Source organism: Pseudomonas sp. AF03-9, assembly GCF_020515815.1.
Lineage (GTDB): Bacteria > Pseudomonadota > Gammaproteobacteria > Pseudomonadales > Pseudomonadaceae > Aquipseudomonas.
Window position 1 is genome coordinate 55,298 of the sequence record NZ_JAHPJF010000002.1, and the last position, 114,702, is coordinate 169,999.

The following is a 114,702-nucleotide window of genomic DNA, read 5'->3' on the forward strand; positions in this document are numbered from 1 at the left end:
GTGTGCAATGGGCTCTGCGAGTTCAAACTGGACGCCCTGCAACGCGCGGATCGCCTGAAAAAAGCCCTGGAAGTCGCCCGGTTGGCCAAGGATGTCGAGGCGATTGCTGCTCTGTCCTGGGATGAGGCGCCGCTATGACTTGGGCACCCGTGACCATGCGCTGGCCTGCCGAGGCCACGGCGTGGATGGAGCAGATGGACGCAGCCAAGGGCCTGGCTGGCAGTCAGATGGCCGACACCGGCACCCGACTGCAGAAGCTGGCATCGGTCGCCAAAACCAATCCCGGCCCGGTCGGTGGAGCCTCCCAGGGCGCGATCAGCGCCGGACGTGCGGCTCTCGCGGGGCAGTTCGGCGATGTGCCGGCGTGTATCGTCGTCACCCCGTTTCAGGCCGGCATTGGCCAGGGCAGCGGCGGACACCAGCGTTTTCTGTCTGCGCCCAACCTGCTGCAGCTGTTGGGCAACAAGCTGACCGACTCCACCGACGTCGCACGCCCCCAAGGCCAGTTGTATGGCCTGGTAGTGCTCTTTCTGTCCACACGTCAGGATCACTTCGCCGCCACGCTGCAGCGCTTCAATGCGTTGTTGCCGATGCCCGACCTGGTGCGAGCTGAACGCCGCTCGCGGCACCTGTCCAAGCTGGAGGTGGAAAAGTGGGAGTTGCCGGCAGCGGGGCAGATGCCGCGCTGGGGTCAACTGCCCCTGCAGCGTTGCCCCATCACCAAGGTGGCGAGCCAGGTGATGTCCGGCCAGTTGGCCATGCTCGAAAGCTATGCGGCCGACAGCTCGCCCATGGCCGACCTGGCCAGCCTGCAGGCGCGTAAACAGGCCCAGTCAGCTGCGTCTGACCAGAAGCTGGCCGACCTGCAGGCGATGCTGGCCAACAGTTCGCCCGACACCTCAATGCAGGCCCGCTTGATCGGCCCCGGTGACGGCGCCACGATTCGCCGGCGACTGCTGGAGGGTGACGCCCCGGGGCATGAATGGCCGCTGTGCGCCGGCGCGCTGCTGGTTGGTTCGCTGGAAAGTCTGGGCTTTGTGCGCGAACTGGTGGGCCTATGACGTCGCTGCTGTTAAACGGCCTGCCGGTGCGCGGGCAGAACATGAAAATCATCGCAAACCTGCGCATCGAGAGCGATGACCTGTCGGGGCAGACGAGTAACAGTGAAGCGGCTCACAAGGGCTTCAAGCCCAAAACCCTGGCCGTGACCCTGACCATTCGCTACTCCGACAAGTCGTTCCTGCGCGATCTGATGCGCCAGGCCGAGGCCACCGAAGGCGGTGGCCAACGCAAGACTTACCGCATCGTCAACGACACTGCTGACGGTTTTGGTGTGCGCCAGGTGCAGTTCAGCGACGGGGTAAGCGCCCGGGAGGACGACAGCCTGTTTTGCTGGCGGGTCCAGTTCACGCTGTCTGAAAAACTGTCGAACCCCGAGCGGGTCGAGAAGCGCCGTCCGGCCAATGCGGCCACGGCACAGGGCGCACCAGGTCAAGCGGTAGGAGGCGGCACCAGCGCCGCCGGCCAGCCTGGAAGCGCACCCGAACTGTCGGGTTTCGAGTCCACGTTGAAGCGTGTAGACGACTGGCTGGGGAGCGGCCAATGAGCCTGAAACTGCACAAGGTGCTGACCATAAACGGCGAACCCGTTGCCTTGGTCAAAGAGGATGTCCGCTTGGAGCTGCGAAGCCCCGGCCGGGCATCTTTCACAGTCCAGGCATCGGCGCCGCTCAAGGGCCTGGTGACGTTGGACATCGGCTACAACGACAGCACGCTGCAGCGCCACTTCATCGGCTACGTGGAACGCTGCACAGCGGCCAACTCCCAGCAGCAGGTGCTGTTCTGCCGCGAGCTGGCCGCGATCCTGGCCAAGCCCTTGCCGCTGAACCTGCGCCACGTCGATCTGCGCGCCGTGCTTGAAGAGATCAGCAAGCACACGGGGTTGAAATTCCGCGTGCCGGACAGCTCATACACGCGGGTCAAAGCCCCATTTTTCTACAGCCTGGCCACCGGCTACCAGGCGATGGACAGCCTGGCCCGGGTTTTCTCTATCGACGACCTGATCTGGCAACAACAGGGCAACGGGGAAGTGTTCGTGGGCAAATGGGCCGATAGCTTTTTCGGCGCCCGGGCGCCCCTGCACCTGCCAACCGAGCTGTTCGACGGCTACCAGGACAACCAGAGCGCCATGATCGCGGCGCTCCCAGGCATGCGCCCAGGCGCGACAATCAACCAAGGCGAGCGGGTCACTTCGGTGACGCTGGCCGGCACTCAGATGGCATTGAAATGGAAGACGCAATAAAACGAGCGGTAGAACGCCAGTTTCCCGAATTGACCGGAGGCTATCACCTGCCACGGTTCGCCAAGGTGATCGCCGTGCCTGATGCACCTGCCGGCGCCGGCGTCTGTGACGACTTCCGGCCGCGCTTTGGCGTTGACCTGCAGGTGCTCGGCCCGGACGGAGAGGTGGACGCGAGCCTACCGGTGCTGTCGGGTGTGCCGTTACCGGTGCCGGTCGGTGGTGATGAAATGGGCTTCTACGCGTTTCCGGAGGAGGGCACCACTGTTGTGGTCTGCTTCGCTTACGGGTTGCCGCACAAGCCCTATATCCAGACGGTGCTGCCTCACGGCCTGACTCTGCCAAGCGTGCCGAAAGGTGACCAGGTGTGGCAGCACAGCGAAACCTGCCAGCAGCGTGTCGACGCGGACGGCAACTGGCTACGGCAAACAGATGGCAAGATCCAGGACAAGGCGGTCCAGCGGGAAGTGGAGGCGATGGAGAACACCGAGAGCTTTCAGAGCCACACCAGGACGGTGGACGACCATTCAACCGAGTCGGTGGGTGGGATCAAGAAGATCGAGGCGCTGGGCGCGCTTAAGCTGCTGTCGGGGGGATCTGCGAGTCTGGCAGCGGTGGATGATTTGCACCAGGCGACTGGGCGGGATTTGAACCTGGTGGTGGGGCAGAAGTACAACACCACGGTGGGTGGGGATATGCAGGAAAGGATTCAGGGGATGCGTGAGAGCGTAGCTTCGGTTGGTCAGCGTCTAGTCGCGCCCAAGACCTGGTTGGGATCCGAGGGTGTGAACGTACTGCAGGTGCTGTGTGACTTGCTCGACCTAGTGCAGCAAATGAATATTCAACTGGCGAGTCATACCCACGGGCCTACACCGGTACCAAGTAACAGTGCGATATTCACTGAAGGTACGAAAACAGCTTTGGTGATGAAAGAAAAAATGAATTTGGTTACTTTGTAAAATTTGTTGTGGAATAAAAAAGCCCGCTATTGGCGGGCTTTGTAAGTTAGTCCTTTATGTAGCAAAAAGACTGCGGTGCGGCGCCGCTAGGAATGTATTCTTTCAGGTTTTGTGGTGTCTCATAACGTCTTACTGCGACTACCTTGATTGCGTGAGCAAGTTCTCGGCCGTCAAAATATTCGTTAAAGAATTTTTTAGTAATCCCGGAAAACTTGCTTGTTAGGCTCCAAATTTCTTTGGGGTTGTCGGAGAGGACTTCGTCAAAGTCGAACTCGCCGATAACTTTTCCGACAGGCATGGTTGCGTAGATTACAACCGTTTTGACTTCGGAGTTTCTAAATATAGACTTTCGAAATTCAAAACGCTTTTCGCCCTGTAGTATTTTTTCCGCATACTCAGGCTTAATTGACAATAATACCTTCATCTATTTGGCCCGCCCGTATGATGGAATCAAACTGATTCTGTGTCAGCGGCATGAAGCCCCAGTAATCATTAGGATTGAGCCCATATTGCTCAATCATTTCTCCACGGGTTACACGACGCTTGAGCGCCGCATTATACGTAAAGCGGAACACATGAGGGAAATTTTTTCGTGCCCAGAACTGGTTAAGCTCCGCATCACTGAAAACACTGTATGGCTGGCAATATGCCATAAATTCCTCTCGTGAAACAAACGAATGAATTGAGCGGTATTCCTCCACGACCCCTACCGATGTAGCTACTGAACGGTAATGAGCTGGACCGGCATCGTCAGTTGTGCGGTAAATGAGAAGAATATCCCCTGGTTTCAGCGCCTCTAGCCCACGCATTGCTGCTAAATATACTTTGTGGATGCTGTTCGTATGAGAGATGTCTTCAATGATCCGAGCGTTCTCATTCTTCAAAATGGAGTCGGGCAGTAAGCGGGTGTGCCAGACTGGTTTTAAAGATAGGAGATATTTTTTTGTACCTGTATTTTTTATAAGTGGGTACGAACTAACTAGATTTCCCTGTAGTTGAGTTAGGCTTTTTACAAGAACTAGTTCGGTGCCGTTAGCAGAGTGTTTTTCTGCCGCTTGTAAAAAGCCGTATCTTTGGAATAAATTGATCAGTACATCATGGTGGGGGAAAACGGTAACGTAAATTTCTTCTACATCGTTATGTATGGCGTGATCAAAAATCTTTTTAAGAAAGCGTTCGCCCAATTTTGTGCCGCGGGCGTTGATTTTCATAGTTCCTACTTTTATACGCTTTTTTGCAGGTAGAGCAGGGGCTACATCTGTGATAGCGTCTTCTTCTGTTTTTAGGTATAGGAAACCATTGATGCTTCCTGCATCATCCTCAAAAACGTATGCAGAGTCTTCTGCTTTACGTGCGAACCAATCTGAAAATTCCGCGTAGTCATTAATTAGAGATGCAAAGAAAACATCTTGTAGATTAATGTTTTTAAATTGTTTTTGAGTAAGTTCCATTACTGGTTATTTCCTTTTGTAAATTCAAGAATGCTATTTACACAGTCTGTAAATGAGTCGGTAGAGGGGCTGTGTAGTAAGAAAAATGGTATTCCCAGGTTCATTGACGCTTTTAAAGCGGAGACCCGCTCAAAGTGCATGAACTCTTGCAAATCCCCAGCAGAGGTATTTAGGTCTCGATGTGCAAGTCGTTGAGCGACCAGTTGAGCATCAGTTTCAATCAAAATAATTGCTGAAAGCCCAAGGGTTTTAAAGGTATCTAATGACACCTCTTCGAGACCTGTTTCGGTTTTCAGGACGAAATGGCCGTCGAGTACGAGAACCGATTCCTCGGTCAGAATACGATGCACCCCGTTTGCGAGAGCCCTTTGGTTGCCGCTGACATCTGCCACGAGCTTGTCAGTCCCCCAAGACTGCGAGCTTCGCTCCTCTCGGATAACTTGACTAGCGCTTGCGTGCCTTAGACCTGTCGCGGCTGCTAGAGCCTGACATAGGAATGTTTTACCTACGCCATGTATACCCGCTACGAATACTACCATTGCTAATCTCCCTATCAGTGGTGGCAGTACGCCAGTCAATGTGAGGGCTGTCAATTAGTCGATGGTCACTTAAAGCGCCAAAACGCTTAGGGAGAAAAAAAAGGTAGCAGAAAAGCACTTATCCCCCTCCCGCCGACGGGGTCTGTGTCCTTTTTTTGTGCAAACCCAGATGTAGTGCAAACGAGCCGGCAGCCCAGTCGTGCCGGGGGGCTTGTCGGGCGCCTGGCAGTTTCACAGATTGCAAAGTTTTGAAGAGAAGTGCAGTGCGGTTGCAGGGCGGGGCAGCAGAGGATCACGGACGGGGCAGGGCGGGAGGCCCCGGTTTCATTGATGGGTAGAGAGAAAAACATAGGAATATGGGAGTTTTCCAAAAACGATATAGATCTTTTTTCTCGCCATTTGTGACTGCCTTCGATGATGTCGAAAGCTGCTACAAGCCACGCAGCTTAAGGATGTCAGCGAGATTGGGGCGTTTCATAAGTTGTCCTGGTCCTTATGGGCTTCTGACCCCTTGAGGCGAGCCAAACCTTGCTTGATGTGCCCGGCGTTTTCACCAATCACCTCCAATGCTCCACGCACGTTTTCACCTGCTTCTACTGAACCTTGCTGTTCTAGGCGAAGCGTGAGTTCCATCACGGCAGCCTCAAGGGCTAATTGATTTTCATACATCCTCTCAAGCACATCTGAGAGCGAATATTCATGCGCCATACGAAGGCTCCTGTTCTTGAATCCTCAGACTAGTCTCCAGTTTCAGGACTCGCTCGTTTGATGGCTATTTTGGAACCAGGGCTGGGAAAAAGGTAATTTTGGTTAGGAATGGCATTACACCTGCTGTAGCCCCCGTATTCCGTGGGTTTGACGTATTACCTTGAGGGGTAATATTTGGTAATGGCAAAGGTAATCTTTGCGCAAACGCCCGGTTTTGCTGGGGATTGACGATGACAGGAATTACTCGATGTAAAGGTAATGACCTAACCTATAAATTACCAAATTATTACCTTTCTAAATATTCATTAAGTTATTGAAAGCAAAGGGATTTATTCTACTTTTTTGAGCGTATTACCAATATTACCTTTTTCCCGTGCCTCAACATAAATTGGTCGGGGTGCCGTTTTTTACCCCCTACCAACCCAGTCGCACTAAATTGGTGCAAAAGCCATGGGACTACCATGGGACTAAAAATGATGTTTTTTTGAAGAGGCAACACCGCTACAGGCCCCGTAAACCGGGCACTTTGGAAATTGAGACCCCGTTGCGGGTAGTTTCGAATCTCTCCTTCACCGCCACATTAAGTAAACACAAACCCCCGGTTTTCCTAGAGGAAACCGGGGGTTTGTGGTTTCTGGCGTCTAAAAAATCACCTCTTGCTCCAAAAGTCATCACCCCTTCGCAATCACACCACTCATATACTCATTCAAATCGCGAAAATCCTGAACACTCCAAGCGTGCGGCGGCACCTTCACGCCATTCTCCCGTAGCGTCCTTGGAATCAGGTCTCCATTGGGCCGAAGTATGACCGAAGACACAATGACGCCCGGGTAGTCGCTCATGCGTTTCTTGAATGCGCGTGTTGTCAGGTCCGGGGTAGGAGGATTGCTCTTATTGGCCAGGGGCCCCGTGGCCTTGAGATCTGCTCCGTGACACATGGCGCAGCGTTGTGAATAGAGGTTCTTGCCATTGATGTTATCCGCGAAGGACAGTGGTGTGTGAATCAGCCAGGCCAATCCAAATGAAGCAATGAGTGAAGCTCTCACGGGTATACGTCCTTGTTTTGTCATGGGGGCGGGCTTTGCAGGGGCCAAGGCGCCTCAATGCCTATGTCGATGATGCACATCCGGAAAATGCGCGTGACTATGCCGCACCGGGCTGTGGACATGCACATGGTTATGCGGCACTGCCGGGTCCCATTCAAAGTCGTGTTCGTGCTGGTGATGCTCGTCATGCACGTGGCGGTGCCCGTGTTCCATTGCCTCATGTTGATGGTCATGGGCGTGCCGCTCCGTCAGGTGTAGCCACACGCCGATGGCCATCAGTGCCGATGCTGCCCAGAACGCCAGTGTCACCGATTCCCCCAGCACCAGCAGCGCTGTCGCCGCGCCGAGGAACGGTGCCGTGGAAAAGTAAGCGCCGGTCCGCGCACTGCCGAGCCCGCGCAGGGCCAGGACAAACAGGACCAGGCTGATGCCGTAGCCCAGGAACCCCACCAACAGGATCGGCGCCAACTGCGCCAAGCCTGGAATCTGTGCGCCGAGATAAACCGCCAGGCTGCAATTTACCAATCCGGCAATCAATCCCTTGGCGCCAGCGATAAATACGGCGTCAGACGCGGATACTTTGCGCGTCAGATTGTTATCAATCCCCCAGCACAAACACGCCAGTGCCACCGCGAACGGCCCGGTCCAATCCTGCTGGCCGCCGCCACCGCCTGCGCCGGATAGCGCCAGGCCACCCAGTACGATGGCAAACATGCCGAGGACGATGCGGCGGTCTGCGTTTTCTCTGAACACCAGCCACGCGATCAGCGCGGTCAGGACTGACTCGAGGTTGAGCATCAGGGAGGCCGTCGCGCCAGAGGTGCGGGTGAGGCCGAACATCAGCGCAACCGGGCCGAGGATGCCGCCGAATGCAATGGCGCCGAGTAGCCAGGGCCATTCCGATGGGGTCAGTCCGCTGGGTTTCCAGCCGCGATCACGGATCAGCCGCACGCTGGCGAGTCCGACGCCGCTGCCGAGGTAGAGCAGGCCGGCGAGCAGTACGGGCGAGAGGCCCAGGCCGAGGCTTTTGGCGAGTGGGGTGCTGGCGCCGAAGAGGGCGGCGGCGGCCAGGGCGTAGACGATGCTGAGGTTCATGGGGCGTCCTCGAAAGTAGGCCCCATGATACGACTTATGGGGCTTTATTCATGCCCGCACGTGAACCAGGCAGCGTCCTTTACGCGTCAGGCGAGCAAGTCTTCGTAGAAGGCGCCGTAGGGTTTGCTCGGGTGGGCGATCTGGATTTCGAGGATCCACAGTCCCGCATTCGGGTAATGCTCGAAGTCGCCAAGGTCGCCGCCACGGTGGATGGCGTGGGGGAAGTCGCTGACGCGGTGGCCCTTGATGTCGAGGTTCAATTGCCAGCCCATGGCCTGGGCTTGTGCTTCGGCGTAGCGGTACAGCTCGAGGCCGACGACCTGCTCGTTTTTCCAGCGTGCCTGCACGCGGTCGAAGAGTTCCTTGGCCGCGCTGGCGCAGGCGATCATTTCCGGGTCGTTGCCGGTGGCGAACGTGGCACCGGCATCACCTTCGTGGCCTTGCCACACGGCGCCCATGTCGATAAAGAAGATGTCGTCTTCGCCCAGCACCGGGTCACCTTCGGAGCGCTGGTTGAACGCCTTGAGGGTATTGGCGCCAAAGCGCACCAGCAACGGGTGCCAGATGCGTTGCATGTCGAGGTCGGCGAGGACGTGCTTGCCCAGTTCGCGGGCTTCGGATTCGAGCATGCCGGGGCGGATGCGTTGGGCGAGTTGTTCGATGGCTTGCCAGGTCATGGCCTGGGCGTAGCGCATGGATTCGATGCTGTAGGCGGCGCCCACGGCTTCCTTGGGTTGTACGGTCACCAGCGGTCCCTCGGCTTGTGTTGGTTTGTCGTTATGCTTTTTACTATATAGCGCGGGGATGGTGTAGTGACAGCGCAAATTATGGGGGCTGACCCACCGTCATCGCAGGCAAGCCGGCTCCCACACAAGCCAGCTCCCACATGGGGTTGGCAGGGTGTCAGATATGCAGCCATGCCAGGCTGCCCAGCACCACCGCCACGCCCGCCGCCGCATACGACATGCGCTTCAACCACTCCTTCCTCGTCAATAACGTAATCGCCGCCAGCGAAATCGCGATCTGAATCGCGGTCATCGCCTGGGCCCAGCGGTGGTGCTGGTGCAGCGCCTGTTCCGACTTTTCATCCCATTCCTTCGAGGTGGCCTCAAGCTTCTCGGCTTGCTTGCGCACGTCTTCCTTCTGGCTTTTGTAGCGCTCGATCTCGTCCTTGTAATGCGCCGCGTCCACGCCGGGAATGTGGGTGGCCAGTTCCGCCAGGTTCTGTCGGCTGGATTTGGCCTGGTAGTAGTTCCATTGGTTGGCGGCTTCGGTCTTGATGATGGCGGCGTTGTTTTTGTCCATCGCCGCTTCGCTTTCGGTGGAGCCGGCCTGGTAACTGAGCATGGCGCCGAGGGTGGCCATGAGGGCCGTCATCACGGCGATGCGGCTGGCGAAATTGTCCCCGCGGGCGTGGGCATGTTCGGTGGTGTGTTCGATGTGTTTTTCGTGGGGGCTGGGGACTTCGAAGGCTTCGGACATGGGAGCGTCTATGAAGGGACTAAGGGAGTCTGATTCTTCACCAGCGAAGCTGTCTCAAGCCTGTACGTAACGTCGGATCAGCCAGCCGTACACCGCGACGTTGACCGCGACCACCACTGCGCCCAGCGCCAGTTGAATATCCGGCGTCAGCCCGGCGGGGTAGATCAGCGTGAGGATGTAATGCTCGATAAACCCGCCGCCATAACCATCCTGCCCGGCGAGGTGGCGAAACAGGTTTTCCCAGCGGGTCAGCGGGCAGGGCAGGTGCAGCAGCTCAACCGCGATGCCCCAGGCCACGGCAGGCAAGTGCAGCCAGATCACGCGGCGCCACTTGAGGGCGAGCAACCCACCGAACAGCACGAACAGGATAAAGCTGAGGTGAAACAGCACCAGGCTGTCGGCGGCGAGACGGTAGAACATCGCGGGCACTTCAAAAGAAAGGGCGCACAGTCTAAAGGGTTGCCTGGCGGCAAGGGTGGCCGTTATTGTGCTGAATCCTTTTAGTCCTCCGCTCCCAAGGTTCTGTAGTGATGAATGCACCGCGTACCGCTGTCCCGATCAAGGCCGTGATTTTCGATATGGACGGGTTGTTGCTGGATACAGAAGGCATCTACACCGAAGTCACGCAGATCATCGCTGAACGCTACGGCCGCACCTATGACTGGGGGATCAAGCAGCACATCATCGGGCGTGGTGCCCAGGACCTGGCCGACTACGTGGTCAAGGCGCTGGACCTGCCGATTACCCCGGCGGAGTTTTTGCGGGTCCGCGAGCCCTTGATGAGCGAGCGTTTCCCCACCGCCCTGGGCATGCCCGGGGCCGAAGCGCTGGTGCGCCACTTGAAGGCGCATGACATTCCGATTGCCGTGGGCACCAGCTCTTCGCGCAATTCGTTTGGCCACAAGACGACGTTGCACCGCGAGTGGTTTGGCCTGTTCGACACCATCGTCACCGCTGACGACCCGGAAGTCGGCGCCGCCAAACCTGCGCCCGACATCTTCCTCACCGCCGCCCGCCGCCTGGGCATTGCACCCGAGGACTGCCTGGTGTTCGAAGATTCGCCGTTCGGCGTGACCGCCGCCAAGGCTGCGAACATGACCGCCATCGCCGTGCCGGATGAGGCCATGGCCGACAGCAAGTACCAGCATGCCGACCAGATCATCCGCAGACTTGCGGACTTTGACCTGGCGGCTTACGGCTTGCCGCCCATCCGCTGAATAAACGCGGTAAAAAATGTGGGAGCGGGCTTGCTCGCGAAAGCGGAGCGTCAGTCAACAGATTGATCGACTGATCCACTGCTTTCGCGAGCAAGTCCGCTCCCACATTGGGTTTTGCAGTGTTCCAGCAAACTAGGCGCTGAAACCACCATCGATGGTCAGGCTCGCCCCAGTGATATAACCGGCTTCCGGGCCGGCGAGGTACGCCACAAAACTGGCAATCTCCTCCACATGCCCATACCGCCCCACCGCCATCAGCCCGATCAAGCTCTCGGCAAAATCACTGTTCGCCGGGTTCATGTCGGTATCCACCGGCCCAGGCTGCACGTTGTTGATGGTAATCCCGCGTGGCCCCAGATCCCGTGCCAAGCCTTTGGTCAAGCCCACCAGCGCCGCCTTGCTCATCGCATACGGGCCACCGCCGCCAAAGGGCATGCGCTCGGCGTTGGTACTGCCGATATTGATCACCCGGCCGCCGTCTCCCATATGCTTGGCCGCTTCCTGGGTCGCAATAAACACGCTGCGCACGTTGATCGCCAGGGTCTGGTCGAAGTCTTCCAGCTTGAACGCTTCCAGCGGCGCGATGGCCAGGACGCCGGCGTTGTTCACCAGGATGTCCAGGCGGCCAAAGGCTTCGACGGTGGCGTTGACCGCGTTGCGGATCGCTGCGGCATCGGCGCTGTCGGCGTGGATCGCCAAGGCCTTGCCACCTTCTCTGATCACGCTGTTTTGTAATTCTTCAGCCTTGGCGGCCGAGCTCACGTAAGTAAAGGCAACCGCTGCACCTTGCGCCGCCAGGCGCTTGACGATGGCGGCGCCGATGCCGCGGGAACCGCCTTGAATCAAGGCGACTTTGCCGCTGAGGTTGTGTGTGGTCATGTCGATCTCCTAGCTGTTCAAGGCGGGATGCCTTGTTGTTGGAGCCGAGTATCGACCTCACCCACCCCTATCGGTAGACCGTGATTGCTATAGTCTGTGTAAACCAAAAGTTTAGAGTGTGGCGATATGGAAAGCTTTGGCAGTATCGAATGCTTTGTGCGCAGCGCCGAAGGAGGCAGTTTTGCCGAGGCGGCGCGGCACCTGAGCCTGACACCGGCAGCGGTGGGCAAAAGCGTCGCCAAGCTGGAAGCGCGCCTCGGTGTGCGCCTGTTCCAGCGCAGCACCCGCCGCCTGACCCTAACCGAAGCCGGCAAGCTGTTCCTTGAAGAAGTCAGCGGCAGCCTCACCACCATCCAGAACGCCGTGGCCAACCTGGCCAGCGCCGAAGGGCGGCCGGTGGGCACGCTCAAGGTCAGTATGGGCACGGTGTTTGGCAACCGCTACGTGGTGCCGCTGTTGGGCGCGTTCATGGCGCGCTTCCCGGACATAAGCCCGGACTGGCATTTCGATAACCGCCAGGTCGACCTGATCGGCCAAGGCTTCGATGCGGCCATCGGCGGCGGTTTTGAACTGCCCCAAGGCGTGGTGGCACGCAAACTCACGCCCGCGCATCGGGTGCTGGTGGCCGCGCCGGATTACTTGGCACAACGCCCGCCGGTGCGGGCGCCCGAAGATTTGTCGCGCTGCCTCGGCATCCTGATCCGCTCACCGCAGACCGGGCGCATACGTTCCTGGCAATTGACCAGTATCGAGCGTGAGCACCGGCCGTTGGTGCTCAAGCCGAGCATGACCATGAGCGACTCCGAGGCCGCCTGCTGCGCCAGCGCCCAGGGCCTGGGCATTGCCCTGGTGAGTATGCCCATGGCTGTGCCGTTTCTGGACAGCGGCGCGGTGGTGCGGGTGCTGCCTGACTGGTACGTCGACGACGGCAACATCTCCCTCTACTACGCCGAACATAAACTGCTGCCTGGAAAGACTCGCGCATTTGTAGATTTCATTATCGAGCAGTTTGCCGAGCAGCAGTTGGGGCAGCGCTTCAGTGCGGTTTGATCCTCCTGGTGGACCGAGTCGCCTGCATCGCAGGCAAGCCAGCTCCCACAGGAGACTGCATTTCACCGTTGCACTGCGATCAACTGTGGGAGCCGGGCTTGCCCGCGATGCAGGCAGCTCGGTCTACCGGCCGAACTGGCCCGGCCAACCGATGACCTTCTTTGGCCTGGGGGTCGCATAGGTCCTGATCTTCGACGTCGACAACCCCAGTCGTACCAGCGACTCGGCAATGGTCACCGCCGCTGTCACCCCATCCACCACCGGCACGCCGGTGCGCTGGCGGATCTGCTCATCCAGCCCGGCCATGCCGCCGCAACCCAGGCAGATCACCTCGGCCTTGTCCTCGCGAATGGCCAGTTCCGCCTGGCGCACGATGGCTTCCATCGCGGCCAACGGGTCTTCTTCCAGCTCCAGCACCGCCATGCCGCTGGCGCGTACCGAGGCGCAACGCTGGTAGAGCCCTGCGAGTTTCAGGCGGTCTTCGATCAGCGGCACAGTGCGGTCGAGAGTGGTCACCACCGAGTAGGCATGGCCGAGGAACATCGCGGTACTGGCGGCGGCTTCGGTGATGTCCACCACCGGCACGTTCAACAATTCCTGCAAGCCTTCGCGGCCGTGTTCGCCATAGCCGGCCTGAATCACCGCATCGAACGGTTGGTCGTAGGCCATCACCCGGTCCATCACCGCGATGGCCGCCAGGTAGCTTTCAAAGTTGCCCTCCACCGATTCCGCGCCGAAGTAAGGCGTGAGCCCGACAATCTCGGTGCCCGGCGCGGCCACGGCGCGTGCCTGCTGGGCGATGGTTTCGGTGATGGATTCGGTAGTGTTGACGTTGACCACGAGGATGCGCATGGAATGTCCTTGATTAATGGCTGACGTTATCGACGGCAATGCTTTCGCCACTGACATCGGCGTAGAACGGCTGGCGCTTGGCGATCAGCAGGTAGAGCAACCCTGCAATACCGGCGCCAAACATCCAGGAGAACGGTGACACGCTGGCGAAACCGGGCAGCAGGGCCAGGAGAATGGCGATCACTGCTGCAGGAACAAATGCCGCTACGGCACGCAGATTGACCCCGCGGCTGTAGTAATAAGCGCCATTCGGGTCTTCGCTATACAGTTGCAGCACATCTACCCGGCTTTTACGGATCAGCCAGTAATCGACCATGATCACCCCGTACAACGGCCCCAGCAGCGCGCCCAGGCCCGACAGGAAGTACACGATCACCAGCGGGCTGTTGTAGAGGTTCCACGGCAGGATCAGTACGGCCACGGTGGCGCTGATCAACCCGGCACGACGGAAGTTCAGGTATTTGGGCGCCAGGTTGCTCAATACAAAGGCCGGCGCGACAAAGTTGGCCATGATATTCACCGCCACGGTGACGATCAGGAACGCCAGGCAACCCAGGACCAGGAAGAAGGTGTTCGGGATGGCGGCGATGATTTCGGTCGGGCTTTCGATTACCCGGCCGTTGAGTTGGAATTGCCCACCGCACAGCAGCACGGTGATCGCGGCAAACACCAGGATGTTTACCGGCAGGCCCCAGAAGTTGCCGACCTGGATGGTCTTGCGGCAGGGCGAGGAGCGGGCGAAGTCGCAGAAGTTGAGGATCAGCGTGCCGTAGATCGACAGCCACAGCGCGCCGCCCGCGAAGATATTGCGCCACATCTCACCACCGCTGAGCGGCTCGCGGATCGACCAGGCAATGCTGCCGCCGGTCTGGAAATACATCCAACCGGCCAGCGCGGCCACGGTCAGCAAAATCACCGGCCCGGCGAAGCCTTCGTAGCGGCGCACCATTTCCATGCCGTAGGCCAGGATCACCAGTTGCACCAGCCAGATCGCGACAAAACACGCCCAGCCGAGGGATGACAGGCCGAGGATCGAGTCGTGGTCATAGTCGGCAAAGCCTGGATGAATGGCGGTCAGCAGCACGCGGAAAACCACCGAGGCCAGGTAGGTCTGGATACCAAACCAGGCAATCGCGATGACGGCGCGGATCAACGCCGGAATCTGTGCGCCATGAATACCGAAACTGATGCGGCTGATCACCGGGAACGGCACGCCGGTCTTCTGCCCCATGTAACCCGACAAGTTCATGAAGAAGTACACCAGCGCAGCGCCAATGCCGAGGGACAGCAATATCTGCCAGCCGCCCAGGCCCAGTGCATATAAGCCAATGGCGAACGAATAGTTGGCGATGTTGTGCACGTCGTTGGTCCATAGCGCAAAGATGCTATAGCGCCCCCAGCGACGCCCTTCGACTTTGGTGGGCGCCAGGTCCTTGTTGTGCAGGCGCGGGCTCAGCACCAGCGGGCCAGGGTCGACGGCCGCGGGGTGGAGGTCGGAGGGCAGATCCAGTGCGATGTTATTCGAGAGACTTGTACGCATTCCGGCAGGCTCCAGCACATCCGCAGGAGAGCCGCAGATGGCAAAGTGTATGTAGGTTTTGTATTTATTGTATACAAAGCGCTTTTCACCTTAAGCCACATGCGTGCCAGTTTTCGATCTATGAAAACTGTAGGTAATTTCGTTTTTGTAGGTGGGATAAATAAATTACTGAATTACAAGAAATATAAATTGACCGATTGAACAGCTATTTATTTTTTGGCGGGAAGAGGGCGATTCACGAACGGGAAAGATAGGCGGGAATAGGTGTTACGTATTGGTGCGGACAAGCAAAAATTGCACACATAAATGGCACCGATAGTTACACGTGTGTGTACATCTCTAATGGCCAATACAAAACAAATGTGGGAGCGGGCTTGCTCGCGAATGCGGAGTGTCAGTTGATACATTCATCACTGATACACCGCATTCGCGAGCAAGCCCGCTCCCACATAAGCTCATTCCACATTGTTTACTGCATCAGCTTCAAGCCTTGCTGATGATGTTCCCCGCATGCAGCCCACATTCCTTCTGCGTCGCTTCCTCCCACCACCAACGCCCTTCGCGCTCATGCTGGTTCGGCAACACCGGGCGGGTGCACGGCTCGCAGCCGATGCTGATAAAGCCACGCTCATGCAGGCTGTTGTACGGCAGTTCCAGCATGCGGATGTAGCCCCAGATCTCTTCGCTGGTCATCTGTGCCAGCGGGTTGAACTTGTACAGCGTGCGCTCTGGCGTGGAGAACGCCGAGTCGATTTCCAGCGCCGCTACCTGGCTGCGGGTGCCAGGGCTCTGGTCGCGGCGCTGGCCGGTAGCCCAGGCGCTGACACCGGACAGTTTGCGGCGCAAGGGCTCGATCTTGCGCACGCCGCAGCATTCGCCATGACCGTCCTTGTAGAAGCTGAACAGGCCCTTTTCCTTGACGAAGGGTTCCAGCTTGGTCTGGTCCGGCGAGATCAGCTCGATGTCGATTTTGTAGAACTCACGCACCTGCTCGATGAACCGGTAGGTCTCCGGGTGCAGGCGGCCGGTGTCGAGGCTGAACACCTTGACGTTCTTGTTCAGCTTCCAGGCCATGTCCACCAGCACCACGTCCTCGGCACCGCTGAAGGAAATCCACAGGTCATCGCCGAACTGGCTGAACGCCAGTTTGAGAATGTCCTGGGCGGACTTGTTGGCATAAGTCGCGGCGAGTTCAGCGACGTCGAAGGCTTGGTTCATCAGCACGGTTCCTACAAGGTCAGTGGCGCTAAGCGCTCTATAGGTGGGCGATGGTATCAAAATCCGCCCTGCGTTGCGGCCGCGAGCTTGAATCGCTAGAGTTCGGCAGTCCTTTTGCTCGCTCAGCGTTAACAATATAAATAGGAGTGTCTTGTGGAAATTGCCTGTCTCGACCTGGAAGGGGTGCTGGTTCCGGAAATCTGGATCGCCTTCGCCGAAAAAACCGGTATTGAATCCCTGCGGGCCACCACCCGTGACATTCCCGACTACGACGTGCTGATGAAGCAGCGCCTGCGCATTCTTGACGAACATGGGCTCAAGCTCGCCGACATCCAGGAAGTGATCGCCACCCTCAAGCCGCTGGACGGCGCGATCGAGTTCGTCAACTGGCTGCGCGAACGCTTCCAGGTGGTGATTCTGTCGGATACCTTCTACGAATTCTCCCAGCCGCTGATGCGCCAACTGGGCTTCCCGACACTGCTGTGCCACCGTCTGATCACCGACGAAACCGACCGCGTGGTGAGTTACCAACTGCGCCAGAAAGACCCCAAGCGTCAGTCAGTACTGGCGTTCAAAAGCCTGTACTACCGGGTGATTGCTGCGGGCGATTCCTACAATGACACCACCATGCTGGGCGAGGCCGATCGTGGGATCCTGTTCCATGCGCCGGAGAATGTGATCCGCGAGTTCCCGCAGTTCCCGGCGGTGCACACGTTTGAGGCGTTGAAGCAGGAATTTATCAAGGCGTCGAATCGGTCGTTGAGCCTGTAAGGCTTTCAGCGCGGCTGATGGCCTCTTCGCAGGCAAGCCAGCTCCCACACTTGACCGAGTTCCATCATGAGAATGCAGTCAAATGTGGGAGCGGGCTTTCCCGCGATGAGGCCAGCCCAGTCACTACAAACCTTCCAGTGTCTCCAACAACACCCGCACCTTCGTCAGCGACTCCTGATACTCCGCCTCCCACTGCGAGTCCGCGACAATCCCGCCGCCCCCCCAGCAGCACACTTGCCCGTCCTTGACCAGCAAGCTGCGGATAGCGATGGAGCTGTCCATCTCGCCGCGCACGTCCAGGTACATCAGCGAGCCGCAGTACAAGCCGCGCCGGGTCGGTTCCAGTTCGTCGATGATTTGCATTGCGCGGATCTTCGGTGCGCCGGTGATGGAGCCGCCGGGGAAGCTGCCGGCGATCAAGTCGAGGGCGTCCTTGTCATCGGCCAGGGTGCCTACAACGCTGCTGACCAGATGGTGCACGTTGGGGTAGCTTTCCAGGCTGAACAGTTCCGGCACGCTCACCGAGCCGGTGCGGCAGGTGCGGCCGAGGTCGTTGCGCAGCAGGTCGACGATCATCAGGTTTTCGGCGCGATCCTTGGGGCTGGTCAGCAGTTCGGCGGCGTTGGCGGCGTCTTCTTCTGGCGTCAGGCCACGGGGGCGGGTGCCTTTGATCGGGCGGGTTTCAACGCGGCGTTCACTGACGTGCACGAAGCGTTCCGGCGACAGGCTCAGCACGGCGCCGTCATCGGGCAGGCTCTGGAACCCGGAGAAAGGCGTAGGGCAGGCTGCGCGCAGGGCGCAGTAGGCGACCCACGGGTCCCCGCTGCACGGCGCGCGAAAGCGCTGGGCAAAGTTGACCTGGTAGCAGTCGCCGGCCTGGATGTAGTCCTGGATCCGCACGATGGCCTGTCGATAGGCCTCGGCGGTGAGGTCGGGGGCCATGGGGCCCTGGAGTTTGAAGGTGGCAGGCGTGTCGGTCATGCCAGCGCTGAACAGCGCAATCAGGCGTTGGCGCTCGCTGTCGGCCAGCGTGGGGTGGAATACAAGTTGGCTGGTCCGCGCCTGGTGATCGCTGATCAACGCCCAGGCATACAGTCCGAAGCGTGCGTCCGGCAGGTGCAGGTCGTCTGTCGCCAGGTGCGGCATCTGTTCCAGGTGCCGGCCGAAGTCGTAGCTCAGGTAGCCGATCAGGCCACCGGCAAAGGGTAATTCATAACCTGGAGGCAAATCCGCCTCGCCCAGATGCGCCACGTTTTCCCGCAAGCGTTGCAGGAAATCAGTGCCGTTTTCGTCAGGCGAAACCGTCAATGTAGCCTGTGGCCAGGCGCTGAGCAGGTCATAACGCCCACGTTCGGCCGCCGGGCGGCCGCTGTCCAGCAGCACCGCGCCGGGGGCATGGCGAATCGCCGTGAAGTAGTCAGCGGGGTTGGCCCGGTAGGGCAGCGGGTGTACGGAGCAGGTAGGCATGCGCGGGATGGATCAGCCGTGTGCGTGGGGGGAGGGGATTGTAGCGCCCCGAAGAACTGGGTCCTAGACCGCGGTTCAAATGTGGGAGCGGGCTTGCTCGCGAATGTGGTGTGTCAGTCACAGGTGTTTCAACTGATCCACCGCATTCGCGAGCAAGCCCGCTCCCACATTAGATTGGTGTTCAGCCTTCAACCGGCGGGATATGCCCAAACATCTCCTGCACGAACTTTACCCGTTCTTCCGGGGTTTCCGTCACGCCAGCGGCCTTCAGCTCTTCCAGGCGCGCTTCCACCGCGTGGGTGCGCAGGGTCAGCCCGCAGTCGTTGGCGATCTGGATATTCAGCCCCGGCCGCGCATTCAGTTCCAGGATCAGCGGGCCTTTTTCCTGGTCGAGCACCATGTCCACACCGATATAACCCAGCCCGCACAGCTCGTAGCAACCGGCCGCGAGCTTCATGAAACCGTCCCAGTTGGGCAGTTGCACGCCGTCCACCGCGTTGGTGGTGTCGGGGTGTTTGGTGATGATGTTGTTCAGCCAGGTGCCCCGCAGGGTCAGGCCGGTGGCCAGGTCGACGCCCACGCCGATGGCGCCCTGGTGCAGGTTGGCCTTGCCGCCGGACTGGCGTGTCGGCAGGCGCAACATGGCCATCACCGGGTAACCCATCAGCACAATGATGCGGATGTCCGGCACGCCTTCGTAGCTGATGCTCTTGAAGATCTGGTCGGGTACCACGCGGTACTCGATCAGCGCGCGGTCGCGGTGGCCGCCCAGGGAATACAGGCCGGTGAGGATGCTGGAGATCTGATGCTCGATTTCTTCATGGCTGATGATCTTGCCCGATACCGTGCGATAGCGGCCCTCGAAGCGGTCCGCCACCACCAGGATGCCATCACCGCCGGCGCCCTGAGCCGGCTTGATCACGAAGTCGCTGCGCCCACCGATGATCTCGTCGAGCTTGTCGATTTCCTTCTCGGTGGAGATCACTCCGTACATTTGCGGCACGTGGATGCCAGCGGCAATTGCCCGTTCCTTGGTGATGATCTTGTCATCCACGATCGGGTACAGGCTGCGCTTGTTGTACTTGAGCACGTAGTCGGCATTACGCCGATTGATGCCCATGATTCCCCGCGCTTCGAGGGCTTTCCAGGTCTTCCAGAAACCGAACATTACTGGTCAGCCTTCAAGAACGCCTTGAAACGCACCAGCTCGGTCAGGCGGTAGCCGCGATAACGCCCCATGGCCAGCATGAAGCCCACCAGGATCAACAGGATCGCCGGGAAGGTAAACACGAAGTACACCAGCTCCGGCACGCTCATGATCAGGTGCGCCAGGGACGCAGCGAACAACGTGCCGATCGCCACTTTCAGCGCATGGTTGGCGCCGCGTTCCTCCCAGGTGATCGACAGGCGTTCGATGGTCATGGTCAGGATCACCATAGGGAACAGCGCCACCGACAAGCCGCGCTCCAGGCCCAGCTTGTGGCTGAACAGGCTGATGGCGGCGATCAGCACCACCACAAACGTCAGCACCACCGACAGCCTCGGCAGCATCTGCAACTTCAAATGCTCCAGGTAGGAGCGCAACGAAAGCCCCAGCGCCGTGATAATCGTAAACAGCACAATCCCGAAGCCCAACTGCGTCTCGCGGAAGGCCAGGGCGATCAGCACCGGGGTGAAGGTACCCAGCGTCTGCAAGCCGATCAGGTTGCGCAGGATCAGGATCACCAGCACGCCGATCGGGATCATCACCATGATCATGAAGGTCTGCTGGGTTTGCAGCGGCAGGCCGTACAACGAGTATTCGAGGAAGTTGGCGTCGGTGTTTTCGTCCGTCAGCTTGGCCAGGCGAATCGCGTTCATCTCGCTGTTGTTCAGGCTGAAGGTCACCATGGCTTTCTTGCCGCCATCCACCGTGATCAGGTTTTCATCGCCAGTCCACCACAGCAGGCGGTCGGCGGGCAGGCCTTGTTCGCCGGTTTCCGGGTTGAAGTACAGCCAGTCATTGCCGTTGAAACTGCGCAGCCACAGCTCCGGGGTTTGTGGTTGGTCGGCGACGAGGCGGATGGTGTGGACTTTTTCCACCGGCACGTGGGCGATGGACAGCAGCAACTCGACGATCTTGGCCTTGTGCGGCGTCGACGGGTCGCCCGCCAGCAGCAGCTTCACGTTGTCGTCGTTGAGGTTGTTGGTGCGCTTGATGGCTTCGGTGATGAAGGTCTCGACGTCGGCCGAGTGCTGGCGGATCGGCGCCAGCAGGGCTTCGGCGGCGATTTTTTCCGGGCCTTCCACGGCGATGCTGTCGCGGAAGGTCGGGCCCTTGATCTTGACCTTTTCACCGCTGTAACGCTTGGTCAGCACCAGGCGGTAATACAGGGTCTGGTTGCCTTTGGCGCGGCGCGCCGACCAGGTCACCTTGCGGTTGCCGTCGATGCGGTTGACGCTGACCCCGTAGTTGTTCGAGATGAAGCTCTCGTTGAGGCTGACGAAGTCGCGGCTCAGCGGCGGCACGAACATTTGGATCTTCACCGGGTCCTTCGGGTTGGCGACGAACTCGACCTTGGCGTCGATATTCCACAAGTCGTCGGTGGCGTCCTCGGTAACGGGGATCCCCAGCACGAAAATCTGGTAGGCGGTGACCGAAATACCCAACACCACCAGGATGGTGATCAGGATTTTCAGGTGCAGGGTCAGAGAGCGCATTCGGTTTACTCGGCGGTATAAGCGTCGGCGGCGCAGGCGGGTTTGCCTGCTGCGTATTTAAGACTGGGGTCGACCAGCGCATCAAAGCGTTTCAAGGCTTCGGAGCCGATCAGCAGCGGGTATTGGAATGCGCTACGGTCAGTCAAGTTCACTTCGATGCTGCGTAAAGCGTTGCCCATGCAGACGTCGAGGGCAATCACCGGACGGGCGGTGTATTTCTTGTCCTCATCGGGGTCGTAGTCACCGGCGCGGCGCTTGATCTTGCTGACGCGGGCCAGGGGCAGTTCGATGGGGTGGGAATGGGCGGTGTCGATGGCCAGGTAGAAGCGTACCCAGGATTCACCATTGCGCTTGAAGCGCTTGATGTCGCGGGCACTGAGGGAGGCGGTCTTGGCACCGGTGTCGAGTTTGGCGGCGACTTCGAGGTCGATACCCGCCAGCTTGGCGTATTCGTTCAGGCCATACACAGTCTTCTCGGCGGCAATGCCAAGGCTTGGTAGGGTCAACAGGCTGATCAATAGAAGGAAGGGCTTGAGTCTCATAAATCCCGAGGCTGTACAGTGCGATGTTCAATTCAAGGCGACTGGCATTGCTGCGCAAACTCCCTCGTGCGCCTTTTCATCAGGTGATGTCAGGCAAAAGCGGCGGGCATTCTAACATGATGCTTTTTTGGCGCCAGCGCTGGCAGGCGGCCATGCCCTTATCAAGTGTGAAGGGGGTTATTAGACGATTGTCGACAATGTGGATTTATTCTTTGACTATCCAGGCTTGATTGGCTAGTTTTTGCCACATTGATTTTAAAGGTGTCGACAATATGCTGGATCAAGCGGAAGCCTCGGTGGCGACAACGGACGAATCCCAGACCATGTCTGAGAACGTCTTCCGCCGTATCCAGGCCGCCATCGTCAAGGGCGAGATCGCCCCCGGCAGCAAGATCTCCGAGCCGGAGCTGGCGCGCACCTACGGCATCAGCCGTGGCCCGCTGCGCGAGGCGATCCACCGCCTGGAAGGCCAGCGCCTGCTGGTGCGCATACCGCATGTTGGCGCGCGGGTGGTGTCGTTGAGCCACGCCGAGTTAATCGAACTCTATGAAATCCGCGAATCCCTCGAAGGCATGGCCTGCCGCCTGGCGGCCGAGCGCATGACCGACGCCGAAATCGAAGAACTGCGCCAAGTGCTGCATACCCACGAACGCGACGCCGCGTTCCAGGCTGGCGTCGGCTACTACCAGCAGGAAGGCGATTTCGACTTCCACTACCGGATCATCCAGGGCGCCGGCAACCGCACCCTCACGCAAATGCTCTGCGGCGAGCTGTACCAGTTGGTGCGCATGTACCGCATCCAGTTCTCCGCCACACCCAATCGTCCACGCCAGGCCTTTGCCGAACACCACCGCATTCTGGATGCGATTGCCGATCGCGACGGTGAACTGGCCGAACTGTTGATGCGCCGCCACATCGGCGCATCCAAACGCAACATTGCCCGTCACTTCCCCGACGGCCCAGCCCAATCACGAGGTGAATGATGAGTTCCAATAACAAGAGCACCCCAGGCCAGCGTTTCCGTGACGCCGTCGCCAGTGAGCACCCGCTGCAAGTGGTTGGCGCGATCAATGCCAACCACGCGCTGCTGGCCAAGCGCGCCGGGTTCAAGGCCATTTACCTGTCGGGTGGCGGGGTTGCGGCGGGTTCCCTGGGGGTGCCGGACCTGGGCATCACCGGCCTGGATGACGTGCTCACCGACGTGCGCCGCATCACCGACGTGTGTGATCTGCCGCTGCTGGTGGACGTGGACACCGGTTTCGGCTCCTCGGCGTTCAACGTGGCGCGTACGGTCAAGTCGATGATCAAGTTCGGCGCTGCCGCCATCCACATCGAAGACCAGGTCGGTGCCAAGCGCTGCGGCCACCGCCCGAACAAGGAAATCGTGTCCCAGCAGGAAATGGTCGACCGCATCAAGGCCGCCGTGGATGCGCGCACCGATGACAGCTTCGTGATCATGGCGCGCACCGACGCCCTCGCGGTGGAAGGCCTGGAGTCCGCCCTTGAGCGTGCCGCCGCCTGCATCGAGGCCGGCGCCGACATGGTCTTCCCTGAAGCCATCACTGAACTGGAGATGTACAAGCTGTTCGCCGCCCGGGTGAAAGCGCCGATCCTGGCCAACATCACCGAATTCGGCGCCACGCCGCTGTACACCACCGAACAGTTGAAATCTGCCGATGTTTCCATCGTGCTGTACCCGCTCTCGGCCTTCCGCGCCATGAACAAGGCCGCCGAAAACGTCTACACCGCGATCCGTCGCGACGGCACCCAACAGAACGTGATCGACACCATGCAAACCCGCATGGAACTGTACGACCGCATCGACTACCACACCTTCGAGCAGAAGCTCGACGCGTTGTTTGCTGCGAAAAAGTGATTGTGTGGGAGCAGGCTTGTGTGGGAGCGGGCTTGCTCGCGAAAGCGGTGTATCAGCTGTAATTGCTGTGACTGACACACCGTCTTCGCGAGCAAGCCCGCTCCCACACGAACCCAGCTCCACTCGCGACTCCCTATAAGTACAAGATTGGAGAACAGACATGGCTGAAGCAAAAGTACTGAGCGGCGCCGGCCTGCGTGGCCAGGTGGCCGGGCAGACCGCACTGTCCACCGTGGGCCAGGCCGGTGCCGGCCTGACCTATCGCGGCTACGACGTGCGCGAACTGGCCGCCGATGCGCAGTTTGAAGAAGTCGCCTACCTGCTGCTGTACGGTGAACTGCCGAGCAAGGCCGAACTGGCCGCCTACAGCGCCAAGCTGAGCAAGCTGCGCGACCTGCCCCAAGCCCTGAAGGAAGTGCTGGAGCGCATCCCCGCCGACGCCCACCCGATGGACGTGATGCGCACGGGTTGCTCGTTCCTGGGCAACATCGAGCCGGAAACCGACTTCAGCGTGCAACGCGACGTCACCGACCGCCTGCTCGCCGCCTTCCCGGCGATCATGTGCTACTGGTATCGCTTCAGCCACGACGGCCAGCGCATCGACTGCGTGACCGACGAGCCAAGCATCGGCGGGCATTTCCTGCACCTGTTGCACGGCAAGAAGCCGAGCGAGCTGCACGTCAAGGTGATGAACGTGTCGCTGATCCTCTACGCCGAACACGAATTCAACGCCTCGACCTTCACCGCCCGGGTGTGTGCGTCGACCCTGTCGGACTTGTATTCCTGCGTCACCGCCGCCATCGGCTCCCTGCGCGGCCCGCTGCATGGCGGTGCCAACGAAGCGGCGATGGAAATGATCGAACGGTTCTCGTCCGCTGAAGAAGCGGTCGAAGGCACCCTCGGCATGCTGGCGCGCAAGGACAAGATCATGGGCTTTGGCCACGCGATCTACAAAGACAACGACCCGCGCAATGAAGTGATCAAGGGCTGGGCGAAAAAGCTTGCTGACGAAGTGGGCGACACCGTGTTGTTCCCGGTGTCCGAAGCCATCGACAAGACCATGTGGGAGCAGAAGAAGCTGTTCCCCAACGCCGACTTCTACCATGCCTCGGCGTACCACTTCATGGGTATCCCGACAAAGCTGTTCACGCCGATCTTTGTCTGCTCGCGCCTGACCGGCTGGGCTGCGCATGTGTTCGAGCAGCGTGCCAACAACCGCATCATCCGTCCAAGCGCCGAGTACATCGGCGTAGAACAGCGCAAGTTCGTGGCAATCGAACGTCGCTGAGTAAGAAGACCGGCGACCCTGAATTGGAAACCGGATCAAATGTGGGAGCGGGCTTGCTCGCGAAAGCGGTGTCTCAGTCGCAGGTGTGTTGAATGACACACCGCTTTCGCGAGCAAGCCCGCTCCCACACTGGGATCGCATTTCAATTCTGGATAGGCACAGGTCTTCCTTTTGCAACTACCGTGACCGAGTCCTGACGATGAACACTGAATTTCGCAAACCGCTCCCCGGCAGCCGCCTGGATTTCTTCGACGCCCGCGCGGCTGTCGAGGCCATCACCCCCGGTGCCTACGCCACCTTGCCCTACACTTCCCGCGTACTCGCCGAAAACCTCGTGCGTCGCTGTGACCCGGCCACCCTCGATGTGTCCCTGAGCCAACTGATCGAACGCAAGCGTGACCTCGACTTCCCGTGGTTCCCGGCCCGTGTGGTGTGCCATGACATCCTCGGCCAGACCGCCCTGGTCGACCTCGCCGGTCTGCGCGACGCCATCGCCCAGCAAGGTGGCGACCCCGCGCAGGTCAACCCGGTAGTGCCGACGCAATTGATCGTCGACCACTCCCTGGCCGTCGAAGCCGGTGGTTTTGATCCGGACGCGTTCGAGAAGAACCGCGCCATCGAAGACCGGCGCAACGAAGACCGCTTCCACTTTATCGAGTGGACCAAGAAAGCCTTCAAGAACGTCGACGTGATTCCGCCGGGCAACGGCATCATGCACCAGATCAACCTGGAGAAAATGTCCCCGGTGATCCAGGTGCGTGACGGCGTGGCGTTCCCGGATACCTGTGTCGGCACCGACAGCCACACCCCGCACGTGGACGCGTTGGGCGTGATCGCCATCGGCGTCGGCGGCCTCGAAGCCGAGAGCGTGATGCTCGGCCGCGCCTCGTGGATGCGCCTGCCGGAAAGCGTCGGTGTCGAGCTGACGGGCAAGCTGCAACCGGGCATCACCGCCACCGACATGGTGCTGGCGCTGACCGAGTTCCTGCGCAAACAGAAAGTGGTGGGCGCGTGGCTGGAGTTCTTTGGCGAAGGTGCTTCGGCCCTGACCCTCGGCGACCGTGCGACCATCTCCAACATGGCCCCGGAATACGGGGCCACGGCGGCGATGTTCTATATCGATCAGCAAACCATCGCCTACCTGAAACTCACCGGCCGCGAAGACGAACAGGTCGCGCTGGTGGAGCAATATGCACGTCACACTGGCCTGTGGGCCGATGACCTCAAAGGCGCGCAATACGAGCGCGGCCTGACGTTCGACCTGTCCAGCGTAGTGCGCAACATGGCAGGCCCGAGCAACCCCCACGCGCGCGTGGCAACCAGCGACCTGGCCGCCAAAGGCATCAGCGGCCAATGGGACGAAGTGCCCGGCCAGATGCCCGACGGCGCGGTGATCATTGCGGCCATCACCAGTTGCACCAACACCAGCAACCCGCGCAACGTGATTGCCGCAGGCCTTCTGGCACGCAATGCCAACAAACTGGGGCTGACGCGCAAACCGTGGGTCAAATCCTCATTGGCGCCAGGTTCGAAAACCGTGGCCATGTACCTGGAAGACGCCGGCCTGGATCATGAACTGGAACAACTCGGCTTTGGCGTGGTGGCGTTTGCCTGCACCACGTGCAACGGCATGTCCGGCGCGCTCGATCCGGTGATCCAGCAGGAAATCATCGACCGCGACCTGTACGCCACCGCCGTGCTGTCGGGTAACCGCAACTTTGACGGGCGCATTCACCCGTACGCCAAGCAAGCATTCCTCGCCTCGCCGCCGTTGGTGGTGGCCTACGCGATTGCCGGCACCATCCGTTTCGACATCGAAAAAGACGTGCTCGGCCTCGACGCCAATGGCCAGGAAATCCGCCTGCAAGACATCTGGCCGAGCGACGAAGAAATCGACGCGGTGGTCAAGGCCTCGGTCAAGCCGGAGCAGTTCCGCAAGGTGTACATCCCGATGTTCGCGATCCATGAAGACACCGGCCCCAAAGTCGCGCCGCTGTACGACTGGCGCCCGCAAAGCACCTATATCCGTCGCCCGCCTTACTGGGAAGGTGCGCTGGCCGGGGCCCGTCCGCTCAAGGGCATGCGCCCGCTGGCGGTGCTGCCGGACAACATCACCACCGACCACCTTTCGCCGTCCAACGCGATCATGCTCGACAGCGCCGCCGGTGAATACCTGGCGAAAATGGGCTTGCCGGAAGTCGACTTCAACTCCTACGCGACCCATCGCGGCGACCACTTGACCGCGCAGCGCGCGACCTTTGCCAACCCGAAACTGTTCAACGAAATGGTGGTGGAAAACGGCAAGGTCAAGCAGGGCTCCCTGGCGCGGATCGAGCCGGAAGGCCAGGTCACGCGGATGTGGGAAGCCATCGAAACCTACATGGAACGCAAGCAGCCGCTGATCATCATTGCCGGCGCCGACTACGGCCAGGGCTCGTCCCGCGACTGGGCGGCCAAGGGCGTGCGCCTGGCCGGTGTGGAAGCGATCGCCGCCGAAGGTTTCGAGCGCATCCACCGCACCAACCTGGTGGGCATGGGCGTGTTGCCGCTGGAGTTCCTGCCGGGCACCGACCGTCATACGTTGCAGATCGATGGCAGCGAAACCTATGACGTGGTCGGCGCACGCACCCCGCGTGCCACGCTGACCCTGGTGATCAACCGCAAGAATGGCGAACGTGTCGAAGTGCCGGTGACCTGCCGCCTCGACACCGCCGAAGAAGTGTCGATCTACGAAGCGGGTGGCGTGTTGCAGCGTTTTGCCCAGGACTTCCTGGAATCGGCGGCAACGGCCTGAGGGGGAACCATGGCACACGTAGCGCAAATCAAGATCCCCGCCACCTACATGCGTGGCGGCACCAGCAAAGGCGTGTTTTTCAGCCTCACGGACCTGCCCGAAGCGGCGCAGGTGCCGGGCGCTGCACGCGACGCCCTGCTGCTGCGGGTGATCGGCAGCCCCGACCCCTATGACAAGCAAATCGACGGCATGGGCGGCGCCACGTCGAGCACCAGCAAAACCGTGATCCTCGCCAAAAGCACCCGCGCCGAGCACGACGTGGATTACCTGTTCGGCCAGGTGTCCATCGACAAGCCGTTCGTGGATTGGAGCGGCAACTGCGGCAACCTGTCGGCGGCGGTTGGTTCGTTTGCCGTCAGCGCGGGGCTGGTCGACCCGGCCCGCGTGCCCCGCAACGGCGTGGCCGTGGTGCGTGTGTGGCAGGCCAATATCGGCAAGACCATCATTGCCCACGTGCCGATCACCGACGGCGCCGTGCAGGAAACCGGTGACTTCGAGCTGGATGGCGTGACCTTCCCGGCCGCCGAAGTGCAGTTGGAGTTCATGGACCCGGCGGCGGACGAAGAGGGCGGCGGCGGTTCGATGTTCCCCACCGGCAACCTGATCGACGACCTCGAGGTGCCGGGTGTCGGCACCTTCAAGGCGACGCTGATCAACGCCGGCATCCCGACGATCTTCATCAACGCCGAAGACCTCGGCTACACCGGCACCGAACTGCAAGGCGCGATCAACAGCGACCCGAAAGCCCTGGCGATGTTCGAAACCGTTCGCGCCTACGGCGCGCTGCGCATGGGCCTGATCAAACAACTGGATGAAGCGGCCCGGCGCCAGCACACACCGAAGATCGCATTTGTGGCCAAGCCTGCGGACTACGTGGCCTCGAGCGGCAAGGCGATCAAGGCCGGCGATGTGGATTTGCTGGTGCGTGCACTGTCCATGGGCAAGTTGCACCACGCGATGATGGGCACGGCGGCAGTGGCGATTGGCACGGCGGCGGCGATTTCCGGCACGCTGGTCAACCTCGCTGCGGGTGGCGTGGAGCGCAATGCGGTGCGCTTCGGGCATCCGTCGGGCACGTTGCGGGTGGGCGCCGAAGCCAGCCAGGTGGACGGTGAGTGGGTAGTGAAAAAAGCCATCATGAGCCGCAGTGCGCGGGTATTGATGGAAGGCTTCGTGCGCATCCCCGGCGACGCTTTCTAAGCCCAACACCAATCCCTAATGTGGGATAGGGCTTGTGTGGGAGCGGGCTTGCTCGCGAAGGCGCTGGGTCAGTGAAGTCTGTATCGACTGAAACACCGCCATCGCGGGCAAACCCGCTCCCACAGGGGGCTACCTACGTAGAGTTTCTATTCCAAGGCAGGCATTCAAGACCTGCTTTCAACAACCGTGAGCCCGAGGACTAACCCCAACCCTTTCTTGGAGCACTGCCATGAGCGCCAATGTCGACCAGAACAACCGCCCCGACTACGACCAGGTCCTGCAGGACATCGCCGACTACGTCCTCAACTACCGGATCGATTCCCAGGTCGCCCTGGACACCGCCCGCAACTGCCTGATGGACACCCTGGGGTGCGGCCTGCTGGCCCTGCGTTTCCCCGAGTGCACCAAGCACCTGGGGCCGATTGTCGAGGGCACGGTGGTGCCGTTCGGTGCACGGGTGCCGGGCACCTCGTTCCGCTTGGACCCGGTCAAGGCCGCGTGGGACATCGGCTGCATCGTGCGTTGGCTTGACTACAACGACACCTGGCTCGCTGCTGAATGGGGCCACCCTTCGGATAACCTCGGCGCCATCCTCGCCGTGGCCGATCACCTCTCACAAAAACGCGTGGCCAACGGCGATGCGCCGCTGACTGTGCGTGCGGTACTCGAAGCGATGATCATGGCCCATGAGATCCAGGGAGTGATTGCCCTGGAAAACTCGTTCAATCGTGTCGGCCTCGACCATGTGCTGTTAGTGAAAGTTGCCTCCACGGCGGTGACCGCCAAGCTGATGGGGGCCAGTCGCGAGCAGTTGCTTGCCGCGCTGTCCCACGCGTTTGTCGATGGTCAGGCGCTGCGCACCTATCGGCACGCGCCGAACGCGGGTTCGCGCAAGTCATGGGCGGCGGGGGATGCGTCGAGTCGCGGTGTGCGCCTGGCCGACATCGCCCTGCGTGGCGAGATGGGCATCCCCGGCGTCTTGAGCGCGCCGCAATGGGGTTTCTACGACGTGTTGTTCAGCCACACCAACAAGGACCTGGCCCTCAAGCCCGAAGACAAACGCGCATTCAGCCTGCCCCAGCCCTACGGCACTTACGTGATGGAAAACGTGCTGTTCAAGATCAGCTTCCCCGCCGAGTTCCACGCGCAAACCGCCTGCGAAGCCGCCGTGACCTTGCACCCGTTGGTCAAGGATCGCCTGCATGAAATCGAGCGCATCGTGATCACCACCCATGAATCGGCGATCCGCATCATCTCCAAGGTCGGCCAACTGGCCAACGCTGCCGACCGTGACCACTGCCTGCAATACATGACCGCCGTGCCGCTGGCGTTTGGCAATTTGGTGGCCGAGCAGTACGAAGATGAATTCCACGCCGCGCACCCGATCATCGACGCGTTGCGCGACAAGATGGTCATCGTCGAAGAGCCGCGCTACAGCCGCGAATACCTGGAAGCCGACAAACGCTCAATTGCCAACGCGGTGCAGGTGTTTTTCACGGACGGCTCCAGTACCGAGCAGGTGGCGGTGGAATACCCGATTGGTCATCGCCGTCGTCGGGTGGAGGGTATTGCATTGCTGGAAGACAAGTTCAAGGCCAACCTGGCCACGCGGTTTACCGCGCAGCGCAGCGGGGAGATTTTTGCGTTGTGCAAGGATCAGGCGAAGCTTGAGGCCACGCCGGTCAATCGCTTTGTGGATTTGTTCGTAATCTGAAAACACCAGAGATTCAATGTCGAAGTGAGCTTGTGTGGGAGCGGGCTTGCTCGCGAAAACGGAGTGTCAGTCGCTACCTGTGCTGGCTGAAACACCGCTTTCGCGAGCAAGCCCGCTCCCACATTTGGAACTGTGTTGGTCCTGACTAACTACATGCTGCCTTCGACGTCTTCCAGGCTGAATGTCTCAGTGTGGTCGTCGTAGGAGAAAATCTCCGCGTACCGCCCCCACGCCACCACGCTTTCCAGGGTCTTTTCCACGAAGGCTTCGGTCATCGAGTCTTCCAACTCCTGTTCGAAACGCACCCGTGGCGCGCGGTGCCCGCTGCGTTCGAGCAGTACCTGGTGAATGCGCGCGGCCAGCGGTACGTGCTGGATCAGGTGCTCGGCGAACAGGGTCTTGCGTTCCTGGGTGCCGTAGTCGGCAAACAGCTTGCCGGCGTCGGTGAGGGTGATGTCGGCGCCCTTGAGTTCGGCGAAGCCCAAATGCTCGAGCATCTCGGCCACCGGGAACAGGTCGTCGACTTCCAGCAAGCGCCGCTCGGCCACGTTGGGCAAGCCCGCGTGGCCGTTGTAGGGCTCGGCGGCCAGGGTTTCGATCAGGCCGGCCATCAGGTTGGTGGAGACTTCCGGCAGCAGGCTACTCATCTTCAACTCCGGCTTGCCGGCGCTGGCATCGGCGCTGCGTCGGTCGGTCATCAGCGCGTAGATGTCATCGACCATTTGCCGGAACGTCGGGTCCAGGCGGTTGCGTGGGTGGGCAAACGGCACCTTGATCTCGGCGACCACCCGGCCGGGGTTGGAGGACAGCACCAGGATGCGGTCGCACATCAACACTGCTTCTTCGATGTTGTGGGTCACGATCAGGATCGATTTGATCGGTAATTGCTTGCCACTCCATAGCTCCAGCAAGTCGGTGCGCAGGGTTTCGGCGGTGAGCACGTCGAGGGCGGAGAAGGGTTCGTCCATCAGCAGCAGGGTCGGGTTGACCACCAGGCCACGGGCAAACCCGACGCGCTGGCGCATGCCGCCGGACAATTCGCGGGGGTAGGCGTTTTCAAAACCGTCCAGGCCGATCAGGTCGATGGCGGCCAGGGCACGGCGGCGGGCTTCCTTGCGTTCGACCTGCAAGGCTTGCAGGCCGGCCTCGACGTTTTCCAGCACGGTCAGCCACGGGAACAGGGCAAAGGTCTGGAACACCATGGCCACGCCTTCGGCCGGGCCGGTCAGCGGTACGCCGTGGTAGCGCACGTCGCCCGACGACGGCTGGATCAGCCCGGCAATAATGCGCAGCAAGGTCGACTTGCCGGAACCGGAACGGCCGAGCATGCCGACGATCTCGCCTTCGTGCAGGCTCAGGTCCACGCCGCTGAGCACTTGCAGCTCGTCTTTGCCTTTGCCGAACACCCGGTTCACATTTTTCAGCGAGTAGATTTCCGGGGTGTCGGCAGTGTGTTCGGTATAGGTACTCATCTCGGCAAATTGCCCCTCAATTCAGACGCAGTTTGTTCTCAGCCATGGCGTACATCGGGCGCCAGACCGCACGGTTGAAGACCACCACAAAGATCGACATCACCACCACGCCCAGGGCGATTTTCGGGAAGTCGCCCGCCGCGGTGGTTTGTGCAATGTAGGCGCCAAGGCCGTGGGCGACCACATTGTCCTGGCCCCAGGACACATACTCGGAAACGATGCTGGCGTTCCATGCGCCACCCGATGCGGTAATCGCGCCGGTGACGTAGTACGGGAAAATGCCCGGCAGCATCACCTTGCGCCACCACAGCCAGCCGCGAATGCGGAAGTTGGCGGCGGCTTCCTTGTAGTCATTGGGAAACGCGCTGGCACCGGCCACCACGTTGAACAGGATGTACCACTGGGTGCCCAGGACGATCAGCGGGCTGAGCCAGATGTCCGGGTTGAGGTGGTAGTGCAGGATCACAATGACGAATACCGGGAACAGCAGGTTCGCCGGAAACGCCGCGAGGAACTGCGCCACGGGCTGGATCTTTTGCGCCAGGCGCGGACGCAGGCCGATCATCACGCCCAGCGGTACCCAGATCAGCGAGGCAATCAGGATCAGGCCGGTCACTCGCAGCAGGGTTATCAAACCGAGCACGAAGACATGGCCGACCTCGGCGAAGGTCACTTCGGTGCCGACGTACTGCACGATGTGGTACAGCGCGTAGGCCGTGAGCAGGCCAATCAACCCGCCCCATACCCAATCGATCACCTTGGACGCTGCCGGCGATTCGCTCGGCAATGCCTTGAACGCGCCGCCGGCGAGCCTGAAGCGTTTGTTGCCGATGCGGCCGATGGCGCGGGTGATGGGGCGCAGGATGCGTTGGACCATGCGCGTGCGCTGGATCAGGTTCAGCACCCAGGATTGCGGCGCAGCGCCCTGGGAGGCGGTGGTTTCCATGCGGAACTTGTCGGCCCAGGCCACCAGTGGGCGGAACAGGAACTGGTCGTAGATCAGGATCACCGCGATCATCGCCAGGATCACATAGCCCACGGCATGCAGGTCTTTCTGGGCAATGGCCAAGGCCAGGTACGAACCGACGCCGGGCAGGGTGATGGTCTTGTCGCCGACGGTGATGGCTTCGGAGGCGACCACGAAAAACCAGCCGCCGGACATGCTCATCATCATGTTCCACACCAGCCCCGGCATGGCGAACGGCACGTCGAGCTTCCAGAAGCGTTGCCAGCCGGACAGCCGCAGGTTGGTGGACACTTCCACCAGGTCATGGGGCAGCATGCGCAGCGACTGGTAGAAGCTGAACGTCATGTTCCAGGCCTGGCTGGTGAAGATCGCGAAGATCGCCGCGAACTCTGCGCCCAGCACGCGGCCGGGAAACAGCAGCAGGAAGAAGGTCACGGTAAACGAGATGTAACCGAGCACCGGCACCGATTGCAGGATGTCGAGCACGGGCACCAGCAGTTTTTCGGCGCGCCGGCTTTTGGCGGCCAGGGTGCCGTAGAGCAGGGTGAAGATCAGCGCCGCGACCATCGCCGCGAGCATGCGCAGGGTGGTGCGCATCGCATATTCCGGCAGGTTGGCGGGGTCGAGGGAAATGACCTCGCTCTGCAGCGTCTCGATGGGGGCCCAGGTTTCCCGCGCAGTGATGGAAAAAAACAGCAGAAAGCCGATCACCAGCGGCAGGGCGACCAAATCCCAACGGTTGGGCAGCAAGCGCATGGTGGATGCTGGTATGTAGTGACGAAGCACTTTATTCATAGGCAGTCATTCCTGCAGCGTTCAGGTTCAGGGGAGCGGTGGGGTGAGCTTGGCTTCTGTTCGAAAGACCCCGCGAGAAGGGGCGGGCGCTCTTTCTCCGAGAGTCAGGTGGCAGTGCATCAGGACGATGACCTGCTGGCGAGATTCTACGTTTCTGAATGTTACAAGGCGGATAAATTTCCTGTCAGTTCGCTGTACGAAAAGCGGCCGGGGGGTTGGCTCCCCAGCTGCGTGGCCATTACTCGAAGCGCAGGATCACCCGCCGGTTGTGTTTGCTCTTCTTCTCGATCTTCTCGCAGAACACCCGGCCGATTTCCTCGGTGTTGATCACATGGGTGCCGCCGCAGGGCTGGATGTCGATGCCGGCGATTTCAATGATGCGCACCGAGCCCTGGATCACTGGCGGCGCGACCGCCTGGGTGCGGGTGATCTGCAGCAGGGTGGCGTATTCCGAGGCGGGCATCGCCAGGGCCTTTACCGTGTGGGCCTGTTCGATCAGCGCATTGAGGTCGCGGGTGAGGCTGTCTTTGTCGAGGGTCATTTCCGGCAGGTCGAAGTCCAGGCGGCCTTTGTCGGCGCTGATGCTGCAGCCGGTCACGGGGGCATCGATCAGCGAGCACAACAGGTGCAGGCAGGTGTGCATCTTCATGTGCTGGTAGCGTCGCTCCCAATCGAGGCCGGCGTCGACTTGCACACCGGCGGTCAATTGTTCGGGGCAGTGTTCCACCTGGTGCCAGATGATCGAACGCAGCACCGGGTCGCGTACCGTACCGACCACCTCGACCCGCGTGCCGTCCGCCAGGGTTAAGTGGCCGGTGTCGCCCGGTTGCCCGCCGCCGGTGGGGTAGAACAACGTGTGTTCCAGGGCAATGCCGTGTTCGCTGACGGCAATCACCCGGGCGCTGAATGCGTTCTGGTAGGGCGCGCTGTCAAACAGCGCCAGGGTTTCCATGGTGTGCACGGACATATTCAACCTCGGACGATCAGTGGGCTGGCTTGCAATAAATGACGCACCATTGCGCTCAAGCCAGGGGGGGAGAGCAGGGTGATTTCAAACTCCGGGCCGCAGACCTTGAGGTTCAGCGGCAGGCGCGGCAGGTAGCCGTCCGAGTCGATGCGGTGCAGGCGGAACTGCAGGTGATGGCGTTCTTTCACCGTGGGTTCGAGCAACAACCCCTGCAAGGGGTGAAAGTCGGCGTCCAGCACGGTGACCTTGTGGTTGGCATTGATCTCGCCGACCACGTGCAGGCGCTCGTCGAGGGCGAAGGCCCCGAGGTAGTTGCTGTGGTCCGACTCGTCGTTTTTTTGCAATTGCACCTGGTTCACCACCTTGACCTTGGTGCCCGCCGGCACGTCCTGGGTGATCACGCAGGAGGGGCTGATGAACACGTCGTCGCCGATCAGCACATAACCCAGCACGCGCGCGCCGGAGCCGATCTCGACGTTGTTGCCCAGGCGCGGGTGGCGCTTGCCGTCCGGGTTGTTGGCAATGCCACGGGCACCGAGGGTCACGCCGCAGAGGATGTAGCAGTCGTTGCCGATCTCGCAGGTCTCGCCGATCACGGTGCCGTAGCCATGGTCGAGCACAAAGCGCCGGCCGATGCGCGCGGCCGGGTGGATCTCGGCGCCGGAGAGGATCTTGCCCTGGTTGCTGAGCTTGAGGGCAATGCGTGAAAACACGCCGTTGGTCTGGTCCGGGAAATTCCACACCAGGTGCGCCAGGCGATAGAACAGCACAGCCTTGAACGAGGCGTAGGACTCCAGGATCAGTTCGCCGCGCCCGCGCGACGCCGGGTCACGGTAGGCGTAGGCGATCAGGTCTTCGGCCACGGCCTGGGCGGCGTTCTGCACCAAGGGCGCCAGGTGTGGTTCCAGCTGCTTCATCTGCGTTGGCGTAAGGGTCTTGATGAGGTGGGTGAGCAACTCATCGTGCAGCTGTTGCATGTCAATAAAGCCCCCCATGGAGGCACCCCCACATTCTGGATGGTTGGGAAACCGTTTATTCGAAACTGGGCAGGTAGCTGTCGGCATTGTCGTAGACCATGGTCAGTACCACCGTTTCGGTGGGCAGTTCCGGGGCGAGCCTGGCGATGGCGACCATATTGGCCGCCGAGGACAGGCCCAGGCTGATGGCGTCCGTGCGCATGATGCGTTTCATCATGTCGATGCACTCCTGGCGCGACACCTTGAGCATGCCGTCCAGTACGTCGAGGTTGAGAATGCTCGGAATCAGGCCAATCGACAGGCCCTGGATATGGTGCGGCGCGTGCTGGTTTTTCAGCAGGTCGCATTCTTCCGGCTCCACGCCCATCACCCGCAGCTGCGGCCATGTGGCCTTGAGGGTTTCGCCGATGCCAGTGATATGGCCGCCGGTGCCGATGCCGCTGACGAAGTAGTCCACGCGCAGATCACCGAAGGCACGCAGGATCTCCGGCGCGGTGGTCTCGCGGTGGGTTTGCGGATTGGCACCATTGCGCTGCTGGTTGAGCATCACGTAGCTGGGGTTTTCCAGCTGCATTTCCAGGCACTTTTCGCCATGGGAGTTGTTGCCCAGGCGGCTGTCCGACAGCACCACCTTGGCCCCGTAGAGGCGCAGCAACTTCTGTTTTTCCGGGCTGTAGTTATCGGGGATCACCAGCACCACTTTGTAGCCCAGCACATTGCCTGCCATTACCAGGCCAATGCCGGTGTTGCCGCCACTGGGCTCGATGATGGTTTGCCCGGCGTTGCGGATCAGCACGCCACGCCGTTCGGCGTCGAGGATCATGCCCAGGGCGATGCGCGCCTTGTGGCTGCCGCCGGGGTTGAGGGATTCGAGCTTGGCGTAGACCTCGATGCCGAGGTCTTCGGAAAACTGCGCCAGACGCACGATGGGCGTGTGGCCAATCACGTCGAGGATGGAGTCATGCAGCATCAGTCGATCCCCGGCTCAATACAGCGGCATGTCGGGTTCGACGTCGCGCACCCAGTGTTTCATCCCGCCCTGCAAGACCTTGGTGTTGGCGAAACCGGCCGCCAGCAGGGTCGTGGCAGCTTGTTCGGCGCGGGTACCGGCGTAGCAGATCAGGTAGTGGGTATTGTCGCGGCTGAGGCTGTCGAGTTGCCTGTCCAGTTCGGCCAGGGGAATGTGCACCACGCCTGGTAGTTTGCACACTTCCAGTTCCCTGGCGTCACGCACGTCCAGCAGCACATCGGCGCTGTGGTGGTGTTCGAGCAGTTGCTTGAGGACGCGGGGCTTGATGTAGCGTTCTGCGGCCAGCGACGGCTGGCTTGGCACGGCGTCGGCGCAGACCGCTGGCGCCTGGGTCTGGCTGTGGCGCAGGTCCGAGCAGCACGGGCAGTCGGCGCGGCGCTTGAAGCGGATCTCGCTGAACTTCATCGCCAGCGCATCGAAGCGCATCAGGCGGCCGGACAAGGGTTCGCCGATGCCGATCAGCAATTTGATCGCTTCGGTGGCCTGGATCATCCCGACCACGCCGGGCAGCACGCCGATGACCCCGCCGGCGCTGCAATTGGGCGCCAGTTCGGCGGGCGGAGCCTGGGGGAACAGGCAGCGGTAGCACGGCCCACCTTTATAGTTGAGCACGCTGATCTGCCCGTCGAAGCGGTAGATGGCGCCGTACACCAGGGGTTTGCCAAGCTGGACGCAGGCGTCATTGACCAGGTAGCGGGTGTCGAAATTGTCGGTGCCGTCGATCACCAGATCGTAGGCGCCCACCAGCTCCAGGGCGTTGTCGGCATTCAGGGCGGTGTCGTGGGCATTGATCTGGATGTGGCGGTTGAGGTCTTGCAGGCGCTGCTTGGCGGACTCGACCTTGGGCAGGCCCAACGTGCTGTTGCCGTGGACGATCTGGCGTTGCAGGTTGCTGCTTTCCACCACGTCGAAATCCACCAGCCCCAGGGTGCCGATGCCGGCTGCCGCCAGGTACAGGCTGATGGGCGAGCCCAGGCCGCCGGTGCCGATGATCAGCACCTTGGCTTTCTTGAGGTTCAACTGGCCTTCGCGGCCAACGCCGGGCAGGGTGATGTGGCGCACATAGCGCTGCACCTCTTCATTGCTCAGCGTGTCGACATTGATGCCGCCAGAAGTGGCGAGCAGCACTTCGATCCTGGCCTTTTCCGGGAGGCGATCATCGGCGCCCACCAGTTCTTCCTCGGCGGTAAACAGGAAGTGCTCCTTGAGCTGGTTGTTCTTCTCGTGGAACAGGTGCGGGCGCAGTTGCGGGTGATTGATGCAGAGGTTTTCAATGACTTCGCGCAATGTCGATCCGGTGCCTTCAAGGGTCGATTCCGGCAGCTTGGCTACGCGAACCAGAATGTCGGGGAAAGAGACAGCGTTCATGGACAACTCCGTGTGCAGGTCGTTGAAAGGGTTGAGGGCGAAATGCTTGCCATCCCAGGCAAACAGCTTTGAGCCCAGGGCGTGGCCCTGGCGAACGTCGACCACCAGATAACTCACAGGGAAGATCGGTTCGCCCATGAACAGCGCCTTGTCCTGGTCTTCGTCACTGAAGTAGGCGCCTACGTCGGGGTGGGAGTGATAGATCACTACCACCGGGTTGTTGCCGCGAGACGCCTTGTTCATCAGTAGGGTGTCGGCCACCGAGAAGGTGTAGCCGTTGGCGGCGGTGCGCGGGTATATCTGGGGGTTCTTGCGGTGCAGCTCGTTCTGGATATTGCTGCCCAGGTGCACACTGCCGTCGGCGAAGACGAAGCCACAGCATTCCTCGGGATAGCTGGAGCTGGCGTGGGCGTAGATCTGTTCCAGGGCTTTTGGGCGGAGGACGTCCATGTTTCTCTCGCGTGGTTGATGTTGATGGGGCCGCAAGCTCAATTTTTCTTGGCCAGGAGTTTTTCAATCGGCAACTTGGTGATCGCAAAGCCTGCCAGCAGGATGGCCGAGTACAGCATCAGGTCGCGGGAAATCGCCATGCCTTCGTACCAGGCGCCGATGATCACCGCGAACACCGGAAAGATGATGAACACGAACGACAGGATGATCGGGCTCAAGCGCTTGAGCAGCATGAAGTACACGATGAACCCGCCGACCGAGGCCACCAGCCCCAGGTAGAACAACGCGCTCCAGGAGCGCAGGGTGATGGCCTCGAAGGTCGGCGTTTCAAACCACAGGCCCGCCACGAACAGCATCAGCCCGGCAATGCCGATGGGCAGGGTGTTGTAAGTGATCACGCTGATGGCGCTGCCTTTTTGCTTGGTAATGACGTAGCACAAGGCGTGCATGATCGCGGCGCTCAGAATGGCCAGTACCCCGAGAAACTCGGCGTGGTCCAGGTGCAGGCCCTGGCTCTTGATGATCATGTAGAGGCTGCCGAAACCGATGCCGATGCCGACCACCTGGGAGAAGTAGATGCGCTCGCGCAGGAACAGCGCGGAGAAAATCAGGATGAACACCGGCATGCAACTGAACAGCAGGGCGGTAAGCCCGGACGAGACATGCATCTCGCCGTAGTTGAGCAGGTAATAAGGAACGCTGAAGTAGGAAAGCGTCACGAACACGAAGAACCAGCGGCTTTCCCGGGGAAACAGGATCGGCTCCCGGCGCACCATGGCAAAACACAGGAACAGCGGGAAGGCGATCAGGAAGCGCAGGCCGGCGGACGTCAGCGGCGGCACGCTCTCCACGGCGATCTTGATGCCCAGCCAGGTGGTGCCCCAGCTCAGGCACACGATCAGGAACATCACGCTGGTGACCAGGCCGGCCAGCCATTGTTTCTGGGAATTGGTTTTTTCAGTGTTTTCGAGAACGGCGGACATTGGCATCGTTTATTACTTCCATGAGCCGGAATTGAACTCTATATTGACTGTGTATTGAGTTGTTTCATCCGGTGATTGAACCCGTAAAAGCACACTATTAGGGCGAAAGATGGCTGTCAAAACAAATATTGACATGGTGTCAATTATGCGTGAGGGGTTGTCCAGCGGTCAGGGCGTGAAGTACAAGCGCCTGTCCGATGTCATGGAACGGGGCATCCTTGAAGGGCTGATTGAACCAGGACGAAAGCTACCGCCTCATCGGGTGCTTTCCGACAATCTGGGGGTGACCATCGGCACCATCAGCCGGGCCTACGGCGAGTTGGAACGCCTGGGGTTGGTGGTGGCGCGGGTGGGGGACGGAACTTTCGTGCGCAAGCGTGGGATGGAGCGCCAGCGCGATGAAGGCTTTCGCAACTTCAGCGAGGAGCCGCGCCAGTACTTCGACATGAGCCGCAACATGCATATCCCCGGGCAGGAAACGGCCTTCCTGGCCCAGAGCCTGCAAACCCTGGCGACCAACGCCAAGTTCCTCCAGGACATCAGTGCCTACACGCCCGACGCCGGGCTGCCGCGTTATCGCGAGGCGGGTGCGCAATGGCTGGTACAACGCGATTTTCATCCGATTCCCGAGCAGGTCATCTGCGTCAACGGCGGCCAGCACGGTTTGCTCTGCGCCATGATGGCGTTGCTGCGCGCCGGCGATACGGTGGTCACCGAGCAACTGACCTATCCAGGGTTGATCACGGCGGCGCGCATGTTGGGCGTGCGTCTGATCGGCCTGGAGATGGATGAGGAAGGCGTGCTGCCGGGGGCGTTGGATGAAGTCTGTCGTAACCACCGGGTTTCGGCGTTGTATTGCACGCCGACCATTCAGAACCCGACCACTGCAGTACTTTCGATTCCGCGCCGCGAAGCCTTGGCCCGGGTCTGTCGGGAACACAATCTACTGATTCTTGAAGATGAAGCCCACGGCGTGCTGGTGGAGGATCGTCCACCGCCCCTCAGCTATTTCGCGCCTGAGCGTACGATTTTGATCAGCAGCTTGAGCAAGGCAGTGTCTGCCGGGTTGCGCGTGGGCTATGTACATGCACCACCGGCCTTGGTCAGCCGCATCTCGGCGGCGCTGCGCTCGACCTGCTGGATGGCCACGCCGGTGACGCTGGAACTGGCGACACAGTGGATCGAAAACGGCACCGCCGAATACCTGCTGCGCCAGCAGATCAATGAGATCAGTCGCCGCAAAGCCTTGGTGCAAGGGTTGTTGGCCGGTCTTGAATACCGCACGCACCTCAACAGCCCGCACTTCTGGATTGAAGTCCCGGAGCCGTGGCGCGCGTCGGAAATCGAAGCCGAGCTCAAACAGAACAATTACCTGATCGCCACCGCCGAGGCGTTTGCCGTGGGGCAGACGGCGGTGCCGCAGTTTATTCGGGCGAGTATCTGCAATACGTCGGGGGATGATCAGTTGCTGTTGGCCGGGTTTGATGCGCTGGCGACCGCGCTGGGGCAGGGCGGCGGACGATTTCAATTGTAGTGAGCGGGCTTGCCCCGCGCTGGGCGGCGAAACCGCCCCAATAAGGCCGCCGCGGTGTTTCAGAAAGACCGCGGCCGCCTGGATTTGGGGCGGCTGCGCCGCCCAGCGCGGGCAAGCCCGCTCACTACAGGCTTCGGGGTTACTTGAAACGGCGCTCTACCCCTTTCTCGACCAGAATCTTCGCGGAAATCTCTTCCACCGAGAAATGCGTGGAATTGATGTGCGCAATATTCTCGCGGCGGAACAGATTTTCCACTTCACGCACCTCGAATTCGCACTGCGCATAGCTGGAATAACGGCTATTGGGCTTGCGCTCGTTGCGGATCGAGGTAAGTCGGTCCGGGTCGATGGTCAGGCCGAACAGCTTGTGCCGGTGCGAACGCAAGGCCGCAGGCAGCGTCAGGTGTTCCATGTCGTCCTCGGTCAGCGGGTAGTTGGCCGCGCGGATACCGAATTGCATGGCCATGTACAGGCAGGTCGGGGTCTTGCCGCAGCGCGATACGCCCACCAGGATCAGGTCGGCCTTGTCGTAGTAGTGCGTGCGGGCACCGTCGTCATTGTCGAGGGCGAAGTTCACCGCCTCGATACGCTCCATATAGTTGGAGTTATGGCCAATGGAATGGGACTTTCCTACGGAATACGAGGAGTGTTCACTCAGCTCTTGTTCCAGGGGCGCCAGGAAGGTCGAGAAGATGTCGATCATGAAACCATTCGACGTTGCGAGAATCTCACGGATGTCTTGATTGACGATCGTGTCGAAAATGATCGGCCGAAAGCCGTCTTTTTCAGCCGCCAGATTGATTTGTTGTACCATGGCCCGCGCTTTTTCCACGCTGTCGATGTAAGGCCGCGTGAATTTGGCGAAGGTAATGTTTTCGAACTGCGCGAGCAGGCTTTGACCCAATGTTTCGGCTGTGATGCCGGTGCCGTCGGAGATAAAGAAAGCAGATCGTTTCATTTGAGCCCTGGGCCTTAAGCTGATGACGAATCTTGGATATGATAGGCGCGATTTTGCCGTCCCACAGTGGGCCGCATTCTCACTTATTTTCCAGGTCCAGGCCACAAACGCCGGCGAAAGCTCCTACTGAGCAGCCCGCGTCCTGAGCTTTTCCAACACAGTTAGTGGAGAGATCACCTTGGTAGAGTACGTAGTTTCCCTCGATAAGCTCGGCGTCCATGATGTAGAGCACGTAGGGGGCAAGAACGCATCCCTCGGCGAGATGATCAGTAATCTTGCAGGCGCTGGTGTATCGGTGCCCGGTGGTTTTGCCACCACGGCCCAGGCTTACCGCGATTTCCTCGAACTGAGCGGCCTCAATGCTCAGATCCACGCCGCGCTGGACGCACTGGACGTCGACGACGTCAACGCCCTGGCCAAGACCGGCAGCCAGATCCGCCAGTGGATCATGGAAGCCGAGTTCCCCGAGAAGCTCAACGCGGAAATCCGCACCGCCTTCGCCGCCCTGTCGGCGGGCAACCCGGACATGGCCGTCGCCGTGCGCTCCTCGGCCACTGCCGAAGACTTGCCGGACGCCTCCTTCGCCGGTCAGCAGGAAACCTTCCTGAACATCCGCGGCGTGGAAAACGTGATCCGCGCGGCCAAGGAAGTCTTCGCCTCGCTGTTCAACGACCGCGCCATTTCCTACCGCGTACACCAAGGTTTCGACCACAAGCTGGTGGCCCTGTCTGCCGGTGTGCAGCGCATGGTGCGTTCGGAAACCGGCACCGCCGGCGTAATGTTCACCCTGGACACCGAATCCGGCTTCCGTGACGTGGTGTTTATCACCGGCGCCTACGGCCTGGGCGAAACCGTCGTACAAGGCGCGGTAAACCCGGACGAATTCTACGTACACAAGGGCACCCTCGAAGCGGGTCGCCCGGCCATCCTGCGCCGTAACCTGGGCAGCAAGGCCATCAAGATGATCTACGGCGACGAGGCCAAGGCCGGTCGCTCGGTCAAGACCGTTGATGTCGACAAGGCCGAGCGCGCGCGTTTCTGCCTGACCGACGCTGAAGTCAGCGAATTGGCCAAACAAGCGATGATCATCGAAAAGCACTACAAGTGCCCGATGGACATCGAGTGGGCCAAAGACGGCGACGACGGCAAGCTGTACATCGTGCAGGCCCGTCCGGAAACCGTGAAGAGCCGCACTTCGGCCAACGTCATGGAACGCTACCTGCTGAAAGAAACCGGCACCGTGCTGGTGGAAGGCCGTGCCATCGGCCAGCGCATCGGCGCCGGCAAGGTGCGGATCATCAAGGACGTGTCCGAAATGGATAAAGTCCAGCCAGGTGACGTACTGGTCTCCGACATGACCGACCCGGATTGGGAACCGGTGATGAAGCGCGCCAGCGCGATCGTCACCAACCGTGGCGGGCGGACTTGCCACGCGGCGATCATCGCCCGTGAGCTGGGGATTCCTGCGGTGGTGGGTTGCGGTAACGCTACCCAGTTGTTGAAAGACGGCCAGGGCGTGACGGTTTCCTGCGCCGAAGGCGATACCGGTTTCATCTTTGAAGGTGAACTGGGCTTCGACATCAAGCAAAACTCCATCGATGCCATGCCAGACCTGCCGTTCAAGATCATGATGAACGTCGGCAACCCGGACCGTGCCTTCGATTTCGCGCAACTGCCGAACGCCGGTGTGGGCCTGGCCCGCCTGGAGTTCATCATCAACCGCATGATCGGCGTGCACCCCAAGGCCCTGTTGAACTACGACGGCCTGCCGCTGGACATCAAGGAAAGCGTCGACAAGCGCATCGCCGGCTACAACGACCCGGTGGGCTTCTACGTCGAGAAACTGGTGGAAGGCATCAGCACCCTGGCGGCGGCGTTCTACCCGAAAAAGGTCATCGTGCGCCTGTCGGACTTCAAGTCCAACGAATACGCCAACCTTATCGGTGGCAAGCTCTACGAGCCGGAAGAAGAAAACCCGATGCTGGGTTTCCGTGGCGCCTCGCGTTACATCAGCGAAGCGTTCCGTGACTGCTTCGAGCTCGAATGCCGCGCCCTCAAGCGTGTGCGCAACGAGATGGGCCTGACCAACGTCGAGATCATGGTGCCGTTCGTGCGTACCCTGGGCGAAGCGAGCCAGGTTGTTGACCTGCTGGCTGAAAACGGCCTGTCCCGTGGCGAAAACGGCCTGCGCGTGATCATGATGTGCGAACTGCCGTCCAACGCCATCCTGGCCGAAGAGTTCCTGGAGTACTTCGACGGCTTCTCCATCGGTTCCAACGACCTGACCCAGCTGACCCTGGGCCTGGACCGCGACTCCGGGATCATCGCGCACCTGTTCGACGAGCGAAATCCTGCGGTCAAGAAGCTGCTGTCCAACGCCATCCAGGCCTGTAACAAGGCTGGCAAGTACATCGGCATCTGCGGCCAAGGCCCTTCCGACCATCCGGATCTGGCCCGCTGGCTGATGGAGCAGGGCATCGAAAGCGTCTCGCTGAACCCCGATTCCGTGCTGGAAACCTGGTTCTTCCTGGCGGAAGGCCAAGCGTCCGCCTAAGGTCGATACGTCAAAAGTGCCGGTCACCTGTCGCGGGTGACCGGCATTCTTATCTGTACAGGGCGGCAATCCCCGCGGACGCCGCCCTTTTTTGTGCAAGAGCATTATGCAAAGCAGTAGCAACCTGTTTCCTGTCGCCCTGATCAGCGCTGAACGTCGTGGCGACCTGAGTGAAGATGTCTACCGACTCAAACCCGGTAACAGTCCCGACGGCACCGTCGAGCTCGCGGTTACCCGTTTGGGCCTGGCGGATGTCCCGGAAAACCGGGGCATTCCCGTTATTTTATTGCATGGCAGTTTTTCCAACCGACGCTTCTGGTATTCGCCCAAGGGGCTCGGCCTGGGGGCCTACCTGGCGCGCCAAGGGTTTGATGTATGGATCCCGGAAATGCGCGGTCATGGTTTGTCCAAGCGCAACCATGACTACACGCGCAACCGCGTCGCCGACTATGCGCGTTACGATTTGCCGGCCATTGGCGCGTTTGTACGTGAGCAAAGTGCGCAGGTTCCGCACTGGATCGGCCATTCCCTGGGCGCCACGACCTTGGCTGCGGCCCTGGGAGGCGAGTATCTGGGGGCACCGGCGGTGGCTTCTGCGGCATTGTTTGGCTGTCAGGTCAGTCGCACGCACTGGCCGTTGAAGCTGCCGCCGGTGGAGTGGACTGGGCGCTTGCTGTTGAAACGCATCGGCGGGATTTCCGGCTCACGCTACAAGCGCGGCCCAGAGGATGAGCCGGCGGGCGTGCTGATCGAAGCCATGCGCTGGAATGGCCTGTTTGGCCGTTTTGGCGAGGGTAAGAATGATTGGTGGAAAGGTTTGGCCGAGGTCGATGTGCCGCTGTTGGCGGTGAGCGCCGCCGGCGATCATCAAGACCCGGACTGGGCCTGCCGCAAGCTGTTCGAACAGGTGGGTTCTGAGCATCGCCAGTACCTGTGCCTGGGACGCCAGCAGGGTTTCAGCGGGGATTTCGGGCACGTAGAGATGCTGGTCAGCAAAGCGGCGCAGGCTGAAGTGTGGCCGTTGATGACGCAATGGCTGAAGGATCCGCTCACACCTTTGCCCGGTGCCTCGGTCGAGCCTGCGACTAAGGTTTGATGGAGCGCTCAGCCACGGGCGTTTCGCTCCTTTGCGGTTGCGGCTAAGATATGACGCGCTGAACGCTTCTGGTCATATTCAGTCGCGCAGTGGCTATTGCGTTGCGGCGAAGCGAGTGGGATGTTCTGCGCCTGTTTCGACCGGTACTTCCTTGAAAGACACTTCTTTGGCAGAAAGGAATTTTTTCGATGAACCATTACGTGACCCCCGACCTGTGCGATGCCTACCCGGACCTGGTGCAGGTCGTCGAGCCGATGTTCAGCAACTTCGGTGGCCGAGATTCCTTTGGCGGTGAGATCGTCACCATCAAGTGCTTCGAGGACAACTCGCTGGTCAAGGAACAAGCCGACCAGCCGGGCGCTGGCAAGGTGTTGGTGGTTGACGGTGGTGGTTCCCTGCGCCGCGCCTTGCTGGGCGACATGATCGCCGAGAAAGCCGTGAAAAACGGTTGGGAAGGCCTGGTGATCTACGGTTGCATCCGTGATGTCGATGTCATCGCGCAGACCGACCTGGGGGTGCAGGCCCTGGCTAGCCATCCGATGAAGACCGACAAGCGCGGGATCGGCGACCTGAACGTGGTGGTGACGTTTGCCGGGGTGACGTTCCGTCCGGGTGAGTACATCTACGCTGACAACAATGGCGTGATTGTCTCGCCAAGCCCGCTGAAAATGCCTGAATAAACTGCAATAGCCGACAGGGGTGAGGATGTTCGAGGAAGAAAACGCGCAATGGGGGCTGGTGCATGCCCTGGTGCTGGACGGTAAAGGCGGTGCGCGTTCGATTGCCCGGACTGAGCTTGACGATTTGCAACTGCAGCCCCAGGAAAGCCTGTGGCTGCACTGGGATCGCAGTCATCCCCAAACGCAGACCTGGCTGCGCAAATCCAGTGGCCTGAGTGAATTCGCCTGCGACCTGCTGCTGGAGGAAAACACCCGCCCGCGCCTGTTGCCACTGCCGGATGCGCAGCTGTTGCTGTTCCTGCGCGGGGTCAACCTGAACCCCGGCGCCGAGCCGGAGGACATGGTCTCGGTACGTATCTTTGCTGCGGCCAACCGGGTGATTTCCCTGCGCCTGCGACCGTTGCGTGCCACCGATGAGCTGTTGGTGCAGTTGGCGGATGGCAAAGGTCCTAAAACGGCGTCAGAACTTATCCTTTATATGGCGCAGTATCTGACCAATAAAGTGCAGGATCTGGTCACCGACCTGTCTGAAATCGTCGATACCGAGGAAGAAAAACTCGATACCGACGAACGGTATACCCCGGAACATGGCAGCGTTTTGCAGATCCGTCGGCGAGCGGCCGGGCTCAAGCGATTCCTCGCCCCGCAGCGCGACATTTTTGCCCAGCTGACGCGGATCAAATTGCCGTGGTTCTGTGACGACGATGCCGATTACTGGAACGAATTGAACAACAGTCTGACGCGTTACCTGGAAGAGCTCGAATTGGCTCGGGAGCGCGTGGGGCTTGTGCTGGAGGCCGAAGACCGGCGTTTGAGCGTGCGCATGAACCGCACCATGTACCGCTTCGGTATCATCACCGGGATCTTCCTGCCGATGAGCTTTCTCACCGGTTTGCTGGGTATCAATGTGGGCGGGATTCCGTTCTCCGCCAGCCCCTACGGATTCGTGATTGCCTGCCTAATGATGGTGGCGGTTGCGCTGGGACAATGGTGGCTATTTCGACGATTGCGCTGGGTTTGAGCTGAATATGAGCTGAACGTAGGAAGGGTCCTATGTGACCCCAAGAATTTTACCCTCGTCTTTTAAAACACTTGCGAGAGGTCTTTATGCACGATCCGTTCGAACAGTCTTTGCGTGACATGCTCAATGCTTCGCCATCCAACCGGGATGACGATGCCTGCCTGGGTCGCGTGCTGAAAACCGCCAACCGTCAGGTAGGGGCGGGTGATTTGTTCGGTCTGCTCGGTCGTTGGCTGCCGGCGTTGATGATGGCCCTGAACAATGGTTCGGCCCACGTATCGCCGGTTTCCCGTCGTAGATCTCTTGCTCGCACTGCTGATAAGGCTGATTGAATATGGAACTTGATCTCTGGACCCAGAGCCTGGTCACCGCGATGACCGCGTTGTGGACCAAGGTGGCGAACTTCATTCCCAACCTGTTTGGTGCTCTGGTACTGGTGTTGCTGGGCTTTGTCGTGGCCAAGCTGCTCGACACCCTGCTGTCCAAATTGCTCGCCAAACTGGGCCTTGATCGCCTGATGGCTGGCACCGGCCTGACCAAGTTGCTGGGGCGTGCCGGGCTGCAAGTGCCGATCTCCACGCTGATCGGCAAGATCGTCTATTGGTTCGTATTGCTGATTTTTCTGGTTTCTGCGGCTCAATCCCTTGGACTTGAGCGAGTTTCAGCTACGCTCGACATGCTGGCGCTGTATTTGCCGAAGGTTTTCGGCGGCGCGTTGGTGCTGCTGGTAGGCGTTCTGCTGGCGCAATTGGCCAATGGCCTGGTGCGCGGCGCCGCGGAAGGCGTGGGGCTGGACTATGCCGCAGGCCTCGGGCGAATTGCCCAGGGGCTGGTGATCATCATCAGTATTTCGGTCGCGATCAGCCAGTTGGAGGTCAAGACTGACCTGCTCAACCACGTGATTGTGATCGTTTTGATTACCGTTGGTCTGGCCGTTGCACTGGCCATGGGCCTCGGAAGCCGGGAAATTGCCGGCCAGATTCTTGCGGGAATCTATGTGCGTGAGCTGTATCAGGTGGGGCAACAGGTGCGTGTGGGCGAGGTCGAAGGGCAAATCGAGGAGATCGGTACTGTCAAGACGACAGTGCTGACCGACGACGGCGACCTCGTGTCGTTGTCCAATCGGATTCTCCTGGAGCAGCAGGTCAGTAGCCGCTAATCCGGCAAACCCTGCTAATGTACGCCGCCGCAAACCCGGGTGACCGGGCTGTAGCGGACATTGACCTGACTGTCGGCACGACTTGTTTTGAATAAAGCCCAAACGCTGTCCACGCGCTATGACCCCCGTGAGCTCTCTGATGAGGAGTTGGTCGCGCGCTCGCACACGGAGCTGTTTCACGTAACTCGCGCGTACGAAGAATTGATGCGCAGATATCAACGCACTCTGTTCAACGTTTGTTCAAGGTATTTAGGGAACGATAGAGATGCGGATGATGTCTGTCAGGAAGTGATGCTCAAGGTGCTGTACGGCTTGAAGAACTTCGAGGGGAAATCGAAGTTCAAGACATGGCTCTATAGCATCACGTACAACGAGTGCATCACGCAGTATCGCAAGGAACGACGAAAGCGTCGCTTGATGGACGCGTTGAGTCTGGACCCCCTTGAGGAAGCGTCTGAAGAGAAGACGCCGGCACCCGAGGAGAAGGGCGGACTCGATCGTTGGTTGGTGTATGTGAACCCGATTGACCGGGAAATTCTGGTGCTACGATTTGTCGCAGAGCTCGAGTTTCAGGAAATCGCTGACATCATGCACATGGGTTTGAGTGCTACAAAAATGCGTTACAAACGTGCTCTAGATAAATTACGTGAGAAATTTGCGGGCGAGACTGAAACTTAGTGCGTGGCAAATATCTCTTACGTGTAGGCAAGTTCTGTTAGACTTGTCGCCGAGTTGTCCCCCGGTTTGTGGGACTGCTTTACAATCACCAGATGGGGATTTAACGGATGAAACTGAAAAACACCTTGGGCTTGGCCATTGGTACTCTTATTGCCGCTTCTTCTTTCGGCGCACTGGCACAAGGCCAAGGCGCAGTTGAAGGCGAGCTGTTCTACAAGAAGCAATTCAACGATAGCGTTAAGCACATCGAAGACGGCTTCAACCCAGGCGCTCGCATTGGTTACTTCCTGACCGACGACCTGTCGTTGAACCTGTCCTACGACAAAACCAACCACACCCGTTCGAACGACGGTACTGGTAACCAGAAAATCAAAGGCGATACCGGCAGCCTGGTTGCCCAGTATCACTTCGGTCAAGCTGGCGTAGACAGCCTGCGTCCATACGTAGAAGGTGGTTTCGGTCACCAGAGCCGTGGCAACGTCAAAGCTGACGGCCACAGCGGTCGCGATCAGTCGACCCTGGCTATCGTTGGTACTGGCGTGAAGTACTACTTCACCGACAACCTGTACGCTCGTGCTGGTGTTGAAGCTGACTACGCTCTGGACAACGGCAAGTGGGATTACTCCGCACTGGTTGGCCTGGGTGTGAACTTCGGCGGCAACGCTGGCGCAGTAGCTCCAGCTCCTACCCCAGCACCAGCTCCAGAGCCAACTCCAGAGCCAGAAGCTCCAGTTGCTCAGGTTGTTCGTGTTGAGCTGGACGTTAAGTTCGACTTCGACAAGGCCGTTGTTAAGCCTAACAGCTACGGCGACGTGAAAAACCTGGCTGACTTCATGAAGCAGTACCCAGCTACCCACGTAGAAGTGGCTGGTCACACTGACTCCGTAGGTCCAGACGCTTACAACCAGAAGCTGTCCCAGCGTCGTGCTGACGCTGTTAAGCAAGTCCTGGTTAAAGACGGCGTTGCTGCCAACCGCGTAACTTCCGTAGGTTACGGCGAATCCCGCCCAGTTGCTGACAACGCAACTGAAGCTGGTCGTGCTGTTAACCGTCGCGTAGAAGCGTCGGTTGAAGCCCAAGCTCAGTAATTACTGAGTGGTAGAAAAAAGCCCGGCTCAGGCCGGGCTTTTTTTCGCCTGCAATTTGCCTCAGGCGCTGGCCGCTGCCGCTACATAAGCGGCTTGCCCACTGGCCGCGACCTTGCCAATCACCAGGATGGCCGGGCTCTTCAAGGCAAACGCCTGGGCGTCCTCATGCATCCGCGACAGCGCACTGCGGCATTCGCGCTGGTGAGGCAACGAAGCGTTTTCGATCATCGCCACCGGCATATCCGCCGCCATGCCGCCCTCCAGCAGTTGCTGGCGAATCTCCTCCAGCTTGGCCACCCCCATGTACACCACCAACGTCGTCCCGCTTTCGGCCAATGCACGCCAATTCAGGCTGCTGTCGTCCTGGGTATGCGCCGTGACCAGGGTTACACCACGGCTGACACCGCGCAACGTCAGGGGGATCGCGCAATTCGTCGCCCCCGCCAGGCCCGCGGTAATTCCGTTGACCAACTCCACCTCGATCCCGCGCTCATGCAGCCACAGGGCTTCTTCGCCGCCCCGCCCGAAAATGCACGGATCGCCGCCCTTGAGCCGTACCACGCACTTACCCTGGCGCGCATAACGCAACATCAGGCGGTGGATGAAATCCTGCGGCGTCGAGCGACAACCACCGCGTTTTCCTACCGTGATCACCCGCGCACTCGCGCAGTGTTCCAGCACCGCCGGATTGACCAAGTCATCAATCAGTACCACATCGGCCTCATGCAGGGCCCTTACCGCCTTGAGGGTCAGCAGTTCCGGATCACCGGGGCCTGCGCCCACCAGCCAGACTTTTGCGCTCATGTCGTTGCCCTCACACACTGATTGCGATTGGCTGCGGGTTGCTCGCCAATAAACGTTTGATTTCCGGGACACAGGAGCCGCATTGCGTGCCGCAACCCAACTCCCGCTTCAACCCATCCAGATCCAGGCCCCGGCCAATGGCGCTGTACACAGCGTTCTCGCTGACGTTTTTGCAGTTGCACAGGATCTTGCTGCTGGCCGCCGCGCCCCCCGGCGGGGCGCTGAGGGGCGCCAACAACCAGCGGCGCAGTTGATCGTCTGTACGCCCCTCCAGCCACAGGCTTTGCAGCCAGTGCCGCGCCAAGGTTTCCCCGGCGAGGCGCAGCGCCGTGATACGGCCTTTTTCGATTTTCACCCGCTTGCCAATCGAGCGGCGCGGGTCGTCATAGGCCATCACCGGCCCGTCATTCAGGCCGAGCAATTGGTCAATACGCGTCAGCAGTTGCAGGTCGGGCGCCTCGCTGTGTGCGGCACGCACCAGCAGGGCAGGGCGCTCGCGCCCGGCCAGGCTCAGGCTCACGTAGGCAAAGCCCTCGCACAGCGGGCGCAAGGCTTCAAAGTGTTGCTGCACATCGCCCTCGATCAGGGCGAACAGCTGCCAAGGCAGGTGCACGGTCTCCAGGCGCACCCCGCTGTGCTTGAGTTCCGGCTGTTTCGACAACGGATCGAATGCCGGCTGGGTGAGTGCGTTCACGCCGCCCTTGAGAAAACGATCCCCCCAATGCATCGGCAGGAACGCCTGGCCCGGGCGCACACTGTCGTCCGCACTGACGGCCACGATCACTTGCCCGCGACGGCTTTTCAGGTTGACCAGATCACCGTCTTTCACGCGATGACGGCGCATTTCGTCCGGATGCAGGCTCAGCAATGCCTCGCTGACGTGCCCGAACAACTGCGCGGCAGTGCCGGTGCGGCTCATGCCGTGCCACTGGTCGCGCAGACGGCCGGTGATCAGGGTCAGAGGGAAGCGTGCATCGCGCTGTTCCTTGGCTGCGCGATACGGGTCGGCGACAAACTGCGCGCGCCCGCTGGCGGTGGGGAAGCGGCCATCGCTATACAGGCGTGGCGTGCCGGCCTGTGCCCCTTTGGGAAACGGCCATTGTTGTGGTCCGATCTTGTCGAGCAGGGCGTGGCTGATGCCTGACAGGTCGAGGTCACGCTCCTGGGTCAGCATTTTGTATTCGTCAAAAACCTGCGCAGGCTGCTCGAACGCAAACAAACTGTCGCGCCCTGGACGCAAACGACGTTCCAGGCGCTGTGCGAAATCTACGGTAATTGCCCAATCCGGCCGCGCTTCTCCCGGTGGGGCGATAGCTCGGCGGACGTGGGAAATGCATCGTTCGGAGTTGGTCACCGTGCCTTCCTTCTCCCCCCAACTGGCGGCGGGCAACAACAGGTCGGCAAAGGCTGCGGTTTCCGTCGTCCGAAACGCCTCCTGCAACACCACAAAGGGACAAGCCGCCAACGCCGCGCGCACGCTGTTCTGGTCCGGCAGCGATTGCGCCGGGTTGGTGCAGGCGATCCAGACCGCCTTGATCTTGCCGGCCTGCATCTGCTCGAACAGTTCGACAGCGGTCAGCCCGGTAGCCGCCGGCAACGACTCAACCCCCCAATACGCCGCAACCTGTGCGCGATGCTCTGGGTTCGCTGCCTCACGGTGCCCCGGCAGCAAATTCGACAAACTGCCGGTTTCGCGCCCGCCCATGGCATTCGGCTGACCGGTCAGGGAAAACGGCCCACAGCCTGGTCGGCCGATGGTGCCGGTGGCCAGGTGCAGATTGATCAGCGCGCTGTTTTTTGCGCTGCCGGCGGTGGACTGGTTAAGCCCCATGCACCACAGCGACAGGAAACTGCTGGAGGTGCCCACCCACTCGGCACACAAGCGCAGTTGCTCGACGCTGATCCCGCACAGCTGCGTGACCATCTGCGGCGTGTAGTCGTGCACCAAGCGCTTGAGCTCGGCCAAGCCCTCGGTATGCGCCTGGATAAACGCGCGGTCGATCCAGTCTTCCCACAGAAGCAAATGCAAGATCCCATGGAACAACGCCACATCGGTGCCCGGCAGAATCGCCAGGTGCAGGTCAGCCAAGTCGCAGGTGTCCGTACGGCGTGGATCGATCACCAGCACTTTCATTTGGGGGCGGCGTGCCTTGGCCTCTTCAAGACGTCGGAACAATACCGGGTGGGCGTAGGCCATATTGCTGCCAACGATCATCACGCAGTCGCTGTTTTCCAGGTCCTCATAACTGCAAGGCGGCGCATCGGCACCCAGGCTGCGCTTGTAGCCGACCACCGCCGAGGACATGCACAGCCGCGAGTTGCTATCGATGTTGTTGGTACCCACCAGGGCGCGGGCGAGTTTGTTGAAACTGTAGTAGTCCTCGGTCAGCAGTTGCCCGGAGATGTAGAAGGCCACGCTGTCCGGCCCGTGTTCGGCGAGGGTGTCGGCGAACACGTTGGCGGCGTGTTCCAGCGCGGTATCCCAGTCGGTGCGCGAGCGCGCCAGGCCTTTGCCCAGGCGCAGCTCCGGGTACAAGGCGCGGGCGGATATGTCGCCGGTCAGGTGCAGGCTGGAGCCCTTGCTGCACAATTTGCCGAAGTTGGCCGGGTGGCTCGGGTCGCCCGTCACACCCAGGATTTGCGCGCCGTCATGTTCGATCAACACGCCGCACCCCACCCCGCAATAGCAGCAGGTGGACGCGGTGGTCTGACGGTTCATCACACGGCGTCCCGCAGGGCCAGCAGCACCCGGCCGTTTTCCACACGGGCCGGGTGATGGTGGGCGCAACCGACGTCTGGTGCCTGGGCTTCGCCGGACGCCAGGTCGATCTGCCAGTTGTGCAGCGGGCAGGCCACGCGCTTGCCGTAGATCAAGCCTTGGGACAACGGGCCGCCCTTGTGTGGGCAGCGGTCGTCAAGGGCGAAGACTTCGTCATCACTGGTACGAAAAATCGCGATATCGCCCTTTGGGCCTTGGATGATGCGCGAGCCCAGCACGTTGATCTCGTCGAGGGCGCAGATATTCAGCCAGTTCATGCCGGCACCTCCAGTTGTTGGACGGGGATCACATCAAATTCTTTTTTCAGCAGCGGCTGTTCCAGGCGCTCTTTCCACGGATCTTGTTCGAATGACAGCGAGAACTGCAGGCGCTCGTTGAGGGCTTGGCGGCGGGCGGGGTCTTCGAGTACGGCTTTCTTGATGTGCTCCATGCCGACCCGTTGCAGGTAGTGTACGGTGCGCTCAAGGTAGAAGGCTTCTTCGCGGTACAGCTGTAGGAAGGCGCCGTTGTACTCACGCACTTCTTCAGCGGTTTTCAGCTTGACGAAGAACTCCGCCACCTCGGTCTTGATCCCACCGTTGCCGCCGATGTACATCTCCCAGCCGGAATCGACGCCGATGATTCCCACGTCCTTGATGCCGGCTTCCGAGCAATTGCGTGGGCAGCCGGACACCGCCAGCTTGACCTTGTGCGGCGACCACATATTGAACAGGTCGTGCTCAAGCTCGATGCCCAGTTGCGTGGAGTTTTGCGTGCCGAAGCGGCAGAACTCGCTGCCCACGCAGGTTTTTACAGTGCGGATGGACTTGCCGTAGGCATGGCCGGATGGCATGTCGAGGTCTTTCCACACCCCCGGCAGGTCCTGCTTCTTGATACCGAGCAGGTCGATGCGCTGACCGCCGGTGACCTTGACCATTGGCACGTTGTATTTGTCGGCCACATCGGCGATGCGGCGCAGTTCCCCAGGATTGGTCACACCGCCCCACATCCGGGGGACTACGGAGTAGGTGCCGTCTTTCTGAATGTTGGCGTGGGCGCGTTCGTTGATCAGGCGCGATTGCGGATCGTCCTTGGCCTCGCCGGGCCAGGTGGAAATCAGGTAGTAGTTCAGCGCCGGGCGGCAGGTGGCGCAGCCGTTGGGCGTGCGCCAGTTGAGGAAGTTCATGGTGCCGGCGATGGTCAGCAAGTGCTGGTCGCGGATGGCCTGGCGGATTTGTCCGTGGTTGAGGTCGCTGCAACCGCAGATGGCTTTTTCGCTTTTCGGTTTGACATCGGCCGCACCGCCCACGGTGTTGATCAGGATCTGCTCGACCAAGCCGACGCAGGAACCGCAAGAACTGGCGGCCTTGGTGTGTTTTTTCACTTCATCGACACTGAACAAGCCCTGTTCCTGGATCGCCTTGACGATGGTGCCCTTGCACACGCCGTTGCAGCCGCAGACCTCGGCGTTGTCGGCCATGTTCATGGCCTTGTCCTGGCCTTGATGGCCTACGTCACCCAAGGCGTTTTCGCCGAACATCAGGTGGTCGCGGATCTCGCCGATGGCGTGGTTCTCACGGATCTGGCGGAAATACCAACCACCGTCGGCGGTGTCGCCGTACAGGCAGGCGCCGACCAGGATGTCGTCCTTGATCACCAGCTTCTTGTACACGCCGCCAATCGGGTCGGAGAGGGTGATGGTCTCGGTGCCTTCGCCGCCCATGAAGTCCCCGGCCGAAAACAGGTCGATACCGGTCACTTTCAACTTGGTCGAAGTCACCGAGCCTTTGTAGGTGGCAAAACCCAGTTGGGCCAAATGGTTGGCGCAGACTTTGGCCTGTTCGAACAAGGGCGCCACCAGGCCGTAGGCGATCCCGCGATGGCTGGCGCATTCGCCGATCGCGTAGATGCGTGGGTCGTAGGTTTGCAGGGTGTCGTTGACCAGAATCCCACGGTTGCACGGGATACCGGATTTTTCCGCGAGTTCGGTGTTGGGGCGAATGCCGGCGGCCATCACCACCAAATCCGCGGGGATTATGTCGCCGTTCTTGAACTGCACCGAGCCGACGCGACCATTGCCGGCATCATGCAGCGCCTGGGTCTGTTCACACAGGCGAAACACCAGGCCTCGGCTTTCCAGTTCGGTTTGCAGCAGTTGGCCACTGGTCTTGTCCAGTTGTCGCTCCAGCAGCCACTCGCCGATATGCACAACGGTCACGTGCATACCGCGCAGCATCAGGCCGTTGGCGGCTTCCAGGCCGAGCAGGCCGCCGCCGATGACCACCGCGTGCTTATGAGTCTTGGCGGTGTCGATCATGGCCTGGGTGTCGGCGATGTCGCGGTAGCCGATCACGCCCTGCAAGGTATTGCCGGGGATCGGCAGGATAAACGGGGTAGAGCCGGTGGCGATCAGCAGGCGATCGTATTCGGCTTCGCTGCCGTCTTCGGCGATGACGATGCGTTTGACGCGGTCGATCTGCACCACTTTGCGGTTCAGCAGCAACTTGATGTTGTTGTCCAGATACCAGCTGAGGTCGTTGAGCACGATCTCTTCAAAGGTCTGTTCACCGGCCAGCACCGGCGACAGCAGGATGCGGTTGTAGTTGGTGTGCGGCTCGGCGCCGAACACGGTGATGTCGTACAGGTCGCTGCTCAGCTTGAGCAATTCTTCAAGGGTGCGAACCCCGGCCATGCCGTTGCCGATCATCACTAATTTGAGTTTTTTCATGTCGTTCTCCGCAATGGCTCGACAAATCACGCGCAAACAAAAAAAGGCGTCCCCGCTAGTTACCTAGCGAGGACGCCTTTGTCCTGGTCCCGTTCTCTCGGGAAGCGCGACCCTTCGTCGTTGAAGGGGCGGCTATATGTCTGTTGTTGAAAGAGCTAATGCAGCGGTTGTGCCAAGTTGGCAGATGCCCGGATTTATTGGGCTTGGGCTCGATGTCGCAGAGCTATTTGCCCTCTAGTGGTGCAGCAGCCAGTACAGCAGCACCAGATTGAGCAGCAAAGACATGGCGGCCAGGGTTTGCCAGACCTTGAGCGGTTCGCGCTCCAGCAGCGGCCTTGGCTGCACGCTCAATTCGCGGCGGTCGGCCTGTTCCAGGTCGCGCAGCCACTCTTCAGCGGTTTCATAACGTTGTGTGGGTTGCGAGGCCACCGCCCGTCCCAGGCTCAGGGGCAGCCACTCCGGCAGGTCGGGGCGATACCGGCTGGCGCTGACGGGTTGGGTGAAGCGCGGCCGTTGGAACGCTTCGATTTCTCCGTAGGGATAGTGCCCGGTCAGCAGGTAATACAGCGTCACGCCGACACTGTACAAATCCTGTTGGGCCGTAGGACGTTCTCCACTGAAAGCCTCGGGCGCGATAAAACTCGGGGTGCCGGGCAGCAGGTGCGCGCGGTCTTCGGAGAGCCCCGGGCAGTAGGCCAGGCCGAAATCCAGCACGCGCAACTCGCCGTCGTCCCCCTGCAACAGGTTCTCCGGTTTTATGTCGCGGTGCAGGATCTGCCGCCGATGCAGCATGCCCACCGCGCGTACCAACCGCTCGGCGATGGACAGCCATTGCGCCAGGGGCAATGGGCCTTGTTGCTGGAACAGTTGTGCCAGGGTTCTCCCCGGATATTCGCGCATCACATAGTACAAATGCTGACGCGCGCTGGCGGCGTGGACTTCAGGAAACGCGCGCCCGGCTACCCGGCGCAGGAACCATTCCTCCGACAGCAAGGCCTGCCCGGCGTCGCTGTCGTCGTCGCGGTTGAGGGGCAGGGTTTTCAGCAGCCATGGCTGCTGCTGGGCATCGCGTACCCGGTACAGCAATGACTGTCGACTGTGTGCCAGCACACCTTCTACCTGCCAGCCCTCGAAGGATTGCCCGGTTTTCAGTGGCGGCGGCAGCGGCCATTGCTGCAACTGCACCAGCGCGTCGCCGAGGGTCGCGGCGCCGAGCGTGTCGATACGCACCAGCAGGGCACTGGCGTTGTCCTGGCTGCCGGCAAGGTGTGCGGCATTGACCAGGGTGTTGACCGCCAGTTCGAGGTCGGTTTGCTCACGCAGGATCGCGCTGATGCTGTGCTCGGCAAGGGTGGCCCACACGCCGTCGCTGAGCAGCAGGAAGCACTCGCCTTGGCGCAATTCGCCGTCGAGAAAGTCCAGCACCAGGTGTTGATCCAGGCCGAGGGCGCGCTTGAGCACATGCTGCATGCCCGGTTGCTCCCACACATGGTCGTCGCTGATGCGTTGCAACTCGCCATCCAGCCAGCGATACACCCGGCAATCGCCGACATGCGCCAGGGTGAAACGCTGGCCGCGAAACACCAGGGCGCTGAGGGTGGTCAGCAGTGGCTGGCCGCCGCCATTGGCTTGCAGCCAGCGGTTCTGCGCGAGCAGCAAGCGTTCGAGCGCCTGGGCCACGCCCCAGGTTTGCGGCGTGGCGTAATAGTCCAGGGCCAGTGCCTGCAAGGTCGAGCGCGCCGCCAGGCCGCCGTCGGCGCATTGGCTGACGCCGTCGGCCAGGGCGCACAGGTAACCTTTGCTTGCGGCCAGTTCGGCCACGGGCGTGACCACCCGCAGCGCGTCCTGGTTTTCCGGGCGTGGGCCGATGGCGCTGGCGTGGGCGATGCTCAGTTGCAGGCTCATCAGACGCGCGCGGCCGTCACGGCGGCCGAGCCCCAGGTGGTGCGCCAGCGACGTTTCACGCCGTGCAGGCCGAACCAGGCCAGCACGCCCAGGCTAGCGAACAGCCACAAGGCCAATTGATAGCTGCCGGTGCTCTGTTTGATCGCGCCCATTCCTGCCGCCAGGGCAAAGCCGCCGATGCCGCCGGCCATGCCGATCAGGCCGGTCATCACGCCGATTTCACGGCGAAAACGTTGCGGCACCAACTGGAATACCGCGCCATTACCGGCACCAAGACCGAGCATAGTGCAGACGAAAAGTGCCAGTGCCGCGTAGGAACTCGGCAGGTTGAAACCCACCGCCGCGATGCACACCGCCGCCACGCCGTACATGCCGAGCAGGGTACGAATCCCGCCGAAACGGTCGGCCAGGGCGCCGCCCAGCGGGCGCATCAGGCTGCCGCCGAACACGCAGGCGGCGGTGTAGTAGCCAGCGGTCACCGGGCTCAGGCCGTACTGGTCGTTGAAATAGCCGGGCAGGGCACTGGCCAGGCCGATAAAGCCGCCGAAGGTCACGCTGTAGAAAAACATGAACCACCAACTGTCACGGTCGCCCAGGGCCTTGAAGTAGTCGGCCATGGATTTGGCTTTCGGCCGTTCGGGAGCATTGCGGGCAAGCCAGGCGAACACGATCAGGGTCAGGGTCAATGGGATCAGCGCAAAACCGAACACATTGCTCCAGCCAAACGCGGCTGCCAGCACTGGCGCCAGCAACGCCGCAAACACGGTGCCGGAGTTGCCTGCGCCCGCAATGCCCATGGCTTTGCCTTGATGTTCGGCGGGATACCACTGGGACGCCAATGGCAGTGCGACCGCAAAGGATGCGCCGGCCATGCCGAGGAACACACCCAGCAACAGGGCTTGCTCGTAGCTGTGGATACCGAGTTTCCAGGCGCCTAATAACGCCGCGATCACGATCACCTGGCCGATCAGCCCGGCGGTTTTGGGTGATAGTTTGTCGGCCAGCATGCCCATCAAAAAGCGCAGCACCGCGCCGGCGAGGATCGGCGTTGCGACCATCAGGCCACGTTGTTGAGTGGTCAGGTGCAGGTCGGCGGCAATCTGAATCGCCAGCGGGCCCAACAGATACCAGACCATGAAGCTCAAATCGAAATACAGGAATGCGGCAAACAGGGTCGGGGTGTGCCCGGATTTCCAGAAGCTTGATTTCATCACGCACCTCAACGGTTGGAAGTCTTGTAAGAAGGCCTGGTGATGGAACAGCCGGCTAAGGCCGCCCCACCGGCCCCATGCACTGGGGCCAAAACGCAAAAACGCCGCCACCAGGTTCGCGAGGGGCAAACCGGATGTGCGACGTCTTTGTCGTGGAGGGGCAACCGCCGTTGGCTACCTGTGAAGATCCTTTAGCAAGAGCTGCGCCAGATCAGCCGAGCAACTCGCTCATGGCGATAATCTGCTCCGCCACCTGGATCAGTTTCTGCTGGCGACTCATGGCCTGGCGGCGCATCAGGGTGTAGGCCTCTTCCTCATTGCAGGCCTTCATTTTCATCAGCATGCCCTTGGCCAGTTCGATGCGCTTGCGCTCGGCCAACTGCTGGTCGCGGGCCTGCAGCTGGGCGCGCAGGGCCTGGTCACTCTCGAAGCGCGCCATGGCCACGTCGAGGATCGGTTGCAGGCGTTGGGCCTGGATGCCTTCGACGATGTAGGCGCTGACGCCGGATTTGATCGCCTGGCGCATCACATCTGGGTCATGTTCGTCGGTAAACATCACAATGGGCCGGGGCTGGTCGCGGCTGACCAGCACCACTTGTTCCATCACATCGCGCCCGGGTGACTCGGTATCGATCAGGATCACGTCCGGACGCACCGTTTCGACGCGCGCGGGCAGGTCGATGGTCAGGCCTGACTCATCGATCACCTCGAAACCGGCCTCGATCAGCGCGGCCTTGAGTCGGCCGACCTTACGCGGGGTGTCGTTGATCAACAGGATTCGCAGCATATCGTTCTTCCTGTCAGCGCAAGGCCTGGCGGCTTGTGGGATCGGTCATTGCGTGCAGGCGGAAACTGCGCGCGTAGGCGGCGGGGTCATGGCCGTCCCAGATCTTGCCGTCGATCAGTTGGCTGCTGCGCATGTCTGCGGCTGTCGTGCTGAGGCCAACGGCGCTGGCGGCGTCGCGATAGAGCGCTAGTTGCTGGACCTGGCGGGCAACATCCAGATAGTCCGGGTCGTCGCGCAACAGGCCCCAGCGACGGAATTGAGTCATGAACCACATGCCGTCGGAGAGATACGGCAGGTTCACCGCGCCTTCGGCAAAAAAACGCAGGGCATGGGGGTCTTGCCAGTGGTTGCCGAGGCCGTCGTCGTAGGTGCCGAGCAGGCGCGGTTCGATGCAGTCGAGCGGCGCGTCGAGGTAGTCGCGGGCACTGAGCAATTGCGCGGTGGAGCGGCGGTTTTCCTGGCTTTGTTCAATGAAGCGGCTGGCTTCAAGGATCGCCATCACCAGTACGCGGGCGGTGTTGGGGTATTGGTCGACGAACGCCTGGGTGCAGCCAAGGACTTTTTCCGGATGATCCGGCCAGATCGCCTGGGTGGTCGCCATCGTAAAGCCCTGGTTCTGCTTCACCGCGCTGGCGGACCAGGGTTCGCCGACACAGAAACCGTCGATACGCCCGGCTTGCAGATGCGCGACCATTTGCGGCGGTGGGACCACCACGCTATCGACATCCCGTAGCGGATGAATGCCCTGGCTCGCCAGCCAGTAATACAGCCACATGGCGTGGGTGCCTGTGGGAAACGTCTGGGCAAAGGTCAGTTTTGTGCGGCTTTGGTGCACGTGGCGATCCAGCGCCTCAGGAGTGACCACTCCTTGCTGTTGCAGGCCGTGGGACAGGTTGATGCTCTGGCCGTTCTGGTTCAGGCCCATCAGCACCGCCATGTCGGTCGGCGCTACACCGCCGATGCCCAGGTGCACCGCGTAGATCAGCCCGTACAGGCTGTGGGCGGCGTCCAGTTCACCGCTGACCAGTTTGTCGCGCAGGTTGGCCCAGGACGCCTGGCGCTTGAGGTTGAGTGTCAGGCCATAAGGTTGGGCGAAGCCCTGGGTGGCGGCGACGACCAGCGAGGCGCAATCGCTCAAGGCCATGAAGCCGAGGTCCAGGCTGCTTCTTTCCGGGGCGTCACTGCCATTGACCCAGGCCAGCGCATTGCGGGTCGGGCTGTAGTCTGCCGGTTCGTTCATCAACACCTGCCTTTTCTCTCAAAAAAAAGCGTCGTTCCCTCGGGTGGCGGTAGAGGCCCTTGCAAGGTAACGACGCCTTTGTCCGTAAGCCTGCGCCTTCGTTGGCGCGCGCTCTGATGCACAGTGCAAAGCAATGCACATGCCACGGGGTGATGGAGGTCACTTGCCGTCAGCTTTCCGTCAAGATTGAAAGCTGAGTGCCTTTCAGTATGGCCGTTTCTTTACGCCCGGCCGCCCAGGAAACCCCAAGGTGCAGACTGATTCCCGTGCAAGCATGACCCGCCACCGGCTGTGCAACTGGTTGTTGTGCGTTGCGTTGTTACTGGGCTCCTCGTTTGCCCGGGGTGAGCCCTATCTGGCGCAGGAACAAAGCCTGCGCAGGTTTTTTACTGCGCTTTCCGTGCCCCTGGGCTTGCCGGTGGTGGTCAGTCCTCAAGCCGCTCGTCGGCAGGTCAGTGGCGTATTCGATTTCGAGACCCCGCAACAGGTTCTGGAACTGCTGGCCGAGCGCGAAGGGTTGATCTGGTACAGCCACGGGCGCGTGGTGTACCTCTATGACGCTGGTGAAGCGCGCAGCTCGGCGGTGGCGCTCCGCTACATTTCCGTCGCTCGGCTGCGCAGCCTGATGGGGCGTGCCGGGCTTGATGAATCGCGTTATCCGCTGCGTGCAAGCGGAGCGCGTACGTTCTATGTGTCGGGCCCGCCAAGCTATGTGGACCGGGTACTGCGCCTGGCACAACTGATGGACCGCAAACCAGCCGAGCCCGCAGCGGCGTTTGGTGTGGTGCAGGTGTTCAACCGTGACGTGGCGGATCGCCGTTATGGGGCGGGCGCAAACACGATTACGGTGCCGGGGATGGTTTCGCTGATCGAGGCCCGCCTCGCCAAGGAGCGCAAGGGCGCGCCGGCTGACGCCCGTCTTGCGCTGATTGCCTACCCCCGATACCAACAGCTTGCTGATCAAGGGCAAGCCCGCCCAGGTGACACTGATCAAGAAGTGGGTGGCGGAGTTGGATGTCTTCAAACCGCCGGATGATGCCGCGTTGTGGCAGGCCGACAATGCTGTGCCACCGCTGCTGAGTGCCGAGCAGTCCAAGCGTGTGCAACGTGCATTTATGCGGCCGGGTCGCGGAATCTCTCAATGAATAGGCGTTTTCCCATGCACCTGGAAATACTTCTGCAGGAGCAACTGATCAGTCGCAAGCGCCTGGCTGCGTTCGACGTGGGGAAGGTGTTGCCCTTGGCACCGGGCGTCACCCGCTGCGTCGAAGTTCGGGTTAACGGCCATTTAATGGCGTTGGGCGAGCTGGTGCAGTTGGAGGATCGGTTAGGGGTTGAGCTGCATGAGATCTACCAGGAGTGGCTAGGTCGGTAGGGCCGCGCAAGGAATTGTCCTAAGGCACGCTTCCGAAAATCGCGGGATGAATGGGTTTTGTCCTGGCGCGAGGTGTAGGACGTTTTTTTATAGTCATGCGGTTGGCGGGTGAGTCGGTACAGGAAAATAGGGAACTCAATGTCAGTAGTTGGATGCAGAGGTACGTATGGCTGTCGTGATTGATGAATCGACGGCGCCCCTCGTCTTTGCCCGCTGGACCTTGCATGGCGATGGCCGTTTGACCAGCGGGGAGGTGGACATTCAGTTGCCGCCCAAAGAGGGGCAGGTCCTGCGGTTGCTGCTGGCCTCGGCCGGCACGCTGATGACCAAGGATCGTTTGCTGGAGCTGGCCTGGCCTCGTGGCGAGGTGGCCGAGGAATCACTGACGCGTTGCATCTACTCGCTGCGCAAGCACTTGAAGGGCGACAAGGGCTTTATCAAGACGATCTATGGCAGGGGCTATCGCTTTACCTGCGAGGTGCGGACCGGGGCGGATGATCCCGCGCCGGTCGCGTATGTGTGTTCGGTGTGTGGGCAGGTGAGCAATGGTTAAGGTGTGGAGCAAAGGGTTGTTGCTGAGCCTATTGATGGGCAGCACCCCGGCACTGGCGTACTGCTGGGACGAAGTGGCCAGCCGTTATGATATTGAGCCGGAGTTGCTGCAGGCCATCGCGGCAGTAGAGTCAGGCTACCGCGCCAGCGCGATCAACACCGCCAATCGCAATGGCACGCGAGACATCGGCCTGATGCAGATCAACAGCATTCATTTGCCGCGATTGCTCAACCAGGGCATTACCGAAGAGAGGCTGTTGAGCGAGCCGTGTCTGTCGGTAGAGGTAGCGGCTTCGATTCTTTCCGAGTTCATTCAGCGCTTTGGCTACAACTGGACCGCCGTGGGTTCCTATAACGTCGGTGTAGGCTCCGGCCCCAAGCGTGATGCGCTACGGATGCAGTATGCGCAGAAGATCTGGGCGCGTTATGAGGAACTGGTCGCCAATCGCAGCTGATGATTGGGCGGCACGCCTCGCATGCGGCGCGCCACCGCGGCTATAATCGCCGTCACCTTTCGCCGCCATCCGAGTCTAGCCCGCCCATGTATACCCTGGCCCGCCAGCTGTTGTTCAAACTCTCTCCGGAAACTTCCCACGATCTGTCCCTGGACCTGATCGGTGCCGGTGGCCGCCTGGGGCTCAATGGCCTGGTATGCAAGGCGCCGGCAAAGATGCCGGTGTCGGTAATGGGGCTGGATTTCCCCAACCCGGTCGGGCTGGCGGCTGGCCTGGACAAGAACGGTGCGGCCATCGACGGCTTGGCGCAGCTGGGTTTCGGTTTTGTCGAAATCGGCACCGTGACCCCGCGTCCGCAGCCGGGCAACCCCAAGCCGCGCATCTTCCGCTTGCCGGAAGCCGAGGCGATCATCAACCGCATGGGGTTCAACAACCTGGGGGTCGATCACCTGCTGTCGCGGGTTCAGGCGGCGAAGTACAAGGGCATCCTCGGCATCAATATCGGCAAGAACTTCGACACGCCGGTGGAACGTGCGGTGGATGACTACCTGATCTGCCTGGACAAGGTCTACGCCCACGCCAGCTACGTCACGGTCAACGTCAGTTCGCCCAACACCCCGGGCCTGCGCAGCCTGCAGTTTGGTGACTCCCTCAAGCAATTGCTTGAAGCCCTGCGCCAGCGCCAGGAAGACCTGGCCGTACGCCATGGCAAGCGTGTGCCGTTGGCGATCAAGATTGCCCCGGACATGAGCGACGAAGAAACCGTACTGGTGGCCCAGGCCCTGGTGGATTCGGGTATGGATGCAGTGATTGCCACCAACACCACCCTCAGTCGTGTCGGTGTCGAAGGCCTTGCCCATGGCGACGAAGCGGGTGGCCTGTCAGGTGCGCCGGTGCGTGAGCAGAGCACCCATATCGTCAAGGTGCTGGCCGCCGAACTGGCCGGGCGCTTGCCGATCATCGCCGCAGGCGGTATCACCGAAGGCAAGCATGCGGCCGAGAAGATCGCTGCCGGCGCCAGCCTGGTGCAGTTGTACTCCGGGTTCATCTACAAGGGCCCGGCGCTGATCCGCCAGGCGGTGGATGCCATCGCCGCACTGCCAAAGGCCTGACAAGCGCCCATTAAAAAGGGCTCCATAAAGGAGCCCCCTGGGCCGAAGCCCGCCGCCCGGATAGGACGTGCGTGGTTAAGTCGTTATCGCTTCAACAGTGTGTGTCGGAATTGAATGCCCTTATTAGCCGACGGCGTGAAGTTCGTTGAGTCTGTGGATTCCCGCAGTGCCAGTCATACCGTCCCAGTTGTCGCCGCGTCCTTCTCGCCAGCCGTTGATCCAGGCTTGGCGTACCGACGGTAGAGTAAATGGGCAAAGCTCACGGGATTTGCCATGAACGCCATATTGATATCCGCGTAAAAACGCTCTTTCCAACGGATCACGCTTAAGTCTTCTCATAGGGTGTTTCCCTCACTTGTTGACTGTCTTGATATCCTTCGGCCCCGTTGGGAGCCGGGCAGAGTTTTTCTGCCGTTGGTGGGCTCGCTGCCGGCGTGGCGAGCCTATGTGTCGGCGTCGTTACGGCGCCAACCTGTGTTGAGTTCTAACCAATAGGTCACATGGATTCAATGATCGTTTTGTCATAAGCACGTAACGATAACGATGCTATAGCCATAAGCTGGGCTGGCTTTTCGCCCCATTTGTCTGGCAAACCCAGCTATGATGCACCCTGCAAAGAGGATGGGTTTAATCCTTTAGTGAGAATGCCCGCCCGTTGCAGTCGGTTATTATTCGACGAAGGGTCGGAATATTTCCTTTTGTTGCTGCACTTTATCGATCTGCCCCGTCACTCAACGCCCAGAGGGCCTGCAGGCGGGGTGGGACGGCACATTTGTGCCACGCGAGCACTCTTCAAGAAAAGTGCTTGATTGAAAACCGAGCCGGCGATGCGTCGCCCGTTCATTTATTGCTGAAAAGCCTGGAATGCCCCATGTCGGACCGTTTTGAACTCTTCCTCACTTGCCCCAAGGGCCTCGAAGGCCTGCTGATCGAGGAAGCCATCGGGCTTGGCCTTGAGGAAGCCCGCGAGCACACCTCGGCCGTGCGCGGCATGGCCGACATGGAAACCGCCTACCGCCTGTGCCTCTGGTCGCGCCTGGCCAACCGCGTGTTGTTGGTGCTCAAGCGCTTCCCGATGAAGGACGCCGAAGACCTCTACCACGGCGTGCTGGACATCGAATGGGCCGACCACATGGTGCCGGACGGCACTTTGGCCGTGGAATTCAGCGGCCATGGCTCGGGCATCGACAACACCCACTTCGGCGCGCTGAAGGTCAAGGATGCGATTGTCGACAAGCTGCGCACCCCGACCGGCGAACGTCCGTCCATCGATAAGATCAACCCGGACCTGCGCATCCACCTGCGCCTGGACCGTGGCGAAGCCATTCTGTCCCTCGACCTCTCCGGCCACAGCCTGCACCAGCGCGGCTACCGTCTGCAGCAGGGTGCAGCACCGTTGAAGGAAAACCTCGCGGCAGCCGTGCTGATCCGTGCAGGCTGGCCGCGCATCGCTGCCGAAGGCGGCGCGCTGACTGACCCGATGTGCGGCGTGGGTACCTTCCTGGTGGAAGGCGCGATGATCGCCGCCGACATGGCACCGAACCTGAACCGTGAGTTGTGGGGCTTCACCACCTGGCTCGGTCACGTCCCGGCCTTGTGGAAGAAACTTCACGCCGAAGCGTCGGAACGTGCCGCGATCGGCATGAACAAACCGCCGTTGTGGATTCGTGGCTATGAAGCCGACCCGCGCCTGATCCAACCTGCGCGCAACAACATCGAACGCGCGGGCCTGAGCCATTGGATCAAGGTGTACCAGGGCGAAGTCGGCACGTTCGAGCCGCGCCCGGACCAGAACCAGAAAGGCCTGGTCATCTGCAACCCGCCGTACGGCGAGCGTCTGGGTGACGAAGCCAGCCTGTTGTACCTCTACCAGAACCTCGGCGAGCGCCTGCGCCAGGCGTGCATGGGCTGGGAAGCGGCGGTGTTCACCGGCGCGCCGGACCTGGGCAAGCGCATGGGCATCCGCAGCCACAAGCAGTATTCGTTCTGGAACGGTGCGTTGCCGTGCAAATTGCTGCTGATCAAGGTCAACCCCGACCAGTTCGTCACCGGCGAGCGTCGCACGCCAGAGCAACGCCAGGCGGAACGTGAGCAAGCCGCTTACGATCAAGCCCCGGTCGAGCCGCAAGAGCGCCAGTACAACAAGAACGGCAACCCGATCAAGCCTGCCCCGGCTCCGGTGGTTGAACAAGCACGCCTGAGTGAAGGCGGGCAGATGTTCGCCAATCGCCTGCAAAAGAACCTCAAGCTGCTGGGCAAGTGGGCCAAGCGCGAAGGCGTGGATTGCTACCGCGTGTACGACGCCGACATGCCGGAATATTCCATGGCCATCGACCTGTACCACGATTGGGTGCATGTGCAGGAATACGCCGCACCGAAGTCCATCGACCCGGAAAAAGCCTCCGCCCGCATGTTTGATGCCCTGGCCGCGATTCCCCAGGCGCTGAACATCGACAAGAGCCGCGTCGTCGTCAAGCGCCGCGAGCGCCAGAGTGGCACCAAGCAGTACGAGCGCCAGAGCGCCCAGGGCAAGTTCACTGAGGTCAGCGAAGGCGGCGTGAAGTTGCTGGTCAACCTCACCGACTACCTCGACACCGGCCTGTTCCTCGACCACCGTCCGATGCGCATGCGTATCCAGAAAGAAGCGGCCGGCAAGCGTTTCCTCAACCTGTATTGCTACACCGCTACCGCAAGTGTGCACGCAGCCAAGGGCGGCGCACGCAGCACCACCAGTGTCGATTTGTCCAAGACTTACCTGGACTGGGCGCGTCGCAACTTCTCCCTCAACGGTTTCTCCGACAAGAACCGTCTGGAGCAGGGCGATGTGATGGCGTGGCTGGAAGCCAGCCGTGATGAATTCGACCTGATCTTCATCGACCCGCCGACCTTCTCCAACTCCAAGCGCATGGAAGGCATCTTCGACGTGCAGCGTGACCACGTGCAGTTGCTCGACCTGGCCATGGCCCGCCTGGCACCGGGTGGCGTGCTGTATTTCTCGAACAACTTCCGCAAGTTCGCGCTGGAGGACAACCTCAGCGAGCGCTATGCGGTCGAAGAGATCAGTGACAAGACCATCGACCCGGATTTCGCGCGCAACGCGAAGATTCACCGGGCGTGGAAAATCACTGCACGCTGATCGCTCTTAAAAAAGCCGCAAGCCTGGATTTTTCCGGGCTTGCGGCTTTTTTGCGCTGGTCAAATACAGGGCCGATGGCTATAACTAAATGCCTAGCCAAAGTGACACCCCCCGCACGCTGGCGTTGTGAGTGTTGCCTATGCCGTTGCAAGCCGTTCGCCCGAAAATCCTTGGTTTTATCAGTGAGCAGGCATCGGCTTGGCTGGTGGCGTTGATGGTGTTCCTGGCCGGTGGCGCGCTGACGTTGATCATCGCCTGGGCCGCCTCCGACCTCTACGAGCAGCAGGTGCGCCAACGCTTTCAACTGCTGGTCAATGAACGCTACACCCGCCTGCAAGAGCGCTTCGAGGACCAGGAGCAACGCTTGGGCAGCCTGCGGCGTTTTTTCGTCAACTCCGGCGAGGTTTCCCGCGAAGAATTCGATGGTTTTGCCCAGCCCCTGCTGTTGCGGACCCGTGCTTATGCCTGGGCGCCACGGGTGTTTCGCGACCAGCGCAGTGCGTTTGAAGAGGACGTGTCGCGCCAGCGCGGTGAGCCGTTCAGCATTCGTGAGTTGAATGCCCAAGGGGAGCTGGCGTCGGCGCCCGAGCGCGATGAATACGTGCCGGTGCTCTACAGCCAGACCCAGAGCCTGCTCGGCTCGCCCCTGGGCTTTGACTTGCTGGCCCAGCCGCTGCGGCGTTCAGTTCTTGAGCGTGCGTTGAAGACGGGCAAGCTGGCCGTGTCGCAACCCATGCAACTGGTCGGCGTCGAACCGGCCTACGCCGCCGGGGTCTTGCTGGTGGCCCCCGTGAGTAAGCTGCCCGAAACCCAACAATCCCAGGCTGAGCCCTACGGCTATGTGATGGCGGTGATCAGCATGCGGCAATTGGTGGCCGACGGTTTGCCCAAGCCGAACCGTGACAACCTGGTCATGCAGATCATCGACACGTCCGACATCCACAAGCGCGCACTGTATGAGTCCAGCAATGCGCCGGGCGGCAGCGACCTGGTGGCCGCACGCCGGCTGAGCTTGGGGGATCATGTGTATGCCTTGAACCTGCGTCCGAGCCAGGTGTTCGACCAGGCCAACCATTCCTCGATGAGTACGATCCTGACCATGGGCGGGCTGCTTAGCCTGTTGCTCAGCGCGTTGCTGTATGTGTTGGTCAGCCAGCGCCAGCGCGCGCTGAAACTGGTCGAGCAACGCACCGAGCAGTTGCGTGTGCGAGAGCTGGAGTTGCGCGGCGCCCATGGGCAACTGCGCAGCGTGCTGAATGCGGCGACCCAAGTCGCAATCATTGCTACTGACCTGCGCGGCGTGATCAACACCTTCAATGCGGGGGCCGAGCAGATGCTGGGGTTCAAGTCCGAGGATATGTTGGGGCGCTTGACCCTGGAGAGCCTGCACCTGGAATCGGAGCTCGATGCCCGCGCCGCCACGCTGAGCATGGCCATGGGCAAGCGGATTCCGCCAAGCCAGGCGATGCTGGTGGAGCGTCCCGACCACCAGCACGAGGCTCGGGAGTGGACCCTCAAGCGCCGGGACGGCAGCCAACTGACCGTGAATATGCTGGCCACCGTATTGCTCGATGACCATGGCTTGTGGGTCGGGCACTTGGCGATCTACCTCGACATCACCGAGCAAAAGCGCGCCTACGAGGCCCTGGCCGCGCGGGACCGCCTGCTCAAGAAACTCAGTGCCCACGTGCCCGGCGGGATCTTCCAGTTCACCCTCGAAGCCCACGAAAAGTGGCGTTTCATCTACGCCAGCGATGGCATGCGCGATATTTATGAAATCGAGCCTGGCACGTTGCAACAGGACGCCAGCCGGGTGCTTGAGCGCATTCATCCCCTGGATGTGGAGCGGGTGCGGGCATCGATTCGTCTATCTGCGTTGCAGTTGAGCCATTGGCGTGAAGAGTACCGTGTGCAGTTGCCGCAACGCGGCCTGCGCTGGATTCGCGGCGAAGCCACGCCGGAAGAATTACCGGGAGGCGGCACCTTGTGGCATGGCTACGTGTCGGATATTTCCGATCTGAAACGGGTCGAGGAAGAGCTGCGCGCGCTCTCCATCACCGACTCTCTGACTGGTATCCACAACCGCCGCTATTTCCAGGACCGCCTCAAGGCCGAGATGTTACGACTCAACCGCGTCTCGGGTTCGCTGTCGTTGATCATGCTGGATATTGACCACTTCAAGCGGATCAACGACCAGCATGGCCACGGCGTGGGCGATGGGGTGTTGCAGGAGCTGTGCAGGCGCATCAGCGTGCGCCTGCGGCGTACCGACGTGTTCTGCCGCCTGGGCGGTGAAGAGTTCATGGTGCTGTGCCCCAACACCGACGGCAAGCAGGCCTACAGCCTGGCGATGGAATTGTGGCAGTCGTTGCGCAATGCGCCGATGGAGCCGGTGGGCATTGTCACTGCCAGCTTTGGTGTGGCCAGTTGGCGGGTGGATGAAGGCATCGATGGCTTGCTGTTGCGGGCGGACTCGGCGGTGTATGTCGCCAAGCAGGCGGGCAGGGACCGGGTGGAGGTTGAAGGCTTGCGTACGTGATACCGTCGCAAGCCCGCTCCCACAGATTAAAGGACTGGAGCGGCCGCCACCGCCTTCGGCTGGCGGTAAAGGTCCAGCAACACCTGATCCAGCACCGACGATGCCCCCCACGGCTTCGGATCGTTGAGGATTGCCACCACCGCCCAGGTATTGCCGTTGTTATCGCGGCTGAATCCGGCGATGGCGCGCACGGTGTTCAAGGTGCCGGTCTTGACGTGGGCTTCGCCGCGCATCGCGGTGGTCTTCAGGCGTTTACGCATGGTGCCGTCGGTGCCGGCAATCGGCAGTGAGCTGATGTACTCCGCCGCGTAGGGGCTTTTCCATGCCGCTTGCAGCATGGCGGCCATCTCGCGGGCGCTGACGCGCTCGGCACGGGACAGGCCGGAGCCGTTCTCCATCACCAGGTGCGGCGCGGTGATGCCCTTCTTCGCCAACCATTGGCGCACGACACGCTGGCCGGCCTTGGCGTCGTCACCGTCGGCATCGTTGCGAAACTGCGCGCCCAGGCTCAGGAACAACTGCTGGGCCATGGTGTTGTTACTGTATTTGTTGATGTCGCGGATGATTTCCGCCAGGTCCGGCGAGAACGCGCGAGCCAGTACCTTGGCATCCTTGGGCACTGGCGCCTGGATGTCGCGGCCCTGGATGGAACCGCCCAGCTCCTGCCAGATCGCGCGCACGGCGCCGGCGGTGTAGGTGGCGTGGTCGAGCAGCGACAGATAGGTCTGCGAACTGCAACCGTCGGCCAACTGGCCGCTGACGGTCACCGTCACGCTGCCATCGGCAGCCGTTACCGGGTTGTAGCGCACGTCGCCGGTGCATTGCTTGGCGTTGGACACCTTGACCTGATTGTCGATGCGGATGCTGGCAATTGGCGGCTCGACCGAGACGATCACCCGCCCCGAATCATTGCGGGTCACAAAACGCAGGGCCTTGAGGTTGACCAGCAGGGCGTCGGGCTTGACCAGGAACGGCTTGTTCTCGTCGTTGCCATCGTCATTGAACTCGGGCAAGAGCGGCTGTTTGAAGAAGGCACGGTCCAGCACCAGGTCGCCGGTGACTTGCTGCACACCGTTGGCGCGCAGGTCGCGCATCAGCAGCCAGAGTTTTTCCATGTTCAGCTTGGGGTCGCCACCGCCCTTGAGGTACAGGTTGCCGTGCAACACGCCACCGCTGAGGGTGCCGTCGGTGTAGAACTCGGTTTTCCACTGGTGGTTGGGCCCCAGCATTTCCAGGGCCGCGTAGGTGGTGACCAGCTTCATGGTGGATGCTGGGTTGACCGAGACGTCGGCGTTGAAGATGGTCGGCGTGCCCGGGCCGTTCAGGGGGATCATCACCAGGGACAGCGCGTTGTTTTGCAGCTTGGCTTTTGCCAGTGCCTGCTGGACGTTGGGTGGCAGGGTGTTGGTGACGGTGGCGGCGGTAGCAGAGAAGGCCAGTGGCAGAAGAAGACCGGCAAGGAGCAATGGACGCAAAGATTTGATCATAAAGAATAAAACCCTACTGCTGAGGAGGGTGAAAAAGGCGAGGGGCAAATAAGAAAAATCCCTCATTGGTCACGAAAGTGTCGGCATTATGCCCCAAGGTAGGGCCTGTTGTAGCTGAACGATAGCTGGAAATCGGCGTTTTTTTGCAGGCAATTTGCCGCCCGTCCCAGAGAGTCGGGCAATCGCCGTCTTAAACTGCTAAAGTGCCGCCCGTTATTACTTAAGAGGATTGTTCCAATGGCGACTAACCGTTCCCAGCGTCTGCGCAAAAAACTGTGCGTTGATGAATTTCAAGAGCTGGGTTTCGAACTGAACCTGGACTTCAACGAAGGCCTGAGTGAAGAAGCTATCGACGCTTTCCTCGAAGCATTCATCAAAGAAGCCATGGAAGCCAACGGTCTGGGTTATGTCGGCGGCGATGACTTCGGTCTGGTTTGCCTGCAGAAGCGTGGCTCGGTCTCCGAAGAGCAACGTGCTGCCGTTGAAGCCTGGCTGAAAACCCGTTCCGAGCTGACCAAGGCTGAAGTCAGCCCGTTGCTGGACGTGTGGTATCCGGAAAAGCCGATCAACGCGGCTAAGTGATACTGAAAAAAACGGCGACCCAAGGGTCGCCGTTTTTTTATGCCTTGCGCCAGTTCAGGATCAACAGCGTCAACACCCCCGCGACAATCCCCCAGAACGCCGACCCGATGGAAAACAACGTCAAGCCTGACGCAGTGACCATAAAGGTGATCAACGCCGCCTCCCGCTCCTTCGGCTCCTTCATGGCGATGCTCAGGCCATTGATGATCGAGCCAAACAACGCCAGTGCCGCAATCGACAGCACCAGTTCCTTGGGCAATGCGGCGAACAGTGCCGCCAGCGTCGCGCCAAACACCCCGGCAATCCCGTAGAACACCCCGCACCAGACCGCCGCCGTGTAGCGCTTGTTACGGTCTTCATGGGCGTGAGGCCCGGTGCAGATCGCCGCGCTGATCGCCGCCAGGTTGATGCCATGGGAGCCGAAGGGCGACAGTACCAGGGATGCGAGGCCCGTGGCGGTGATCAGCGGCGAGGCTGGAACGTTGTAGCCATCTGCGCGCAAGACCGCCACGCCGGGCATGTTTTGCGAGGTCATCGCCACCACGAACAGCGGGATGCCGATGCTGATGGTCGCCGCCAGGGAGAAGTGCGGGGTGGTCCATACCGGCGTCGCCACTTCCAGGTGGAAGCCGCTGAAATCCAACAGGCCCAACCACCCCGACAGCAGGGTGCCGAGCACCAGCGCAGCCAACACCGCATAACGCGGCGACAGGCGCTTGATGATCAGGTAGGTGAAAAACATCCCCAGTACCAGGCCGGTGCGGTGTTGCGCGGCGACAAAAATCTCGCTGCCGATCTTGAACAGAATCCCCGCCAGCAAGGCCGCAGCCAGCGACGCCGGGATGCGCTTGACGAGCCTTTCAAAACTGCCGGTCAACCCGCAGATCGTCACCAGCACCGCGCAGGTGATATAGGCGCCGATGGCCTCGCCGTAACTCACTCCCCCCAGGCTGGTGATCAGCAACGCGGCGCCGGGTGTCGACCAGGCAATGGTGATCGGCGTGCGATAGCGCAAGGACAGGCCGATGCTGCACACCGCCATGCCGATGGAAATCGCCCAGATCCACGAGGAAATCTGCGCCGTGGTCAAACCGGCGGCCTGGCCGGCCTGGAACATCAGCACCAGGGAGCTGGTATAGCCGGTCATCATGGCGATGAAACCGGCGACGATCGCCGATGCAGAGGTGTCGGCCAGCGGGCGCAGCGGCGCTTGGGCGGCTTCGGACATAGAAAGGTGTTCCTTTAACCAGAGAAATTGCTGATTCAAGCCTAAACTCAAACGTAACCACTCATTGCAATACAGCCGAGACCGCAAACAGCCGTACAGTGTGTTGGCGCAATCGGTTGTGTACAATGTGCGCTGTTTTTAGGTGATACTTGCCAGCAACACGCTGTTGCCGTATTACCGTTATTTCGCCGCCGTTCTCCCGACCCGAGTGCCCATGAACGAACAGTTGCAACCTCTCAAGAAACAACCGCGAGCTGGCAAGGCCGGTCGCAGCGGAACCCAGGACGATATTGTCTACGCGCATATCTTCGAGGCGATCCTCGAACAACGCCTGGCACCCGGCACCAAATTGAGCGAAGAGGCACTGGGCGAAATCTTCGGCGTCAGCCGCACCATCATTCGTCGCGCCCTGTCGCGCCTGGCCCATGAAGGCGTGGTGCTGCTGCGGCCCAACCGCGGTGCAGTGGTTGCCAGCCCGAGTGTGGAAGAGGCCCGCCAGGTATTTATGGCGCGGCGCCTGGTAGAACGCGCGATTACCGAGCTGGCGGTCCAGCACGCCACTGCCGAACAATTGGCCGAACTGCGCCAGATGGTCAACGACGAGCGCGACAGCTTTTCCCGTGGCGACCGTGGGGCGGGTATCCGTCTCTCCGGCGAATTCCACCTCAAGCTGGCCGAGGCGGCGAAAAACGCGCCGCTGATCAGCTTCCAGCGCAGCCTGGTGTCCCAGACGTCATTGATCATCGCCCAGTACGAAAGCGGCAACCGCTCGCACTGCTCCTACGATGAACACACCCAGTTGATCGATGCGATCGAAGCGCGGGACGCGGCGTTGGCCGTGGACCTGATGATGCATCACATGGATCACATCGACAGCAAGCTCAACCTCGATGAGGAAAGTGCGTCGGATGATTTGCATGCGGTGTTTTCGCATTTGTTGCAGACCAAGAAGCCGGGGCGCTCTTCAGTAAAACTGTAATTTCCCTGAATCACCGGGGACAAAAAATGTGGGAGCGGGCTTGCTCGCGAATGCGGTGTATCAGTCGACAGATGTGTTGACTGATCCACCGCTTTCGCGAGCAAGCCCGCTCCCACATTGGTTTTGTGGTGTTGCTGAAATTAGCGTTGGTGTACCAATTGCCCGGCCGCATAGGTCTGCAACACCGTCCGATCATCCCCAAGCGTCATCAGCACAAACAACGTCTCGGCAATGTCATTGGCCTGTTTCAAGCGATAGCTCAGCAGCGGCGTGGCGTTGTAGTCCAGCACCAGGAAATCCGCATCCGTGCCCGGCTGCAACGTACCGATCTTGTCTTCCAGGCGCAGCGCCCGTGCGCCGCCCAATGTGGCGAGATACAGCGACTTGAACGGGCTCAATCGCGCGCCCTGCAACTGCATGACCTTGTAGGCTTCGTTCAAGGTTTGCAGCAACGAGAAGCTGGTGCCGCCGCCCACGTCCGTGCCCAGCCCTACATTCAATTTGTGTTTTTCCGCCATCGGCAGGTTGAACAAACCACTGCCGAGGAACAGGTTCGACGTCGGGCAGAACGCCACCGCCGAACCGGTCTCCGCCAACCGCGCGCACTCGTCATCACACAGGTGCACACCGTGGGCAAACACCGAGCGCTCGCCGAGCAGTTGGTAATGGTCGTACACATCCAGGTAGCCGTTTCGCTCGGGGAACAGCTCTTTTACCCACTCGATTTCCTGCTTGTTCTCACTGATGTGAGTCTGCATGTACAGGTCCGGGTATTCCCCCAGCAGTTGCCCGGCCAGCGCCAGTTGTTCCGGCGTGCTGGTCGGCGCGAAGCGTGGCGTCACGGCGTAGTGCAGGCGGCCCTTGCCGTGCCAGCGCTCGATCAGCGCCTTGCTTTGCTGGTAGCCGGTTTCGGCGGTGTCGGTCAGGTAGTCCGGGGCATTGCGGTCCATCATCACCTTGCCGGCGATCATGCGCAGGTCGAGTTTTTCCGCTGCTTCAAAGAACGCATTCACCGACTGCGGATGCACGCTGCCGAACACCAACGCAGTGGTGGTGCCGTTGCGTAGGAGTTCCTTGATGAAGATGTCAGCGACTTCCTCGGCGTGGGCCTTGTCGGCGAATTGGCTTTCACACGGGAAGGTGTAGGTGTTGAGCCAGTCCAGCAACTGCTCGCCGTAGGCGCCGACCATGCCGGTTTGCGGCAGGTGGATGTGGGTGTCGATCAGGCCGGGTGTGATCAGCGCGTCCTGGTAGTGGGTGATGTCGATGTCGGAAGGTAGAGTCGGCAGCAGGTCCTGCGCATGGCCGACAGCGCTGATCTGACCGTTCTCAATCACCAGTAGGCCATCTTCGAAATACTCGTAGGAGGCTTCGATGCCAACTTCGGCGGGGTCGGCGATGCTGTGCAGAATGGCGGCACGGTAGGCTTTGCGAGTCAAAGGCATGGTTATCTCAATTCAAATGGCTTGGCTGCGGCGTGAAGCCGGCAGCAGTTTGGCAATCGGTTCGGCGCTGGCGGTGTGCTGGCCGAAATTGGCGTTATAGGTGGCGATGATCTCGCCGGCGATGGAGATGGCGATCTCTACCGGCAATTTGCCCTTTACCTCGCTGAGGCCCATGGGGCAGCGCATGCGTTGCAATTGCGCGGCGTCGAAGCCGCGATCACGCAGACGGTGTTCGAACTTGACGCGTTTGGTCTTCGAGCCGATCAGGCCGAAGTAGGCGAAGTCGTTGCGTTTGAGCAGGGCGGCGGTGAGTTCCAGGTCCAGCGCGTGATTGTGGGTCATGACGATGCAGTAACTGCCCGCTGGTAGGTCGGCAATTTCGTCGACCGGCTCTTCGCTGACGATTTTACGCACGCCCTGGGGGATATGTTCCGGAAACTCCTGTTCACGCGAATCGATCCAGCGCACCCGGCACGGCAGGCTCGCCAGCAACGGCACCAGCGCGCGGCCGACGTGGCCGGCGCCAAACACCGCGATCTGTGCCTGCACCTGGCCCATAGGTTCGAACAGCAGCACCGTCACGCCGCCGCAGCACTGGCCCAGGCTGGCGCCGAGGCTGAAGCGCTCCAGATGGGTGTTCTGCTGGCCACGCACGAGCATGTCCCGGGCGATCTGCATCGCCTTGTATTCCAGGTTCCCGCCGCCGATGGTGTCGAAGGTCTGGGCGGCGCTGATCACCATCTTGGAACCGGCATTGCGTGGTGTGGAGCCGAGTTCTTCGATGATGGTCACAAGCACGCAGGGTTCGCCGCTGGTTTGCAGGTGGGCGAGGGCGCTGATCCAGTTGTTCATGTCTACCTCAACATTTCTGTTGTCAGTCAGGCCGCTATCGCAGGCAAGCCAGCTCCCACATTTGACGGTGTTCACAGATCAAAATGTGGGAGCTGGCTTGCCTGCGAAGGCAGCGCCTCGGTCTAGAGCGAAGCCATCTCGGTATCAGCCTCAACCACCTTCGCCGCCGTCAACTGGCGCATCTGCTCACAGCCCCACAGCACCCGTTCCGGCGTCGCCGGTGCATCGATCTTTGGCTGATGCCGGTAATCCGCCAGGCTCGCCACCGCATCCTTGATCGCGCACCACGAGGCAATCCCGAGCATGAACGGCGGTTCGCCCACAGCCTTGGAATGGAACACCGTGTCCTCCGGGTTCTTGCGGTTTTCCACCAGCTTGACCCGCAGGTCCAGCGGCATGTCCGCCACCGCCGGGATCTTGTAACTGGCCGGGCCGTTGGTCATCAGCTTGCCCTTGTTGTTCCACACCAACTCTTCCATGGTCAGCCAGCCCATGCCCTGGATGAACCCGCCTTCCACCTGGCCGATGTCGATGGCCGGGTTCAGCGAGGCGCCCACGTCGTGGAGGATGTCGGTGCGTAGCATCTTGTATTCGCCGGTCAGGGTATCGACGATCACTTCGCAGCACGCCGCGCCGAAGGCGAAGTAGTAGAACGGCCGGCCGCGTGACTGGCTGCGGTCGTAGAAGATTTTCGGGGTTTTGTAGAACCCGGTACTCGACAGCGAAACCTGGGCGAAATACGCCTGCTGGATCAGCGCTTCGAAGGTCAGGATCTGCTCGCGCACGCGCACATGGCCGTTGTGGAACGCCACGTCGGCCTCACTGACGTCGTACTTGCGCGCAGCAAACTCCACCAGGCGTTGCTTGATGGTTTCGGCGGCGTTCTGCGCGGCCTTGCCGTTCAGGTCGGCACCGCTGGAGGCGGCAGTCGGCGAAGTGTTGGGCACTTTGTCGGTGTTGGTGGCGGTGATCTGCACGCGGTCGATTTCCACCTGGAACACTTCGGCCACCACTTGCGCGACCTTGGTGTTCAAGCCCTGGCCCATTTCGGTGCCGCCGTGGTTCAGGTGGATGCTGCCGTCCGTGTAGATATGGATCAGCGCACCGGCCTGGTTGAGGAAACTGGCGGTAAACGAAATGCCGAACTTCACCGGGGTCAACGCCAGGCCTTTTTTCAGGATCGGGCTATGGGCGTTGTACAGGCGGATCGCTTCGCGGCGCTCGGCGTATTGGCTGCTGGCCTCCAGTTCGGCGGTCATCTCTTCGAGCAGGTTGTGTTCGACGGTCTGGTAGTAGTGGGTGACGTTGCGCTCGGTCTTGCCGTAGTAGTTGGCCTTGCGCACTGCCAGCGGATCGAGGGCTAGATGGCGCGCGATGGCGTCCATCACCTCCTCGATGGCGACCATGCCTTGCGGGCCGCCGAAGCCGCGATACGCGGTGTTGGACGCGGTGTTGGTCTTGCAGCGATGGCCGTTGACGGTGGCGTCGCCCAGGTAATAGGCGTTGTCGGCGTGGAACATCGCACGGTCGACAATCGAGTTGGACAAGTCCGGCGAGCAGCCGCAGTTGCCGGCCAGGTCCAGGTTGATCCCGTGCAAGCGGCCGCTGTCGTCAAAGCCCACGTCGTATTCGATATAGAAGGGGTGGCGCTTGCCGGTCATCAGCATGTCTTCGACACGCGGCAGGCGCATCTTGGTCGGCTGGCCGGTGAGGCTCGCGACCACCGCGCACAGGCACGCGGGGCTGGCGGCCTGGGTTTCCTTGCCGCCGAAACCACCGCCCATGCGGCGCATGTCGACCACGATTTTGTTCATCGACACGTCCAGCACTTCGGCCACCAGTTTCTGCACTTCGGTGGGGTTCTGCGTGGAGCAGTAGACGATCATGCCGCCGTCTTCGGTGGGCATTACCGAGGAGATTTGCGTCTCCAGGTAGAAGTGTTCCTGGCCGCCGATGTGCAGGGTGCCCTGGATACGGTTTTTGGCCGACGCCAGCGCGCCTGCCGAATCACCCCGTTGGTGGGTGTGGCTGTCGAGCACAAAGTGCTTGTTGCGGAAGGCCTCGACCACATCCAGCACTGGCTCTAGGTCTTCGTATTCGATCACCGCAGCCATCGCGGCTTTGCGCGCGGTTTCCAGATCACGCGCGGCGACGGCGAGTACGACCTGGCCGACGAACTGCACCGTGTCGATGGCCAGCAACGGGTCGCCGGGCAGCAGTGGGCCGATGTCTTTCAGGCCTGGCACGTCTTCGTGGGTGATGACGATACGCACGCCTTCGAAGGCGTAGCAGGGCGCAGTGTCGATGCTGAGGATTTTCGCGTGGGCGCGGTCGGACATGCGCGCATACAGGTGCAACTGGTTGGGGAATTCCAGGCGGTCATCGATGTACTGCGCTTCGCCGCTGACGTGCTTGGCGGCGCTGTCATGCTTGACGCTGCGGCCGACTCCGGTGGTGAGGTCCTGGGCGAACAACTCGGCCAGTTCGGCCTGGGTTTTAACGACGGCGTGATGGTTAGACATAAGCGGTCACCCGAGTCTCGATGTGCGGTGTTTGCAGCTCGATGAAGTATTTGCGCAGCAGGTTCTGTGCGCTGAGCAGGCGGTATTCCTTACTGGCGCGGAAGTCCGACAGCGGGGTGAAATCCTCGGCCAGGGCGGCGCAGGCGTTCTCGACGGTGGCGCTGTTCCAGGTGGCGCCGAGCAACGCGGCCTCGCAGCTTTTGGCGCGTTTGGGCGTGGCGGCCATGCCACCGAATGCCACGCGGGCTTCGCGCACCACACCATTGTCGATCTTCAGGTTGAACGCGGCGCAGACCGCGGAAATATCATCGTCCAGGCGCTTGGACACCTTGTAGGCGCGAAACAGTGCATGGCCCTTGGGTACGATGATTTTTTCGATGAATTCGCTGTCCTGGCGGGCGGTGACGCGGTAGTCGATGAAATAGTCTTCCAGCGCCAGGGTGCGACGGGTGTTGCCCTTGCACAGCACGATCTGCGCGCCGAGGGCGATCAGCAGCGGCGGCGAATCGCCAATCGGCGAGGCGTTGCCAATGTTGCCACCGAGGGTGCCCTGGTTGCGGATCTGCAAGGAGGCAAAGCGCTGCAGCAGTTCACCGAAGTCCGGGTAGGCCTGGTGCAGCGCGGTGTAGCAATCGGAGAGGGCAGTGGCGGCGCCGATTTCCAGGCGGTCGTCAAAGTCTTCGATGCGCTTCATCTCTTCGATGTTGCCGACGTAGATCATCACTGGCAGGGTGCGGTGAAACTGCGTGACTTCCAGCGCCAGGTCGGTGCCGCCAGCCAACAGACGCGCTTGCGGGTAGGAATCGTAGAGGTCGGCCAGGTCGGCGACGGTCAGTGGCACCAGGCAGCGTTTGTCGCCGCTGTTGAGTTCGCCGGTCTGGGTCGGCGCGATGGCTTTGAGGCGCGCGATGGTCTGGGCTTCTCGGCTGTCGAACTGATCCTGGGGTTTGTTGCAGCAGGCCTGTTCGGCAGCGGCGAGGATCGGGCGATAGCCGGTGCAGCGGCACAGGTTGCCGGCCAGGGCCTCATGGGCTTTTTGGCTGTCGGGGGCGTCGCTGTTCTTTTGCAGGGCGAACAGCGACATCACGAAACCGGGGGTGCAAAAGCCGCACTGCGAGCCGTGGCACTCGACCATCGCCTGCTGCACGCTGTGCAGTTGGCCCTGGTGCTTGAGGTCTTCGACGCTGATCAGTTGTTTGCCGTGCAGCGACGACACGAAGGTCAGGCACGAGTTGAGGCTGCGATAACGGATCTGCTCGGCGCCCTGGGCGTCGGTGTGCAGTTCGCCGACCACCACGGTGCATGCACCGCAGTCGCCGCTGGCGCAGCCTTCCTTGGTGCCGGGCTTGCCCAGATGCTCGCGCAGATAGTTGAGCACGGTGAGATTGGGGTCCAGGGCGTGCTCGCTACGGAGTTCCTGGTTGAGTAAAAACTGGATCACGGAAGGCCTCGCAGACTCATTATTGTTGTTAACCGCTTTGCGCCGAATCTAGTCATCTCTGACTTTTCGGTCAACGAATTTCTGACCAGGGGGTCAAGAAAATGCGATCGCAACACTTTCAATTATGGTCCAGTCTTCTGGAACCGGCGTTTTCAGGGGCTTTTGAGTTTTCAGCTTTGCTTATTCCGTGCCAAATTCGCCACGGTGGGCGTAGCGCCATCAGCGGGCCAATGCGCTACACTGCCGCGCTTGTATCGATAGAAGATTTTGAAGGGAAAACATGACGTTCAAGGCGCCGGACAGTCTCGCCGAGCAAATCGCTCACCACCTCGCCGAACGCATCATTCGCGGCGAACTCAAGCCTGGGGAGCGCATCCAGGAGCAAAAGGTCACGCTGGCCCTCAATGTCAGCCGTGGTTCCGTGCGCGAAGCCTTGTTGATCCTCGAACGCCGCCACCTCATCGCGATCCTGCCGCGCCGTGGCGCCCACGTCACCGAACTCACCGCGCACAAGGTGCAGAGCCTGTGCACGCTGATGGGCGAGTTGTACATCCTGCTCGGCAATGCGGTCGCCCAAGGCTGGCAGACCCAGGCCGACATGGCGCCGTTCGTGCAGATCCAGCAGCGCCTGGTGACCAATTTCGAGCGCCAGGACATCCGCGCCTTCGTCGAAGAAAGCTTCAACGTGATGCGCGCCGCGTACCCCTTCGCCAACAACCCGTACCTGCAGGAAACCGTCGAGAACCTGCAACCGGCGATGAACCGCGCGTATTACCTGGCGCTGGATCAACGCAAGGCGTCCATGAGCGAATACCTGGTGCTGTTCGAGCAACTGCTCGCCGCCGTACTCGCCCGTGACCTGGCGCAGATCCGCCTGGTGTTGTCGGCCTACGGCGAGCGCAGTTGCTCGCTGGTCATCGCTGCGTTGGCGGACGCCTAAACGTGCGGCTCAAGTGCATCAAGCTGGCGGGGTTCAAATCCTTCGTCGACCCGACCACGGTGAACTTCCCCAGTAACATGGCGGCGGTGGTCGGGCCCAATGGTTGCGGCAAGTCGAACATTATCGACGCCGTCCGCTGGGTGATGGGCGAGAGCTCGGCCAAGAACCTGCGCGGCGAGTCGATGACCGACGTCATCTTCAACGGCTCCACCAGCCGCAAGCCCGTGAGCCAGGCCAGTATCGAACTGGTGTTCGACAACTCCGATGGCACGTTGATTGGCGAGTACGCGGCCTACGCCGAAATCTCGATCCGCCGCAAAGTGACCCGCGACAGCCAGAACAGTTATTTCCTCAACGGCACCAAGTGTCGCCGTCGGGACATCACCGATATTTTCCTTGGCACCGGCCTGGGGCCGCGCAGCTACTCGATCATCGAGCAGGGCATGATCTCCAAGCTGATCGAAGCCAAGCCCGAAGACCTGCGCAACTTTATCGAGGAAGCGGCCGGCATCTCCAAGTACAAGGAGCGCCGCCGCGAGACCGAAAACCGTATCCGCCGCACCCACGAGAACCTCGCCCGTCTCACCGACCTGCGTGAAGAGCTGGAGCGCCAGTTGGAGCGCCTGCACCGCCAGGCCCAGGCCGCCGAGAAGTATCAGGAATACAAGGGCGAGGAGCGCCAGCTCAAGGCGCAACTGTCGGCCCTGCGCTGGCAGGCGTTGAACGAGCAGGTCGGCCAGCGCGAAGCCATCATCGGCACCCAGGAAATCAGCTTTGAAGCCCTGGTGGCCGAGCAGCGCAACGCCGACGCCAGCATCGAGCGCCTGCGCGACGGGCACCATGATTTGTCCGAGCGCTTCAATCTGGTGCAGGGCCGCTTCTATTCGGTGGGCGGCGATATTGCCCGCGTCGAGCAGAGCATCCAGCACGGCCAGCAGCGTTTGCGCCAGTTGCAGGATGATCTCAAGGAAGCCGAACGCGCGCGCCTGGAGACTGAGTCCCACCTGGGCCACGACCGCACCTTGCTGCTGACCCTCGGCGAAGAGCTGGACATGCTCACCCCCGAGCAGGAAGTCACCAGCGCCGCCGCCGAAGAGGCCGCCGCCGCCCTGGAAGAATCCGAAAGCACCATGCATGGCTGGCAGGAGCAGTGGGACACGTTCAACCTGCAATCCGCCGAACCACGCCGCCAGGCCGAGGTGCAGCAGTCGCGCATCCAGCAGCTGGAAACCAGCATGGAACGCCTGGCCGAACGCCAGCGCCGCATGCAGGAAGAGCGCGCGTTGCTGTCCGCCGACCCGGAAGACGCGGCGATCATGGAGCTGAGCGAGCAACTGGCCGAAAGCGAAATGACCCTGGAAGAGCTGGAGGCCAGCGAAGAACAACAAGTGGAGCGCCTGGAGCAGTTGCGCCAGCAGTTGCAACAGGCGACCCAGGCGCAACAGCAGGCCCAGGGCGATTTGCAGCGGCTCAATGGGCGCTTGGCGTCCCTTGAAGCCTTGCAGCAAGCCGCTTTGGACCCGGGCACCGGCACCGCCGAATGGCTGCGCGATCAGCATCTGGCCGAACGCCCGCGCCTGGCGGAAGGCCTGAAAGTGGAAGCGGGCTGGGAGCTGGCGGTGGAAACCGTACTCGGCGCCGACCTGCAAGCGGTGCTGGTGGATGATTTTGGCGGCTTTGACTTGGCCGGGTTTGCCCAGGGCGATCTGCGTTTGCTCAGCCCGGCGGCGGATGGCACGCGGGTGCCGGGCAGTCTGTTGGACAAAGTTGAAGCGGCGATTGATCTGTCGCCCTGGCTGGGCCAGGTCAAGCCGGTGGATTCCCTGGAGCAGGCCCTGGCCCAGCGTGGTCAAATGGCGGCCGGCGAAAGCCTGATCAGCCGTGACGGCTACTGGGTCGGCCGGCACTTCCTGCGGGTGCGCCGCGCCAGTGAAGCGGAAAGCGGCGTATTGGCCCGTGGCCAGGAAATCGTCAACCTGATCGCCGAGCGTGAAGAGCGCGAAGCCACCCTGGAAAGCCTGGAAACCCAACTGCAAACCCTGCGCGCCACCCAGCGCCAGCAAGAGACCGGCCGCGAACACCTGCGCCGTCTGTTGCAGGACGAAGCGCGCCAGCAAGGCGAGCTGAAAGCCCAGCTGTCCGCGAGCAAAGCCAAGGTCGAGCAACTGACCCTGCGCCGCACCCGCCTCGACGAAGAAGTTGCGGAAATGGGCGAGCAGCGCGCCCTGGAACATGAACAGATCGGCGAAGCGCGCCTGCAGTTGCAGGAAGCCCTCGACAGCATGGCCCTCGACACCGAGCAGCGCGAACTGCTGCTGGCCCAGCGTGACAGCCTGCGCGAACGCCTCGACCGTGTGCGTCAGGAGGCCCGCCAGCACAAGGATCATGCGCACCAGCTGGCGGTACGGTTGGGCTCGCTCAAAGCTCAGCACGCGTCCACCGCCCAGGCCCTTGAGCGTCTGGAGATGCAATCCGAACGCCTCACCGAAAAGCGCGAGCAACTGAGTCTCAACCTGGAAGAGGGCGAGGCGCCGCTGGAAGAGTTGCGCCTCAAGCTCGAAGAACTGCTCGACAAGCGCATGACCGTCGACGAAGAACTCAAGACCGCGCAGATCGCCCTGGAAGACGCCGACCGCGAACTGCGCGACGCTGAAAAGCGCCGCACCCAGGCCGAGCAGCAATCCCAGTTGATCCGTGGCCAACTCGAACAACAGCGCATGGAATGGCAAGCCCTGACCGTGCGCCGCAAGACCCTGCAAGACCAGCTGCTTGAAGATGGCTACGACCTGCACGGCGTGCTCAACACGTTGACCACCCAGGCCAACGAGAAAGACGCCGAGGAAGAACTGGAGCGGATTGCCGCGCGTATCCAGCGCCTTGGCGCGATCAACCTCGCGGCCATCGACGAATACCAGCAACAATCCGAGCGTAAACGTTATCTGGACGCGCAGGACGCCGACTTGGTCGAGGCCCTGGACACCCTGGAAAACGTGATCCGCAAGATCGACAAGGAAACCCGCAACCGCTTCAAAGATACCTTTGATCAGATTAATAGCGGTTTACAGGCGTTATTTCCGAAAGTTTTCGGCGGTGGCAGCGCTTACTTGGAACTGACGGGCGAAGATCTACTCGATACAGGGGTAACGATCATGGCGCGGCCTCCGGGCAAGAAGAACAGCACCATCCATTTGTTGTCCGGCGGCGAAAAAGCCCTGACCGCATTGGCCCTGGTATTTGCCATCTTCAAGTTGAACCCGGCGCCGTTCTGCATGCTCGACGAAGTTGACGCGCCATTGGATGACGCTAACGTTGGGCGTTACGCGCGACTGGTTAAAGAGATGTCCCAGACCGTGCAGTTCATCTATATCACCCACAACAAGATCGCCATGGAAATGGCGGATCAATTGATGGGTGTGACGATGCACGAGCCTGGGTGTTCGCGACTGGTTGCGGTGGATGTGGAAGAAGCGATGGCGATGGTGGAATCCTGACCCACGCTTCGAAAGAGAATTTACAGCAGGATGTGAGGTGATTTAACCGTCCGGCAAAGATGGCCTAACGACATAATTGTCCAAGGCATTTTGACAGACGGTGTAAAGTTATCTTTGGTCGTGCTAGTTTAATGTCAATTTTTCGTGTGCGTGGGCAAAACGTCAGTCAGAACATAGAGTTGGCGCCACGTTTTAAAGCGGTTTGCACGGTGCTAAACCCCTTATTTTTCAGCATTTTTTATTAGAGGCACGGGATTACATGGAAATCGGTCTGCGCGAGTGGCTGATCGTCATCGGCATTATTGTCATTGCCGGTATTCTTTTTGATGGCTGGCGCCGCATGCGCGGTGGCAAGGGCAAGCTCAAGTTCCGTCTGGACCGCAACCTGTCCAACTTGCCTGACGACGACGGCGGCGCCGAGCTGCTGGGGCCGCCCCGTGTGCTGGATACCCATAAAGAACCGCAACTGGACGAGCATGACCTGCCGTCGATGAGCGCGCCGCTGCGTGAAGCCCGCGAGCCGTCGCCCAAGCGTGGCAAGCGTGCCAGCACCGCCGTGGCCGAGCCGCATCAGGGCGACCTGAACCTCGACGTCGATGAAGGCCCGAGCTTCAGCAGCCGCGATGATGATTTCCCCGATGAGAATGTCGGCAAGACTGCCACGCGCCAATCGGTCAACGACCAGCCGGCTGCCGAAGAAGTCTTGGTGATCAGCGTGATCTGCCGCGACGCTGCAGGTTTCAAAGGCCCGGCGCTGTTGCAGAACATCCTCGAAAGCGGCCTGCGGTTTGGCGAGATGGATATTTTCCACCGTCACGAAAGCATGGCCGGTAACGGCGAAGTGCTGTTCTCCATGGCCAACGCGGTCAAGCCCGGCACCTTCGATCTGGACGACATCGACCTGTTCAGCACCCCGGCGGTGAGTTTCTTCCTCGGCCTGCCAGGCCCGCGTCACCCGAAACAAGCGTTCGACGTCATGGTGGCTGCGGCGCGCAAGTTGTCCCAGGAACTGAACGGCGAACTGAAAGATGATCAACGCAGCGTCCTGACCGCCCAGACCATCGAACACTACCGTCAGCGCATCGTCGAGTTCGAGCGTCGCGCCCTGACACAAAAACGCTGAGTAGAATAAGCGCACCAACATTTGAGCAGCTACGGCTGCTCTTTTGCTTTATGAGAGAACACCGATGACCGCCGCCCACACCCGCATCCTCGAACTGCGCGCTGAACTGGATCAGCACAACTACCGCTACCACGTCCTCGACGAGCCGAGCATTCCGGACGCCGAGTACGACCGCTTGTTCCACGAACTCAAGGCCCTGGAGGCCGAGCATCCGGAGTTGGTCACGCGGGATTCGCCGACACAGCGGGTGGGCAGTGCGGCGTTGTCGGCGTTCACCCAGGTCAAGCATGACGTGCCGATGCTCAGTCTCGGCAACGCATTCGATGAAACCACCATGCTCGAGTTCGATCGCCGCGTGACCGAAGGGCTCGACTTGCCCACCGGCGATCTGTTTGGCGGTGGTGCCGCGGTGGAATACAGCTGTGAGCCCAAGCTCGATGGCCTGGCGGTCAGCCTGCTGTATCAGGATGGCGAACTGGTGCGCGGCGCCACCCGTGGCGACGGCACTACCGGCGAAGACATCAGCGTGAACGTGCGCACCGTGCGCAATATCCCGCTGAAGCTGCACGGCAGCGGTTGGCCGGCGACCCTCGAAGTGCGCGGCGAAGTGTTCATGTCCAAGGCCGGTTTCGAACGGCTCAACGCCGCGCAACTGGAAATCGGCGGCAAGACCTTCGCCAACCCGCGCAACGCCGCCGCCGGCAGCCTGCGCCAGTTGGATTCGAAGATCACCGCGAGCCGCCCGCTGGAGTTCTGCTGCTACGGCGTGACCACCGATCTCAGTGATACCCATATCGGCAACCTGCAACAGTTGCAGAAGTGGGGCATGCCCATCAGCCATGAGCTGAAACTGGCCAAGGGCATCCAGGACTGCCTGGAGTATTACCGCGACATCGGCGAGCGGCGCAGCAGCCTGCCGTATGAAATCGACGGCGTGGTGTTCAAGGTCAACAGCATTGCCTACCAGCGTGAACTGGGCTTTCGCGCCCGCGAACCGCGCTGGGCCATTGCGCATAAATTCCCGGCCACGGAAGAGCTGACTGAACTGCTCGACGTGGAATTCCAGGTCGGCCGCACGGGCGCCGTCACCCCGGTGGCGCGCTTGAAGCCGGTCAAGGTCGCGGGTGTCACCGTCTCCAACGCCACCTTGCACAACATGGATGAAGTGGCACGCCTGGGCGTCATGATCGGCGACACGGTGATCATCCGCCGCGCCGGTGATGTGATCCCACAGGTCGTCTCCGTGGTGCTCGAGCGTCGTCCGGAACACGCCCGTGCGGTGCCGATCCCCGAGAGCTGCCCGGTGTGCGGTTCCCATGTGGAGCGTACCCAGTTGGTCAAGCGCAGCAAGGGCAAGGAAACTGTCAGTGAAGGCGCGGTGTACCGCTGCGTCGGCCGCCTGGCGTGTGGGGCGCAGCTCAAGCAAGCGATCATCCATTTTGTCTCGCGCCGGGCCATGGACATCGACGGCCTGGGCGACAAGACCATCGAGCAACTGGTGGATGAAAAGCTCATCGGCTCGCCGGCTGACCTCTACAAGCTCAAGTACGAGCAGATCATCGACCTGGAAGGCTTCGCCGACATTTCCAGCAAGAAGCTGATCACCGCCATCGAAAACAGCAAGACTCCGACCCTGGCGCGCTTTATCTATGCCCTGGGGATTCCGGACGTGGGCGAGGAGACCGCCAAGGTGCTGGCGCGCTCCCTGGCTTCCCTGGAGCGGGTGCAGAAGGCCTTGCCGGAAGTGCTGACGTACTTGCCCGATGTGGGGTTGGAAGTGGCGCACGAGATCCACAGCTTCTTTGAAGACAGCCATAACCAGGACGTAATCGGCGCGTTGCTGTCGCCGGACGAGTGCGGCCTGCAATTACAGGATCAAGGCGACCTGAGCGCCGAGTTCGCCGCCAGCGCGACCTTGGGCGGTTTGCTCGACAAACTGCACGTGCCCAGTGTCGGCCCGGGTGCTGCGCAGAAACTGGCAGACAAGTTCGGCAGCCTGCAAGGCGTGATCAACGCTGATTGGCTGGACATGCGCCAGGCGCTGCCCGAGAAGCAGGCCAAGGCGGTGCGCGAGTTTTTTGATAACCCCGACAACGCCCGCCGTGCCCTGGCCATTGAGCAGCAGCTCAAGGACTTTGGCATGCACTGGGACAGCGAAAAGAAAGTCGTCGAAGGCTTGCCCGAAGCCGGTCACACCTGGGTACTCACCGGTTCCCTGGAGCTGATGAGCCGTGACGTCGCCAAGGACAAGCTGGAAAGCCTCGGCGCCAAGGTGGCGGGTTCCGTTTCGGCGAAAACCCATTGCGTGGTCGCCGGGCCGGGCGCCGGTTCAAAACTGGCCAAGGCCAGCGAGCTGGGCCTGAAGGTGCTGGATGAAGAGGCCTTTGTTGCCTTCCTGGCCAAGCATCACATCACGCTCTGATAAAGGTCTTTTGTAGTGAGCGGGCTTGCCCCGCGCTGGGGCGCGCAGCCGCCCCAAACGGTACGCCGCGGTGTTTCAGGAAGAACGCGGTGCCTGGATTTGGGGCGGCTTCGCCCCCCAGCGCGGGGCAAGCCCGCTCACTACAACGATGTGGAACGATCTCTAGGGGGAAATGATCTAGTCTCTGTCACCCAGGGAGAGACGCCATGTTCCGCTACTTCGAACAACTCAGTTCGCGCATTGCCGCACCGTTCGTGGCCGATACCACGCGCAACGCCAAGGTATGGCAGTGCCGCTGCGGCCAATCCTTGTTCTTTCGCAACAGCCAGTGCCTGGCCTGTCAGGCGCTGTTGGGTTATCAGCCCCAGCAAGGTCGCTTGGCCTCCCTGCAGCCCGGTCCTGTCGAAGGCACCTGGCAGCAGGACGGCAACCTGGAAGCGGGCGCCTTCCGTCGTTGCGCCAACCTCGACACCCCGGCCGCCTGCAACTGGCTGATCCCGGCCCACAGCACTGCGGCGCTGTGCGTGGCGTGCAGCCTCAATCGCACCATTCCCGACCTGTCGATCCCGGAAAACCCCGAACGCTGGCGCAAAGTGGAGACCGCCAAGTGTCGCCTGGTGGCGCAACTCATCAGCCTGGGTTTGCAGGTCGTACCCAAAAGCGTCGACGAAGACACCGGCCTGGCCTTCGATTTCATCGGCATCGACCTGGAAGGCAACGCGCCCATGACCGGCCATGCCAGCGGCCTGATCACCCTGGACATCAAGGAAGCCGACGACGCCCATCGTGAGAAAGTTCGCGTGCAGATGCGCGAGCCTTACCGCACCTTGCTCGGACATTTTCGCCATGAGGTGGGGCATTACTACTGGGACCGGCTGATTGCCGACACCCACTGGATCGAGCCGTTTCGCCAACTGTTCGGCGACGAACGCGCCAGTTATGCCGATGCCCTCGATCAGCACTATCAGCAGGGCCCACGTCCCGACTGGCAGCAGGCCTGCGTCAGCGCCTACGCGACCATGCACCCCTGGGAAGACTGGGCCGAAACCTGGGCGCATTACCTGCACATGATGGACGCCGTCGACACCGCCCTGGGCTTCGGCATGAGCGCGCGCGAGATGGACCTGGATTACCAGCCGTTCCCCCTCAGCACCCTCTACGATCCCGAGCACCCGGGCGGCCCGGCGTTCCTGTCGTTCGTCAACGCGTGGATCGAACTGGCCGGGATGCTCAACGAGCTGTCGCGCAGCATGGGCCAGCCGGATTTCTATCCGTTTGTACTGCCGCCGGCGGTGATCGCCAAGCTGCACTTCATTCACTTGGTGATCCAGGAGGAGGGCGGCCGGGCGGATGAGGTCCTACAGGCCCAGTGAAATGGCTTTTCTGTGGGAGCTGGCTTGCCTGCGATAGCATCACCTAGGTCCAACTGATACACCGAGGTGCCTGCATCGCAGGCAAGCCAGCTCCCACAGGGGGCGATGTACTCGCTGAGGCCGTGGGCAAGTGCTTGAACCGCCAGATGTTTTTATTCCAGCACCAACGGTTGTAACTTCCGATGAGATCGGTACAATGGCCCCGCTTGCCGAGAGGCAGGCGTCGTTATGGTGACCCCATCGGTCCCCCCGCAACGATTACCCGTGAACCTGGTCAGAGCCGGAAGGCAGCAGCCACAGCGGGAACATTGTGTGCCGGGGTGTGGCTGGTGGGGTTGCCTCCAATCATCCAGGTGATTGATTCTTAACGGTTTTCACCCTTTGCCACGCGGTGGTACAAGGAGTGATACATCCGTGTCGACCATCCCGTCCTACCTTTTGCTGTCCCGCCACTCGGTCTACTACTTCCGAATCGTGGTGCCGGATGTCATTCGCCCGTTATTCCCCCAAAGAGAAATTCGTCGCTCCCTGCAAACTCGTTGCAAGCGGGAGGCGCTGATTCGTGGGCGTGACATTCTGGCCCAGGTCCAAGGCCTGTTCACGCAAGCGTTCCAGGGGAGTAGACCCTCTGTTGAGCTTCTGCGCGGAGCCTGGGAGGCAGGAGGCAAACGTCTTGCCTGTTGGGCGTCGTGGCTGCGTCAGCAGCAGTTGCTTGGCGTCGCTATGCCTTCGCCTGAAGCCTTGCGGGAAACGCCCCCAGTAGCCGTACACGCATCCACAGCCCCGTCTTCCGTGATAGCAAAAGGATCTGCACAGCAATCGCCTGGCTTCCTCGCGGTGGTCGACGAACAACTGGTCCAGCAGCGCCGGGAGGGCGTCGCGGTCAAGTCGCTAGACGACAAGCGTGCGGTAGCCGTGCTGCTGACCCGAATCATCGGTGACATGCCCATCGACCAGATAACCCGGAAGGACGCCCACCTGTTCCGGGAGACGGCGCTGAAACTTCCCCCGCGCTTGCATCAGTTGCCGGACCAACCCCTTGAGCAGTCGATTTCGGAGGCGACCACGACCATCAGCGTGACGACCTTCAACAATTACGTGAAGAATCTGACGACCTTCTTTTCGTACGCGGTCAGGGAGGGCTATTGCAGTCGTAATCCGTTCGATGGTCTGCGTGTGCGTATACGGCGCAAGGTCAGCGATGAGCGAAGCGCGTTCAGTGCTGATGACCTGAAGGCATTGTTTAACGTTGCGACGTATGCGCCCGCCCGTGGCCCTAAGCCAAATCAATACTGGCTCCCCCTCCTGGGGCTCTACACGGGGGCAAGGCTTAACGAGTTGTGCCAACTTTACACTGATGACGTGGTGACCATCGACGGTATCGCCTGCATCCACATACGAGCTACAAGGCCGGACCAGAAGCTGAAGACAGCGTCCTCCGAACGACTTGTGCCAATACATTCCAAGCTCTTGGCATTGGGCTTCCTAGAATACGTGGCAAAGGTGAAAGAGGCGGGCGACGAACGCGTGTTCCCGGAGCTGACTTGCCATAAAAAGCACGGTTACAGTGCTGCGCCGTCGAAGTGGTTTACTCGCGTGCGTGAACAGTTGGGCTTCCGCGATGACTCTGCCAAGAAGGACTTTCACAGCTTCCGTCATACGCTAGCTGACCATCTTAAACAGAAAGGAGTTTCTGAGTCGTTAGTTGGTGGGGTTTTGGGCCACCAGTCAGGCGGAATCACATTTGGTCGTTATGGGAAGGACTTTAAACCGAATGTACTAGCACCCGTGATTGAGATGGTAAGCCTAACTTCACTATGAAAGTTGGATGCCTCAATGTTCCAGCATGGCGGTTTGTCGGTTATGTTTTCAAGATGCGCCCGGCTGGCTGCACTTTGGTTGGTCTTTGCTGTTACCATGCGCAACATGCCTTGACAGCCTTGTACACGGGGCTGCCTTTAACATCAGGGTGACAAAATACGATCTGAAAAGATAAAGGTTTTTGCTGTTTGGCTTATTGTCAGGCACAAAAAACCCCGTCCCGTAGGGGACAGGGTATCAGCGTTGCTGAAGGGGGAAGACTTGGCGGTACTAACCCTTCAACGACTCAACCAATGCCATAGGCAAGGGCTGTGGGGGAAGTGTGGGCTATACGGTATGCTAATACAATACCGTATAACTTCTAGCTGATAGCTGGTACACATTTCCTACTCTCTTGCCATGGCGACCCACAAGGGAATCAGCCATGAGAGATATGAAACGACGACGTGTTAGGCGTCGCACACCGCAGTACCTCCGCACCGTCCATGTAAGCGCTTACAGCCGTACTCGTTACGGGCAGAGGGAGAGCGTGTGTGAGCATTACCGCAGTCCACCTTGGACGCAGTTGGTGTTCGACTTCTAAGCATCCACGGGGTGGGTAACTGCCCCGTTCTCTTTTTCCGGGCGCGGAGGTCGCGTTCCTGGGTCAGTTGGTCGACCTTCCTAGACATGATGTTCATTGCCCGCATGAATAGTTCGTCATCGGACAGCTCGCTGGTCGCTACCTTTTATTCGCCCAGAACATAGGCGCCGTCCTTACAGATGGCTGGGAGGACCACGCGGGTTACCCAATCCTGGAGTGTGCGGGCCTCGGGTTTGTCGCTGCGCATGATGAGTTTGTAGAGATCGGGTTCGCTGATTAACCAGCATTCCCGGCCGGGAGGTGGTCTACAGAGGTTCGCACTCTCAAGGTCTTTCGTGATGGTCCGGCGGGACCAAGACACCTCCGTGTTGCCGTAAACCCAACGCGTTGTAAACGTCGACAGCCACCAACCATGGCTGGCCTTTGTCTTCAATGAAGCGCAGGCCACCAGGTCGAAACCGAAAGTTTGCACCTGACTCATTGGACCTCTTCGACCAGTACGCGAATGTTCAGGGCCGCTTGCGTTGCCGCTTTTGCTTCATCACGGAGGGCCACGGCCTGGGTGTCCAGGGCTTCGCCTGGCTCGACCTTGTTGTTCGCCTGGTCATGGTTACATTGCGGTGCGAATCACTGGCTACACTGGATTACCGGAACACAATGGAGGCAGTTATGGATGCAATCGATGATAAGGAGCGATCCGACGCCTAACTTGAAGTGATGGAGCGTCTGTGTCGTGAATACGGCGAAGCCTTGAAAGCTTATGACAAGGCTAAGGAGGCTGGGGACCCTGAGGTAGCATCCCGGTTGGAGCTGGTCGTGGCTGAAAAGTCCAATGTCATGCAGGCCTACATGGAGCGCAACCAGAAGGGCACTTACGCTGCCCTGCACTGATGTTTGGCTAAAGCAACAGGGGGATGGACACGCAGCCTCCATCCACCCTTCACGGTTGTTACGTCGTGACGCTCGCCATGGTCAGCTCATAAACGCACTCGCCGTTGGCTCCACGACAGGCCAGCGTGTCAGCTTCCTCGTTACCCCGGTTGCCGGTGTGCCCCTCGACCCATACGAAAGTCACCTCCCGTTGCTCTATGAGCTTGTCGATTTGCTCCCATAGGTCGCGGTGCGCAACAGACTTCTTGCTACTGTTCTTCCAGCCCTTGGCCTTCCAGTTGGGCAGCCATTCGTTTGCCCCTTTGACCACAAGCTGGGAGTCGCTGTAGAGGGTGATAGGCATTGGCTTATTGCAACGCTTCAGTGCCTCCAGGGCTGCCAGCAGTTCGGCTCTATTGTTGGTCTGAGGCTGGCCACGGGGGACCGGAGCGGCCAGCTTCAATGTCTTTCCTTCGGGGTTGGTGATGTAGGCGCCCCAGCCTGCTTTGGCGTTGGGTTTACCGTTGCTCGGGCAGGCGCCGTCGACGTAAGCAATGTACGTGGTCATGGATTGATGTCCTTTGATAATGGTGTTTTGGTAGCGACCGAAGAAGTCGGCTGCTAGACGTGAGGGGTTTTACGTTGAGGGGCAAAGCGCACCGGACCAATTCCCGACATAGGTACAGGTGGACCGCTACGGTGAAAGACCAAGTTATCGTTGGGGGAAGTTCAGGGGCGGCCGTGGTGGACGGCAGTAGCGAAGCTGCTGTCGGCTGCCCAGCGAGGACGACCAACTAGTAACGAAGGCTTAGAGGGTGGTGTTCGTAGTCAATCCCATAGCAAGACAGACTGAGTTTTTACTTTGGTTGGAAACTAACAACCTTGTCCCCTTAGCTGGTCGGGATTGTTGGTCAGGCTCGATGGACCCAAACAGCAGCTGCGCTACTGCCCGGTTCACGCCTGCCCTCAGTTGTCTGCTTATATAATATCTGGCAGGAAATTGAGGTCCCGTAATACAAGGGCTACAGGCCCGTTCGACCGCCAAATTCGGCGGGGCTAATGCCAAGCCAATCCGAGTACGCAGCGTCACGGCCTTGGAGGTCGCCTCTCCAGGCGTACCAGGGATGAACCGTGATACGTGTTGGCCATTGGCGTCCTTGGGCCTTGCGCTTCACTATGTTCATGCTTTCCAAGTCCTTGAGCGCGCGCTCAACCGACCTTTGTGGTGTGTCCAAAGCCTTTGCCAGATCTTCAATGCGGCCGAACCAGTAGTTTCTTCCAGACAGGTTCTGAGCAAGGTGGCTCAGCGTGCAAACAGCATTTTTTGTGGCGCAGGTACGAAGCAGGTCAAGTGCTTTTTTTGCGCTGAAGTACTTTTTGTTTAGCCAGGCGTCAAATGGAATCAGAGCTTCACTGAGTTCCTCACTGTCCCTTGCTTGTGTCGGCAGCTTGGTGTCGAGACCAACGTAAACTTCGATCCTACTTACGACTCTGTGCCTAGGAAGCTTGCGAGTGGAGTGGAGGATTAGGCCGGTATTTGGGTCCACAAAGTACATGTGGTTTCCGACGGTGACAGCGATGGACGGTCTGCCTGCTGTTGGTTTGAATCGAGTGTTAGTGTCTTGGTCGCTGCGTTGCGGAGCAATGTCAGCATTCATGTTAATTGCGTCCATTCAGCGACTCCGCACAACTGAGCCAAGGGCGTGCCAGTACGGGGCCTCCCAGTCGGGCTGGAGAAGGTCGAGCATGTCGGTGTCGGTCCACGTAAGGCCGCTGACCAGGGCCAGTTCCAGGGCTTCAGCAAGCCGTGTATCGCGCCATTTACGCCTGCTGATAGCAGTGGCAAGACAAGTCAGGCGGGCAAGGTGGTCTGCACGTAGGTGTAGATTGAGGCGCACAAGGCGCATGGGTTGTTTCATGGGATTGAAGTCCAGTGATAGCAAGCGCCAAAGCCCCGCCGTGGTTTTCCAGGCAGGGTTGATGGCGCGCGGGAAGGGAGATGATTGAATCGGAGGCGCACCGGGATGCGCAGTCAGGTCAGGCAAATACTTGCAGTAACGCTCAACTTTCCGGGGCACGATTTACTAATTCAGAACTCGGGAAACTCCCCCTCTCTGGCAAGGCTCAATCGCTGGAGCATTGTTTTGGTTTTATGGATTTTTCGGAGTGAGTCCAACAATGCTTTTTCAAGGTGCTCAGCAATTACCGCCGGAAGAATGGGGGAGCAGTATGCAACTTCTTTAAGAAGTTCTTCATGTGCTGGCATTCTCACCTTCAATTCAAAGCATAGGTCCGCTACATCCATTAACGTATGTAGCAGAGCGCTCTGGAGAGGGTTGGGGTAAGGAGTGTGAATGTACGCAGCGAAGTCACAGGACGCGGGTTGGTTTTCGTGGAGCGACGCTGTGGAGTTGGTCTGGGTATGCGAAATCATTTTTTTTCCGTTATTTTTGGGATAGGCGAAGTCTCCCCGCAAGTGCGTTGAGCATGGGGGGGCGATCGCTGGATGGACGAGGATGGGTGTGTGTATCTATAGACTGGCACTAATTACCCGCCGTCTTGCTCTAGGCCAAGCAAACCGGGGCTTTCAGGCGTATTTAGGGATTTGATCGCAGAGGCATTTTTCAGGCGGTGATGGATCCTTCAACCATCCTGCCGTTTGACCTACGAAGAACTGGTGAGGGGCATGTTGCCCAAGCGAAAATTTGCTCCAGCATTTCGCTGTCGATCAACCAATCGCGGTCAGATTCGTGGTTAGTTGTTCAGAGGATGGATGTCCTGTGATAGCAAACCCCCGCCTGGGGAGCCCCGGCGGGGTCGTTAAGTCGCGGGACATAGGTTGGTTATTGCGTAGCTTGGCGCGAAGCTGACTGGTTATGCAAAGACTGGCAGTAATTCAGGAGCTGCGTAAAACGGCGCCTTCCGACTTGTATAATGGCTTGCCCTAATTCTCCTGGCGCCCTCACGCGTGGCTTCAGACGGGCTCTGCGAGGTACTTGTAAAGCGTGGACTGGCCAATCTTAAGGTGAGCCGCCACTGCCGCTTTCGCCATGCCATTGTTGACCAGCTCACGGGCAGTTTTCACAAGGATAGGGTCCAGCGCCTTGCGCCCAGTGTACTTCCCGTCAAGCTTGGCTTTCGCGATGCCAATGCGTTGCCGTTCAAGCATTAGCTCTCGCTCCATCTTCGCCATTCCCGCCATGATGGTGAATACCATCTCCCCTGCTGGGGTTGTGATGTCGATGCCCAGGTTGTCGATGGTCAGCTTGACGTTACGCGCCTTCAACTCCTCCGCCAGGGCCAGCACTTCAGCGCTGTTACGTCCCAAGCGCGATACCTCTCTTACAACGAGTCCATCGCCCGCCTGGAGGCTCGCCAGCAGTTTCTTGAACTTGGGGCGGTCAGTGGTCGTGCCAGTGAAGCGTTCTTCTACGATGACGCCGTGGGGGTAAAGGCCCTTCAAGAAGTCGGCCTGGGCATCGGGGTCTTGTTCGTCGGTCGAGACGCGGGCATAGAGGTAGATAGTCAAAGCCAGAAATTCCATATAGGGTCTAAGATGACGTGAGAATGCGTTATTCTACTATGGAAAACAACCCCAAATAGAGGCTCTTTCGGTTTCTCGATGGGGGATGGTCCAAATGGGCAAGGGGAGAGCTGATAGCTGCATGCAGGCGGCACATCCTTGTGGATGCTGCGACATGAATTTGGTGCCGTCGAGGTGATGGCAATTTAATGGTCCGTCGGGTAAATTTCTGGTCAATCGTTTAAAGAGCAGTTGCCATGGAAGACTTAGCTACCAAAATCATTCCGTTGGTTCAAATGCTCATCCCAGGATTTATCACGACGATGATGTTTTATTGGTTGGCAGACGTGAAGACGCCGGGCCAATTTGAAAGGACGATTCAAGCGCTCGTTGGTACTGGCATCATCACCCTGTTAGTGGCTTGCGTCCGCTTAGCCTTGGAGTTTGTCGGGGAAAAGTACCCCATATTCTCGCCATGGAGCCCTACTGTAGAAAGCTCGTGGGGAGTAGGGCTAGCGGTGGGTATAGGCCTTCTCCTTGCCTATGCTTCAAACCACGACCATTTCTACAGATTTGCCCGCTGGTTGGGGCTTACGTCGAGGGCGTCGAACTCCGAATGGATCTTTACTTTCAGAAGGCGTGAGGGAAAGAACATCGTGTTGACGTTACTGGATGGAAGGCGTCTGTTTGGATACCCTTCAGCTTGGCCGGCGTCTCCAAAGGATGGCCATTTCTTAATCACCCAGCCTTCTTGGGTGGATGCGAATGACCAATGGGTAGACGTGGTCGGCGTTGAAAGTTACTTGATCTGCAATACCGATGTACTGATGGTTGAGTTTATGGAATAGGGTCCCACATAGGCGTCATACGCCGTTCGATGGCCCCTTAACCCGGCGGCGCAAGCCATGCAGGTTAGCGCCCTTGTGTACTTTCTCATGCCCGCCCAAAGCCTTAGATAGATGAGGAAATGAAATGGAAAAGAGAGGCATATCCAGCCCCCCTAAAAGCCCCGCGACAAGCGGGGTGAACAAGCCTCCGACGCCTACATCAATTCGACCCTCGGCGCCTCCGAAGGCTCCACCCAAACCAGCGCAAAAGTAGGAGACCCTGGCATGAGCGACGATAAGAAAAATAGAGTTCCCGTGTTTGATGGCGTCAGCCCGGTGATGGTTGCGGGCAGTAGACCAGCCACGCCTCCCAAAGCCCCTCCACCTTGCCCTGCTCCTAAACCCGTGAAAACTCCAAAGTGAAGTTTTTCAGGCGCCTCCCCCCCCACCGGGGGGATGTATTTACGTGCTATACCATTCAATCACGCACGAATTTCTCACCCCAAAACTAGCTTAGAGGACAAGCCCAGTGGTTAGGCGAGTGCACGATAATTCGACGTAGCGGCGTTCGCAGAGGTGATGAAATGTCTTCAGATGGAAAACGCCTTGAAAACTTGGTCGCTTGGATCGAGTCGACCTTGGCGCCCAACGGATTTGAAGTAGTTCAAAATCTTCGGACACGTGGTACTGAAGTCGGAGGAGGGGAGTTCGACATTGTGCTTCAAGGACGTGTCGGCTCTTTGAATCTCAAGTGGTTGATTGAGTGCCGTGACCGTCCTTCGGAGGGGCCAGCCCCGAGTAGCTGGGTTCAGCAGTTAATGGGACGCAAGCAAGGATTTGGGTTTGATGTGGTCACGGCTGTTTCCACTACAGGATTCACTGCCGATGCCTTGGCGATGGCGCGTACGTTCAGGATTAGCACTCGAACGGTGAAAGGGCTTACTCCGGAAGAGTTTAGCTCTTGGGTAAGCGCCCCGTTTATTACTAGCCAATGCCGGCGCATGGAACTGGAAGGCGCTTCATTTCTGTTGGATGGTGTATCTACCCCCGAGCGTCAGGCAGCTTTACAGAGCGTTATGAACTCACTTCGAGGGGATACGCCTGCGTTGAAAGTCCCTCAGACAGGAGAGTTACACGCCGCCTATACGGCGTTTGTGGGAGCTGTTGGAAGTAATGAGGAGGTCTTTTCATCTGTTGAGGTTAATGGTCCTTTGCGAAAGGTGCGTCTTAAGGCGGAGTATCCTGAAGGGAACCGATATTTTCTAGAGCTTCAGGGGGAGGACGTAGGTGTTTACGCAATTGAGTTTCGAGGCTCGGTGGGCATTGAGGAGGTTGTCATGCCGTTGGACGAGGCAGCGAAATACGTTGATTCAGATAATGGAGAGGTAAAGTCCCTTCTCGTTACATATGCGCCTCACCTTATGCTCGGTATGAAGTTTCAACTTGAATTGCACAACATTCCTGGTCGCGGTACAGAGATTCTATTCAGGCGCGTTGCCGATGATGACCCACCTGTCGGCAGTTGACGCTCCATACACATTAGATCTTTCGAGCAAAAAGTCGTCCATAATTTTTCGAGGACAACTACTCGTCTTCGTCCTCCTCATACTCGTTCTCATCGCCGGAAAGGCTGGGGGCGGTCTCTTCAACATAGTCCTCGCAGCCCTGATTAAAGGATGACGATGGAGTGCTGCAACTTGAAGTATCGTCTATGTCGTTATCTTCCGCCCATTGATAGCCCGCGTCGTGGCCTTCCCCGGCAAAAGCGGAACTCATGCTGATTCCGGCGAATAAACAAGCGATTAGCAGCGGTCTCATAGGTCCTTCCTGATCGAACTGTGTCAGTATGATATTAGTGGCGTATCGCCATAATAATAGGGAGATAAAATGAAAGGTATATCGATCTTTGCGGCGTTGCTGCTTGCAGCGCTCAGCGCCACGGCCCATGCCGACAAATACGTGTCCGGTTACACCAAGAGTAACGGTACTTATGTTGCCCCTCACGTCCGCTCCTCGGCAGACTCCAGCTACACCAATAACTGGACGGTGAAAGGCAATACCAATCCGTACACGGGGCAAAACGGGACCAAACAACCCCAATACGGTGGCAGCCAGTCCTCTGGCTCATCTTTCGGCTCTACGCGCTCGACCGGCAAAACCGACTCCACGTACCGCACCCCTCGGTATTGATCTCGCGCGCACTGCTGGGGGCCGTTGCGGGTTGTCCGTCTTAGTGTCCCCAGCAGTGCAACGAGTTCTACTACTTCTGGAACGGTTCTATGCCCTTGAATATCCCTGTCTTTGACATTTGCCGGCGCAAGTCAAACCGTGCCAAAGCTTCAACGACGTCAATATCAGCCAGGCGTCCAAAATCGATTTCTTCCCAAGCTGTCTTCGCTACCCGAGCAGAGAAAAGGTATTCGTCGCTAACAGACCCCGTTGCTTTGTTAGGGCGCTGTGAGTAACCGGAGATGACGACCGTGGTTGCCTTGGGAAGGGCAGCAAAGGTTTCGCCGATAATCCTGAAGGCTACTGCGTGGACATGGGCCATGTAGAGTTTCTGAACAGCTGTGGCTGACATCGCCTTTACCGATAACTTCAACCCTCTACTAGGCACACTAGCTGTGGAGGTGGGCATGTCTTCTATTTCCGGTAGGTCAACATCCAGAAGTACAAGCTGGCCATCTTCAAGCAGCTCCAAAGAAATTGCGGTCTCTCTGGGCCATTGTATGTCCTGTAGGTTGTCCTCCAGCCAGGCCTCCATATCAGATATTTTGGTGTAGATACCCTCGTTAATTAGGAACTTTCTGTCCTGTTCTAACTGGATATGTTTTGCTCGGTTGTTTAACCAGTCGTCATAGTAAGCGGTAAAGTTTTTTTGAATTTCGGCGTTCTGCGCTTCTAGGCGTAGCATCCGTTTCTTGAATAACCTGTCTAGCAGAGACGGCTTAAGAGGCGGGGGAGCGACCGGCTCTGGTTCTCCGAAATGCACCTCAACAAACACGGGCCTAGAAGTACTGCTGGGGGTGTCTAGGTGGATGGTCCCTAAGGCTTCAATGTTGCCGTTAATTTCGTCGCATTTGCGTTGGATCACAACAAGGATTACATCTTTGTTTTGCTTTTTGACTGCCTCAATTACATGTTCCGGTAAGTCATTCCCTGCCGCGTCCTGAAAAGTGAGACTCCCATCGTCATGCAGGCTGCATGTCACAGAAACAAGCGTGGATGTAGACTTTGTTGGGGCTGGTTTGGTACTACGTGAGGGGCCGGAGAGTTTTTGACTACTGGAAATGCCCATGAAGCTGGTGTTTAAGCGGGCTCCCCGTTTGCCAATCCCTACAGATGCGCCTCGCGGGCCGAGCGTCCAACCAACGCCAGCCCCACTCAAGTTCATTCGTATGCCTGGAGCAAGCTTGATTGATTTCCTGAATCGCATCGCCATGACTAACCCTCCCTGTCGTTTTGCCACCATCTGTGACCTTGGGCAAGACTGCGGAAACCAGCCGCTTTTAGCAAGCCACGGCAAGAAGGGTCCAACCGCCCAGGTGTAGGAGACTCATTCGGCGATGCGCCTTTTGATTTCCTCCACTGTGCCGATTAAGTCGTTGCCGTCGCGATGCCGTAGTAACCCAAACTTTGCCCCAAACGCCTCCGACTCTTCATTGGTCGACTCGATACCGATGTTGCTGTATCCGACGCGCTCTGCGTACTCCACCAAGAATGCCATGAAGCGCCGCCCGTGGCCTTTATGAGTGGGCGTGAAGCCTATCCGGGCGATGACCAGGCAGTTGGTCCCTGCCCATTGCCCCCTCTGCGGGGTAACTCGAAGGTAGAGGTCATATTTGACCGTCCTTGCGTTTACCGTAGTCCCCAGGCCCAGCGTCACATAGTTGCGCTTATAACCGAACTGGGCGGCAAGGTAGGGCGCCAGCAGCTCCGCGAAATGCTCAGCTCTTGCACGCGCCTCCTTGTTCTCCCGCTGCTCTGCTTCTCGGTCACGCTCCTCAAGCATTGGGGTATTCATAGCTTGTTCCTCATTGGTCGAAACGGCCGGCACACCGTTTAGTTGGGCCTGGTAGGCGCCTTCAGGTGGTACAAAAGGGAGGCAAGTTGGTGATACAAATGGCTTGCGCAGCATCCCTTCACAAGCCTTACAATGACGCCAAATTCGAATCCGCGTGATGGTGAAGAATCGTACAGAGCATCGCTTGGAAGCTCTAGGATGGTGACCCCATCGGTCCCCCCGCAACGATTACCCGTGAACCTGGTCAGAGCCGGAAGGCAGCAGCCACAGCGGGAACATTGTGTGCCGGGGTGTGGCTGGTGGGGTTGCCTCCATAACGCTCTTCCCGCAGTACCTCTTCTGCTTCAAATCAAAATTCTTTTATTCAGCCATCTGCCAGGTTTATTACGCAGCACATGACGGCTGTTTCACAACTTTCAATACCCCCACTTTACAAGCCAAAACCACCTTGTTAGTTTCCGCCGGCGACTTGTTTCAGAATATGACAATGGCGCGAATTTGATATTGAAGTGCTATCACTTCTTTAACTAACAAGGATGTCTGTGATGAAAAGCCTGCAAGGGTTGCCCCGTCTTATCAGTGCTTCGGTAGGCGCTCCCGGTAAAGCCCGTAACTTGCCCGCCGATGTGCAGTGCATCCAGTATTTATTCAATCTGATCATCCCCAAACTGGGTTTTCCGCTGGCCGAGAACGGCAAGTGCGACGGCCAGTTGGTGCAGTGCATCAGCCAGTATCAGTTCCGTCATCTCAAGTATGCCCATCCCGATGGAGTGATCGACCCCACCGGCCGTACGTTCAACAGCCTGATCGAGGAAGCAGTGAAGGTGCCGGTCAAAGCCTATCCAACCCTGCGCATCCCGAGCTTTCTCAACGTGTTCGGCAACAACCAGGGCGATGCAGTGCAGGCCACGGTCAATGTGTACCTGGATCGCATGCGGGCGATGATCGAGGCTGAGCGGCGCAACCGTCAGTTGATGCTCCAGGCCACGTGCGACGGGGGCATGACCCTCAGCGAAACGGATTTCAAGAACGCCGCCACCCAGTTGGGTAACGGTATTTCGGTGAATATCATCAAGGCTTTCGCCACGGTTGAATCCGGCGGGCGCTCGGGCTTTGGCCCGGCCAAGTTGCCGGTGATCGCCTTTGAAGGGCACCTGTTTCGCAAGTACACCAAGCACATCTACGACCAGGCGCACCCGCTGCTGTCATACCCCTATGTGAGAAAGGCCGGGCCGCAGTGGCAGGTCAATAACAAGGATCAGGTCAAGGCCTGGGAAACCATGGCCACCGCCTTTGCCCTGGATCAAGAAGCGGCACTGATGTCCGCATCCTGGGGCATGTTTCAGGTGATGGGGTTCAACTTTGCGGCGTGTGGTTACAAGACTGTGTTTGAATTTGCTGCGGCATTAAAGATTAATGCCGGCAGCCAACTAAAGGCGTTCCTGGGTTTTTGCAGCCAGAGCCCGGCGTTGATGAAAGCCATGAAAGACAAGGATTTCGCCGGTATGGCGCGTAACTATAACGGCAAGGATTACGGCATCTATGACCAGCTTATTGAGAAAGCCTACAACGCACTTGAAGGGAAGAAATAAGATGACCCGTTTTCTGGCGATGAGTGTGTTGTCGTTGTGTGTCGTGGCGCCTGCGTTTGCCGGCGCCCCCGCGTTGCATTCGGGCAAGTACGAAGGCTTGATGCTGGCGGTGACGCCAGAGCATCAGGTAGAGGGCTTCTACGCCGAAGAACTGGGCGAGGGTGTGACCCGCAGTTGCGCCTTTTACCTGCAGGGCAAGGCGAATGCACTGACCACCTGGCTCGACGATGCCTACCCAGGCAGCGTGAGTCCGTCCTCCGACGGCGTGACCCTGACCGTTGAGCAGGGTCGCCAGCACCCCGGCTGCATGAGCGTGTTGATGCCAGAGATTGCCACTGGCCTGGACCTGACCCAGACCGCCAACAAGCAGTGGATTGGCCTGGTGACGGTGTCCGCCGACAAGGCCTACCTGCTGAAAACTCCGGGCGCCAAGGTGGCCAAGCGTCCGTATATCGTCAAGGATGATGTGGTTGGCGTGCTGGCCTTCAAGGATGGCTGGGCCCAGGTTGAGTTCATCAATGCCCAGAATCGTTCGTTTATTGGCTGGATCAGCATGGATCAGTACGCGCGCCTGGCGCCTCCGAAAAGCTGATCTCAACAACACGCCGCAAAAATGTGGGAGCACGCCCGCTCCCACACAAGCCCGCTCCGACAGGGGCATGTGTCAGCCAAAGGTCTCGCGAAGTAACCCGGCAAACGCATCCCTGGCCAGATGCCGCTGGGTGTCCTTGTTCCAGAACAATAGATTGTCCACCGTCTGCCACTCGTCAAACCGATACGACGCCAGCTGATTGGCCTGCTCATACCGCGCCAGGATGCCTTCCGGCGCCAATGCCACGCCAATCCCCGCGCTCACGCAACCAATGATCGTGCCCCAACTGGCATAGCTGGCAATGTTCGGTCTGAAATCCTGGGGCTTGACCCAGTTTTCCAGCGCTGCACGGTAGGGGCAGCCGGGCGGCCACACCAGCAAGGTGCGCCCAGCCAGGTCGGCGGCGCTGTGGATCGGTGCGCTTGCCGCGCTGGCGATCAACACCAGGCGCTCGCTGTAGACCACGCAGTGTTCGAGCTTGGCGCGCTTGCCGCCACTGGCCACCAGCGCCACATCCAGGCGGTGGTGTTGCAGGTCGTCGAGCAACTGGCCCCAGGCGCCGGTTACCAGTTCCAGGCAGACCTGCGGGTAGCGTCGGTGATATTCCGCGAGCAATGGCGGCAGACGCCCGCTGGCACTGGACTCCACCGCGCCGATGCGCAGGGTGCCACGGGGGATGGCGTTGGCGTCCACGGCGCGTTTGGATTCGTCCACCAAGGCCAGGATGCGCTCGCAGTACTCCAGGAAAATCTCCCCGGCGGCGCTGATGACCAGCCCGCGCCCGGCACGGATAAATAGCGGCGTGCCCAACTCGCTTTCCAGTTGCTTGATGCGCGTGGTGATGTTGGACGGCACGCAATGCAACTGCACGGCAGCCTGGGCCACGCTGCCGGTTTGCGCGACGGCTCGCACCATTTTCAGTTGGGCCAGTTCCATTGCTCAGTTCCAGTGATTTCAGAAGTCAGAAACGCTTAATTGTCCTACGCCTTGCTGGGGCCAAGACTGACGGCATTCCTTGTTTCGTTCTGGACGCCATCGATGAATCCCCCGTCACCCGTGAAGCTTACGCTAGTCATTGCCAGCGTCATCCTCTGCTGGGCCTTTTCGCCGATTGGCGTGCACATGGGGTTGCAGAGTTACAGTCCTGGGCAACTGGCGTTGCTGCGGTTTCTGATTGCGTCAGTGTTCATGGGCGGCGTGGCACTGGTAATGGGCATCGGCCGGCCGCGCCTGTGCGATTTGCCGTGGTTGCTGGTGCTGGGTTTTTTCGGCGTGTTCCTGCATCACACCAGCCTCAACTATGGGCAGCAATTCGTCACGGCGGCGGCGTCCAGCGTGCTGGCGCAGTCGGCACCGTTGTTCAGTGTATTGATCGCGTTTTTCTGCATGAAGGAGGGCGTCAGCGCTTGGCGTTGGGGGTGCGTGCTGCTGGGGCTGGCGGGCGTGCTGGTGGTGGTCTGGGGTGATCAGGGGGTGGGTGACATCGACCCGCGTGGCTTGTTGATCCTGGTGGCGGCGCTGTCGTGGAGTGTGTACTTCGCCATCCAGAAGCACTTTGCCTACCGCTACAGCCCGCTGACCATGGCGTGCTACATGGTGTGGGCGGGCACTCTGATGTTGTGTAGCAACCTGCCCGGCCTTCCGGCTGCGGTGGTGCAGGCGCCATTGGCGGAAAACCTCGCGGTGCTGGTGTTGGGGATTTTCCCCAGCGCCCTGGCGTACCTGGCCTGGGCGTATGTGTTGAAACACGTCGAGGTCAGCCGGGCGTCGGTGGCGATGTACTTGATTCCACCCGTGGCCATGCTGATGGCCGCGACGCTGCTTGGCGAACGGATTGCCCTGCCAGTGGTGCTGGGCGGGGTGATCGTGTTGGCCAGTGTGGCGGCGATCAGTCTTGAGGGGCGTTGGGTGCGCGCTCCCCGGTGTACAGCTGGATGATGTCATCGATTTCGCCGGACATTTTCATCCGCAGCAAGGTGCGCAAAATTTGTTGCACCGGCACGTTCGGGTCATTGCGCACCGTGCACCCCAGGCTCTGCTCCTCGATCACCGCGACTTTATGCAAGCGCTGGCCGGGTGCCAGCTTCTGGTTGAAGCGTTCGAGTATCCACTCATTGATGACCGCATATTTGAAGCGACCGGCCACCAGCTTGTGCAGCACCTGTTCTTCGCTGCGGGCGTCGTCACGCATGAGTTGGCCGCTGGCAAACAGCGGGTCGAGGGTGGTGTAGCGGTAGCTCAGCACTGTGCCGATCAACTGCGGGGCCAGTTTGTCCAGTTGCACCGTCTGCGCGGGTACATGGGCGCTGACCAGCAGGTTGCGCTGCACAAACAGCGGAACGCTCCAGAGGTAGTCGCCGGGCATATCGTCGACCCAAGCCTGGGCGACATAACAGCGCACATCTATCTCGCCATGCTCCATGGCGGGGGCGATGCGCGCCCGCGCCAGTACGTGGAACTGCGCCGGCTGCCCGACCTGGGTGGCCAGGCTCGACATCAGGTCATACAAAATACCCTGCGTGGGACGGCCATCCTCCAGTTGCACCATGGGCATCGCCCAACTGTCGGAAACCGAGAAGCGCAGCGGTGCAGGCGCTGCAAGGCTGGCCGTGGCAATCATCCATAAAATGCCCAGGACTGCGCGCATATGCTCTCCGGGTTCAGGCCTTTATGGGGCCAGTCACAAGAGCTTAGTCAGATTAGGCAAGCGTGCCGGATGCAATTTCCCCCTTGCTCCGCTAGCATTACCGGCTTCTGTTTCCCAGTTGCGACGGTTTTCGATGAGTTATCAGGTTCTTGCACGTAAATGGCGTCCGCGCTCGTTCCGCGAAATGGTCGGCCAGACCCATGTGCTCAAGGCTCTGATCAATGCCTTGGACAGCCAGCGGCTGCACCACGCCTACCTGTTCACCGGCACCCGTGGGGTGGGCAAGACCACCATCGCGCGCATCATCGCCAAATGCCTGAACTGTGAAACCGGTATCACTTCGACGCCCTGCGGCACCTGCTCGGTGTGCCGGGAAATCGACGAAGGGCGTTTCGTCGACCTGATCGAGATCGACGCCGCGAGCCGCACCAAGGTCGAAGACACCCGCGAGCTGCTCGACAACGTGCAGTACGCGCCGAGCCGTGGCCGCTTCAAGGTCTACCTGATCGACGAAGTGCACATGCTGTCCAGCCACTCCTTCAACGCCTTGTTGAAGACCCTGGAAGAGCCGCCGCCCTACGTCAAATTCATCCTGGCCACTACCGATCCGCAGAAACTTCCTGCAACGATTCTGTCGCGGTGCCTGCAGTTCTCCCTGAAAAACATGACCCCCGAGCGGGTGGTCGAGCATTTGACCCACGTGCTGGGTGTCGAGAACGTGCCGTTCGAAGACGACGCACTGTGGCTGCTCGGCCGCGCCGCCGATGGCTCGATGCGGGATGCCATGAGCCTCACCGACCAGGCCATTGCCTTTGGTGAAGGCAAGGTCATGGCCGCCGATGTGCGCGCCATGCTCGGCACCCTCGACCATGGCCAGGTCTTCGACGTGCTGCACGCATTGATTGAAGGCGACGCCAAGGCGCTGCTCGAAGCCGTGCGTCATCTGTCGGAGCAAGGCCCGGACTGGAACGGCGTGCTTTCGGAAATCCTCAACGTGCTGCATCGCGTCGCCATCGCCCAGGCCCTGCCCGAGGGGGTCGACAACGGCCATGGCGACCGCGACCGCGTGCTGGCCCTGGCCCAGGCGTTGCCGGCCGAAGACGTGCAGTTCTACTACCAGATGGGCCTGATCGGCCGCCGGGACTTGCCCCTGGCCCCGGACCCGCGTGGCGGCTTCGAGATGGTCCTGCTGCGCATGCTGGCCTTCCGGCCTGCTGATTCGACCGATGCGCCGAGACAGCCGCTAAAGCCGCTAAAGCCAGTGGGGATCAGCCAGGCCACAGTTGATTCCGCCAAACCAGTGGCTGGCGCGGCGGTGGTTGCGCCAGTGGCTGCTGCGCCGGTTCCCGCGCCAGCGCCTGAACCGGTGCCTGTGGCAGAGCCCGAGCCTGCACCCGTTGTCGAGCCGCAAGCTGTCGTCGACCTGCCGTGGAACGACCCGGTAGACGCCGAGGCCGAGGCCGAAGTGGAGCAGCAACCCGTCGTGGAGCCCGTGCTGGAAACCACCGGCGAGCAGCCCGAGCTGACGCCGATGCCTACGCCGACCCCGGACAGCGTTGTATTGGACGCTCCGGAGTGGGTGTCCGCGCCGGTGCCCGAGCCCACCGTCGCCCAGGTGGAGGCGTCCGTTCCCGGCATCGACCTCGACGACGAGCCGCCGCTGGACGAAGACTACATCGAGCCGGACATGGATTCGGCCTACAGCTACCTGGACGATCTGGCCAGCGAACACACCGCCGAGCCGGCCCCCGAGCCCGAGGCTGAACCGGCTGCGGCGCCGGCCACCGGCCTGGCCTTGCAATGGCTGGAATTGTTCCCGAAACTGCCGATCTCTGGCATGACCGGCAGCATCGCCGCCAACTGCACATTGATCTCCATCGAAGGCGACCACTGGCTGTTGCACCTGGACCCGGCCCACAGCGCCCTGTTCAACGCCACCCAGCAACGTCGCCTGAATGACGCACTGAACCAGTACCATGAGCGCACGCTGACCATCGCCATCGAGCTGATCAAGCCCGAGCAGGAAACCCCGGCCCAGGCCGCGACCCGTCGGCGAATCAACCGCCAGCGTGAGGCCGAGGACTCGATCCACGGCGATCCGCTCATCCAGCAAATGATGCAACAGTTCGGGGCGGTCGTCCGTCACGATACTATTGAACCTGTCGAAGCCCCGGTGCCCCAAGCGTCATGAAACCGGGCTACTAATTGATCCACGTACTTTTGAGGTGATTCCCATGATGAAAGGTGGCATGGCCGGCCTGATGAAGCAGGCGCAGCAGATGCAGGAAAAAATGGCCAAGATGCAGGAAGAACTGGCCAACGCCGAAGTCACCGGTAAAGCCGGTGGCGATATGGTCAGCGTGGTGATGACCGGTCGTCACGACATCAAGCGCGTGAGCATCGACCCGAGCGTATTGCCAGGTGTCGGCGAAGACGACCTGGAAATGCTCGAAGCGCTGTTCGCCGCGGCCGTCAACGACGCCGTGCGCAAGATCGAAGCCAACAGCCAGGAAAAAATGGGCGGTGTGACCGCTGGCATGCAACTGCCACCGGGCATGAAGCTGCCGTTCTGATCGGCGATGGTTGGCTAGACTCCAATGCCAGGCCTTGTGCCTGGCATTTTTGTTTGTGTCGATCCGATCGAACCCAGGCACCCCCAATACGGTCTGCACCCTATACCGATGGATTCGCGAAAGGAGCCCCAGATGCCACAACAACCCATTCTGAACCAGCGCATTGTGCTGGTCTCACGCCCCGTGGGCGCGCCGACCCCGGAAAACTTCCGCATGGAGCGCGTGGCCTTGCCGGAGCTGGCAGACGGCCAAGTCTTGCTGAAGACGCTGTACCTGTCCCTCGACCCCTACATGCGCGGACGTATGAGCGACGCGCCGTCCTACGCCGCGCCGGTGGAAATCGACGAAGTGATGACCGGTGGTGCTGTCAGCCGTATCGAACAGTCGCGCAACCCGAAATTCGAGGTGGGTGATCTGGTGGTCGGTGCCACGGGCTGGCAGAGCCATGGCATTTCCGACGGGCGCAATCTGATCCCGGTGCCCAATGGGCTTCCCAGCCCGTCCATGGCCTTGGGGGGCCTCGGCATGCCGGGCATGACCGCGTACATGGGCCTGATGGACATCGGCCAGCCCAAGGCCGGCGAAACCCTGGTGGTGGCGGCCGCGTCCGGTGCGGTGGGTTCGGTGGTGGGGCAGGTGGCCAAGCTCAAGGGCTTGCGTGTGGTCGGGATTGCCGGTGGCGCCGACAAATGCCGTTATGTGGTGGATGAGCTGGGTTTTGATGCGTGCATCGACCACAAAAGCGAGGCGTTCGCCGATGAACTGGCGCAAGCCTGCTTCAAAGGCGTGGACATTTACTTCGAAAACGTCGGCGGCAAAGTCTTCGATGCGGTGCTGCCGCTGCTCAACCCCAAGGCACGCATCCCGCTGTGCGGGTTGATCGCCGGCTACAACGCCCATCAGCCGCCCACGGGCCCTGACCGCTTGCCTGCGCTGCAACGCACCTTGCTGACCAAACGCGTGCGTATCCAGGGTTTTATCGTGTTTGACGACTACGGCGACCGCCAGCCCGAATTCCTCAGCGCGATGGCGCCGTGGGTGCGTGATGGCAAAATCAAGTTCCGCGAAGACGTAGTCGACGGCCTGGAGCATGCGCCTGAAGCTTTTATCGGTCTGCTCGAAGGACGCAACTTCGGCAAGTTGGTGGTGCGCGTCGCACAGGATTGAGCATTTGACGCTAATCCGGGGCGCGGGTATAAACCGCGTCTCGTCGTTTTGTCGGACCCTTCGCCCATGAGCTTCAGCCCCCTGATTCGCCAACTGATCGACGCCCTGCGCACCTTGCCCGGCGTCGGCCAGAAAACCGCCCAGCGCATGGCGCTGCAACTGCTGGAGCGTGATCGCAGCGGCGGCACCCGGTTGGCCCAGGCCCTGAGCCAGGCCATGACCGGCGTAGGCCACTGCCGCCTGTGCCGCACCCTCACCGAAGAAGACCTCTGCCCGCAATGCGCCGACCCGCGCCGCGACGACACGCTGCTGTGCGTGGTGGAAGGGCCGATGGATGTGTACGCGGTGGAGCAGACCGGCTATCGCGGGCGCTACTTTGTGCTCAAGGGCCACCTGTCGCCGCTGGACGGCCTTGGGCCGGAAGCGATCGGCATTCCGCAACTGGTGGCGCGCATTGAAGAGCAGGGCACCTTTACCGAGGTGATCCTGGCCACCAACCCGACAGTGGAAGGTGAGGCGACGGCGCATTACATCGCGCAACTGCTGACCAACAAAGGCCTGATCACCTCGCGCATCGCCCATGGCGTGCCGCTGGGTGGGGAGTTGGAGTTGGTGGACGGCGGCACGCTGGCGCACTCCTTTGCAGGTCGCAAGCCGATCGCGCTCTAGGCCACATTGCAAAACTAAATGTGGGAGCGGGCTTGCTCGCGAATACAGTGTGTCAGTCGCCAGATTTATTGACTGATTCACCGCGTTCGCGAGCAAGCCCGCTCCCACACAGAGCTGCTCCCACATTGGTTTTGTGTTGAGGGTGAGGTTTGCGCCCGGCTTGCTAACCAAGCAAGCGCTTGGTAATTTCCCTCCACCTCACCGTGGAGCTTGCCGATGTCTGCCTATCAGGACTACTTCGACCCCAGCCACCAGTTGATCCGCGACAGCGTGCGCCGTTTCGTCGAGCGCGAGATGTTGCCGGGCATCGAGCAGTGGGAGGAGGCCGAGAGCTTTCCCCGTGAGCTGTACCTCAAGGCCGGTGCGGCGGGGATCCTGGGGATTGGCTACCCGGAAGACCTCGGCGGCAGTCATGCCGGTGATCTGTTTGCCAAGGTCGCGGCCAGTGAGGAATTGATGCGCTGTGGCTCTGCCGGAGTCGTGGCCGGGCTCGGTTCGTTGGATATCGGCTTGCCGCCGGTGGTCAAATGGGCGCGGCCCGAAGTGCGCGAGCGTGTGGCGCCGCAAGTGCTGTCGGGCGACAAAATCATCGCCCTGGCCGTCACCGAACCGGGAGGCGGCTCCGACGTGGCCAACCTGCAAACCCGCGCCATCCGCGAGGGCGATTGCTACCGGGTCAGCGGCAGCAAGACCTTTATCACCAGCGGCGTGCGCGCCGACTTCTACACGGTCGCCGTGCGCACCGGCGGGCCGGGCTTTGGCGGCATCAGCCTGCTGCTCATCGAAAAACACACCCCGGGTTTCACCGTCGGCCAGCCCCTGAAGAAAATGGGTTGGTGGGCGTCGGACACTGCCGAATTGTTCTTCGACGATTGTCATGTGCCCGTAGGCAATCTGATCGGCGCCGAGAACATGGGGTTTGCCTGCATCATGGGCAACTTCCAGAGTGAACGCCTGGCCCTGGCCTTGATGGCCAACATGACCGCGCAGCTGGCCCTGGAGGAAAGCCTCAACTGGGCGACCCAGCGCGAGGCGTTTGGCAAGCCCATCGGCAAGTTCCAGGTGCTCAAGCATCGCCTGGCGGAAATGGCCACGGCGGTGGAAGTCTCACGGGAGTTCACCTATCGCCAGGCGGCGAAGATGGCCGCGGGCAAGAGTGTGATCAAGGAGATATCCATGGCCAAGAACCTGGCGACCGACACGGCGGACCGGGTCACTTATGACGCGGTGCAGATTCTGGGCGGGCAGGGCTATATGCGCGGCAGCCTGGTGGAGCGGCTGTATCGGGACAATCGCATCTTGTCGATTGGTGGGGGGACGCGGGAGGTGATGAACGAAATCATCAGCAAGCAGATGGGGCTTTAAGTGGTGTGTTGTTTTTTAGGGCCTCATCGCAGGCAAGCCAGCTCCCACATTTGACGGTGTTCACACATCAAAATGTGGGAGCGGGCTTGCCCGCGATGGCGTCAGCCCCGGCAACCCTTACCTTTCAGTCAGGGCAAACTGCGTCAAACAAAACGTCGGAATCCCCATATCTTCCAAACGCTGCGAGCCACCCAACTCCGGCAAATCGATAATCGCCGCCGCCTCAAAGATCTTCGCGCCCATGCGCCGCACTAGGTTGGCCGCTGCGATCAGCGTACCGCCAGTGGCGATCAGGTCATCGAACATCAGCACCGAGTCGCCTTCGCACAGGCTGTCGGCATGCACTTCCAGGAACGCTTCGCCGTATTCGGTCTGGTAACCCTCGGCCAGCACGTCCGCAGGCAATTTGCCTTGCTTGCGGAACAGGATCAGCGGTTTGTTCAGTTGGTAGGCGATGATCGAGCCAATCAGGAAGCCGCGGGCATCCATGGCGCCGATGTGGCTGAAGTCGGCTTCGACGTAGCGGTGGGCAAAGCTGTCGGCCACCAGGCGCAGGGCGCGGGGCGATTGGAACAGGGGCGTGATGTCACGAAAGATCACCCCAGGCTTGGGGAAGTCGATGACAGGGCGGATCAGGGATTTGATGTCGAACGAATCGAAGGTCATCGTCGAAGAGTCCTGGGGCTGGAAACGGACTCGAAGTATACCTGCGGCCTCGCCGATTGGCGCGGCCACAGGTGTCTGGATCAGCCTTTCGCTTAACCTTCGAGCGAACCGCCGGCCAGTGCGCACAGTTGGATCGGGTCGAGAATGTGCACTTCCTTGCCCTCGGCCGCGATCAGTTCGTTCTGCTGGAAGCGAGTGAACACGCGGGACACGGTTTCCACCGCGAGGCCCAGGTAGTTGCCGATTTCATTGCGCGACATGCTCAAGCGGAACTGGTTGGCCGAAAAACCACGGGCACGGAAGCGCGCGGACAAGTTGACCAGGAAGGTGGCGATGCGCTCGTCGGCGGTTTTCTTCGACAACAGCAGCATCATTTGCTGGTCGTCACGAATCTCACGGCTCATTACACGCATCAACTGACGGCGCAGTTGCGGCAGTTGCAGGGCCAGTTCGTCCAGGCGTTCGAAGGGAATTTCGCACACCGACGTCGTCTCCAGCGCCTGGGCCGACACCGGGTGAATCTCGGTGTCCATGCCCGACAGCCCCACCAACTCGCTCGGCAGGTGGAAACCGGTGATCTGCTCTTCGCCGCTGTCGCTCAGGCTGAACGTCTTCAAGGCACCCGAACGTACTGCATAAACGGAATCGAACCCGTCGCCCTGGCGAAACAGGAACTCGCCTTTTTTCAGCGGGCGGCCACGTTTTACGATGTCGTCCAACGCATCCATGTCTTCCAAATTCAGCGAAAGTGGCAAGCAGAGGGGGGCCAGGCTGCAATCCTTGCAATGAGCCTGGCTGTGAGCGCGCAGTTTTACTGGCTCGGACATTTATTA

The 114,702-nt window shown here is 60.3% G+C and carries 100 protein-coding genes, 2 other RNA genes and 1 pseudogene (1 of these 103 running past the window's edge); 52 read left to right on the plus strand and 51 right to left on the minus strand.

Annotation, left to right across the window (positions count from 1 at the left end; genetic code table 11):
• The 5 genes in view from LIY36_RS03910 to LIY36_RS03930 are tightly spaced (each overlapping or abutting the next) and all read left to right on the plus strand, a layout consistent with a single transcriptional unit that may run on beyond the window.
• Positions 1–138, plus strand: partial view of a DUF4376 domain-containing protein gene (locus LIY36_RS03910; RefSeq protein ID WP_226454864.1) — the 3' end only. 582 nt of this gene lie to the left of the window's left edge; 138 of the gene's 720 nt are visible here — the last part of the coding sequence; the start codon falls outside the window, past its left edge; its stop codon occupies positions 136–138.
• The gene (locus tag LIY36_RS03915) at positions 135–1,061 is read left to right on the plus strand and encodes a hypothetical protein (RefSeq protein WP_226454865.1); all 927 of its coding nucleotides are present in this window, start codon (positions 135–137) and stop codon (positions 1,059–1,061) included. The genes LIY36_RS03910 and LIY36_RS03915 overlap by 4 nt, the downstream gene beginning before the upstream one ends.
• Positions 1,058–1,606 (plus strand): baseplate complex protein, encoded by a 549-nt coding sequence (locus tag LIY36_RS03920; RefSeq protein ID WP_226454866.1) that lies wholly within the window; start codon positions 1,058–1,060, stop codon positions 1,604–1,606. Before LIY36_RS03915 ends, LIY36_RS03920 begins: the two co-directional genes overlap by 4 nt.
• Complete coding sequence (locus tag LIY36_RS03925) at positions 1,603–2,301, plus strand: hypothetical protein (protein ID WP_226454867.1); 699 nt, start codon at positions 1,603–1,605, stop codon at positions 2,299–2,301. Before LIY36_RS03920 ends, LIY36_RS03925 begins: the two co-directional genes overlap by 4 nt.
• Positions 2,286–3,257 carry a phage baseplate assembly protein V gene (locus LIY36_RS03930; RefSeq protein ID WP_226454868.1) on the plus strand — a complete coding sequence of 324 codons (972 nt, stop codon included), beginning with the start codon at positions 2,286–2,288 and terminating at the stop codon, positions 3,255–3,257. The genes LIY36_RS03925 and LIY36_RS03930 overlap by 16 nt, the downstream gene beginning before the upstream one ends.
• A gap of 46 nt (positions 3,258–3,303) precedes the next feature.
• On the opposite strand, the gene LIY36_RS03935 is transcribed toward LIY36_RS03930, so the two are convergent.
• The 9 genes from LIY36_RS03935 to LIY36_RS03975 all read right to left on the minus strand — a co-directional run bounded on the left by LIY36_RS03935 (position 3,304) and on the right by LIY36_RS03975 (position 9,998).
• Positions 3,304–3,681, minus strand: a complete 378-nt coding sequence (locus LIY36_RS03935) for an ASCH domain-containing protein (protein WP_226454869.1) — start codon at positions 3,679–3,681, stop codon at positions 3,304–3,306.
• Positions 3,659–4,708 (minus strand): GNAT family N-acetyltransferase, encoded by a 1,050-nt coding sequence (locus LIY36_RS03940; RefSeq protein ID WP_226454870.1) that lies wholly within the window; start codon positions 4,706–4,708, stop codon positions 3,659–3,661. The genes LIY36_RS03935 and LIY36_RS03940 overlap by 23 nt, the downstream gene beginning before the upstream one ends.
• Positions 4,708–5,247, minus strand: coding sequence for an ATP-binding protein (locus tag LIY36_RS03945; protein WP_226454871.1), 540 nt, complete (start codon positions 5,245–5,247; stop codon positions 4,708–4,710). Before LIY36_RS03945 ends, LIY36_RS03940 begins: the two co-directional genes overlap by 1 nt.
• A gap of 474 nt (positions 5,248–5,721) precedes the next feature.
• Positions 5,722–5,955, minus strand: coding sequence for a hypothetical protein (locus LIY36_RS03950; protein WP_226454872.1), 234 nt, complete (start codon positions 5,953–5,955; stop codon positions 5,722–5,724).
• 671 nt (positions 5,956–6,626) lie between these two features.
• Positions 6,627–7,025 carry a c-type cytochrome gene (locus LIY36_RS03955; protein WP_230412685.1) on the minus strand — a complete coding sequence of 133 codons (399 nt, stop codon included), beginning with the start codon at positions 7,023–7,025 and terminating at the stop codon, positions 6,627–6,629.
• Positions 7,026–7,055: 30 nt separating this feature from the next.
• Positions 7,056–8,096: a DMT family transporter gene (locus LIY36_RS03960; protein ID WP_226454874.1), complete on the minus strand. Its 1,041-nt coding sequence runs from the start codon at positions 8,094–8,096 to the stop codon at positions 7,056–7,058.
• Between the two features lie 86 nt (positions 8,097–8,182).
• Positions 8,183–8,842, minus strand: coding sequence for a M24 family metallopeptidase (locus tag LIY36_RS03965; protein WP_226454875.1), 660 nt, complete (start codon positions 8,840–8,842; stop codon positions 8,183–8,185).
• Between the two features lie 157 nt (positions 8,843–8,999).
• Positions 9,000–9,578, minus strand: a complete 579-nt coding sequence (locus LIY36_RS03970; protein ID WP_192297190.1) for a DUF4337 domain-containing protein — start codon at positions 9,576–9,578, stop codon at positions 9,000–9,002.
• A 54-nt stretch (positions 9,579–9,632) separates the two neighbouring features.
• Positions 9,633–9,998, minus strand: a complete 366-nt coding sequence (locus LIY36_RS03975) for a DUF2784 domain-containing protein (protein WP_226454876.1) — start codon at positions 9,996–9,998, stop codon at positions 9,633–9,635.
• Positions 9,999–10,108: 110 nt separating this feature from the next.
• On the opposite strand from LIY36_RS03975, the gene LIY36_RS03980 reads away from it, so the two are divergent.
• Positions 10,109–10,795, plus strand: a complete 687-nt coding sequence (locus LIY36_RS03980; RefSeq protein ID WP_192297188.1) for an HAD-IA family hydrolase — start codon at positions 10,109–10,111, stop codon at positions 10,793–10,795.
• A 132-nt stretch (positions 10,796–10,927) separates the two neighbouring features.
• On the opposite strand, the gene LIY36_RS03985 is transcribed toward LIY36_RS03980, so the two are convergent.
• Complete coding sequence (locus LIY36_RS03985; RefSeq protein WP_226454877.1) at positions 10,928–11,674, minus strand: 3-oxoacyl-ACP reductase family protein; 747 nt, start codon at positions 11,672–11,674, stop codon at positions 10,928–10,930.
• A 126-nt stretch (positions 11,675–11,800) separates the two neighbouring features.
• Here LIY36_RS03985 and LIY36_RS03990 point away from each other — a divergent pair, with 126 nt between their 5' ends.
• The gene (locus tag LIY36_RS03990; protein WP_226454878.1) at positions 11,801–12,724 is read left to right on the plus strand and encodes a LysR family transcriptional regulator; all 924 of its coding nucleotides are present in this window, start codon (positions 11,801–11,803) and stop codon (positions 12,722–12,724) included.
• A gap of 123 nt (positions 12,725–12,847) precedes the next feature.
• Here LIY36_RS03990 and LIY36_RS03995 read toward each other — a convergent pair whose 3' ends face one another.
• The 3 genes from LIY36_RS03995 to LIY36_RS04005 form a co-directional block, all read right to left on the minus strand.
• Entirely contained in the window at positions 12,848–13,576 is a 729-nt protein-coding gene (locus LIY36_RS03995; protein WP_065873911.1) for an aspartate/glutamate racemase family protein, read from the minus strand.
• Between the two features lie 13 nt (positions 13,577–13,589).
• Positions 13,590–15,116 carry an NCS1 family nucleobase:cation symporter-1 gene (locus LIY36_RS04000; protein WP_226454879.1) on the minus strand — a complete coding sequence of 509 codons (1,527 nt, stop codon included), beginning with the start codon at positions 15,114–15,116 and terminating at the stop codon, positions 13,590–13,592.
• A gap of 483 nt (positions 15,117–15,599) precedes the next feature.
• Positions 15,600–16,334 (minus strand): phosphoadenylyl-sulfate reductase, encoded by a 735-nt coding sequence (locus tag LIY36_RS04005; RefSeq protein WP_105522965.1) that lies wholly within the window; start codon positions 16,332–16,334, stop codon positions 15,600–15,602.
• Between the two features lie 153 nt (positions 16,335–16,487).
• On the opposite strand from LIY36_RS04005, the gene thrH reads away from it, so the two are divergent.
• A complete protein-coding gene (thrH, locus tag LIY36_RS04010; RefSeq protein ID WP_226454880.1) occupies positions 16,488–17,105 on the plus strand; it encodes a bifunctional phosphoserine phosphatase/homoserine phosphotransferase ThrH in 618 nt (205 codons plus the stop codon).
• Between the two features lie 123 nt (positions 17,106–17,228).
• Here the strand turns inward: thrH and pabB are convergent, their stop codons facing one another.
• From pabB to rloA, 4 genes are all read right to left on the minus strand, one after another.
• Positions 17,229–18,572 carry an aminodeoxychorismate synthase component I gene (gene pabB / locus LIY36_RS04015; protein ID WP_226454881.1) on the minus strand — a complete coding sequence of 448 codons (1,344 nt, stop codon included), beginning with the start codon at positions 18,570–18,572 and terminating at the stop codon, positions 17,229–17,231.
• 181 nt (positions 18,573–18,753) lie between these two features.
• Positions 18,754–19,740: an alpha-L-glutamate ligase-like protein gene (locus tag LIY36_RS04020; protein ID WP_090400363.1), complete on the minus strand. Its 987-nt coding sequence runs from the start codon at positions 19,738–19,740 to the stop codon at positions 18,754–18,756.
• Positions 19,740–21,272, minus strand: coding sequence for an osmotic stress tolerance membrane protein RloB (gene rloB, locus LIY36_RS04025; protein ID WP_192297181.1), 1,533 nt, complete (start codon positions 21,270–21,272; stop codon positions 19,740–19,742). The genes LIY36_RS04020 and rloB overlap by 1 nt, the downstream gene beginning before the upstream one ends.
• Before the next feature lie 5 nt (positions 21,273–21,277).
• Positions 21,278–21,814 carry a retropepsin-like aspartic peptidase RloA gene (rloA, locus tag LIY36_RS04030; RefSeq protein WP_226454882.1) on the minus strand — a complete coding sequence of 179 codons (537 nt, stop codon included), beginning with the start codon at positions 21,812–21,814 and terminating at the stop codon, positions 21,278–21,280.
• Between the two features lie 272 nt (positions 21,815–22,086).
• Between rloA and LIY36_RS04035 the strand changes: the two genes are divergently transcribed.
• The 6 genes from LIY36_RS04035 (at position 22,087) to prpD (ending at position 30,686) form a co-directional block, all read left to right on the plus strand.
• On the plus strand, positions 22,087–22,797 hold the full coding sequence (locus LIY36_RS04035; protein ID WP_226454883.1) for a GntR family transcriptional regulator: 711 nt from the start codon (positions 22,087–22,089) through the stop codon (positions 22,795–22,797).
• Positions 22,797–23,690 (plus strand): methylisocitrate lyase, encoded by an 894-nt coding sequence (prpB, locus tag LIY36_RS04040; RefSeq protein ID WP_027603670.1) that lies wholly within the window; start codon positions 22,797–22,799, stop codon positions 23,688–23,690. The genes LIY36_RS04035 and prpB overlap by 1 nt, the downstream gene beginning before the upstream one ends.
• Before the next feature lie 160 nt (positions 23,691–23,850).
• Positions 23,851–24,978 carry a bifunctional 2-methylcitrate synthase/citrate synthase gene (gene prpC / locus LIY36_RS04045; protein WP_192297178.1) on the plus strand — a complete coding sequence of 376 codons (1,128 nt, stop codon included), beginning with the start codon at positions 23,851–23,853 and terminating at the stop codon, positions 24,976–24,978.
• Positions 24,979–25,177: 199 nt separating this feature from the next.
• The gene (acnD, locus tag LIY36_RS04050) at positions 25,178–27,772 is read left to right on the plus strand and encodes a Fe/S-dependent 2-methylisocitrate dehydratase AcnD (RefSeq protein ID WP_226454884.1); all 2,595 of its coding nucleotides are present in this window, start codon (positions 25,178–25,180) and stop codon (positions 27,770–27,772) included.
• A 9-nt stretch (positions 27,773–27,781) separates the two neighbouring features.
• The gene (gene prpF / locus LIY36_RS04055) at positions 27,782–28,972 is read left to right on the plus strand and encodes a 2-methylaconitate cis-trans isomerase PrpF (protein WP_192297176.1); all 1,191 of its coding nucleotides are present in this window, start codon (positions 27,782–27,784) and stop codon (positions 28,970–28,972) included.
• 229 nt (positions 28,973–29,201) lie between these two features.
• On the plus strand, positions 29,202–30,686 hold the full coding sequence (gene prpD, locus LIY36_RS04060) for a 2-methylcitrate dehydratase (protein WP_226454885.1): 1,485 nt from the start codon (positions 29,202–29,204) through the stop codon (positions 30,684–30,686).
• 149 nt (positions 30,687–30,835) lie between these two features.
• Here the strand turns inward: prpD and LIY36_RS04065 are convergent, their stop codons facing one another.
• From LIY36_RS04065 to LIY36_RS04095, 7 genes are all read right to left on the minus strand, one after another.
• Positions 30,836–32,158: an ABC transporter ATP-binding protein gene (locus LIY36_RS04065; protein WP_226454886.1), complete on the minus strand. Its 1,323-nt coding sequence runs from the start codon at positions 32,156–32,158 to the stop codon at positions 30,836–30,838.
• Positions 32,159–32,174: 16 nt separating this feature from the next.
• A complete protein-coding gene (locus LIY36_RS04070) occupies positions 32,175–33,920 on the minus strand; it encodes an ABC transporter permease (RefSeq protein ID WP_226454887.1) in 1,746 nt (581 codons plus the stop codon).
• A 238-nt stretch (positions 33,921–34,158) separates the two neighbouring features.
• The gene (locus LIY36_RS04075) at positions 34,159–34,887 is read right to left on the minus strand and encodes an alanyl-tRNA editing protein (RefSeq protein ID WP_192297172.1); all 729 of its coding nucleotides are present in this window, start codon (positions 34,885–34,887) and stop codon (positions 34,159–34,161) included.
• A gap of 2 nt (positions 34,888–34,889) precedes the next feature.
• Positions 34,890–35,882, minus strand: coding sequence for a serine O-acetyltransferase (locus LIY36_RS04080; protein ID WP_192297171.1), 993 nt, complete (start codon positions 35,880–35,882; stop codon positions 34,890–34,892).
• Between the two features lie 37 nt (positions 35,883–35,919).
• Positions 35,920–36,834: a PLP-dependent cysteine synthase family protein gene (locus LIY36_RS04085; RefSeq protein WP_192297170.1), complete on the minus strand. Its 915-nt coding sequence runs from the start codon at positions 36,832–36,834 to the stop codon at positions 35,920–35,922.
• A 15-nt stretch (positions 36,835–36,849) separates the two neighbouring features.
• On the minus strand, positions 36,850–38,712 hold the full coding sequence (gene moeB, locus LIY36_RS04090) for a molybdopterin-synthase adenylyltransferase MoeB (protein WP_226454888.1): 1,863 nt from the start codon (positions 38,710–38,712) through the stop codon (positions 36,850–36,852).
• Between the two features lie 38 nt (positions 38,713–38,750).
• Positions 38,751–39,644, minus strand: coding sequence for a DMT family transporter (locus LIY36_RS04095; RefSeq protein WP_192297241.1), 894 nt, complete (start codon positions 39,642–39,644; stop codon positions 38,751–38,753).
• 160 nt (positions 39,645–39,804) lie between these two features.
• Here LIY36_RS04095 and LIY36_RS04100 point away from each other — a divergent pair, with 160 nt between their 5' ends.
• The gene (locus tag LIY36_RS04100; protein ID WP_192297168.1) at positions 39,805–41,229 is read left to right on the plus strand and encodes an aminotransferase-like domain-containing protein; all 1,425 of its coding nucleotides are present in this window, start codon (positions 39,805–39,807) and stop codon (positions 41,227–41,229) included.
• 139 nt (positions 41,230–41,368) lie between these two features.
• Here LIY36_RS04100 and ppsR read toward each other — a convergent pair whose 3' ends face one another.
• Positions 41,369–42,187: a posphoenolpyruvate synthetase regulatory kinase/phosphorylase PpsR gene (gene ppsR, locus LIY36_RS04105; protein WP_192297167.1), complete on the minus strand. Its 819-nt coding sequence runs from the start codon at positions 42,185–42,187 to the stop codon at positions 41,369–41,371.
• A gap of 178 nt (positions 42,188–42,365) precedes the next feature.
• On the opposite strand from ppsR, the gene ppsA reads away from it, so the two are divergent.
• The 8 genes from ppsA to LIY36_RS04145 all read left to right on the plus strand — a co-directional run bounded on the left by ppsA (position 42,366) and on the right by LIY36_RS04145 (position 50,463).
• Complete coding sequence (gene ppsA / locus LIY36_RS04110; protein ID WP_226454889.1) at positions 42,366–44,741, plus strand: phosphoenolpyruvate synthase; 2,376 nt, start codon at positions 42,366–42,368, stop codon at positions 44,739–44,741.
• 106 nt (positions 44,742–44,847) lie between these two features.
• Positions 44,848–45,837, plus strand: a complete 990-nt coding sequence (locus tag LIY36_RS04115) for an alpha/beta fold hydrolase (protein WP_226454890.1) — start codon at positions 44,848–44,850, stop codon at positions 45,835–45,837.
• A 188-nt stretch (positions 45,838–46,025) separates the two neighbouring features.
• Positions 46,026–46,517, plus strand: a complete 492-nt coding sequence (rraA, locus tag LIY36_RS04120) for a ribonuclease E activity regulator RraA (protein WP_226454891.1) — start codon at positions 46,026–46,028, stop codon at positions 46,515–46,517.
• Between the two features lie 25 nt (positions 46,518–46,542).
• On the plus strand, positions 46,543–47,538 hold the full coding sequence (locus LIY36_RS04125) for a zinc transporter ZntB (protein WP_192297164.1): 996 nt from the start codon (positions 46,543–46,545) through the stop codon (positions 47,536–47,538).
• A gap of 86 nt (positions 47,539–47,624) precedes the next feature.
• Positions 47,625–47,870 carry a CrfX protein gene (locus LIY36_RS04130; RefSeq protein WP_192297163.1) on the plus strand — a complete coding sequence of 82 codons (246 nt, stop codon included), beginning with the start codon at positions 47,625–47,627 and terminating at the stop codon, positions 47,868–47,870.
• 2 nt (positions 47,871–47,872) lie between these two features.
• Positions 47,873–48,697 (plus strand): mechanosensitive ion channel family protein, encoded by an 825-nt coding sequence (locus LIY36_RS04135; protein ID WP_003175519.1) that lies wholly within the window; start codon positions 47,873–47,875, stop codon positions 48,695–48,697.
• 87 nt (positions 48,698–48,784) lie between these two features.
• Positions 48,785–49,375, plus strand: coding sequence for an RNA polymerase sigma factor SigX (gene sigX / locus LIY36_RS04140; RefSeq protein ID WP_122485727.1), 591 nt, complete (start codon positions 48,785–48,787; stop codon positions 49,373–49,375).
• A 107-nt stretch (positions 49,376–49,482) separates the two neighbouring features.
• Positions 49,483–50,463 (plus strand): OmpA family protein, encoded by a 981-nt coding sequence (locus LIY36_RS04145; RefSeq protein WP_226454892.1) that lies wholly within the window; start codon positions 49,483–49,485, stop codon positions 50,461–50,463.
• Positions 50,464–50,523: 60 nt separating this feature from the next.
• Here LIY36_RS04145 and cobA read toward each other — a convergent pair whose 3' ends face one another.
• The 8 genes from cobA to LIY36_RS04185 form a co-directional block, all read right to left on the minus strand.
• Positions 50,524–51,267, minus strand: a complete 744-nt coding sequence (gene cobA, locus LIY36_RS04150; RefSeq protein ID WP_226454893.1) for a uroporphyrinogen-III C-methyltransferase — start codon at positions 51,265–51,267, stop codon at positions 50,524–50,526.
• Between the two features lie 10 nt (positions 51,268–51,277).
• Positions 51,278–53,986 (minus strand): nitrate reductase, encoded by a 2,709-nt coding sequence (locus LIY36_RS04155; RefSeq protein WP_226454894.1) that lies wholly within the window; start codon positions 53,984–53,986, stop codon positions 51,278–51,280.
• A complete protein-coding gene (nirD, locus tag LIY36_RS04160) occupies positions 53,986–54,303 on the minus strand; it encodes a nitrite reductase small subunit NirD (RefSeq protein WP_192297159.1) in 318 nt (105 codons plus the stop codon). The genes LIY36_RS04155 and nirD overlap by 1 nt, the downstream gene beginning before the upstream one ends.
• The gene (gene nirB, locus LIY36_RS04165) at positions 54,300–56,753 is read right to left on the minus strand and encodes a nitrite reductase large subunit NirB (protein ID WP_226454895.1); all 2,454 of its coding nucleotides are present in this window, start codon (positions 56,751–56,753) and stop codon (positions 54,300–54,302) included. Before nirB ends, nirD begins: the two co-directional genes overlap by 4 nt.
• 234 nt (positions 56,754–56,987) lie before the next feature.
• Entirely contained in the window at positions 56,988–58,658 is a 1,671-nt protein-coding gene (locus LIY36_RS04170) for a bifunctional protein-serine/threonine kinase/phosphatase (protein WP_226454896.1), read from the minus strand.
• Positions 58,658–59,869, minus strand: a complete 1,212-nt coding sequence (locus tag LIY36_RS04175) for a nitrate/nitrite transporter (protein ID WP_192297156.1) — start codon at positions 59,867–59,869, stop codon at positions 58,658–58,660. Before LIY36_RS04175 ends, LIY36_RS04170 begins: the two co-directional genes overlap by 1 nt.
• A gap of 211 nt (positions 59,870–60,080) precedes the next feature.
• Positions 60,081–60,656 carry an ANTAR domain-containing response regulator gene (locus LIY36_RS04180; RefSeq protein ID WP_226454897.1) on the minus strand — a complete coding sequence of 192 codons (576 nt, stop codon included), beginning with the start codon at positions 60,654–60,656 and terminating at the stop codon, positions 60,081–60,083.
• A 13-nt stretch (positions 60,657–60,669) separates the two neighbouring features.
• Entirely contained in the window at positions 60,670–61,896 is a 1,227-nt protein-coding gene (locus LIY36_RS04185) for a CmpA/NrtA family ABC transporter substrate-binding protein (protein WP_226454898.1), read from the minus strand.
• Positions 61,897–62,146: 250 nt separating this feature from the next.
• Here LIY36_RS04185 and LIY36_RS04190 point away from each other — a divergent pair, with 250 nt between their 5' ends.
• The 5 genes from LIY36_RS04190 (at position 62,147) to LIY36_RS04210 (ending at position 65,390) form a co-directional block, all read left to right on the plus strand.
• Complete coding sequence (locus tag LIY36_RS04190; RefSeq protein ID WP_329959599.1) at positions 62,147–62,932, plus strand: type III secretion system domain protein, InvG family; 786 nt, start codon at positions 62,147–62,149, stop codon at positions 62,930–62,932.
• 123 nt (positions 62,933–63,055) lie between these two features.
• A complete protein-coding gene (locus tag LIY36_RS04195) occupies positions 63,056–63,271 on the plus strand; it encodes a FliM/FliN family flagellar motor switch protein (protein ID WP_226454899.1) in 216 nt (71 codons plus the stop codon).
• A 166-nt stretch (positions 63,272–63,437) separates the two neighbouring features.
• Positions 63,438–63,824 carry a winged helix-turn-helix domain-containing protein gene (locus LIY36_RS04200; protein WP_226454900.1) on the plus strand — a complete coding sequence of 129 codons (387 nt, stop codon included), beginning with the start codon at positions 63,438–63,440 and terminating at the stop codon, positions 63,822–63,824.
• Positions 63,817–64,278 (plus strand): transglycosylase SLT domain-containing protein, encoded by a 462-nt coding sequence (locus LIY36_RS04205; protein WP_305391353.1) that lies wholly within the window; start codon positions 63,817–63,819, stop codon positions 64,276–64,278. The genes LIY36_RS04200 and LIY36_RS04205 overlap by 8 nt, the downstream gene beginning before the upstream one ends.
• Before the next feature lie 86 nt (positions 64,279–64,364).
• The gene (locus LIY36_RS04210; protein WP_226454901.1) at positions 64,365–65,390 is read left to right on the plus strand and encodes a quinone-dependent dihydroorotate dehydrogenase; all 1,026 of its coding nucleotides are present in this window, start codon (positions 64,365–64,367) and stop codon (positions 65,388–65,390) included.
• Positions 65,391–65,513: 123 nt separating this feature from the next.
• Here the strand turns inward: LIY36_RS04210 and rmf are convergent, their stop codons facing one another.
• Entirely contained in the window at positions 65,514–65,729 is a 216-nt protein-coding gene (gene rmf / locus LIY36_RS04215) for a ribosome modulation factor (RefSeq protein ID WP_002553055.1), read from the minus strand.
• 532 nt (positions 65,730–66,261) lie between these two features.
• On the opposite strand from rmf, the gene rlmKL reads away from it, so the two are divergent.
• On the plus strand, positions 66,262–68,526 hold the full coding sequence (gene rlmKL / locus LIY36_RS04220) for a bifunctional 23S rRNA (guanine(2069)-N(7))-methyltransferase RlmK/23S rRNA (guanine(2445)-N(2))-methyltransferase RlmL (RefSeq protein WP_192297149.1): 2,265 nt from the start codon (positions 66,262–66,264) through the stop codon (positions 68,524–68,526).
• Between the two features lie 139 nt (positions 68,527–68,665).
• Positions 68,666–71,065 carry a sensor domain-containing diguanylate cyclase gene (locus LIY36_RS04225; protein ID WP_226454902.1) on the plus strand — a complete coding sequence of 800 codons (2,400 nt, stop codon included), beginning with the start codon at positions 68,666–68,668 and terminating at the stop codon, positions 71,063–71,065.
• A 26-nt stretch (positions 71,066–71,091) separates the two neighbouring features.
• On the opposite strand, the gene dacB is transcribed toward LIY36_RS04225, so the two are convergent.
• Complete coding sequence (dacB, locus tag LIY36_RS04230; protein ID WP_226454903.1) at positions 71,092–72,552, minus strand: D-alanyl-D-alanine carboxypeptidase/D-alanyl-D-alanine endopeptidase; 1,461 nt, start codon at positions 72,550–72,552, stop codon at positions 71,092–71,094.
• Positions 72,553–72,789: 237 nt separating this feature from the next.
• On the opposite strand from dacB, the gene LIY36_RS04235 reads away from it, so the two are divergent.
• Positions 72,790–73,134, plus strand: a complete 345-nt coding sequence (locus LIY36_RS04235) for a YggL family protein (RefSeq protein WP_016979277.1) — start codon at positions 72,790–72,792, stop codon at positions 73,132–73,134.
• Between the two features lie 37 nt (positions 73,135–73,171).
• Here the strand turns inward: LIY36_RS04235 and LIY36_RS04240 are convergent, their stop codons facing one another.
• Positions 73,172–74,362, minus strand: coding sequence for a benzoate/H(+) symporter BenE family transporter (locus LIY36_RS04240; protein WP_226454904.1), 1,191 nt, complete (start codon positions 74,360–74,362; stop codon positions 73,172–73,174).
• Between the two features lie 214 nt (positions 74,363–74,576).
• Between LIY36_RS04240 and LIY36_RS04245 the strand changes: the two genes are divergently transcribed.
• A complete protein-coding gene (locus LIY36_RS04245) occupies positions 74,577–75,341 on the plus strand; it encodes a GntR family transcriptional regulator (RefSeq protein ID WP_192297145.1) in 765 nt (254 codons plus the stop codon).
• Positions 75,342–75,481: 140 nt separating this feature from the next.
• Here the strand turns inward: LIY36_RS04245 and guaD are convergent, their stop codons facing one another.
• From guaD to xdhA, 4 genes are all read right to left on the minus strand, one after another.
• Complete coding sequence (guaD, locus tag LIY36_RS04250; protein ID WP_192297144.1) at positions 75,482–76,786, minus strand: guanine deaminase; 1,305 nt, start codon at positions 76,784–76,786, stop codon at positions 75,482–75,484.
• Between the two features lie 12 nt (positions 76,787–76,798).
• The gene (xdhC, locus tag LIY36_RS04255; protein ID WP_226454905.1) at positions 76,799–77,638 is read right to left on the minus strand and encodes a xanthine dehydrogenase accessory protein XdhC; all 840 of its coding nucleotides are present in this window, start codon (positions 77,636–77,638) and stop codon (positions 76,799–76,801) included.
• A 122-nt stretch (positions 77,639–77,760) separates the two neighbouring features.
• On the minus strand, positions 77,761–80,160 hold the full coding sequence (gene xdhB / locus LIY36_RS04260; RefSeq protein ID WP_226454906.1) for a xanthine dehydrogenase molybdopterin binding subunit: 2,400 nt from the start codon (positions 80,158–80,160) through the stop codon (positions 77,761–77,763).
• Entirely contained in the window at positions 80,153–81,601 is a 1,449-nt protein-coding gene (gene xdhA / locus LIY36_RS04265; RefSeq protein WP_226454907.1) for a xanthine dehydrogenase small subunit, read from the minus strand. Before xdhA ends, xdhB begins: the two co-directional genes overlap by 8 nt.
• A 280-nt stretch (positions 81,602–81,881) precedes the next feature.
• Between xdhA and LIY36_RS04270 the strand changes: the two genes are divergently transcribed.
• The 8 genes and pseudogenes from LIY36_RS04270 to LIY36_RS04305 form a co-directional block, all read left to right on the plus strand.
• Positions 81,882–82,541 (plus strand): GntR family transcriptional regulator, encoded by a 660-nt coding sequence (locus tag LIY36_RS04270; protein WP_192297140.1) that lies wholly within the window; start codon positions 81,882–81,884, stop codon positions 82,539–82,541.
• 2 nt (positions 82,542–82,543) lie between these two features.
• A complete protein-coding gene (gene smc, locus LIY36_RS04275; protein WP_226454908.1) occupies positions 82,544–86,032 on the plus strand; it encodes a chromosome segregation protein SMC in 3,489 nt (1,162 codons plus the stop codon).
• Positions 86,033–86,291: 259 nt separating this feature from the next.
• Positions 86,292–87,155: a cell division protein ZipA gene (gene zipA / locus LIY36_RS04280; protein WP_226454909.1), complete on the plus strand. Its 864-nt coding sequence runs from the start codon at positions 86,292–86,294 to the stop codon at positions 87,153–87,155.
• 64 nt (positions 87,156–87,219) lie between these two features.
• Positions 87,220–89,577, plus strand: coding sequence for an NAD-dependent DNA ligase LigA (gene ligA / locus LIY36_RS04285; RefSeq protein WP_226454910.1), 2,358 nt, complete (start codon positions 87,220–87,222; stop codon positions 89,575–89,577).
• 206 nt (positions 89,578–89,783) lie between these two features.
• On the plus strand, positions 89,784–90,950 hold the full coding sequence (locus LIY36_RS04290; RefSeq protein ID WP_226454911.1) for a zinc-binding metallopeptidase family protein: 1,167 nt from the start codon (positions 89,784–89,786) through the stop codon (positions 90,948–90,950).
• Positions 90,951–91,188: 238 nt separating this feature from the next.
• Positions 91,189–91,285: signal recognition particle sRNA small type (gene ffs / locus LIY36_RS04295), an RNA gene on the plus strand.
• Between the two features lie 79 nt (positions 91,286–91,364).
• Positions 91,365–92,771, plus strand: coding sequence for a tyrosine-type recombinase/integrase (locus tag LIY36_RS04300; RefSeq protein WP_226454912.1), 1,407 nt, complete (start codon positions 91,365–91,367; stop codon positions 92,769–92,771).
• A 15-nt stretch (positions 92,772–92,786) separates the two neighbouring features.
• Positions 92,787–92,882 (plus strand): annotated as a pseudogene (locus LIY36_RS04305) (hypothetical protein); the annotation flags it as partial.
• Between the two features lie 617 nt (positions 92,883–93,499).
• Here the strand turns inward: LIY36_RS04305 and LIY36_RS04310 are convergent.
• The 4 genes from LIY36_RS04310 to LIY36_RS04325 form a co-directional block, all read right to left on the minus strand.
• Positions 93,500–93,835 carry a BRO-N domain-containing protein gene (locus tag LIY36_RS04310; RefSeq protein ID WP_226454913.1) on the minus strand — a complete coding sequence of 112 codons (336 nt, stop codon included), beginning with the start codon at positions 93,833–93,835 and terminating at the stop codon, positions 93,500–93,502.
• Positions 93,836–94,303: 468 nt separating this feature from the next.
• Entirely contained in the window at positions 94,304–94,792 is a 489-nt protein-coding gene (locus LIY36_RS04315) for a ribonuclease H family protein (RefSeq protein ID WP_226454914.1), read from the minus strand.
• Positions 94,793–95,246: 454 nt separating this feature from the next.
• The gene (locus LIY36_RS04320) at positions 95,247–95,897 is read right to left on the minus strand and encodes a hypothetical protein (RefSeq protein ID WP_226454915.1); all 651 of its coding nucleotides are present in this window, start codon (positions 95,895–95,897) and stop codon (positions 95,247–95,249) included.
• A gap of 1,301 nt (positions 95,898–97,198) precedes the next feature.
• Positions 97,199–97,768: a recombinase family protein gene (locus tag LIY36_RS04325; protein WP_226454916.1), complete on the minus strand. Its 570-nt coding sequence runs from the start codon at positions 97,766–97,768 to the stop codon at positions 97,199–97,201.
• Between the two features lie 236 nt (positions 97,769–98,004).
• Between LIY36_RS04325 and LIY36_RS04330 the strand changes: the two genes are divergently transcribed.
• Positions 98,005–98,595 carry a DUF6338 family protein gene (locus LIY36_RS04330; RefSeq protein ID WP_226454917.1) on the plus strand — a complete coding sequence of 197 codons (591 nt, stop codon included), beginning with the start codon at positions 98,005–98,007 and terminating at the stop codon, positions 98,593–98,595.
• 563 nt (positions 98,596–99,158) lie between these two features.
• Positions 99,159–100,100 carry a restriction endonuclease gene (locus LIY36_RS04335; protein WP_226454918.1) on the plus strand — a complete coding sequence of 314 codons (942 nt, stop codon included), beginning with the start codon at positions 99,159–99,161 and terminating at the stop codon, positions 100,098–100,100.
• A gap of 58 nt (positions 100,101–100,158) precedes the next feature.
• Here LIY36_RS04335 and LIY36_RS04340 read toward each other — a convergent pair whose 3' ends face one another.
• A complete protein-coding gene (locus tag LIY36_RS04340) occupies positions 100,159–100,350 on the minus strand; it encodes a hypothetical protein (RefSeq protein WP_226454919.1) in 192 nt (63 codons plus the stop codon).
• Between the two features lie 111 nt (positions 100,351–100,461).
• On the opposite strand from LIY36_RS04340, the gene LIY36_RS04345 reads away from it, so the two are divergent.
• A complete protein-coding gene (locus LIY36_RS04345) occupies positions 100,462–100,764 on the plus strand; it encodes a hypothetical protein (protein WP_226454920.1) in 303 nt (100 codons plus the stop codon).
• A 70-nt stretch (positions 100,765–100,834) separates the two neighbouring features.
• On the opposite strand, the gene LIY36_RS04350 is transcribed toward LIY36_RS04345, so the two are convergent.
• Positions 100,835–102,016, minus strand: coding sequence for a DUF4236 domain-containing protein (locus LIY36_RS04350; protein ID WP_226454921.1), 1,182 nt, complete (start codon positions 102,014–102,016; stop codon positions 100,835–100,837).
• 114 nt (positions 102,017–102,130) lie between these two features.
• Complete coding sequence (locus tag LIY36_RS04355; RefSeq protein WP_154846031.1) at positions 102,131–102,598, minus strand: hypothetical protein; 468 nt, start codon at positions 102,596–102,598, stop codon at positions 102,131–102,133.
• A 208-nt stretch (positions 102,599–102,806) separates the two neighbouring features.
• On the opposite strand from LIY36_RS04355, the gene ffs (LIY36_RS04360) reads away from it, so the two are divergent.
• The 3 genes from ffs (LIY36_RS04360) (at position 102,807) to LIY36_RS04370 (ending at position 104,782) form a co-directional block, all read left to right on the plus strand.
• An RNA gene (gene ffs, locus LIY36_RS04360) (signal recognition particle sRNA small type) lies at positions 102,807–102,903 on the plus strand.
• Positions 102,904–103,143: 240 nt separating this feature from the next.
• Complete coding sequence (locus LIY36_RS04365; protein ID WP_192297135.1) at positions 103,144–104,190, plus strand: N-acetylmuramidase family protein; 1,047 nt, start codon at positions 103,144–103,146, stop codon at positions 104,188–104,190.
• 1 nt (position 104,191) lies between these two features.
• On the plus strand, positions 104,192–104,782 hold the full coding sequence (locus LIY36_RS04370) for a hypothetical protein (protein WP_226454922.1): 591 nt from the start codon (positions 104,192–104,194) through the stop codon (positions 104,780–104,782).
• 72 nt (positions 104,783–104,854) lie between these two features.
• On the opposite strand, the gene LIY36_RS04375 is transcribed toward LIY36_RS04370, so the two are convergent.
• Positions 104,855–105,718 carry a LysR family transcriptional regulator gene (locus LIY36_RS04375; protein WP_192297133.1) on the minus strand — a complete coding sequence of 288 codons (864 nt, stop codon included), beginning with the start codon at positions 105,716–105,718 and terminating at the stop codon, positions 104,855–104,857.
• A gap of 102 nt (positions 105,719–105,820) precedes the next feature.
• On the opposite strand from LIY36_RS04375, the gene LIY36_RS04380 reads away from it, so the two are divergent.
• Complete coding sequence (locus tag LIY36_RS04380) at positions 105,821–106,720, plus strand: DMT family transporter (RefSeq protein ID WP_226454923.1); 900 nt, start codon at positions 105,821–105,823, stop codon at positions 106,718–106,720.
• On the opposite strand, the gene LIY36_RS04385 is transcribed toward LIY36_RS04380, so the two are convergent.
• Positions 106,671–107,429, minus strand: coding sequence for a substrate-binding periplasmic protein (locus LIY36_RS04385; RefSeq protein ID WP_226454924.1), 759 nt, complete (start codon positions 107,427–107,429; stop codon positions 106,671–106,673). The two genes, LIY36_RS04380 and LIY36_RS04385, sit on opposite strands and share 50 nt — an antisense overlap.
• Positions 107,430–107,562: 133 nt before the next feature.
• On the opposite strand from LIY36_RS04385, the gene dnaX reads away from it, so the two are divergent.
• From dnaX to LIY36_RS04410, 5 genes are all read left to right on the plus strand, one after another.
• Positions 107,563–109,620, plus strand: coding sequence for a DNA polymerase III subunit gamma/tau (gene dnaX / locus LIY36_RS04390; protein ID WP_226454925.1), 2,058 nt, complete (start codon positions 107,563–107,565; stop codon positions 109,618–109,620).
• A gap of 43 nt (positions 109,621–109,663) precedes the next feature.
• On the plus strand, positions 109,664–110,002 hold the full coding sequence (locus LIY36_RS04395; RefSeq protein WP_003175481.1) for a YbaB/EbfC family nucleoid-associated protein: 339 nt from the start codon (positions 109,664–109,666) through the stop codon (positions 110,000–110,002).
• A 132-nt stretch (positions 110,003–110,134) separates the two neighbouring features.
• On the plus strand, positions 110,135–111,169 hold the full coding sequence (locus tag LIY36_RS04400) for an NADP-dependent oxidoreductase (protein ID WP_226454926.1): 1,035 nt from the start codon (positions 110,135–110,137) through the stop codon (positions 111,167–111,169).
• Between the two features lie 66 nt (positions 111,170–111,235).
• Entirely contained in the window at positions 111,236–111,838 is a 603-nt protein-coding gene (gene recR, locus LIY36_RS04405; RefSeq protein WP_192297128.1) for a recombination mediator RecR, read from the plus strand.
• Between the two features lie 216 nt (positions 111,839–112,054).
• Positions 112,055–113,203: an acyl-CoA dehydrogenase family protein gene (locus LIY36_RS04410; protein ID WP_192297127.1), complete on the plus strand. Its 1,149-nt coding sequence runs from the start codon at positions 112,055–112,057 to the stop codon at positions 113,201–113,203.
• A 117-nt stretch (positions 113,204–113,320) separates the two neighbouring features.
• On the opposite strand, the gene LIY36_RS04415 is transcribed toward LIY36_RS04410, so the two are convergent.
• The gene (locus LIY36_RS04415) at positions 113,321–113,869 is read right to left on the minus strand and encodes an adenine phosphoribosyltransferase (protein ID WP_192297126.1); all 549 of its coding nucleotides are present in this window, start codon (positions 113,867–113,869) and stop codon (positions 113,321–113,323) included.
• A gap of 92 nt (positions 113,870–113,961) precedes the next feature.
• Positions 113,962–114,696, minus strand: a complete 735-nt coding sequence (fnr, locus tag LIY36_RS04420; protein ID WP_192297125.1) for a fumarate/nitrate reduction transcriptional regulator Fnr — start codon at positions 114,694–114,696, stop codon at positions 113,962–113,964.
• Positions 114,697–114,702 lie beyond the last annotated feature (6 nt).

Coding starts and splice junctions, on each gene's coding strand:
- LIY36_RS03915 (WP_226454865.1), top strand. CDS start 135: ATGACTTGGGCACCCGTGACCATGCGCTGGCCTGCCGAGGCCACGGCG.
- LIY36_RS03920 (WP_226454866.1), top strand. CDS start 1,058: ATGACGTCGCTGCTGTTAAACGGCCTGCCGGTGCGCGGGCAGAACATG.
- LIY36_RS03925 (WP_226454867.1), top strand. CDS start 1,603: ATGAGCCTGAAACTGCACAAGGTGCTGACCATAAACGGCGAACCCGTT.
- LIY36_RS03930 (WP_226454868.1), top strand. CDS start 2,286: ATGGAAGACGCAATAAAACGAGCGGTAGAACGCCAGTTTCCCGAATTG.
- LIY36_RS03935 (WP_226454869.1), bottom strand. CDS start 3,681: ATGAAGGTATTATTGTCAATTAAGCCTGAGTATGCGGAAAAAATACTA.
- LIY36_RS03940 (WP_226454870.1), bottom strand. CDS start 4,708: ATGGAACTTACTCAAAAACAATTTAAAAACATTAATCTACAAGATGTT.
- LIY36_RS03945 (WP_226454871.1), bottom strand. CDS start 5,247: ATGGTAGTATTCGTAGCGGGTATACATGGCGTAGGTAAAACATTCCTA.
- LIY36_RS03950 (WP_226454872.1), bottom strand. CDS start 5,955: ATGGCGCATGAATATTCGCTCTCAGATGTGCTTGAGAGGATGTATGAA.
- LIY36_RS03955 (WP_230412685.1), bottom strand. CDS start 7,025: ATGACAAAACAAGGACGTATACCCGTGAGAGCTTCACTCATTGCTTCA.
- LIY36_RS03960 (WP_226454874.1), bottom strand. CDS start 8,096: ATGAACCTCAGCATCGTCTACGCCCTGGCCGCCGCCGCCCTCTTCGGC.
- LIY36_RS03970 (WP_192297190.1), bottom strand. CDS start 9,578: ATGTCCGAAGCCTTCGAAGTCCCCAGCCCCCACGAAAAACACATCGAA.
- LIY36_RS03975 (WP_226454876.1), bottom strand. CDS start 9,998: ATGTTCTACCGTCTCGCCGCCGACAGCCTGGTGCTGTTTCACCTCAGC.
- LIY36_RS03980 (WP_192297188.1), top strand. CDS start 10,109: ATGAATGCACCGCGTACCGCTGTCCCGATCAAGGCCGTGATTTTCGAT.
- LIY36_RS03985 (WP_226454877.1), bottom strand. CDS start 11,674: ATGACCACACACAACCTCAGCGGCAAAGTCGCCTTGATTCAAGGCGGT.
- LIY36_RS03990 (WP_226454878.1), top strand. CDS start 11,801: ATGGAAAGCTTTGGCAGTATCGAATGCTTTGTGCGCAGCGCCGAAGGA.
- LIY36_RS03995 (WP_065873911.1), bottom strand. CDS start 13,576: ATGCGCATCCTCGTGGTCAACGTCAACACTACCGAATCCATCACCGAA.
- LIY36_RS04000 (WP_226454879.1), bottom strand. CDS start 15,116: ATGCGTACAAGTCTCTCGAATAACATCGCACTGGATCTGCCCTCCGAC.
- LIY36_RS04005 (WP_105522965.1), bottom strand. CDS start 16,334: ATGAACCAAGCCTTCGACGTCGCTGAACTCGCCGCGACTTATGCCAAC.
- pabB (WP_226454881.1), bottom strand. CDS start 18,572: ATGCCTACCTGCTCCGTACACCCGCTGCCCTACCGGGCCAACCCCGCT.
- LIY36_RS04020 (WP_090400363.1), bottom strand. CDS start 19,740: ATGTTCGGTTTCTGGAAGACCTGGAAAGCCCTCGAAGCGCGGGGAATC.
- rloB (WP_192297181.1), bottom strand. CDS start 21,272: ATGCGCTCTCTGACCCTGCACCTGAAAATCCTGATCACCATCCTGGTG.
- rloA (WP_226454882.1), bottom strand. CDS start 21,814: ATGAGACTCAAGCCCTTCCTTCTATTGATCAGCCTGTTGACCCTACCA.
- LIY36_RS04035 (WP_226454883.1), top strand. CDS start 22,087: ATGCTGGATCAAGCGGAAGCCTCGGTGGCGACAACGGACGAATCCCAG.
- prpB (WP_027603670.1), top strand. CDS start 22,797: ATGAGTTCCAATAACAAGAGCACCCCAGGCCAGCGTTTCCGTGACGCC.
- prpC (WP_192297178.1), top strand. CDS start 23,851: ATGGCTGAAGCAAAAGTACTGAGCGGCGCCGGCCTGCGTGGCCAGGTG.
- acnD (WP_226454884.1), top strand. CDS start 25,178: ATGAACACTGAATTTCGCAAACCGCTCCCCGGCAGCCGCCTGGATTTC.
- prpF (WP_192297176.1), top strand. CDS start 27,782: ATGGCACACGTAGCGCAAATCAAGATCCCCGCCACCTACATGCGTGGC.
- prpD (WP_226454885.1), top strand. CDS start 29,202: ATGAGCGCCAATGTCGACCAGAACAACCGCCCCGACTACGACCAGGTC.
- LIY36_RS04065 (WP_226454886.1), bottom strand. CDS start 32,158: ATGAGTACCTATACCGAACACACTGCCGACACCCCGGAAATCTACTCG.
- LIY36_RS04070 (WP_226454887.1), bottom strand. CDS start 33,920: ATGAATAAAGTGCTTCGTCACTACATACCAGCATCCACCATGCGCTTG.
- LIY36_RS04075 (WP_192297172.1), bottom strand. CDS start 34,887: ATGTCCGTGCACACCATGGAAACCCTGGCGCTGTTTGACAGCGCGCCC.
- LIY36_RS04080 (WP_192297171.1), bottom strand. CDS start 35,882: ATGGGGGGCTTTATTGACATGCAACAGCTGCACGATGAGTTGCTCACC.
- LIY36_RS04085 (WP_192297170.1), bottom strand. CDS start 36,834: ATGCTGCATGACTCCATCCTCGACGTGATTGGCCACACGCCCATCGTG.
- moeB (WP_226454888.1), bottom strand. CDS start 38,712: ATGGACGTCCTCCGCCCAAAAGCCCTGGAACAGATCTACGCCCACGCC.
- LIY36_RS04100 (WP_192297168.1), top strand. CDS start 39,805: ATGGCTGTCAAAACAAATATTGACATGGTGTCAATTATGCGTGAGGGG.
- ppsR (WP_192297167.1), bottom strand. CDS start 42,187: ATGAAACGATCTGCTTTCTTTATCTCCGACGGCACCGGCATCACAGCC.
- LIY36_RS04115 (WP_226454890.1), top strand. CDS start 44,848: ATGCAAAGCAGTAGCAACCTGTTTCCTGTCGCCCTGATCAGCGCTGAA.
- rraA (WP_226454891.1), top strand. CDS start 46,026: ATGAACCATTACGTGACCCCCGACCTGTGCGATGCCTACCCGGACCTG.
- LIY36_RS04125 (WP_192297164.1), top strand. CDS start 46,543: ATGTTCGAGGAAGAAAACGCGCAATGGGGGCTGGTGCATGCCCTGGTG.
- LIY36_RS04130 (WP_192297163.1), top strand. CDS start 47,625: ATGCACGATCCGTTCGAACAGTCTTTGCGTGACATGCTCAATGCTTCG.
- LIY36_RS04135 (WP_003175519.1), top strand. CDS start 47,873: ATGGAACTTGATCTCTGGACCCAGAGCCTGGTCACCGCGATGACCGCG.
- LIY36_RS04145 (WP_226454892.1), top strand. CDS start 49,483: ATGAAACTGAAAAACACCTTGGGCTTGGCCATTGGTACTCTTATTGCC.
- cobA (WP_226454893.1), bottom strand. CDS start 51,267: ATGAGCGCAAAAGTCTGGCTGGTGGGCGCAGGCCCCGGTGATCCGGAA.
- LIY36_RS04155 (WP_226454894.1), bottom strand. CDS start 53,986: ATGAACCGTCAGACCACCGCGTCCACCTGCTGCTATTGCGGGGTGGGG.
- nirD (WP_192297159.1), bottom strand. CDS start 54,303: ATGAACTGGCTGAATATCTGCGCCCTCGACGAGATCAACGTGCTGGGC.
- nirB (WP_226454895.1), bottom strand. CDS start 56,753: ATGAAAAAACTCAAATTAGTGATGATCGGCAACGGCATGGCCGGGGTT.
- LIY36_RS04170 (WP_226454896.1), bottom strand. CDS start 58,658: ATGAGCCTGCAACTGAGCATCGCCCACGCCAGCGCCATCGGCCCACGC.
- LIY36_RS04175 (WP_192297156.1), bottom strand. CDS start 59,869: ATGAAATCAAGCTTCTGGAAATCCGGGCACACCCCGACCCTGTTTGCC.
- LIY36_RS04180 (WP_226454897.1), bottom strand. CDS start 60,656: ATGCTGCGAATCCTGTTGATCAACGACACCCCGCGTAAGGTCGGCCGA.
- LIY36_RS04185 (WP_226454898.1), bottom strand. CDS start 61,896: ATGAACGAACCGGCAGACTACAGCCCGACCCGCAATGCGCTGGCCTGG.
- LIY36_RS04195 (WP_226454899.1), top strand. CDS start 63,056: ATGCACCTGGAAATACTTCTGCAGGAGCAACTGATCAGTCGCAAGCGC.
- LIY36_RS04200 (WP_226454900.1), top strand. CDS start 63,438: ATGGCTGTCGTGATTGATGAATCGACGGCGCCCCTCGTCTTTGCCCGC.
- LIY36_RS04205 (WP_305391353.1), top strand. CDS start 63,817: ATGGTTAAGGTGTGGAGCAAAGGGTTGTTGCTGAGCCTATTGATGGGC.
- LIY36_RS04210 (WP_226454901.1), top strand. CDS start 64,365: ATGTATACCCTGGCCCGCCAGCTGTTGTTCAAACTCTCTCCGGAAACT.
- rmf (WP_002553055.1), bottom strand. CDS start 65,729: ATGAGAAGACTTAAGCGTGATCCGTTGGAAAGAGCGTTTTTACGCGGA.
- rlmKL (WP_192297149.1), top strand. CDS start 66,262: ATGTCGGACCGTTTTGAACTCTTCCTCACTTGCCCCAAGGGCCTCGAA.
- LIY36_RS04225 (WP_226454902.1), top strand. CDS start 68,666: ATGCCGTTGCAAGCCGTTCGCCCGAAAATCCTTGGTTTTATCAGTGAG.
- dacB (WP_226454903.1), bottom strand. CDS start 72,552: ATGATCAAATCTTTGCGTCCATTGCTCCTTGCCGGTCTTCTTCTGCCA.
- LIY36_RS04235 (WP_016979277.1), top strand. CDS start 72,790: ATGGCGACTAACCGTTCCCAGCGTCTGCGCAAAAAACTGTGCGTTGAT.
- LIY36_RS04240 (WP_226454904.1), bottom strand. CDS start 74,362: ATGTCCGAAGCCGCCCAAGCGCCGCTGCGCCCGCTGGCCGACACCTCT.
- LIY36_RS04245 (WP_192297145.1), top strand. CDS start 74,577: ATGAACGAACAGTTGCAACCTCTCAAGAAACAACCGCGAGCTGGCAAG.
- guaD (WP_192297144.1), bottom strand. CDS start 76,786: ATGCCTTTGACTCGCAAAGCCTACCGTGCCGCCATTCTGCACAGCATC.
- xdhC (WP_226454905.1), bottom strand. CDS start 77,638: ATGAACAACTGGATCAGCGCCCTCGCCCACCTGCAAACCAGCGGCGAA.
- xdhB (WP_226454906.1), bottom strand. CDS start 80,160: ATGTCTAACCATCACGCCGTCGTTAAAACCCAGGCCGAACTGGCCGAG.
- LIY36_RS04270 (WP_192297140.1), top strand. CDS start 81,882: ATGACGTTCAAGGCGCCGGACAGTCTCGCCGAGCAAATCGCTCACCAC.
- zipA (WP_226454909.1), top strand. CDS start 86,292: ATGGAAATCGGTCTGCGCGAGTGGCTGATCGTCATCGGCATTATTGTC.
- ligA (WP_226454910.1), top strand. CDS start 87,220: ATGACCGCCGCCCACACCCGCATCCTCGAACTGCGCGCTGAACTGGAT.
- LIY36_RS04290 (WP_226454911.1), top strand. CDS start 89,784: ATGTTCCGCTACTTCGAACAACTCAGTTCGCGCATTGCCGCACCGTTC.
- LIY36_RS04310 (WP_226454913.1), bottom strand. CDS start 93,835: ATGAGTCAGGTGCAAACTTTCGGTTTCGACCTGGTGGCCTGCGCTTCA.
- LIY36_RS04315 (WP_226454914.1), bottom strand. CDS start 94,792: ATGACCACGTACATTGCTTACGTCGACGGCGCCTGCCCGAGCAACGGT.
- LIY36_RS04320 (WP_226454915.1), bottom strand. CDS start 95,897: ATGGACGCAATTAACATGAATGCTGACATTGCTCCGCAACGCAGCGAC.
- LIY36_RS04325 (WP_226454916.1), bottom strand. CDS start 97,768: ATGGAATTTCTGGCTTTGACTATCTACCTCTATGCCCGCGTCTCGACC.
- LIY36_RS04330 (WP_226454917.1), top strand. CDS start 98,005: ATGGAAGACTTAGCTACCAAAATCATTCCGTTGGTTCAAATGCTCATC.
- LIY36_RS04335 (WP_226454918.1), top strand. CDS start 99,159: ATGTCTTCAGATGGAAAACGCCTTGAAAACTTGGTCGCTTGGATCGAG.
- LIY36_RS04340 (WP_226454919.1), bottom strand. CDS start 100,350: ATGAGTTCCGCTTTTGCCGGGGAAGGCCACGACGCGGGCTATCAATGG.
- LIY36_RS04345 (WP_226454920.1), top strand. CDS start 100,462: ATGAAAGGTATATCGATCTTTGCGGCGTTGCTGCTTGCAGCGCTCAGC.
- LIY36_RS04350 (WP_226454921.1), bottom strand. CDS start 102,016: ATGGCGATGCGATTCAGGAAATCAATCAAGCTTGCTCCAGGCATACGA.
- LIY36_RS04355 (WP_154846031.1), bottom strand. CDS start 102,598: ATGAATACCCCAATGCTTGAGGAGCGTGACCGAGAAGCAGAGCAGCGG.
- LIY36_RS04365 (WP_192297135.1), top strand. CDS start 103,144: ATGAAAAGCCTGCAAGGGTTGCCCCGTCTTATCAGTGCTTCGGTAGGC.
- LIY36_RS04370 (WP_226454922.1), top strand. CDS start 104,192: ATGACCCGTTTTCTGGCGATGAGTGTGTTGTCGTTGTGTGTCGTGGCG.
- LIY36_RS04375 (WP_192297133.1), bottom strand. CDS start 105,718: ATGGAACTGGCCCAACTGAAAATGGTGCGAGCCGTCGCGCAAACCGGC.
- LIY36_RS04380 (WP_226454923.1), top strand. CDS start 105,821: ATGAATCCCCCGTCACCCGTGAAGCTTACGCTAGTCATTGCCAGCGTC.
- LIY36_RS04385 (WP_226454924.1), bottom strand. CDS start 107,429: ATGCGCGCAGTCCTGGGCATTTTATGGATGATTGCCACGGCCAGCCTT.
- dnaX (WP_226454925.1), top strand. CDS start 107,563: ATGAGTTATCAGGTTCTTGCACGTAAATGGCGTCCGCGCTCGTTCCGC.
- LIY36_RS04395 (WP_003175481.1), top strand. CDS start 109,664: ATGATGAAAGGTGGCATGGCCGGCCTGATGAAGCAGGCGCAGCAGATG.
- LIY36_RS04400 (WP_226454926.1), top strand. CDS start 110,135: ATGCCACAACAACCCATTCTGAACCAGCGCATTGTGCTGGTCTCACGC.
- recR (WP_192297128.1), top strand. CDS start 111,236: ATGAGCTTCAGCCCCCTGATTCGCCAACTGATCGACGCCCTGCGCACC.
- LIY36_RS04410 (WP_192297127.1), top strand. CDS start 112,055: ATGTCTGCCTATCAGGACTACTTCGACCCCAGCCACCAGTTGATCCGC.
- LIY36_RS04415 (WP_192297126.1), bottom strand. CDS start 113,869: ATGACCTTCGATTCGTTCGACATCAAATCCCTGATCCGCCCTGTCATC.
- fnr (WP_192297125.1), bottom strand. CDS start 114,696: ATGTCCGAGCCAGTAAAACTGCGCGCTCACAGCCAGGCTCATTGCAAG.